The sequence below is a fragment of the Pseudomonas paraveronii genome (genome assembly GCF_963681955.1).
Lineage (GTDB): Bacteria > Pseudomonadota > Gammaproteobacteria > Pseudomonadales > Pseudomonadaceae > Aquipseudomonas > Aquipseudomonas paraveronii.
This window is the reverse complement of record NZ_OY817130.1, coordinates 1-112,824: the sequence shown is the minus strand read 5'-3', so window position 1 is coordinate 112,824 and position 112,824 is coordinate 1. Positions and strand designations below refer to the sequence as shown.

General features: G+C 61.5%; 111 protein-coding genes (1 of these 111 only partly in view). 57 read left to right on the top strand and 54 right to left on the bottom strand.

Translation table 11 applies throughout. The annotated features are described in order from the left end of the window. From U5A08_RS00555 to U5A08_RS00470, 18 genes are all read left to right on the top strand, one after another. A protein-coding gene (locus U5A08_RS00555) for an NAD(P) transhydrogenase subunit alpha part 2 (RefSeq protein ID WP_003220416.1) crosses the window boundary here: on the top strand, positions 1-110 show its 3' portion. The gene continues 211 nt to the left of window position 1, outside the view; 110 of the gene's 321 nt are visible here — the last part of the coding sequence; its start codon lies beyond the left edge, outside the window; its stop codon occupies positions 108-110. Beyond that, complete coding sequence (locus U5A08_RS00550; RefSeq protein WP_253400318.1) at positions 110-1,546, top strand: NAD(P)(+) transhydrogenase (Re/Si-specific) subunit beta; 1,437 nt, start codon at positions 110-112, stop codon at positions 1,544-1,546. The genes U5A08_RS00555 and U5A08_RS00550 overlap by 1 nt, the downstream gene beginning before the upstream one ends. Before the next feature lie 179 nt (positions 1,547-1,725). Next, positions 1,726-3,219, top strand: a complete 1,494-nt coding sequence (locus tag U5A08_RS00545) for a succinyl-CoA:acetate CoA-transferase ScpC (RefSeq protein WP_253400317.1) — start codon at positions 1,726-1,728, stop codon at positions 3,217-3,219. 318 nt (positions 3,220-3,537) lie between these two features. Then, a complete protein-coding gene (locus tag U5A08_RS00540) occupies positions 3,538-3,753 on the top strand; it encodes a DUF1127 domain-containing protein (protein WP_099236514.1) in 216 nt (71 codons plus the stop codon). 264 nt (positions 3,754-4,017) lie between these two features. Continuing rightward, positions 4,018-4,200, top strand: a complete 183-nt coding sequence (locus U5A08_RS00535; protein WP_321849775.1) for a DUF1127 domain-containing protein — start codon at positions 4,018-4,020, stop codon at positions 4,198-4,200. Between the two features lie 159 nt (positions 4,201-4,359). Then, positions 4,360-4,680 (top strand): DUF2388 domain-containing protein, encoded by a 321-nt coding sequence (locus U5A08_RS00530; protein ID WP_247403119.1) that lies wholly within the window; start codon positions 4,360-4,362, stop codon positions 4,678-4,680. A 106-nt stretch (positions 4,681-4,786) separates the two neighbouring features. Then, positions 4,787-5,095 carry a DUF2388 domain-containing protein gene (locus tag U5A08_RS00525; RefSeq protein ID WP_247403116.1) on the top strand — a complete coding sequence of 103 codons (309 nt, stop codon included), beginning with the start codon at positions 4,787-4,789 and terminating at the stop codon, positions 5,093-5,095. 26 nt (positions 5,096-5,121) lie between these two features. Beyond that, a complete protein-coding gene (locus tag U5A08_RS00520) occupies positions 5,122-5,442 on the top strand; it encodes a DUF2388 domain-containing protein (RefSeq protein WP_247403113.1) in 321 nt (106 codons plus the stop codon). Next, positions 5,439-7,400, top strand: a complete 1,962-nt coding sequence (locus U5A08_RS00515; RefSeq protein WP_321849772.1) for a DUF7844 domain-containing protein — start codon at positions 5,439-5,441, stop codon at positions 7,398-7,400. Before U5A08_RS00520 ends, U5A08_RS00515 begins: the two co-directional genes overlap by 4 nt. A gap of 289 nt (positions 7,401-7,689) precedes the next feature. Further along, the gene (locus tag U5A08_RS00510) at positions 7,690-8,997 is read left to right on the top strand and encodes a CitMHS family transporter (RefSeq protein WP_253400312.1); all 1,308 of its coding nucleotides are present in this window, start codon (positions 7,690-7,692) and stop codon (positions 8,995-8,997) included. Positions 8,998-9,061: 64 nt separating this feature from the next. Next, positions 9,062-9,829, top strand: a complete 768-nt coding sequence (locus U5A08_RS00505) for a TerC family protein (protein ID WP_253400311.1) — start codon at positions 9,062-9,064, stop codon at positions 9,827-9,829. Positions 9,830-10,040: 211 nt separating this feature from the next. Then, on the top strand, positions 10,041-11,699 hold the full coding sequence (locus U5A08_RS00500) for a Na/Pi cotransporter family protein (RefSeq protein ID WP_253400310.1): 1,659 nt from the start codon (positions 10,041-10,043) through the stop codon (positions 11,697-11,699). A 57-nt stretch (positions 11,700-11,756) separates the two neighbouring features. Further along, positions 11,757-13,139 carry a M16 family metallopeptidase gene (locus U5A08_RS00495; protein WP_321849771.1) on the top strand — a complete coding sequence of 461 codons (1,383 nt, stop codon included), beginning with the start codon at positions 11,757-11,759 and terminating at the stop codon, positions 13,137-13,139. 70 nt (positions 13,140-13,209) lie between these two features. Then, complete coding sequence (locus tag U5A08_RS00490; protein WP_253400308.1) at positions 13,210-14,241, top strand: DUF5924 family protein; 1,032 nt, start codon at positions 13,210-13,212, stop codon at positions 14,239-14,241. A 54-nt stretch (positions 14,242-14,295) separates the two neighbouring features. Then, positions 14,296-15,444, top strand: coding sequence for an ABC transporter permease (locus U5A08_RS00485; RefSeq protein ID WP_253400307.1), 1,149 nt, complete (start codon positions 14,296-14,298; stop codon positions 15,442-15,444). Continuing rightward, on the top strand, positions 15,441-16,244 hold the full coding sequence (locus tag U5A08_RS00480; protein WP_321849770.1) for an ABC transporter ATP-binding protein: 804 nt from the start codon (positions 15,441-15,443) through the stop codon (positions 16,242-16,244). The genes U5A08_RS00485 and U5A08_RS00480 overlap by 4 nt, the downstream gene beginning before the upstream one ends. 1 nt (position 16,245) lies before the next feature. After that, positions 16,246-17,184, top strand: coding sequence for an MlaD family protein (locus U5A08_RS00475; protein ID WP_253400305.1), 939 nt, complete (start codon positions 16,246-16,248; stop codon positions 17,182-17,184). Further along, positions 17,181-17,792 (top strand): ABC-type transport auxiliary lipoprotein family protein, encoded by a 612-nt coding sequence (locus tag U5A08_RS00470; RefSeq protein WP_321849769.1) that lies wholly within the window; start codon positions 17,181-17,183, stop codon positions 17,790-17,792. Before U5A08_RS00475 ends, U5A08_RS00470 begins: the two co-directional genes overlap by 4 nt. A 103-nt stretch (positions 17,793-17,895) precedes the next feature. On the opposite strand, the gene U5A08_RS00465 is transcribed toward U5A08_RS00470, so the two are convergent. From U5A08_RS00465 to U5A08_RS00445, 5 genes are all read right to left on the bottom strand, one after another. After that, complete coding sequence (locus U5A08_RS00465; protein ID WP_253400303.1) at positions 17,896-19,125, bottom strand: nucleoside recognition domain-containing protein; 1,230 nt, start codon at positions 19,123-19,125, stop codon at positions 17,896-17,898. A gap of 95 nt (positions 19,126-19,220) precedes the next feature. Further along, the gene (gene gltP, locus U5A08_RS00460) at positions 19,221-20,552 is read right to left on the bottom strand and encodes a glutamate/aspartate:proton symporter GltP (protein ID WP_321849767.1); all 1,332 of its coding nucleotides are present in this window, start codon (positions 20,550-20,552) and stop codon (positions 19,221-19,223) included. 730 nt (positions 20,553-21,282) lie between these two features. Beyond that, positions 21,283-21,750 (bottom strand): inhibitor of vertebrate lysozyme family protein, encoded by a 468-nt coding sequence (locus tag U5A08_RS00455; protein WP_321849766.1) that lies wholly within the window; start codon positions 21,748-21,750, stop codon positions 21,283-21,285. A 2-nt stretch (positions 21,751-21,752) separates the two neighbouring features. Beyond that, positions 21,753-21,917: a DUF1328 domain-containing protein gene (locus U5A08_RS00450; protein ID WP_084378456.1), complete on the bottom strand. Its 165-nt coding sequence runs from the start codon at positions 21,915-21,917 to the stop codon at positions 21,753-21,755. Between the two features lie 78 nt (positions 21,918-21,995). Further along, positions 21,996-22,286: a hypothetical protein gene (locus tag U5A08_RS00445; RefSeq protein WP_253400300.1), complete on the bottom strand. Its 291-nt coding sequence runs from the start codon at positions 22,284-22,286 to the stop codon at positions 21,996-21,998. Positions 22,287-22,662: 376 nt separating this feature from the next. Between U5A08_RS00445 and algB the strand changes: the two genes are divergently transcribed. Further along, positions 22,663-24,009 (top strand): sigma-54-dependent response regulator transcription factor AlgB, encoded by a 1,347-nt coding sequence (gene algB, locus U5A08_RS00440; protein WP_253400299.1) that lies wholly within the window; start codon positions 22,663-22,665, stop codon positions 24,007-24,009. Between the two features lie 10 nt (positions 24,010-24,019). Next, positions 24,020-25,807, top strand: coding sequence for an ATP-binding protein (locus tag U5A08_RS00435; protein ID WP_253400298.1), 1,788 nt, complete (start codon positions 24,020-24,022; stop codon positions 25,805-25,807). 3 nt (positions 25,808-25,810) lie between these two features. On the opposite strand, the gene U5A08_RS00430 is transcribed toward U5A08_RS00435, so the two are convergent. From U5A08_RS00430 to U5A08_RS00405, 6 genes are all read right to left on the bottom strand, one after another. Continuing rightward, on the bottom strand, positions 25,811-26,587 hold the full coding sequence (locus tag U5A08_RS00430) for an N-acetylmuramoyl-L-alanine amidase (protein ID WP_247403443.1): 777 nt from the start codon (positions 26,585-26,587) through the stop codon (positions 25,811-25,813). An 88-nt stretch (positions 26,588-26,675) separates the two neighbouring features. Next, positions 26,676-28,760: a diguanylate cyclase gene (locus U5A08_RS00425; protein ID WP_321849760.1), complete on the bottom strand. Its 2,085-nt coding sequence runs from the start codon at positions 28,758-28,760 to the stop codon at positions 26,676-26,678. Next, positions 28,757-29,635 carry an endonuclease/exonuclease/phosphatase family protein gene (locus U5A08_RS00420; protein WP_321849758.1) on the bottom strand — a complete coding sequence of 293 codons (879 nt, stop codon included), beginning with the start codon at positions 29,633-29,635 and terminating at the stop codon, positions 28,757-28,759. The genes U5A08_RS00425 and U5A08_RS00420 overlap by 4 nt, the downstream gene beginning before the upstream one ends. A gap of 10 nt (positions 29,636-29,645) precedes the next feature. Then, positions 29,646-30,281, bottom strand: coding sequence for a thiol:disulfide interchange protein DsbA (gene dsbA, locus U5A08_RS00415; RefSeq protein ID WP_253400296.1), 636 nt, complete (start codon positions 30,279-30,281; stop codon positions 29,646-29,648). Between the two features lie 167 nt (positions 30,282-30,448). Continuing rightward, a complete protein-coding gene (locus tag U5A08_RS00410) occupies positions 30,449-31,054 on the bottom strand; it encodes a c-type cytochrome (protein WP_253400295.1) in 606 nt (201 codons plus the stop codon). 38 nt (positions 31,055-31,092) lie between these two features. Continuing rightward, the gene (locus U5A08_RS00405; protein WP_247399213.1) at positions 31,093-31,392 is read right to left on the bottom strand and encodes a c-type cytochrome; all 300 of its coding nucleotides are present in this window, start codon (positions 31,390-31,392) and stop codon (positions 31,093-31,095) included. A gap of 192 nt (positions 31,393-31,584) precedes the next feature. Here U5A08_RS00405 and yihA point away from each other — a divergent pair, with 192 nt between their 5' ends. After that, positions 31,585-32,226 (top strand): ribosome biogenesis GTP-binding protein YihA/YsxC, encoded by a 642-nt coding sequence (yihA, locus tag U5A08_RS00400; protein WP_099601836.1) that lies wholly within the window; start codon positions 31,585-31,587, stop codon positions 32,224-32,226. Positions 32,227-32,494: 268 nt separating this feature from the next. Here yihA and polA read toward each other — a convergent pair whose 3' ends face one another. Further along, positions 32,495-35,269, bottom strand: coding sequence for a DNA polymerase I (gene polA, locus U5A08_RS00395; RefSeq protein WP_253400294.1), 2,775 nt, complete (start codon positions 35,267-35,269; stop codon positions 32,495-32,497). Between the two features lie 74 nt (positions 35,270-35,343). On the opposite strand from polA, the gene U5A08_RS00390 reads away from it, so the two are divergent. Continuing rightward, positions 35,344-35,634: a DUF2782 domain-containing protein gene (locus tag U5A08_RS00390; protein WP_253400293.1), complete on the top strand. Its 291-nt coding sequence runs from the start codon at positions 35,344-35,346 to the stop codon at positions 35,632-35,634. Positions 35,635-35,690: 56 nt separating this feature from the next. Next, entirely contained in the window at positions 35,691-36,644 is a 954-nt protein-coding gene (locus U5A08_RS00385) for a homoserine kinase (RefSeq protein ID WP_321849752.1), read from the top strand. A 35-nt stretch (positions 36,645-36,679) separates the two neighbouring features. Here U5A08_RS00385 and U5A08_RS00380 read toward each other — a convergent pair whose 3' ends face one another. Next, the gene (locus U5A08_RS00380; RefSeq protein ID WP_321849750.1) at positions 36,680-37,609 is read right to left on the bottom strand and encodes a zinc ABC transporter substrate-binding protein; all 930 of its coding nucleotides are present in this window, start codon (positions 37,607-37,609) and stop codon (positions 36,680-36,682) included. Between the two features lie 58 nt (positions 37,610-37,667). Here U5A08_RS00380 and zur point away from each other — a divergent pair, with 58 nt between their 5' ends. Genes zur through U5A08_RS00360 form a run of 4 tightly spaced genes read left to right on the top strand, consistent with a single transcriptional unit; the run spans position 37,668 to position 40,473 of the window. Beyond that, a complete protein-coding gene (zur, locus tag U5A08_RS00375; protein ID WP_373423786.1) occupies positions 37,668-38,150 on the top strand; it encodes a zinc uptake transcriptional repressor Zur in 483 nt (160 codons plus the stop codon). Then, the gene (znuC, locus tag U5A08_RS00370; RefSeq protein ID WP_253400290.1) at positions 38,150-38,935 is read left to right on the top strand and encodes a zinc ABC transporter ATP-binding protein ZnuC; all 786 of its coding nucleotides are present in this window, start codon (positions 38,150-38,152) and stop codon (positions 38,933-38,935) included. The genes zur and znuC overlap by 1 nt, the downstream gene beginning before the upstream one ends. Then, entirely contained in the window at positions 38,928-39,716 is a 789-nt protein-coding gene (gene znuB, locus U5A08_RS00365) for a zinc ABC transporter permease subunit ZnuB (RefSeq protein WP_017849020.1), read from the top strand. Before znuC ends, znuB begins: the two co-directional genes overlap by 8 nt. 37 nt (positions 39,717-39,753) lie before the next feature. Further along, positions 39,754-40,473, top strand: coding sequence for a PA5502 family lipoprotein (locus tag U5A08_RS00360; protein WP_321849748.1), 720 nt, complete (start codon positions 39,754-39,756; stop codon positions 40,471-40,473). A 117-nt stretch (positions 40,474-40,590) separates the two neighbouring features. Here the strand turns inward: U5A08_RS00360 and katE are convergent, their stop codons facing one another. Then, the gene (gene katE / locus U5A08_RS00355; RefSeq protein ID WP_321849746.1) at positions 40,591-42,753 is read right to left on the bottom strand and encodes a catalase HPII; all 2,163 of its coding nucleotides are present in this window, start codon (positions 42,751-42,753) and stop codon (positions 40,591-40,593) included. A gap of 243 nt (positions 42,754-42,996) precedes the next feature. On the opposite strand from katE, the gene U5A08_RS00350 reads away from it, so the two are divergent. The 3 genes from U5A08_RS00350 to U5A08_RS00340 are packed head-to-tail and all read left to right on the top strand — an operon-like array spanning position 42,997 to position 45,503. Further along, entirely contained in the window at positions 42,997-44,004 is a 1,008-nt protein-coding gene (locus U5A08_RS00350) for a methionine ABC transporter ATP-binding protein (protein ID WP_253400287.1), read from the top strand. Continuing rightward, the gene (locus tag U5A08_RS00345) at positions 44,004-44,678 is read left to right on the top strand and encodes a methionine ABC transporter permease (protein WP_247399170.1); all 675 of its coding nucleotides are present in this window, start codon (positions 44,004-44,006) and stop codon (positions 44,676-44,678) included. The genes U5A08_RS00350 and U5A08_RS00345 overlap by 1 nt, the downstream gene beginning before the upstream one ends. 51 nt (positions 44,679-44,729) lie before the next feature. Then, positions 44,730-45,503, top strand: a complete 774-nt coding sequence (locus U5A08_RS00340; protein ID WP_321849742.1) for a MetQ/NlpA family ABC transporter substrate-binding protein — start codon at positions 44,730-44,732, stop codon at positions 45,501-45,503. Positions 45,504-45,585: 82 nt separating this feature from the next. On the opposite strand, the gene U5A08_RS00335 is transcribed toward U5A08_RS00340, so the two are convergent. The 5 genes from U5A08_RS00335 to U5A08_RS00315 are packed head-to-tail and all read right to left on the bottom strand — an operon-like array spanning position 45,586 to position 49,518. After that, complete coding sequence (locus tag U5A08_RS00335) at positions 45,586-46,221, bottom strand: SCO family protein (RefSeq protein WP_253400285.1); 636 nt, start codon at positions 46,219-46,221, stop codon at positions 45,586-45,588. Then, positions 46,218-47,117, bottom strand: a complete 900-nt coding sequence (cyoE, locus tag U5A08_RS00330) for a heme o synthase (protein WP_321849741.1) — start codon at positions 47,115-47,117, stop codon at positions 46,218-46,220. The genes U5A08_RS00335 and cyoE overlap by 4 nt, the downstream gene beginning before the upstream one ends. After that, positions 47,105-48,184 carry a COX15/CtaA family protein gene (locus U5A08_RS00325; RefSeq protein WP_253400283.1) on the bottom strand — a complete coding sequence of 360 codons (1,080 nt, stop codon included), beginning with the start codon at positions 48,182-48,184 and terminating at the stop codon, positions 47,105-47,107. The genes cyoE and U5A08_RS00325 overlap by 13 nt, the downstream gene beginning before the upstream one ends. A gap of 10 nt (positions 48,185-48,194) precedes the next feature. Further along, positions 48,195-48,788 carry a PA_0111/PP_0108 family redox-active disulfide protein gene (locus tag U5A08_RS00320; protein WP_253400282.1) on the bottom strand — a complete coding sequence of 198 codons (594 nt, stop codon included), beginning with the start codon at positions 48,786-48,788 and terminating at the stop codon, positions 48,195-48,197. Then, positions 48,754-49,518, bottom strand: coding sequence for an SURF1 family protein (locus U5A08_RS00315; protein WP_253400281.1), 765 nt, complete (start codon positions 49,516-49,518; stop codon positions 48,754-48,756). The genes U5A08_RS00320 and U5A08_RS00315 overlap by 35 nt, the downstream gene beginning before the upstream one ends. 32 nt (positions 49,519-49,550) lie before the next feature. Here U5A08_RS00315 and U5A08_RS00310 point away from each other — a divergent pair, with 32 nt between their 5' ends. Continuing rightward, positions 49,551-49,754 (top strand): twin transmembrane helix small protein, encoded by a 204-nt coding sequence (locus tag U5A08_RS00310; RefSeq protein WP_321849738.1) that lies wholly within the window; start codon positions 49,551-49,553, stop codon positions 49,752-49,754. 6 nt (positions 49,755-49,760) lie between these two features. Here the strand turns inward: U5A08_RS00310 and U5A08_RS00305 are convergent, their stop codons facing one another. From U5A08_RS00305 to coxB, 4 genes are all read right to left on the bottom strand, one after another. Continuing rightward, positions 49,761-50,648: a cytochrome c oxidase subunit 3 gene (locus U5A08_RS00305; protein WP_253400280.1), complete on the bottom strand. Its 888-nt coding sequence runs from the start codon at positions 50,646-50,648 to the stop codon at positions 49,761-49,763. Between the two features lie 35 nt (positions 50,649-50,683). After that, positions 50,684-51,235, bottom strand: coding sequence for a cytochrome c oxidase assembly protein (locus U5A08_RS00300; protein ID WP_026140285.1), 552 nt, complete (start codon positions 51,233-51,235; stop codon positions 50,684-50,686). Positions 51,236-51,349: 114 nt separating this feature from the next. Then, entirely contained in the window at positions 51,350-52,939 is a 1,590-nt protein-coding gene (ctaD, locus tag U5A08_RS00295) for a cytochrome c oxidase subunit I (protein ID WP_253400279.1), read from the bottom strand. A 58-nt stretch (positions 52,940-52,997) separates the two neighbouring features. Further along, the gene (gene coxB / locus U5A08_RS00290; protein ID WP_253400278.1) at positions 52,998-54,125 is read right to left on the bottom strand and encodes a cytochrome c oxidase subunit II; all 1,128 of its coding nucleotides are present in this window, start codon (positions 54,123-54,125) and stop codon (positions 52,998-53,000) included. Between the two features lie 367 nt (positions 54,126-54,492). Here coxB and U5A08_RS00285 point away from each other — a divergent pair, with 367 nt between their 5' ends. Further along, positions 54,493-55,140: a hypothetical protein gene (locus U5A08_RS00285; RefSeq protein WP_321849736.1), complete on the top strand. Its 648-nt coding sequence runs from the start codon at positions 54,493-54,495 to the stop codon at positions 55,138-55,140. A gap of 56 nt (positions 55,141-55,196) precedes the next feature. On the opposite strand, the gene U5A08_RS00280 is transcribed toward U5A08_RS00285, so the two are convergent. The 3 genes from U5A08_RS00280 to U5A08_RS00270 form a co-directional block, all read right to left on the bottom strand. Next, entirely contained in the window at positions 55,197-56,744 is a 1,548-nt protein-coding gene (locus tag U5A08_RS00280) for a SulP family inorganic anion transporter (protein WP_321849734.1), read from the bottom strand. A gap of 85 nt (positions 56,745-56,829) precedes the next feature. Then, complete coding sequence (locus U5A08_RS00275; RefSeq protein ID WP_247400246.1) at positions 56,830-57,561, bottom strand: carbonic anhydrase; 732 nt, start codon at positions 57,559-57,561, stop codon at positions 56,830-56,832. A gap of 227 nt (positions 57,562-57,788) precedes the next feature. Then, entirely contained in the window at positions 57,789-58,847 is a 1,059-nt protein-coding gene (locus tag U5A08_RS00270) for a PA0069 family radical SAM protein (protein ID WP_321849731.1), read from the bottom strand. Positions 58,848-59,069: 222 nt separating this feature from the next. Here U5A08_RS00270 and U5A08_RS00265 point away from each other — a divergent pair, with 222 nt between their 5' ends. Both U5A08_RS00265 and U5A08_RS00260 read left to right on the top strand, forming a co-directional pair. Further along, positions 59,070-59,327 (top strand): hypothetical protein, encoded by a 258-nt coding sequence (locus tag U5A08_RS00265; protein WP_253400274.1) that lies wholly within the window; start codon positions 59,070-59,072, stop codon positions 59,325-59,327. Between the two features lie 478 nt (positions 59,328-59,805). After that, positions 59,806-60,495: a phosphatase domain-containing protein gene (locus tag U5A08_RS00260; protein WP_321849730.1), complete on the top strand. Its 690-nt coding sequence runs from the start codon at positions 59,806-59,808 to the stop codon at positions 60,493-60,495. A 7-nt stretch (positions 60,496-60,502) separates the two neighbouring features. Here the strand turns inward: U5A08_RS00260 and U5A08_RS00255 are convergent, their stop codons facing one another. Both U5A08_RS00255 and prlC read right to left on the bottom strand, forming a co-directional pair. Beyond that, positions 60,503-60,775, bottom strand: coding sequence for a YheV family putative zinc ribbon protein (locus tag U5A08_RS00255; protein ID WP_247400240.1), 273 nt, complete (start codon positions 60,773-60,775; stop codon positions 60,503-60,505). Next, complete coding sequence (gene prlC / locus U5A08_RS00250; protein WP_253400272.1) at positions 60,772-62,871, bottom strand: oligopeptidase A; 2,100 nt, start codon at positions 62,869-62,871, stop codon at positions 60,772-60,774. Before prlC ends, U5A08_RS00255 begins: the two co-directional genes overlap by 4 nt. A gap of 54 nt (positions 62,872-62,925) precedes the next feature. Between prlC and U5A08_RS00245 the strand changes: the two genes are divergently transcribed. Continuing rightward, positions 62,926-63,468, top strand: a complete 543-nt coding sequence (locus U5A08_RS00245) for a gamma carbonic anhydrase family protein (protein ID WP_321849726.1) — start codon at positions 62,926-62,928, stop codon at positions 63,466-63,468. Continuing rightward, positions 63,465-64,124, top strand: coding sequence for an HAD family hydrolase (locus U5A08_RS00240; RefSeq protein WP_321849725.1), 660 nt, complete (start codon positions 63,465-63,467; stop codon positions 64,122-64,124). Before U5A08_RS00245 ends, U5A08_RS00240 begins: the two co-directional genes overlap by 4 nt. A gap of 86 nt (positions 64,125-64,210) precedes the next feature. On the opposite strand, the gene U5A08_RS00235 is transcribed toward U5A08_RS00240, so the two are convergent. Next, positions 64,211-65,254 carry an aminopeptidase gene (locus U5A08_RS00235; protein ID WP_321849724.1) on the bottom strand — a complete coding sequence of 348 codons (1,044 nt, stop codon included), beginning with the start codon at positions 65,252-65,254 and terminating at the stop codon, positions 64,211-64,213. Positions 65,255-65,364: 110 nt separating this feature from the next. Between U5A08_RS00235 and U5A08_RS00230 the strand changes: the two genes are divergently transcribed. Beyond that, complete coding sequence (locus U5A08_RS00230) at positions 65,365-65,787, top strand: PA0061/PA0062 family lipoprotein (RefSeq protein ID WP_253400268.1); 423 nt, start codon at positions 65,365-65,367, stop codon at positions 65,785-65,787. Here U5A08_RS00230 and U5A08_RS00225 read toward each other — a convergent pair whose 3' ends face one another. Continuing rightward, positions 65,788-66,027 carry a DUF1161 domain-containing protein gene (locus U5A08_RS00225; protein ID WP_253400267.1) on the bottom strand — a complete coding sequence of 80 codons (240 nt, stop codon included), beginning with the start codon at positions 66,025-66,027 and terminating at the stop codon, positions 65,788-65,790. Positions 66,028-66,170: 143 nt separating this feature from the next. Then, positions 66,171-66,602, bottom strand: a complete 432-nt coding sequence (locus U5A08_RS00220; RefSeq protein WP_253400266.1) for an OsmC family protein — start codon at positions 66,600-66,602, stop codon at positions 66,171-66,173. A 216-nt stretch (positions 66,603-66,818) separates the two neighbouring features. On the opposite strand from U5A08_RS00220, the gene U5A08_RS00215 reads away from it, so the two are divergent. Continuing rightward, positions 66,819-67,820, top strand: coding sequence for an LLM class flavin-dependent oxidoreductase (locus U5A08_RS00215; protein ID WP_253400265.1), 1,002 nt, complete (start codon positions 66,819-66,821; stop codon positions 67,818-67,820). A 61-nt stretch (positions 67,821-67,881) separates the two neighbouring features. On the opposite strand, the gene U5A08_RS00210 is transcribed toward U5A08_RS00215, so the two are convergent. Further along, on the bottom strand, positions 67,882-68,106 hold the full coding sequence (locus U5A08_RS00210; RefSeq protein WP_321849722.1) for a DUF1161 domain-containing protein: 225 nt from the start codon (positions 68,104-68,106) through the stop codon (positions 67,882-67,884). A gap of 115 nt (positions 68,107-68,221) precedes the next feature. After that, on the bottom strand, positions 68,222-68,437 hold the full coding sequence (locus tag U5A08_RS00205) for a dodecin (protein WP_253400263.1): 216 nt from the start codon (positions 68,435-68,437) through the stop codon (positions 68,222-68,224). A gap of 156 nt (positions 68,438-68,593) precedes the next feature. Here U5A08_RS00205 and U5A08_RS00200 point away from each other — a divergent pair, with 156 nt between their 5' ends. Then, a complete protein-coding gene (locus U5A08_RS00200; protein WP_247408555.1) occupies positions 68,594-68,920 on the top strand; it encodes an ElaB/YgaM/YqjD family protein in 327 nt (108 codons plus the stop codon). Between the two features lie 8 nt (positions 68,921-68,928). Here U5A08_RS00200 and U5A08_RS00195 read toward each other — a convergent pair whose 3' ends face one another. Continuing rightward, positions 68,929-69,825 (bottom strand): LysR family transcriptional regulator, encoded by an 897-nt coding sequence (locus U5A08_RS00195; RefSeq protein WP_253400262.1) that lies wholly within the window; start codon positions 69,823-69,825, stop codon positions 68,929-68,931. 111 nt (positions 69,826-69,936) lie between these two features. Between U5A08_RS00195 and trpB the strand changes: the two genes are divergently transcribed. From trpB to U5A08_RS00175, 4 genes are all read left to right on the top strand, one after another. Next, a complete protein-coding gene (trpB, locus tag U5A08_RS00190; protein WP_253400261.1) occupies positions 69,937-71,163 on the top strand; it encodes a tryptophan synthase subunit beta in 1,227 nt (408 codons plus the stop codon). After that, positions 71,164-71,973: a tryptophan synthase subunit alpha gene (trpA, locus tag U5A08_RS00185; RefSeq protein ID WP_321849719.1), complete on the top strand. Its 810-nt coding sequence runs from the start codon at positions 71,164-71,166 to the stop codon at positions 71,971-71,973. A gap of 136 nt (positions 71,974-72,109) precedes the next feature. Further along, on the top strand, positions 72,110-72,559 hold the full coding sequence (locus U5A08_RS00180; protein ID WP_321849718.1) for an anti-virulence regulator CigR family protein: 450 nt from the start codon (positions 72,110-72,112) through the stop codon (positions 72,557-72,559). 174 nt (positions 72,560-72,733) lie between these two features. Continuing rightward, a complete protein-coding gene (locus U5A08_RS00175) occupies positions 72,734-74,392 on the top strand; it encodes a BBE domain-containing protein (RefSeq protein ID WP_253400258.1) in 1,659 nt (552 codons plus the stop codon). A 39-nt stretch (positions 74,393-74,431) separates the two neighbouring features. On the opposite strand, the gene U5A08_RS00170 is transcribed toward U5A08_RS00175, so the two are convergent. The 6 genes from U5A08_RS00170 to U5A08_RS00145 all read right to left on the bottom strand — a co-directional run bounded on the left by U5A08_RS00170 (position 74,432) and on the right by U5A08_RS00145 (position 80,188). Further along, entirely contained in the window at positions 74,432-75,736 is a 1,305-nt protein-coding gene (locus U5A08_RS00170; protein WP_253400257.1) for an MFS transporter, read from the bottom strand. A gap of 175 nt (positions 75,737-75,911) precedes the next feature. Further along, on the bottom strand, positions 75,912-77,060 hold the full coding sequence (gene dgoD / locus U5A08_RS00165; RefSeq protein ID WP_003170741.1) for a galactonate dehydratase: 1,149 nt from the start codon (positions 77,058-77,060) through the stop codon (positions 75,912-75,914). Positions 77,061-77,121: 61 nt separating this feature from the next. Further along, positions 77,122-77,742, bottom strand: a complete 621-nt coding sequence (locus U5A08_RS00160) for a 2-dehydro-3-deoxy-6-phosphogalactonate aldolase (protein WP_253400256.1) — start codon at positions 77,740-77,742, stop codon at positions 77,122-77,124. Position 77,743: 1 nt separating this feature from the next. After that, entirely contained in the window at positions 77,744-78,703 is a 960-nt protein-coding gene (locus U5A08_RS00155) for a 2-dehydro-3-deoxygalactonokinase (RefSeq protein ID WP_253400255.1), read from the bottom strand. Between the two features lie 176 nt (positions 78,704-78,879). Further along, positions 78,880-79,206 carry a DOPA 4,5-dioxygenase family protein gene (locus U5A08_RS00150; protein ID WP_321849713.1) on the bottom strand — a complete coding sequence of 109 codons (327 nt, stop codon included), beginning with the start codon at positions 79,204-79,206 and terminating at the stop codon, positions 78,880-78,882. Positions 79,207-79,237: 31 nt separating this feature from the next. Beyond that, positions 79,238-80,188, bottom strand: coding sequence for a choline sulfate utilization transcriptional regulator (locus U5A08_RS00145; RefSeq protein WP_253400254.1), 951 nt, complete (start codon positions 80,186-80,188; stop codon positions 79,238-79,240). 103 nt (positions 80,189-80,291) lie between these two features. Here U5A08_RS00145 and betC point away from each other — a divergent pair, with 103 nt between their 5' ends. From betC to U5A08_RS00130, 3 genes are all read left to right on the top strand, one after another. Continuing rightward, positions 80,292-81,806 (top strand): choline-sulfatase, encoded by a 1,515-nt coding sequence (betC, locus tag U5A08_RS00140; RefSeq protein WP_321849709.1) that lies wholly within the window; start codon positions 80,292-80,294, stop codon positions 81,804-81,806. A gap of 15 nt (positions 81,807-81,821) precedes the next feature. Next, positions 81,822-82,745 carry a choline ABC transporter substrate-binding protein gene (choX, locus tag U5A08_RS00135; protein WP_321849707.1) on the top strand — a complete coding sequence of 308 codons (924 nt, stop codon included), beginning with the start codon at positions 81,822-81,824 and terminating at the stop codon, positions 82,743-82,745. A 159-nt stretch (positions 82,746-82,904) separates the two neighbouring features. Then, positions 82,905-84,473, top strand: coding sequence for a SulP family inorganic anion transporter (locus U5A08_RS00130; protein ID WP_253400251.1), 1,569 nt, complete (start codon positions 82,905-82,907; stop codon positions 84,471-84,473). A 49-nt stretch (positions 84,474-84,522) separates the two neighbouring features. Here U5A08_RS00130 and aroE read toward each other — a convergent pair whose 3' ends face one another. Then, the gene (gene aroE / locus U5A08_RS00125; RefSeq protein WP_276195590.1) at positions 84,523-85,341 is read right to left on the bottom strand and encodes a shikimate dehydrogenase; all 819 of its coding nucleotides are present in this window, start codon (positions 85,339-85,341) and stop codon (positions 84,523-84,525) included. Next, entirely contained in the window at positions 85,341-86,273 is a 933-nt protein-coding gene (gene hemF / locus U5A08_RS00120) for an oxygen-dependent coproporphyrinogen oxidase (protein ID WP_253400249.1), read from the bottom strand. Before hemF ends, aroE begins: the two co-directional genes overlap by 1 nt. 160 nt (positions 86,274-86,433) lie before the next feature. On the opposite strand from hemF, the gene U5A08_RS00115 reads away from it, so the two are divergent. Continuing rightward, positions 86,434-87,411 (top strand): NADPH:quinone reductase, encoded by a 978-nt coding sequence (locus tag U5A08_RS00115; RefSeq protein ID WP_253400248.1) that lies wholly within the window; start codon positions 86,434-86,436, stop codon positions 87,409-87,411. Positions 87,412-87,521: 110 nt separating this feature from the next. Here the strand turns inward: U5A08_RS00115 and tsaC are convergent, their stop codons facing one another. The 3 genes from tsaC to U5A08_RS00100 all read right to left on the bottom strand — a co-directional run bounded on the left by tsaC (position 87,522) and on the right by U5A08_RS00100 (position 90,068). Next, positions 87,522-88,079 carry an L-threonylcarbamoyladenylate synthase type 1 TsaC gene (gene tsaC / locus U5A08_RS00110; RefSeq protein ID WP_247407795.1) on the bottom strand — a complete coding sequence of 186 codons (558 nt, stop codon included), beginning with the start codon at positions 88,077-88,079 and terminating at the stop codon, positions 87,522-87,524. A gap of 54 nt (positions 88,080-88,133) precedes the next feature. After that, positions 88,134-89,228 (bottom strand): DNA-processing protein DprA, encoded by a 1,095-nt coding sequence (gene dprA, locus U5A08_RS00105; protein WP_253400247.1) that lies wholly within the window; start codon positions 89,226-89,228, stop codon positions 88,134-88,136. A 63-nt stretch (positions 89,229-89,291) separates the two neighbouring features. Beyond that, positions 89,292-90,068, bottom strand: a complete 777-nt coding sequence (locus tag U5A08_RS00100) for a peptidoglycan-binding protein (RefSeq protein ID WP_321849697.1) — start codon at positions 90,066-90,068, stop codon at positions 89,292-89,294. Positions 90,069-90,203: 135 nt separating this feature from the next. Between U5A08_RS00100 and def the strand changes: the two genes are divergently transcribed. The 5 genes from def (at position 90,204) to U5A08_RS00075 (ending at position 94,767) form a co-directional block, all read left to right on the top strand. Beyond that, a complete protein-coding gene (gene def / locus U5A08_RS00095; protein WP_253400245.1) occupies positions 90,204-90,710 on the top strand; it encodes a peptide deformylase in 507 nt (168 codons plus the stop codon). Positions 90,711-90,779: 69 nt separating this feature from the next. Then, complete coding sequence (gene fmt, locus U5A08_RS00090; RefSeq protein ID WP_253400244.1) at positions 90,780-91,733, top strand: methionyl-tRNA formyltransferase; 954 nt, start codon at positions 90,780-90,782, stop codon at positions 91,731-91,733. Then, positions 91,730-93,040 carry a 16S rRNA (cytosine(967)-C(5))-methyltransferase RsmB gene (gene rsmB, locus U5A08_RS00085; protein WP_253400243.1) on the top strand — a complete coding sequence of 437 codons (1,311 nt, stop codon included), beginning with the start codon at positions 91,730-91,732 and terminating at the stop codon, positions 93,038-93,040. The genes fmt and rsmB overlap by 4 nt, the downstream gene beginning before the upstream one ends. Before the next feature lie 22 nt (positions 93,041-93,062). Beyond that, positions 93,063-94,436 carry a Trk system potassium transporter TrkA gene (gene trkA / locus U5A08_RS00080; protein ID WP_253400242.1) on the top strand — a complete coding sequence of 458 codons (1,374 nt, stop codon included), beginning with the start codon at positions 93,063-93,065 and terminating at the stop codon, positions 94,434-94,436. A gap of 19 nt (positions 94,437-94,455) precedes the next feature. Next, entirely contained in the window at positions 94,456-94,767 is a 312-nt protein-coding gene (locus U5A08_RS00075) for a tetratricopeptide repeat protein (protein ID WP_169863614.1), read from the top strand. Between the two features lie 63 nt (positions 94,768-94,830). On the opposite strand, the gene U5A08_RS00070 is transcribed toward U5A08_RS00075, so the two are convergent. Both U5A08_RS00070 and U5A08_RS00065 read right to left on the bottom strand, forming a co-directional pair. Then, a complete protein-coding gene (locus tag U5A08_RS00070; protein WP_017848962.1) occupies positions 94,831-95,718 on the bottom strand; it encodes a lysophospholipid acyltransferase in 888 nt (295 codons plus the stop codon). A 40-nt stretch (positions 95,719-95,758) separates the two neighbouring features. After that, complete coding sequence (locus U5A08_RS00065; RefSeq protein WP_106575980.1) at positions 95,759-96,316, bottom strand: DNA-3-methyladenine glycosylase I; 558 nt, start codon at positions 96,314-96,316, stop codon at positions 95,759-95,761. Between the two features lie 81 nt (positions 96,317-96,397). Here U5A08_RS00065 and glyQ point away from each other — a divergent pair, with 81 nt between their 5' ends. From glyQ to U5A08_RS00045, 4 genes are all read left to right on the top strand, one after another. Then, positions 96,398-97,351 (top strand): glycine--tRNA ligase subunit alpha, encoded by a 954-nt coding sequence (gene glyQ, locus U5A08_RS00060; RefSeq protein WP_003213601.1) that lies wholly within the window; start codon positions 96,398-96,400, stop codon positions 97,349-97,351. Beyond that, the gene (gene glyS, locus U5A08_RS00055; protein WP_321849686.1) at positions 97,348-99,402 is read left to right on the top strand and encodes a glycine--tRNA ligase subunit beta; all 2,055 of its coding nucleotides are present in this window, start codon (positions 97,348-97,350) and stop codon (positions 99,400-99,402) included. The genes glyQ and glyS overlap by 4 nt, the downstream gene beginning before the upstream one ends. Next, positions 99,402-99,941, top strand: a complete 540-nt coding sequence (gmhB, locus tag U5A08_RS00050) for a D-glycero-beta-D-manno-heptose 1,7-bisphosphate 7-phosphatase (RefSeq protein WP_247396770.1) — start codon at positions 99,402-99,404, stop codon at positions 99,939-99,941. The genes glyS and gmhB overlap by 1 nt, the downstream gene beginning before the upstream one ends. Before the next feature lie 82 nt (positions 99,942-100,023). Further along, complete coding sequence (locus U5A08_RS00045) at positions 100,024-100,794, top strand: lysophospholipid acyltransferase family protein (protein ID WP_253400240.1); 771 nt, start codon at positions 100,024-100,026, stop codon at positions 100,792-100,794. A 183-nt stretch (positions 100,795-100,977) separates the two neighbouring features. Here the strand turns inward: U5A08_RS00045 and U5A08_RS00040 are convergent, their stop codons facing one another. Beyond that, on the bottom strand, positions 100,978-103,257 hold the full coding sequence (locus tag U5A08_RS00040) for a CHASE2 domain-containing protein (protein WP_321849683.1): 2,280 nt from the start codon (positions 103,255-103,257) through the stop codon (positions 100,978-100,980). A 436-nt stretch (positions 103,258-103,693) separates the two neighbouring features. Here U5A08_RS00040 and U5A08_RS00035 point away from each other — a divergent pair, with 436 nt between their 5' ends. Next, a complete protein-coding gene (locus U5A08_RS00035; RefSeq protein ID WP_253400238.1) occupies positions 103,694-104,416 on the top strand; it encodes a response regulator transcription factor in 723 nt (240 codons plus the stop codon). 32 nt (positions 104,417-104,448) lie between these two features. On the opposite strand, the gene U5A08_RS00030 is transcribed toward U5A08_RS00035, so the two are convergent. The 6 genes from U5A08_RS00030 to dnaA form a co-directional block, all read right to left on the bottom strand. Then, entirely contained in the window at positions 104,449-105,375 is a 927-nt protein-coding gene (locus tag U5A08_RS00030) for a LysR family transcriptional regulator (RefSeq protein ID WP_321849681.1), read from the bottom strand. A gap of 101 nt (positions 105,376-105,476) precedes the next feature. Next, on the bottom strand, positions 105,477-106,250 hold the full coding sequence (locus U5A08_RS00025) for an SDR family oxidoreductase (protein WP_321849679.1): 774 nt from the start codon (positions 106,248-106,250) through the stop codon (positions 105,477-105,479). A 368-nt stretch (positions 106,251-106,618) separates the two neighbouring features. Beyond that, on the bottom strand, positions 106,619-109,036 hold the full coding sequence (gene gyrB, locus U5A08_RS00020; protein WP_321849678.1) for a DNA topoisomerase (ATP-hydrolyzing) subunit B: 2,418 nt from the start codon (positions 109,034-109,036) through the stop codon (positions 106,619-106,621). Between the two features lie 4 nt (positions 109,037-109,040). Further along, positions 109,041-110,144, bottom strand: coding sequence for a DNA replication/repair protein RecF (gene recF / locus U5A08_RS00015; protein WP_010565854.1), 1,104 nt, complete (start codon positions 110,142-110,144; stop codon positions 109,041-109,043). 20 nt (positions 110,145-110,164) lie between these two features. Then, entirely contained in the window at positions 110,165-111,268 is a 1,104-nt protein-coding gene (gene dnaN / locus U5A08_RS00010; RefSeq protein WP_169876573.1) for a DNA polymerase III subunit beta, read from the bottom strand. 38 nt (positions 111,269-111,306) lie between these two features. Continuing rightward, positions 111,307-112,824 carry a chromosomal replication initiator protein DnaA gene (gene dnaA / locus U5A08_RS00005; protein WP_253400234.1) on the bottom strand — a complete coding sequence of 506 codons (1,518 nt, stop codon included), beginning with the start codon at positions 112,822-112,824 and terminating at the stop codon, positions 111,307-111,309.

Below are 112,824 nucleotides of genomic sequence, written 5' to 3'. Positions count from 1 at the left end.
CCGTGGCGCTGGCAGCGGTCAACGTGTTCGGCGGTTTCCTGGTGACCCGTCGGATGCTTGAGATGTTCAAGAAGAAAGCCCCGAAAGCAAAAGAAGAGGCGCCGAAGTAATGAGCATGAATCTCGTGACGACGCTCTACCTGATTGCGTCGATCTGTTTCATCCAGGCCCTCAAAGGCCTGTCGCACCCAACCACTTCGCGACGCGGCAACCTGTTCGGCATGCTCGGCATGGCGCTGGCGGTACTGACCACCGTGGGCCTCATCTATAAGCTGGGCGCTGAGCTTGCCACCGCCGGCATTGGCTACGTGATCGTTGGCCTGCTGATCGGCGGCACCGCCGGTTCGATCATGGCCAAGCGCGTGGAAATGACCAAGATGCCGGAACTGGTCGCCTTCATGCACAGCATGATCGGCCTGGCAGCGGTGTTTATCGCCATTGCCGCCGTGGTCGAGCCGCAATCGTTGGGCATCGTCAAAAACTTGGGCGACTCGATCCCCGCCGGTAATCGCCTGGAGCTGTTCCTCGGCGCCGCTATCGGTGCTATCACCTTCTCCGGTTCGGTGATCGCCTTCGGCAAGCTGTCGGGCAAGTACAAGTTCCGTCTGTTCCAAGGCGCACCGGTACAGTTCGCCGGCCAGCACAAACTGAACCTGGTGCTCGGCCTGACCACGCTGGGGCTTGGCCTGACCTTCATGTTCACCGGCAACCTCAGCGCCTTCGCGCTGATGCTGGCGCTGGCGTTTGTGCTGGGCGTGCTGATCATCATCCCGATCGGCGGCGCCGATATGCCGGTGGTGGTGTCGATGCTCAACAGCTACTCCGGCTGGGCAGCGGCAGGGATCGGCTTCTCGCTGAACAACTCGATGCTGATCATCGCCGGCTCCCTGGTGGGCTCAAGCGGCGCGATTCTGTCGTACATCATGTGTAAGGCGATGAACCGCTCCTTCTTTAATGTGCTGCTCGGCGGTTTCGGCAATGCGCCGGATACCGGTGCTGCGGCCGGTTCGAAAGAAGCGCGCCCGGTGAAGTCCGGCTCGGCCGACGACGCCACGTTCCTGTTGACCAACGCCGATACCGTGATCATCGTGCCGGGCTATGGCCTGGCGGTGGCACGCGCACAGCACGCACTCAAGGAGTTGACCGAAAAGCTGACCCACCGCGGCGTGACCGTCAAGTACGCGATCCACCCGGTGGCCGGCCGTATGCCCGGACACATGAACGTGCTGCTGGCCGAGGCCGAAGTACCTTACGACCAGGTGTTCGAGATGGAAGACATCAACTCCGAATTCGGCCAGGCTGACGTAGTACTGGTGCTCGGCGCGAACGACGTGGTCAACCCGGCCGCCAAGAACGACCCGCACTCGCCGATTGCCGGCATGCCGATCCTCGAAGCGTTCAAGGCCAAGACCATCATCGTCAACAAGCGCTCGATGGCCAGCGGCTATGCCGGCCTGGACAACGAGTTGTTCTACCTGGACAAAACCATGATGGTCTTCGGCGACGCCAAGAAGGTTATCGAAGACATGGTCAAGGCTGTCGAATAACACTGCGCCAGCGCAATACCCGAAACCCTGGCCTCCAGTAGGCTAGGGTTTTTTATTGCAGCATGAAAACCGACCAAAGGCCCTAAATCGCTGCCCGGCATTCGACCATGGTAGCGGGCCGAAATTTTTTGAAATCACTAAACTGCACACCTTGCCTCCGTATCTCGAGATAACAATCCATGTACCGTGATCGTATCCGCTTGCCTTCGCTGTTGAACAAGGTCATGAGCGCGGCTGATGCCGCCGCACTGATTGAGGACGGCATGACCGTCGGCATGAGCGGCTTCACCCGTGCCGGTGAAGCCAAGGCCGTGCCTCAAGCCCTGGCCGAACGTGCCAAGACGTCGCCGCTGAAAATCACCCTGATGACCGGCGCAAGCCTGGGCAACGACCTCGACAAGCAACTGACCGAAGCCGGCGTGCTGTCGCGACGCATGCCGTTCCAGGTCGACAGCACCCTGCGCAAGGCGATCAATGCCGGCGAAGTGATGTTCATCGACCAGCATTTGTCGGAAACCGTCGAGCAACTGCGCAACAACCAGCTCAAGCTGCCTGACATTGCCGTGATCGAAGCCGTCGCGATCACCGAACAAGGCCATATCGTGCCGACCACTTCCGTGGGCAACTCGGCCAGTTTCGCGATTTTCGCCAAGCAAGTGATCGTCGAGATCAACATGGCGCACAACCCGAACCTGGAAGGTCTGCACGACATCTACATCCCGACCTATCGGCCGACGCGCACGCCGATCCCGCTGGTAAAAGTCGACGACCGCATTGGCAGCACCGCGATCCCGATTCCGCCGGAGAAGATCGTCGCCATCGTGATCACCAACAAGCCCGACTCACCTTCCACGGTGACGCCGCCGGACGCCGAAACCCAAGGCATCGCCAGCCACCTGATCAACTTCCTCAAGCAGGAAGTGGACGCCGGCCGTATGACCAACAAGCTCGGCCCGCTGCAGGCCGGGATCGGCAACATCGCCAACGCCGTGATGTGTGGCTTGATCGATTCGCCGTTCGAAGACCTGACCATGTATTCGGAAGTGCTGCAGGACTCGACGTTCGACCTGATTGACGCCGGCAAGCTGAGTTTCGCTTCCGGCAGTTCGATCACCTTGTCGGAGCGTCGCAACAGCAACGTGTTCGGCAACCTGGAGCACTACAAGGACAAACTGGTGCTGCGCCCGCAGGAAATCTCCAACCACCCGGAAGTGGTTCGCCGCCTGGGCATCATCGCGATCAACACCGCGCTGGAGTTCGACATCTACGGCAACGTCAACTCCACGCACGTGTGCGGGACACGGATGATGAACGGGATTGGCGGCTCGGGCGACTTCGCTCGTAACGCGCACCTGGCGATCTTCGTAACCAAATCGATTGCCAAGGCCGGGGCGATTTCCAGCGTGGTGCCAATGGTCAGCCACGTCGACCACACCGAGCATGACGTCGACATCCTGGTGACCGAAGTGGGCCTCGCCGACCTGCGTGGCCTGGCGCCACGGGAGCGCGCACGGGTGATCATCGACAACTGTGTGCACCCAGCCTACCGCGACGCGCTGAACAAGTACTTCGACGCCGCTTGTGCGATTGGTGGCCACACCCCACACATCCTGCGCGAAGCCCTGAGCTGGCACATTAACCTGGAAGAAACCGGGCACATGCTCAAGGATTGATCGATACACAGCCGAGCTGATGCACACACAGTTTCATCAGCTCGGTTGCACCACCCCCTCTCCTTGGAAAAACTGTACTGCTGTACTGGTCTTTTCCTACCGAAATATCCTACACGCCCCTTCAAAAATGCCTATTTTGCACCTAATCAGTGCAGACAGGTACAGTTGCCCCATTTCCGTACAGTACAGCCGCCATAAACAGTTAACTGGCCCCTCACAATACAGGTGAACTGTATCTAGAGAGTCTTGCGCGGGAGGAGGATCATTGGCATCAGTTAAACCACTACCTAATCCCGCCACAAGCGGAAGGATGTCATCATGGAACGTACACTCAGTTCCGATCTGTTCTTCGAAGAGAAAGCTGTAAACACCCAGGCTTCCATGCCTCTGCGCGTTATCGCCAACCTGATGTTGTGGCAGCGCCGCATCTCCAGCCGCCATCAACTGGCTCGTCTGGACTCGCGTCTGCTGGCTGACGCCGGTATCAGCGAAGCACAACGCTACGAAGAGCTGAGCAAGCCGTTCTGGCGCTAATAGGCGCTCGCTGGCCCTGACCTGACGGGTCCACAGCCAGCAACCTGATTCGTTAAGCAAAGCCCGCCCCGGGTAACCGGAGGTGGGCTTTGTTGTTTCTGGGCTTGGGTGTTTTTGCCCCCCGAACAGATAGCTTGCAGATCAACCAGTACAGTTTAATAAATATAACAATTAAGCAGTACAATTAAACATCGGTGTATCTGTATCGGTCGAAACGATCCGCTCAACATGGTCTTCCAAAAAAGACCCTGTAAGGCGCTCCCCATGAACCCACCACCCCCGCGCACCTCGTTGTTACGTCGCACTGCCGCTACGCTCGCCAGATGGCGGCAACAGGCCCACGAGCGCCACCAACTGGCCCAACTCGACCTGCGAGAGCTGTCCGACGCGGGTATCAGCCCCGGCGAGCGCCTGGTCGAGCTGTCCAAGCCATTCTGGCGTGACTAGACAGTCAAGGCGCTTTTCGAATGGACAGGCCGCGGCTTAATATCCGCTCACCACGTAGCGAACCGTGTAGAACGGGCGTCTGATGCCCAATGGCATCCACATCCGTTTCACAGGGGCCGCTTTGCGCGACCTTATTTGTTCATCTACAGGAGTCACCCCATGTCCCGTCTTCGCCTGCTGAGTGCCGCCACCCTGTTGGCCTTCGCCGCCAACGCCCACGCGTCCAGCTTCATCGTCACCACCGACTCCATCGTCGGCGCGCTGAAAGCCACCTCCGATGCGAGCTCCGATGCCACGTCCTCCCTGCGTGACAACAAGGTCGTGCGTGCCGCTCGTGACGACGCCGCCAGCTTTGTCGCCAGTGCCGGTGCCATTCGCGGCGTCAAACTGGAAAGCGCCCTCGCGCAGATCCGCCAGCAAGCGCCACAACTGAACGTCGCAACAGACGCGCAACTGGCCCAAGCCATTCTGGCCATCTGATAACAGGGCGGGACAAGGCAACGCCAGCCGCTCCCGGATGCCTCGGCGCTGGCTCTCGCCCGGGCATTGCGCTAGCCTTGGCGCTCGCTTTCAGTTGTCGAGTCCCATGGCTTTTTCATACCGCCTGTTAATCGTTCCTGTGATGTTTTCCGCCTGCTGGTCAGCATTGGCTTCGGCCTTTGATCTGTCCACCCAGAGCACGGTCGTGAGCGCGTATGCCACCAGCAAAGTGACCTCCGCGCCGTTCGATAGAAAGTGGGTACTGGCCGCCCAGGATGATGCCGCCGCATTCATTGCCACTGACGGCCGATGGCGGGGGGCTCGACTGGAATCAGCGCTGGATCGTCTGCGCCGCAGCCAACCAAAACTAAACGCCAGTGACCTTGAACTGGCGCAAGCAATTCTCGTCCAATAACCATCTTTGTATTTCGGAGTCATTCCATGCGTAGCCCGCTGATCGCCGCCGCTCTCGGCCTGCTGTTGTTGACCGATGTCGCCCACGCGCAGACCTTGAAGGCCACCAGTAACATCATCGTGCGCGCCTCCGGGCGCACCATTGATTTCACCTCGGACACCACCACCTCGATCCGCGACTCCAAGATCGTGCGCGAAGCCCACGATGACGCCGCCAGCTTCGTCGCCACCAACGGCGAGATCCGTGGCGCGCAGCTCGAAGCCGCCTTCGACACCCTGCGTACCCGCGTGCCGGAAGCCCGTGATGCCAGCGACCAGACCCTCGCCGAAGCCATTCTCGCGCTGTGAGGCGTCTCAACGCCTGGCTCCTGGCCGGGGCTCTGCTGCTGTGTGCCGGCGTAGCCCAGGCCAGCCTGCAACTGCGGCTTATAACCGAAGGGTTGAGCCCAGCCGAACAGCAGGCCAGCCAGGCGTTGATCGATGAAGCGTTGCGCTCACTGCCGCCGCGCTTTATCGAGCAGTTGGACCGGCGCATCGATGTCGGCTGGACCGACAAGATGCCCGCAAACGCCTACGGCCAGGCCTCGCTGGTGTCCGAACTGGACCTGAACCGCAACCTGCTCACCAGCCTGACCGACGGCAGCGCCGCCACCCGCAAGACCAACCGCCCCCACGGCACCGTGCGCCGGGAAATGCTCGCCACCGTGCTGCATGAACTGACCCACATCTACGACCGTGCGCGCCTGTGGCCCAGCGACGAGCGCACGCTGATCCGCCGCTGCAGCCGCCAGAACAGCATTACCGGCCTGATCGGCCTGCCCGATCAATGCCGTGGCCAGAACGACCGCCGCTTCACCTTCAGCGACGACCCACGCCTGCTGGACCTCGCCGGCTGGCCGCAATACGTCGGCCGCCGCGGTGAACGCGAGCAGCACAACCGCCAGGTCGCGCGCAGCCCGGACCTCTACGAAACCAGCAGCCCGCTGGAGTTCGTCGCGGTCAACATGGAGTATTTCCTCCTCGACCCGAGCTACGCCTGCCGCCGCCCCGCGCTGTTCCGCTATTACAAGGAACACTTTGGCTGGGCGCCGCCCGAGCAAGACACCTGCGCCAAGACCTACGCCTTCCTCAACGCCGGCAACGATTTCGCCAAGACGCCCCTGGGCCATGTCGACCCGGAACGGGTCTACGAAATCGACTACCTGCTCGCCGAAGCCAACCAGAACCTGGTCAGTCGCTGGGGCCACAGCATGTTGCGCCTGGTGATCTGCGCACCCGGTCGCCCTCGCGGCCCGGACTGTCGGTTGGATCTGGACCAGCATCTGGTGTTGTCCTACCGCGCCTTTGTCGGTGACGTACAGCTGTCGAGCTGGGATGGCCTGGTGGGCAAGTACCCGTCACGACTGTTCGTGTTACCGCTGGCCCAGGTCATCGACGAGTACACCAAGACCGAGTTGCGCGGCCTCGCCTCGGTGCCGCTGAAGCTGTCGCGCCGAGAGATCGAGGACACCGTCGAGCACGCGGCTGAAATGCACTGGAGCTACGACGGCAACTACTTCTTCCTGTCCAACAACTGCGCGGTCGAAGGCCTGAAACTGTTGCGCAGCGGCAGCGCCAACCCGCAACTGACCGGCCTGGACAACATCACGCCCAACGGGCTGCTGGAGGTCCTGCAGGCGCGCGGCCTGGCCGACACCAGCGTATTGAACGACAAGCGCGAGGCGCTGCGCCTGGGCTATCACTTCGACTCGTTCCGCGAGCGCTATCAAGCGATGTTCGACGTGCTGCGCAAGCACCTGCCGATCAAGCAGACCCAGGTCGAAGACTGGCTGTCCCTGAGTGCGCAAGAGCGCCGCCAATGGTTCGACCAGGCCGACCTGCGCACCAGCGCCGCGCTACTGCTGCTGGAACAGGCGAGCTTTCGCAAACAATTGATGCTGGCCCAGGACGAAGTCAAACAGCGCTACCTCGGCGCCCGCGAGCTGAAAAACGGCGGCATGGAGAAAGCCAACGCGACCTTGCAACAAATCCTCGCCAACAGCGGCTTCCTCAGTCGCCCGGCGGAACTGCTCGGCAGCAGCGGCTACGGCCTGCCGCAACCCTCGGAATCAAAGCGCCTCGAATCGGAAAGCGCCGAGCGCCAGAAACAGCTGCAATCCCTGACCGGCGAGCTGGACAAAGAGGTGAGGGCGCTGCTGGACCCGTCACGCTCAGCCGAAATCGCCGCCTGCGAGGCCAACCTCAAGCAGGTCGGCGAACATCTGCGCAAACTGCACAAAGCCGCCGGCGGCCTCGAATTGCCCTGAATGTGGGAGGGGGCTGGCGCCCTCCCACATGTTGATCTGCGCAGGCCTGGAGACCGTGTGTCATTTCCACCTCACCTGTTTGATCAACGAAAGCTGGCTGAAAGCTAACGCGTCTAGGATCGCGCCCACTGCCGGCAACAGACCGGCTATTAACAACAATGGTGATTCCCGATGTCCGCCCGCTCCCGCCTGTTCGCCCCCACTCCACCCGTAAACCTCGTGCCTCTCGTTCTGCGCTGACCCCACCCGGTTCGCCATTCCTTAGCCGCGCTACGCCTGGAGTATTCCTATGCTGACTTTCCTTGGCTTTGCCATGGTCATCACGTTCATGTTCCTGATCATGACCAAGCGCCTGTCCGCGCTGATCGCCCTGATCATCGTGCCGATCCTGTTCGCGCTGTTCGGCGGTTTTGCGCCGAAGATCGGCCCGATGATGCTCGAAGGCATCACCAAGCTCGCGCCGACCGGCGTGATGCTGATGTTCGCCATCCTCTACTTTGCCCTGATGATCGACTCCGGCCTGTTCGACCCGGCCGTGCGCAAGATCCTCAAGATGGTCAAGGGCGACCCGCTGAAAGTCTCGGTCGGCACCGCCGTGCTGGCCCTGGTGGTGTCCCTCGACGGTGACGGCGCCACCACTTACATGATCTGCGTGGCCGCCATGCTGCCGCTGTACCAGCGCATCGGCATGAGCCCGCGGATCATGGCCGGCCTGATCATCCTCGCCGGTGGCGTGATGAACATGACGCCCTGGGGTGGCCCGACCGCCCGCGCCGCGAGTGCGCTGCATGTGGACCCGTCAGACATCTTCGTGCCGATGATCCCGGCCATGGCCGCCGGCGTGGTCGCGATCCTGGTGATCGCCTATATGTACGGCAAGCGCGAACGTGCGCGCCTGGGTGAACTGCACCTGCAGGGCGACGAGATCGACCACAGCGAAATCAGCGTGTCGCAATACCCGGACGCCCGCCGTCCGAAGCTGATCTGGTTCAACGGCGCGCTGACCCTGGCGCTGATGTGTACGCTGATCGCCGGGCTGTTGCCGCTGCCGGTGCTGTTCATGGTGGCGTTCAGTATCGCGATGATCGTCAACTACCCATGCCTGCAACAGCAGAAAGACCGCGTCGCCGCCCATGCCGGCAGCGTACTGGCCGTGGTGGGGCTGATCTTCGCTGCGGGGATTTTCACCGGCATCCTGTCGGGCACCGGCATGGTCGACGCCATGTCCAAGAGCCTGCTGGCGGTCATTCCCGACGCCCTGGGCCCTTACCTGGCAGTAATCACCGCGCTGGTGAGCATGCCGTTTACCTTCTTCATGTCCAACGATGCGTTCTACTATGGCGTACTGCCGGTACTGGCCGAAGCCGCCAGCCACTACGGCATCACCGCCGTGGAAATGGCCCGTGCGTCCATCGTCGGCCAACCCGTACACTTGCTCAGCCCGCTGGTGCCGTCGACTTACCTGCTGGTGGCCCTGGCCGGTATCGAATTCGGCGATCACCAGCGCTTCACCCTGAAGTGGGCAGTGCTGGTTTGCCTGTGCATAATGTTCGCCGCGTTGCTGATGGGGATTTTTCCGCTGTTCAGCACTCTATAATCCTGCCGACTCGCCGCGCGGCGCTGCAGCTGGCGCGGTTTAACACTTGCTTAAAGGAATACACATGGAATGGCTGACCAATCCGGAAATCTGGATTGCCTTCTTCACCCTGACGGCCCTTGAGATCGTCCTGGGCATCGATAACATCATCATGATTTCGATCCTGGTCAGCCGCATGCCCAAGCATATGCAGGCGCGCACCCGGTTCTTCGGCCTGGCCCTGGCCATGGTCACGCGTATCCTGTTGCTGCTGTCCATCGCTTGGGTCATGCGCCTGACCGACGATCTGTTCGTGGTCTTCGGCCAGGGCATTTCCGGGCGCGACCTGATCCTGTTCTTCGGTGGCCTGTTCCTGCTGTGGAAAAGCTCCCAGGAGATGTTCCACGCCCTGGAAGGTGAAGACGAAACCCACGAAGAACCCAAAGGCACCGGTGGCAAGTTCATCTACACCATCATCCAGATCGCGATCATCGACATCGTGTTCTCCCTGGACTCGGTGATCACCGCCGTCGGCATGGTGTCCCACGTACCGGTGATGATCGCGGCGATCGTGGTCGCGGTGATGGTGATGATGCTGGCAGCAGGCACCATCAGCGACTTCATCGACAAGCACCCGTCGCTGAAGATGCTGGCGCTGTCGTTCCTGGTGGTGGTGGGTACCGTGCTGATCGCCGAATCCTTCGACGTGCATGTACCTAAAGGCTACGTCTACTTCGCCATGGCGTTCTCGCTGGCGGTGGAAGTGGTGAACATCAAGATGCGCACCGCCATCGCGAAAAAGAAGAAACAGCAGGACCCTGTGAAACTGCGCAAGGACATTCCGGGTCAATAACCTTGATCCGCTGCTGAAATGGGGCGTTCGCGCCCCATTTTTTCATCTGCAAAAAATTGATCTCATGACAGTTTTGTTTCAATCCCAACTTTAGCTATGCGATGCTGGCGCAGAGCCCATTCGCCAACTACAGCTTAAGTACAAGACGTAGAACGGCACGCGGCAATTCTCATTGGCTCCTGTTGGAGCCCACCCACACGGGGGGCCGAGCATGCTGACCTTGCTCAATCTGCTTTCCGCCGTGACCCTGCTGATCTGGGGCACGCATATCGTCCGCACCGGCATCCTGCGGGTCTACGGTTCCAACCTGCGCCACGTCATCGGGCAAAACATGTCCAAGCGCTGGCTGGCGTTTGTCGCCGGTATCCTGGTGACGGCCATGGTGCAAAGTAGCAACGCCACCGCCATGCTGGTGACATCGTTTGTCGGCCAGGGCTTGATGGGGCTGATGCCCGCCCTGGCGACCATGCTCGGCGCCGACGTCGGTACGGCGCTGATGGCCCGGGTGCTTACCCTGGACCTGTCCTGGCTGTCGCCGCTGTTGATCTTTCTCGGGGTGATCTTCTTCCTGTCGCGCAAACAGACGCGGGCCGGGCAGTTGGGCCGGGTCGGGATCGGCCTCGGGCTGATCATCCTCGCGCTGCAATTGATCGTCGAAGCCGCCGGGCCGATTACCCACGCGCAGGGCGTGAAGGTGCTGTTCGCCTCGCTGACCGGCGACATCCTGCTCGATGCGCTGGTCGGCGCGTTGTTCGCGATGATTTCCTACTCCAGCCTCGCCGCCGTGTTGCTGACCGCCACCCTGGCCGGCGCCGGCGTGATCGGCTTGCACGTGGCCATCGGCCTGGTGATCGGCGCCAACATCGGCAGCGGCGTGCTGGCCTTCCTCAGCACCAACATGCAGAACGCCGCCGGACGCCAGGTGGCCCTGGGCAGCCTGTTGTACAAATTGATCGGCCTGCTGCTGATCATCCCGGTGCTTGACCCGCTCGTGTTATGGATGGACAGCCTGGATTACAGCGCCCAAGGCATGGTCATTAGCTTCCACCTGCTCTACAACGTCAGTCGTTGCCTGATCCTGCTGCCGAGCATCGGCCCGATGGCCCGGGTCTGCGCGTGGTTGCTGCCCGAACGGGAAGAGGCCAACGGCAAGGCCACACCGCGCCACCTGGACCTCGCCGCCCTGGCCACACCAAGCCTGGCGCTGGCCAACGCAGTGCGGGAAACCCTGCGTCTGGGCGACCTGATCGACAACATGCTCACCGCGATGCTCGAAGTGCTGCGCGGCAAACAGACCGCCATCACCCAGGAAATGCGCAGCCTCAGCGACGACGTCGAGGCGCTCTACAGCGCGATCAAACTCTACCTGGCGCAAATGCCTCGCGAAGACCTCAGCGAACAGGACAACCGCCGCTGGGCCGAGATCATCGAGCTGTCGATCAACCTGAAACTGGCTGGCGACCTGATCGAACGCATGCTGCGCAAAGTCCAGCAGCAAAAAACCTCCCAGCGGCGCCAGTTCTCCGAAGTGGGCCTGGAAGAACTCACCGGCCTGCACAGCCAACTGATCGCCAACCTGCGCCTGGGCCTGTCGGTGTTCCTCAGTGCCGACCCGGAAAGCGCGCGCCAGTTGCTGCGCGAGAAACGCCGCTTCCGCGCCCAGGAGCGCCGCCTGGCCCACGCCCACGTCAGCCGCCTGCAACGCAAGATCGTGCAGAGCCTGGAGACCAGCTCCCTGCATTTGGAACTGATTGCCGACATGAAACGCTTGAACTCGTTGTTTTGCAGCAGTGCTTATGCAGTGTTGGAAACGTCCGACATCGGCGCGCTCTCCGCCGAAGATATTGCCGACATCACACATTCGCCCTGAACGTAAGACGGCCAGTGAAGTCAGTTAACACTGACCTCACTCGCCAGGAAGCCAGTTATGCGTCGCCTGTTATTCGCCTGCCTGCTCATGGGCTCTGTACACGCCTTTGCCTTTGACCGCCTGCAAGTCGAAGGCTACACCTTGCCCAACGGCCTGCAATTACTGCTCAAGCCGGGCACCGAACGCGGGCATGTGGCCATTCGCCTGGTGGTCGGCGTGGGCCTGGATGACTTCCGTTGCGAAGACAAGGAACTGCCGCACCTGCTCGAACACTTGTTGTTCAGCGGTATCGACGGCGGCGGCGAAGGCGACCTCGAAGAACGCATGCAAGCCCTGGGCGGCGAATGGAACGCCTACACCAGCAATGCCGACACCACCTTCGTGATCGAGGCGCCCGCGCAAAACCAGCGCAAGGTCTTGGACCTGCTACGGGCGATCCTCACCCGCACCGAACTGACCGACGCCCATATCAACGCGGCCAAGCAGGTAGTCGAGCGCGAAGACGGCGGCCATTACTCGCACCTGCAACGCCTGCTGGACCGCCAGGACCTGGGCCACACCGCCAGCAACCAATTGGCGGTCGAACTGGGCCTCAAGTGCGCCGAACGCGCCGAGGTCAACCAGTTGACCCGCGACCAACTGGAGCAACTGCGTAAAAACTGGTACGCCCCCAACAACATGACGCTGATCATCGTCGGCGACCTCGACAAGCTGCTGCCGGCCTACCTGGAACGCACCTATGGCCAACTCGTCCCGGTCGAGCCGACCGAGCATTTGGCCCTGCCGGAAATCCAGCACGCCGCTGCCAGCCGTCGCGACCTGATCCATGGCTGGGTCGGCAACGGCGCCAAACTGCACTGGCTGTTCCCCGAGCCGGTGCTCGACGAGCAGCATGACGAAACCTACGACCTGCTCAAGGACTACCTCGACTGGGCGCTGTATCGCCAACTGCGCCTCAAGCACGGCTTGTCCTACGGCCCGTGGAGCGAACGCGAAGTGCTCGGCGGCGTCGGTTTCCTCAGCCTGAATGCCGACCTCGAACGGGAAACCCTCCCCGAAGCCGAACAGGTGTTGCAAGACCTCAAGGCCCAACTGCTCAAGGACGGCCTCGACCCGGCGGCATTCGCCCGCCTGCAACACGCCGCCATCGCGCGCCAGGCCTGGGCCGTGCAGGGCAACAGCGCGCTGGCCGACTATTACTGGAGCGCCTCGGGCGACTACGACAACGGCCACTTCAGCGACCCGGTCAAACGCATCAAGGCCGTGACTCTGGCGCAGACCAACCAGGCCATGCGCGAGCTATTCAAGCAGCCGGGCTACTGGCGCATCGAAAAACCGCTGCTGAGCTACGACCTGCTGAACGGGATCGGCGCCGGAGTGCTCGGGCTGATCACGATTGTATTGATCGGCGTGCGCAGTTATCGCAAACGAAACGCGTAATGAGGCACCGCACCCAGGGCTAAGGCGTTATTCTGTCGGAGATTTTTCTTACAAAGACTGTGACCGCCGAATGCCGAACCTGAACCACTACATCCAGCGCATCCTCGAACTGATGAAACGCTACCCAGGGGTGATCGCACTCGGCGGCTTCATCTCGGGGGTGAGCAGCTTCATCCTGGTGGACCGCCAGCAGGGCATGGCCAGTTGGATCGCGGTCATCATGCTGGTGAGCTGGTTGTGGCTGATGCTGGAAAACAGCTTTACCCAGCTGTTCACCAAAGTCTTCAAGCGCGAAATCCCCGAACCGCTGCTGCGTTACGCCACCCAGATGATCCACCAGGAAAGTCTGTTTTTTGTGCTGCCGTTCTTTTTCATCACCACCGCCTGGAACAGCGGCCAATCGATCTTCACCGGGCTGCTCGGCGCGGCGGCGCTGGTGTCGATCACCGACCCGCTGTATTACAAGTGGCTGGCGCCCAAACGCTCGCTGTTCCTCGCCTTGCACACCTTCACCCTGTTCGCCGCGCTGCTCACCGCGCTGCCGATCATCCTGCACCTGACCACTGCCGAGAGTTACAAGCTGGCCCTTGGCGTGGCCATGGCCTTGTCGATCCCGAGCCTGGCCGTGAGCCTGCCGCTGCGCAGTCTCAAAGGCTGGGCGATGCTGCTCGGGGTCACTGCCGCCATTGGCTGCGCCGGATGGTTCCTACGCAGTTGGGTGCCACCGGCCACCTTGTGGATGACTGAAGTGGCGATCAGCACCCAGTTGCAAGACCGCACGCCGGGCGACGATCTCAAAGAAGTCAGCGCCGCCCAACTGCGCGGCGGCGGGCTGTACGCCTATACCGCCATCAACGCCCCGCGCGGGCTGGAGGAGCGGATCTACCATGTGTGGAAATTCAACGGCAAGGAGGTCGACCGCATCGCCCTGGATATCCACGGCGGGCGCAAGGAAGGCTACCGCGCCTGGACCCACAAGCAGAACTTCCCGGCCGACGCCGTGGGGCGCTGGCAAGTCCGGGTGCTGACCGAAGACGGGCAGGTGATCGGTGTGCTGCGTTTCAAAGTGACTGACACAGCACAAACGGACAACCCAAAGTAGGCTGTATCGTGCTATTACGTAGGCATTGTGGATAGCCAGACAAGCTCGGAGCTTATGACCACTCGTACCTCGGCCGGCACAGCCCATCTCGATACGTCCACCGCCCCCCCGTTACTCAGGATTACGGGGGACTGGACGCTTGCCCACTACACAAACCTGAAGAAACTGTCGGACAAGCTCGACGGCGGATACGACGCCGGTGCCCGCGTCGACCTCAATGGCCTCGGCGCCCTCGACACAGCCGGCGCCTCACTGCTGGTGGAGCTGCTGGGCCCGGAGCGTATCGAGCAATCCGCCGAGCAAACCGACTGCAGCCTGTCCGCCGCCGACCGCGCACTGCTCAAGACCGTCTACCGCTCCCTGAACGATTTCTGCGTACCGGAAAAAGCCCCGGAAGAGGCCACCGGCATCCAGGTGCTGGCGCGCATCGGCGCCGCGGTGGATGCGGTGTGGCTGGACAGCAAAAAGCTGCTGGGCTTTATCGGCCTGATCCTTGAAACCTTTGCCCGCAGCATTTTCCGGCCCAAACGCTGGCGCGTGACGCCGATGGTTGCGCATATCGAACAGACCGGCCTCGACGCCGCGCCCATCGTCGCCTTGCTGACGTTTCTGGTGGGCGCCGTGGTGGCGTTCCTCGGCGCCACAGTGCTCAAGAGCTTTGGCGCGACGATTTTCACCGTGGACCTGGTGGCGTTCTCCTTCCTACGGGAATTCGGCGTCTTGCTGACCGCGATCCTGATCGCCGGCCGCACCGCCAGTGCCTTTACCGCGCAAATCGGCTCGATGAAGGCCAACGAAGAAATCGACGCCATCCGCACCCTGGGCCTGGACCCGATGGAGCTGCTGGTCTTGCCCCGCGTGCTGGCCCTGCTGGTGTCGCTGCCGATGCTGACGTTCCTGGCGATGCTCTCGGGGATTGTCGGCGGCGGGGTGGTGTGTGCGCTGACCCTGGATATTTCGCCGGCGATGTTCCTCTCGCTGCTGCAGTCGGACATTGGTGTGAAGCATTTCCTGGTGGGCATGGTGAAAGCGCCGTTCTTCGCCTTCCTGATCGCCGCCATTGGTTGCCTGGAAGGCTTCAAGGTCAGCGGCAGCGCCGAGTCGGTCGGCGCCCATACCACCTCCAGTGTGGTGCAATCGATCTTTGTGGTGATCGTGCTCGATGCGGTCGCCGCGTTGTTCTTCATGGAGATGGGCTGGTGAGTCGCCTACACCGAGCGCCCAGCGAGGCGGTAATCGAAGTCCGTGGGCTGTGCAATCGCTTTGGCAGCCAGAGCGTGCACGAAAACCTCGACCTGGATCTGTACAAGGGCGAAATCCTCGCCGTGGTCGGCGGCTCCGGCAGCGGTAAGTCGGTGCTGTTGCGCAGCATCATCGGCCTGCGCCGGCCCAGCGCAGGCGAGGTGCGGGTATTCGGCAAGGACTTGTCGAACCTGCCGGAGCAGGCGCGCTCGCTGGTGGAACGGCGCTTTGGCGTGCTGTTCCAGAAGGGCGCGCTGTTTTCCTCGCTGACGGTGACCGAGAACGTCGCGCTGCCGCTGATCGAACACGCCGGCCTGAGCCGCGCCGACGCCGAGCACCTGGCCGCAGTCAAATTGGCTTTGGCCGGGTTGCCGCTGTCGGCGGCCGACAAATACCCGGCGTCGCTGTCCGGCGGCATGATCAAGCGCGCGGCCCTGGCCCGTGCCCTGGCGCTGGACCCGGACATTCTGTTCCTCGACGAACCCACCGCCGGGCTCGACCCGATCGGCGCCGCGCAATTCGACCAACTGATCCTGACCCTGCGCGACGCGCTGGGCCTGAGCGTGTTCCTGGTCACCCACGACCTGGACACGCTGTACACCATCACCGACCGCGTCGCGGTGCTGGCGCAGAAAAAAGTGCTGGTGGCCGATGCCATTGATGTCGTCTCGGAAACCGACGACGCCTGGATTCACGAATATTTCCACGGCCCCCGGGGCCGCGCGGCATTGGATGCCGCTCAACCGCTCAACGAGGTATGACATGGAAACCCGAGCCCATCATGTGATGATCGGTCTGTTCAGCGTGATTGTGGTGGTCGGCGCGATGCTGTTTGGCCTGTGGCTGGCCAAGTCCAGCGTCGACACCGCGTTCCAGGACTACGAAGTGATTTTCAACGAGGCGGTCAGCGGCCTGTCCCAGGGCAGCTCGGTGCAGTACAGCGGGATCAAGGTGGGCGATGTCATCAGCCTGCGCCTGGACCCCAAAGACCCGCGCCGCGTGCTCGCGCGCATCCGCCTTTCCGGGCAGACGCCGATCAAGGAAGACACCCAGGCCAAGCTGGCCCTGACCGGCATCACCGGCACCTCGATCATCCAGCTCAGCGGCGGCACACCGCAAAGCCCGACACTCAAGGGCAAGGGCGGCGACCTGCCGGAGATCATCGCCTCGCCATCACCTATTGCGCGGTTGCTGAACAACAGCAACGACCTGATGACCAGCATCAACCTGCTGCTGCACAACGCCAACGACATGTTCTCCGCGCAGAATGTCGAGCGCATCAGCAACACCCTGGACCATCTGGAACAAACCACCGGCGCGATTGCCGACCAGCGCGGCGATATCAAAGTGGTGATGCAGCAACTGATGCAGGTCAGCAAGCAGGCCGGTGCCGCCCTCGAGCAAACCACCGCGCTGATGCGCAATGCCAACGGCCTGCTCAACGATCAAGGCAGGCAGGTCTTCGGCAGCGCCGAGCAGGCGATGAAATCCCTTGAGCAAAGCACTGCGACCATCAACACCTTGCTGACCGATAACAAGAACGCGGTGAACAGCGGCATGCAGGGCCTCAACGAACTGGCGCCGGCCGTGCGCGAACTGCGCGAAACCCTCGGTTCGCTGCGCGCCATCTCCCGCCGCCTGGAAGCCAACCCCAGCGGTTACCTGCTGGGCAGCGACAAGAACAAGGAGTTCACGCCATGAAGCGTGCTTACCAACTGATCGCCCCCGTGGCGCTGGTGCTGATCGGCGCGTGCTCGATCCTGCCCAGTCCCAACCCGTCAGACGTCTACCGCCTGGCCTCGGCCCCGGCGGCCGCCCAAGCGGCGCCGGTAGCCTGGTCGCTGCGCGTGACCAAGCCGCAGACCAGCGAGTTCCTAGACAGCTCGCGCATTGCCGTGGTGCCCCGGGGTGATCTGATCAGCAGCTACGCCAACTCACGCTGGAGCGACTCGGCACCGGTGCTGCTACGCAACCGCTTCATGGACGGCTTCCAGCGCGATGGCCGGGTGACGTTGCTGAGCAGCGACGAGACCAACCTGCAGGCCGACTACGAGCTGGGCGGGCAATTGCAGGCGTTCCAGAGCGAATACCGCGACAGCGCGGTGGAAGTGGTGATTCGCCTGGATGCGCGGCTGGTGCGTGGGAGTGATCAGCGGATCATTGCGAGCCGACGGTTTGAAGTGCGCCAGCCGGTCAGCGACAACAAAGTGCCAGCGGTGGTGGCCGGGTTTGGGCTGGCGGGGGATCAGTTGAACAAGCAGGTGGTGGATTGGGTGGTGGGGCAAGGCAACACTGCGCCGAAACGCTGAGGGCCTCATCGGGAGCAAGCTCCCTCCCACATTTAACCGTATTCATCCTGACGAAACGCGGTCAAATGTGGGAGGGGGCTTGCCCCCGATAGCCATCCAAGCCTTAACCAAAGAACCAGTAGCACACCGCAATCGCCGCCACCACACCGGCAAACTCCGCCAGCAACGCACAACCCACCGCATGCCTTGCCCGCTGGATGCCCACCGAGCCGAAATACACCGCCAATACATAGAAGGTGGTCTCGGTACTGCCCTGAACCGTCGCCGCCACCAACGCCGGGAAGCTGTCGACGCCCTGGGTCTGCATGGTCTCGATCAACATCGCCCGCGCGGCACTGCCGGAGAACGGCTTGACCATCGCGGTCGGCAACGCGTCGACGAAGCGCGTGTCCATGCCGGTCCAGGCGACCACATGACGAATGCCTTCCAGGCCAAAGTCCAGCGCACCGGATGCGCGCAACACGCCCACCGCGCAGAGCATCGCCACCAGATACGGCAGCAGGTTCTTGGCGACGTCGAAGCCCTCTTTGGCCCCTTCGACAAACGCTTCGTACACCTTCACCTTGCGCAACGCGCCGACCAGCAGGAACAGCATGATCAGGCCAAACAGCGTCAGGTTGCCAAGGATCGACGACAACCCGGCCAGCGCCGTGGCGGACAAGGTCGCCAGCACCGCCATGAAACCGCCCAGCACCAATGCGCCCGGGATCAAATAGGCCAGCACCACCGGGTCCCACAGCCGCAGGCGCTGCATCACCGCCACCGAGAGCAGGCCCGTCAGGGTCGATGCGCTGGTGGCCAGTAGGATCGGCAAAAACACCAGCGTCGGGTCGGCTGCGCCTTGCTGGGCGCGGTACATGAAGATGGTCACCGGCAACAGCGTCAGCGAGGACGCGTTGAGCACCAGGAACAGAATCTGCGCGTTACTCGCGGTATTGGGGATCGGGTTGAGTTCCTGCAACGCTTTCATGGCTTTCAGGCCGATGGGCGTGGCGGCGTTGTCCAGGCCCAGGCCGTTGGCGGCGAAGTTGAGGGTGATCAAGCCGATGGCCGGGTGGCCGGCCGGCACTTCCGGCATCAGCCGACGAAACAGTGGGCCGAGGGCCTTGGCCAGCCAGTCGACGATCCCGGCTTTTTCGGCGATGCGCAAAAAGCCCAGCCATAACGTCAGCGTGCCGAACAACAGCACCATGACCTCCACCGACAATTTGGCCATGGCGAAAATGCTTTCCACCATCGCCGCAAAAATCCCGGCGTTACCGCCGACCAGCCATTGCGCCAGTGCTGACACCATTGCCACGACAAAGAAGCCAAGCCACAGGCCATTGAGCATCAGTTGAATCCCCCGAAAGATGGGGCGAATGATAGCGGGGCTGACAGAAACGACAAACCCCGGATTTCCCGGGGTTTGTGCGCATCAGGCAGACCTCAGCCGCGGCTGGCCTCGCCGACCGGCAACACTTGCTTGGTGCGCCAGTGCGGCAGGGAGTTCCAGTAGCGCTCGCCCTTGGCATCGTCGTACATGCCTTCCCAACGGGAGATGACCAACACAGCCAGGGCGTTGCCGATCACGTTGAGGGCGGTACGCGCCATGTCCATGATGCGGTCGACACCGGCAATGAACGCCAGGCCTTCCAATGGAATGCCCACGCTGCCCAGGGTGGCCAGCAACACCACGAAGGACACACCCGGCACACCGGCGATGCCTTTGGAGGTGACCATCAGGGTCAGCACCAGCATCAGTTGCTGGCCGACCGACAGGTCGATGCCATACAACTGCGCGATAAAGATCGCCGCGATGCTCTGGTACAGGGTCGAACCATCGAGGTTGAACGAATAACCGGTCGGCACCACAAAGCTGCAGATGGCCTTCGGCGCGCCGTAGGCTTCCATCTTCTCGATCACCCGCGGCAGCACGGTTTCGGAACTGGCGGTGGAGTAGGCCAGCACCAGCTCATCCTTGAAGATGCGCATCAGCTTGATCACCGAGAAGCCAAACAGGCGTGCGATCAGGCCCAGAATCACAAAGGCAAAGAACAGGATGGCGACGTAAACCAGAATCACCAGCTTGGCCAATGGCAGCAGAGAGGCGAAGCCGAAGTTGGCGACGGTCACCGCGATCAGCGCGAACACACCGATAGGCGCGTACTTCATGATCATGTGGGTGACTTTGAACATGCTCTCGGACACGCCCTGGAACATCGTCACCAACGGCTCGCGCAGCTCAGGCTTGAGGCTCGACAGGCCCAGGCCGAACAGCACGGAGAAGAAGATGATCGGCAGCATCTCGCCACGCGCGACGGCGGCAAAGATGTTCGACGGGATCAGATTGAGGATGGTCTGGACGAACGCATGCTCATGCTGCACCTCCGACGCAGTCGCCTGGTACTTGGAGATATCCACCGTACCCAGAGTACTCATGTCGATGCCCGTGCCAGGGTGGAACAGGTTGGCCAGCAACAGGCCGACCACGATGGCGATGGTGGTGACGACCTCGAAGTAAAGAATGGTTTTGACGCCGATTCGACCGAGCTTTTTCGCATCGCCTACACCGGCAATGCCGACGATCAGCGAGGAAATCACAATCGGGATCACGATCATCTTGATCAGGCGGATAAAGATATCGCCCGCCGGCTGCAGCACGTTGCTGATCCACCAGGCCTTTTCAGCACTGAAATGGTTGAGCACGGCGCCGATTGCGATCCCCAGCACCAAACCGATGAGGATCTGCCAGGCGAGGCTTAGCTTTGCCTTCTTCATGTCATTACCCTTACTTCAAGTGAACTTAAGGCAAATGCGCCAGCTGCAACGCTCGGAAGCGAAAAAGTGTGTGCATCTGCCTCCGTAGAAAGTCACCGCCGCATGGCCGAAATGGCTTACTGGCAGGCGAAAAAAGGCGCAACTATTCCCATGCAAGGGGGCGACGTCTAATGCCGTAAACGCCTACCCTATGCCGAATCGGCATGGCTTTTTTTCATAATAACTGACCGAACGGTCAGTTCAAATGCGACATTTTGCCCGGCGAATATGCCGTGAACCGGTCAAATCAGGCTCGCTTAGAGATTCAGGACACGCTGAAGGCATTCGCAAAAATGCCTGTGTATTCAGGGGGCTGTTGTCTGAAATGTCCTATAGCGCGAACGAAATTTTCTCGATAGATGGTCGCCACGACATACCCAGTAATGGTTAGTCGCGGGCAAAAAGCAGATTCTCGGCTATGGGCAGTATGAGAGGCGGGGGATGAACGTCATAAGCCCGCCGCAAGTCCAGCAAGCTCGAGAGCGTGTGAACTTGCGTCGCAGCTTTTCACCTGACCCGGCCCTTGCGCAGGCACTCCCTGTACCCGTAGGTCACGCCGATCTCGACGGATCAGAGCAACCCGGCCCCCTGGTCATGCATCACCCTTGGCGAGCGATGCAAACAGAAAGAAGCGCACGGGCTTCTTTCTATGGACGCCGGCCCCGCAGACGACAGATGCGTCAGACGGAACCTAGTACCAATTCGGATCTTTCTTCAGTTGCTCCATCAGCAGCTTTTGCATGCCTGAATCCGGCTTACCGATAAACCGGTAATCGGCGTGACGCGTTGGAGACTTGTCCGCCGGCAGGCCGGCCGGGACTTCCACCAACATGGCGTAGGCATCTTCCTTGTCATAACTGAAGGCGACGATCAGGCGCTTGTTCAGGCAGGTGTCTGCGGTTTCGCAGAGAGGCCCGACCAAGTACTTGTCGCCATCTTCTTCAACGGCATTCATTTGCTCGGCCGTGCCGGACAGGTTCATGACCCATTCCGGCAGGCGCTCTTCTTTCTTCACCACGCCTTGCCACGTTTCACGGTACTGCGGGTCTGCGCTGAGCAATTCGTTGGCCCGGGTCTGACCGTCGTTAGCGGCCATCACCAAACCGCTGCCGCCCAGAAGCAGGACGGCAGCCATAGCGTTGAGAGACAAAGTGGTCATATTCAGCCTCGGCCGCGACGACCAAAGAAGAACGAAACGATGAACATCACCAGGAAGACCACAAACAGGATCTTGGCGATCCCCGTGGCGGTGCCCGCGATACCACCGAAGCCCAGGACTGCAGCCACAATGGCGATGATCAGAAATGTGATTGCCCAACTCAACATGGTGATTCTCCTTACGCTTTTTTAGGGGTGACAGCGGTACTGCCGTGCAATCGCTCAACTCAAGCGATCTTTTGTTGCCTAGAACACCCAACGTTCCTGGGATGGCAGTTCACCCAGGGCAGACGCCTGGTCAACCATCCGCAGCTGGGGAACGGTTACATCGGCAGAGACGCTGCCAACGGAACGGCTATCAATGGAACGAAAGTGGGTCTGGGCCATAGCCGGACGTTCGAAATGCGGGGTCTGCTGCTGCCAATGCTGCAACTGCTGGCCGCCAATCAACGTGACCATCAGGGCCAGGCTGGCGAACAGGCCTTGTTGCAAGCGCACTGGCGATACACACAGTTGAGCGAGGCTTTGGCGAGTCATGCTGCTTTCTCCCGCATTTTGATTATTCGTTAGGAGAGCTATTGCAGAGGGCATGCCAGCTTTTTTACAAAATAAAACTCAATAAAATCAATCAGTTAAATATATCTGATCAACGCAAAGCCCAGCATCCTGCACGATGGCCACCTAGGCGCCGTGCGAAATGCACGATCACCAGTGGTCGGATCGGTGGATAGAAAGCCAATAGCGCACTGCCGAAGTGGCAAGAAGGCATGAAAACGCCAGCAGGTGCGGGCCTTGTAGGGATGCACGTAGATAGCTGCACGACGTTGCGTTTTATCAATCAGAATGAACCATGCAACTTGCCCGATTATTCCGGGACTAAACACCATCATTCATATTCAGGAGCGCGGGACAAATGGAATCAGCCAAGGAACTTCAAGGCCGCGTTCTTTTAGTGGACGACGAATCCGCGATCCTTCGTACCTTCCGTTATTGCCTGGAAGATGAGGGCTACACCGTAGCCACCGCCAACAGCGCCGCCCAGGCCGATACCCTGATGCAACGCCAGGTGTTCGACCTGTGCTTCCTCGACCTGCGCCTGGGCGAGGACAACGGCCTGGATGTGTTGGCGCAAATGCGTATCCAGGCGCCGTGGATGCGCGTGGTGATTGTGACCGCGCATTCCGCCGTCGACACCGCCGTGGATGCGATCCAGGCCGGCGCGGCTGATTATCTGGTCAAACCGTGCAGCCCCGACCAGCTGCGCCTGGCTACCGCCAAACAGCTGGAAGTGCGCCAGCTCTCCGCGCGCCTGGAAGCACTGGAAGGCGAAGTGCGCCAACCGAAAGACGGCCTCGACTCCCACAGCCCGGCGATGATGGCGGTGCTGGAAACTGCGCGCCAAGTGGCCGGGACTGACGCCAACATCCTCATCCTCGGCGAATCCGGCACCGGTAAAGGCGAGTTGGCGCGGGCCATTCACGGCTGGAGCAAGCGCGCGAAAAAATCCTGCATCACCATCAACTGCCCGTCGCTGACGGCGGAGTTGATGGAAAGCGAACTGTTCGGCCATAGCCGCGGTGCCTTCACCGGTGCCAGCGAAAGCACCTTGGGCCGGGTCAACCAGGCGGACGGCGGCACGCTGTTTCTCGACGAGATCGGCGACTTTCCCCTCACGCTGCAACCCAAGTTGCTGCGTTTTATCCAGGACAAGGAATACGAGCGCGTAGGCGACCCGGTCACCCGGCGCGCCGATGTACGCATCCTTGCAGCCACCAACCTGAATCTCGAAGACATGGTGCGCGACGGCCGCTTCCGCGAAGACTTGCTGTACCGCCTCAACGTCATCACCTTGCATCTGCCGCCGCTGCGCGAACGCAGCGAAGACATCCTGGCCCTGGCCGACCGCTTCCTCGCCCGCTTCGTCAAGGAATACGCCCGACCGGCGCGGGGCTTCAGCGATGAAGCGCGCGAAGCGCTGCTCAACTACCGCTGGCCGGGCAATATCCGCGAGCTGCGCAACGTAGTGGAACGCGCGAGCATTATCTGCCCGCAGGAAAAGGTCGAAATCAGCCACCTCGGAATGGCCGAACAGCCGACCCACAATGCACCCCGTATCGGGGCGGCGTTGAGCCTGGACGAACTGGAGAAAGCGCATATCGGCGCCGTACTGGCCACCAGCGACACCCTGGATCAGGCTGCCCGCACCCTGGGCATCGACGCGTCGACCCTGTACCGCAAACGCAAACAGTACAACCTGTGAGCTGTACCTTATGAAGTTAGCGATGACACTGCGCACCCGGTTATTCCTGAGTATCTCCGCGCTGATCACCGTCGCCCTGCTGGGGTTGATCCTGGGGCTGGTCAGCGTGATGCAGATGGCCAAGACCCAGGAGTCATCGATTCGCAGTAACTTCATCACCCTCGACCTGGGACTCAAGCTGCGCCAGAGCCTGGGCGACCAGTTGATGATGATGCTCGAACAACGCCCCAATCCCGAGGCACTGCAAGCATCGGAACAGCGTTACTTCGAGCTGCTCGACCAAGGCATTGCCCACGAGCAGCGCGACGGGCATAGCAGCGGTTTCAGTCAGGCCCGGGTCGACTACCAGCGCTTGCTGGCGGCTTTTGACGAATCTCAACAAGCGTCCCCACCGCCCGGCAGCAAAGAGAAAATCACCGAAACATTCAATGTCCTGCGCAACGGCCTGATCGCCGAGCACAAGCAGGCCCTGGAAAACATCAGCGCCAGCGAGCATAAATCCCGCGAGCGCGCCTTGTTGATCGCCGGGCTGCTGGGGCTGGTAGGCCTCGCGGTGCTGATCATCGGTTTTATTACCGCCCATGGCATCGCCCGACGGTTTGGCGGGCCGATCGAAGCGCTGGCCAAGGCCGCCGACAAGATCGGGCAAGGTGATTTCGAAGTGACCCTGCCCATTTCTTCAGCGGCGGAAATGAACCAACTGACCCGACGCTTCGGCATCATGGCCGAAGCCTTGCGCCAGCATCAGGCAACCAATGTCGATGAGCTGCTGGCGGGCCAGCAGCGCCTGCAAGCGGTGCTCGACAGTATCGACGACGGCCTGTTGATGATTGACCGGCAAGGCCGCCTGGAGCACCTCAACCCCGTCGCACAGCGCCAGTTGGGCTGGGACGAGGAACGTCTCGGCCAGGGCCTGGGCGATGCGCTGGGTCGCCCGGAAATGGACGATCAACTGCAACTGGTGCTGCGCGGCGGCAACCTGGAGCGGGCGCCGGACGACCTGGAGGTGGAAGTCGAGGGCGAACTGCGCCTGTTGACCTACAGCCTGACGCCGGTAAGCCACACCCAGGGGCATATCCTCGGCGCAGTGATGGTGCTACATGACGTCACCGAGCAGCGTGCCTTTGAGCGGGTACGCAGCGAGTTCGTGTTGCGCGCCTCCCACGAATTGCGCACGCCGGTGACCGGCATGCACATGGCCTTCGGCTTGTTCCGCGAACGCGCGAAGTTTCCTGCGGAATCCCGTGAAGCGGACCTGCTGGATACGGTCAATGAAGAAATGCAGCGCCTGATGCAGTTGATCAACGACCTGCTCAACTTTTCGCGCTACCAGAACGGCATGCAAAAACTCACCCTCGGCCCGTGCGATGTCACCGACCTGCTGGAGCATGCGCGTGCGCGCTTCGCCGAGCCGGCGAACGCGCAACACATCGAGCTACTGGTAGAGCCTCAGCCCGACCTGCCCCGACTGTATGCCGATCAGGTGCAACTGGAACGCGTGCTCGACAACCTGCTGGGCAACGCCCTGCGCCACACCGCCGAAGGCGGGCAGATCCGCCTGCAGGCGCGGCGTCATGGCGAGCGGGTGATTATCAGCGTCGAGGACAACGGCGAAGGTATCGCCTATGGCCAGCAGGGGCGCATCTTCGAACCCTTCGTGCAGGTGGGCCGCAAGAAAGGCGGCGCCGGCCTGGGGCTGGCGCTGTGCAAGGAGATCGTGCAACTGCATGGCGGCCGCATGGGCGTGTATTCACGGCCGGGGCAGGGCACGCAGTTCTATATGGCGTTACCACTGTAGCGATTAACGCCGGTCGAGGGCGCGCAGGATCGCGGCACTCTCGGCATCCGGCGTGCCATCGAACAGCGCAGGGCGGAAATGCATCTGGAACGCCGCGATCACATGGCGCGTGGCGACGTCCAGTTCACCGGTCTGCGGCGTCTGGTAGCCCAGGTGCGCCAACGCTTCCTGGAACCAGGTGATGCTCGGCAGATCCGTGGCGTACTGCGCCTGGTAGCGCGCCACAGCCTGCGCGTCGGGCCAGACGCCCAAGCCCTTCTCGGCCAGGCGCTTCCACGGAAACAACGGCCCCGGGTCCAGCTTGCGCAGCGGCGCGATGTCGCTGTGACCAATGATGTTTTTGGGGTCAATGCCATTGCGCGTGCTGATGTCCTTGAGCAACACCTCCAGCGATTGCACCTGAGCTTCGGAGTACGGGTACCACACACGGCCCGTCGGCGTGTCGCGAAACCCTGGGTTGACGATCTCGATCCCGATGGAGCTGGAGTTCAGCCAGGTGCGGCCCATCCACTCGCTTTCCCCCGCATGCCAGGCGCGCTGGCTTTCATCCACCAGCTTGTAAATGGTGCCCGAAGCGTCGTCGCCGATCAGGTAATGGCTGCTGACCTGACCATGGGTCAGCAGCGCCAGGGAGCGTTCAAGGTTGGTTGAGGTGTAATGGACAACCACGAACTGCACGCGGTTGTCGTGGTTGGCCGAGGGGTGGCTGGTATCCAGGCGCGGGCCGCTGGCGCAGCCGGTGAGCAGGAGGAACATAAAGGCGAAGTACACGGATTTCATGGCGGATTACGTTACGCTGAAGACGATAATGCAACAGTGTAACGTACCGCTTGTGGCCCGAACGTCAAATTACAAAATGGAACATCTTTTAGGCCGCTTGCACCCGGTTACGTCCCGCCGCCTTGGCCCGGTACAACGCCTCGTCGGCGCGCTTGAGCACCAGGTCACTGCGCTCGCCGGGCTGGAACTGTGCCACGCCCATCGACACCGTGATCGTCACCGGCTCGCCCTTGAAGTGGAACGGGCAGACTTCAATCGCCGTTCGCAACGCCTCGCCAGCGGCCAGGGCGTTCGCCAGGGATGAGTCGGGCATCAGCAACACAAACTCTTCGCCGCCGAAGCGCGCAATGAAGTCGCCGGGGCGCAAGCGCTTGCGCAGCACGCTGGCGATGATTTTCAGCACCTTGTCGCCGGCCAGATGCCCGTAGCCGTCGTTGATACGCTTGAAGTGATCCAGGTCCAGCATTGCCAGCGACAGGCTATTGCCGCGCTGATGCCAGAGGTTGACCTCATGGTCCAGGCGCTCGCTCCAGGCCGCACGGTTGGGCAAGTCGGTGAGCGGATCGATCAGGGCTTTCTGGCGCTGCACTTCCAGGTGATCGCGATACCCCTGGGCCTCCTGTTCCATATTGGCGACGCGCTCCGCGAGCCCTTTCAAACGCTCCGCCACTTCCTGCTCGCGCTGGTCACGTTGCTGCTGGTGCTGGTCCATGGTGCCAAGCAGGCCTTCAAGGTGGCTTTCCAGGACCTGCTTGAGGCTGTCCAGGTCGGCGGCGTCCTGCACACTGCTTTGCAGGCCGTCGACCTGTTCACGGATTTGCGTGTCCAGCTCCCGGGCGGCCGAGCGACTGTCGGCATAGCCTTCGCTGGCCATCTGCAGATGGCCCTGGAACGCTTCGAGGCGTTCGTTGAGCTGCTTGAGGTAAGCCTCGAACTCATGCTGGCCGCTGTCGGTGATCGCCAGCATCAGCGTGGCCAGATCGTCGAGGATCGGCAGCAGTTCGTACCAGTTCAAACCATGGGCCAGGCGTTCGCGCATGGCTTCGGCCTGGGGCCGGTGTCGCTCGGGCAGGGACAGGTCTTCCAGCAGGCCAAGTAAGGTGTCTTCAATGTGTTTGGCCACGGAGCTGTAGGACGGCTCCGGCGAATCGGGCAGGGCGTAGACCGAGTCCGCTTGCAACTCGTCCGGGTCCGGCACTTCCTGCACGGGCGGCAGTGACAGGCTGCCGATGACGGTTTGCGGCGGCGCATCGACCTGGACCGGCGGTGTTTCGATAAACGCAGCGAGTGCGCTTTCGGGGGCCGGCTCTTGCGCCTCGACCGAAGGCGCCTCGGGCTCCGCCACTTCGACCGGCTGGGCGATCGGCGCAGTTCGTGGCGCGGCTTCGACGGCAACGGAGGGGGTCACGATCTCGACCGCCTTGGCCGGCGCTACGGGTTCCGGCTGGGGCGAAGCCGAGCCTTGCGGCAACGGCGCGAACGCCCGCAGGGCCTGGGCTAATTCGTCAGGCTGCGCCGGCTCTTCGGCGACGGGCTCGGGCTCGGGCTCGGGCTCGGGCGCCGGCCTGGAGGCGGCGGGCGGCGGTAAAGATGGCGGAGCAGACGGCGGCGCGGGCTCGCCGGCCGGAGCTTCATTCGCGACATCCTTGGCGCCAAACAGGCGTTGCAGCAGGCCGGGGCCGGGGCGCGGGGTTTCGCCGTCCGGCTCCAGGTTATTCAACGCCTGCCCTTGCAGGCTGCTCAGCTCACTGAGCAACAGCGGGATCTCGCGCGCCTGACCTACGCGGCTATCCAACTGCTTGGCGAAGGTTTTCAACGGGCGGGCCACCTCGCGGGGCAGCGGCAGTTTCTGCAACTGCGCAACCAGGGCCGCGAGCGCGGTGCTCATCTGGTCAATCCGGGTTTCGCGACGCTGCTCCGAATCCAGTACGGCTTTTTCCAGGCGCGGCAACAACGCAGCGAGGGCGGCATCCATGTCGTCGGTGCGCACGGCGTCGCGCATTTCCTTCATGCATTGATCAACCGCGCGGTCGGTGCCTTCAGCGGCCAACGTACTGCGCACCAACCCTCGGCGCAGCAGGTCGAGGCGGGCAGCCCAGCGGCGTTCGAGCGTGTCTTGTTGCTCGATGATTTTGAGGTATTTCTCTTTCCAGCGCTGGGCTTCGTCGCTCATGCAAGGGGTCCGCGAGGGCCGGGGCTCAACGCGGGCAATGCATCAGCCGTGAGCGAACCCGGCAGACGAATCTCCACCGCGACCGGCAGGTGATCGGAGATGGGCTGCGCCAACACCTGCACGTTTTCAAGTGTGAGGGTCGGGCTAAGCAGGATATGGTCAAGACAGCGTTGCGGGCGCCAACTGGGGAACGTGGCTTCGACTTGCGGCGCCAGTAAGCCAAGGTCACGCAACGGGGAATTCTGCAGCAGGTCGGTGGCATGGGTGTTCATGTCCCCCATCAGCACCTGGTGCTTGTAGCCGCCAATCAACTCACGCACGTAGGCCAACTGCAGGTTGCGGGTACGCCCCCCGAGTGCCAGGTGCATCATCACCACCACCAGGGCTTCCGGGCCTTCGCCGAAACGCACGAGGATCGCGCCACGGCCCTTGGGGCCCGGCAATGGGTGATCTTCGATAGCCGATGGCTTCAGGCGGCTAAGCACGCCATTGCTGTGCTGCGCCAGGCGCCCGAGGTTGCGATTGAGTTGCTGATACCAATAGGGAAACGCGCCCAACTGGGCCAGGTGTTCCACCTGGTTGATGTAGCCCGAGCGAATGCTGCCGCCGTCAGCTTCCTGCAGGGCGACCAGGTCGAAGTCGCCCAACAGGTCGCCGATCTTCTGCAGGTTGCCGGCCCGCCCGTTGTGGGGCAGCAAGTGCTGCCAGCCACGGGTGAGGTAGTGCCGGTACTTCTCGGTACTGATGCCCACCTGGATATTGAAGCTAAGCAGGCGCAGGCGGCTGTCCGCCGGCAGGCCTGTGGATTCCAGGTGAGCTTCGTTGACCTGTGGGTCATGCAGGCCGACAACGCGTTCGGTACCCCAGCGACGCATGGCAGGCCCCTTACTTGGCCGCGCGTTCTTTGGCGATCAACTGGTCGGCCACATTGAGGGTCGCTTCAGGACCACCGGTGGTGCCCAGGTCGAAACGGTACTTGCCGTTGACGATCAGGGTCGGTACGCCTTGCACGCCATAAGCCACGGCGAGCTTCTTGGCTGCTTCGATCTGGCCCTTGATGGCGAAGGAATTGAAGGTAGCCAGGAACTTTTCCTTGTCGACACCTTGGGTCGCGACGAAGTCAGCCATGTCCTCAGGCTTGGTCAGGCGCTTGCCTTGTTTCTGGATCGCCTCGAAGACCGCGTTGTGGACCTTGTGCTCGACACCCATGGCTTCCAGGGTCAGGAACAGTTGGCCATGGGCATCCCAAGGGCCGCCGAACATGGCAGGGATGCGTTTGAAGTTCACGTCCTTGGGCAGTTTTTCAGCCCATGGGTTGATGGTTGGCTCAAAGGCGTAGCAATGCGGGCAGCCGTACCAGAACAGCTCCACCACTTCGATCTTGCCCGGCACTGACACCGGCACTGGGTTGGCCAATTCCACGTAGGTTTTACCGGCTACAAGCGGCACGTCGGCGGCTTGTGCGGTCATGCCGAAGAGGCTGGCAGTGACGAGAGCGGCGCTGAGGATCAGATTACGCATGCTTTACTCCTGGACAAATAAGGTCGCCTCACGCGACCTTTGTTGTGACAGGTCTGCGCGGGCATGAGTTCGTTAGTGTAACGGCACCGGCCACAAAAAAGGGCGGCCTAAGCCACCCTTTTTATGCTTGCATCAACGGATTAATCGAGCGTTAACGCAGCCTTCGATCAGTGCAGACCCTGAATGTATTGGGAAACCGCTTGGATGTCCTTGTTGCTCAGCTTGGCGGCAATGCTTTGCATGATTTTGCTATCGCCGTCGTTGGTGCGATTACCTTCACGGAAGTCCGTCAGCTGCTTGGCGACGTACTGCGCATGCTGGCCACCCACATGCGGGAAGCCCGCGGCGGCGAGGCCGGCGCCGTTAGGCGAGTGGCAACCGATGCAGGAAGGCATGCCTTTTTCCAGGTTGCCGCCGCGGAACAACTCTTCACCACGGGCCACTTGCTTCGGATCGGCAGCTCCCACACTGCCTTTCTGGCTGGAAAAATAGGCCGCGATATCGGCCAGGTCCTGATCGCTGAGGTTGGTCAGCAAGCCGGTCATTTCCAGGACCGTGCGCTTACCGTCCTTGATGTCGTGCATCTGCTTGGTCAGGTAACGCTCACCCTGGCCGGCCAGTTTAGGGAAGTTCGGTGCCGGGCTATTACCATCCGGTCCATGGCAAGCACCACACACGGCGGCTTTCGCCTGGCCCGCAGTAGCGTCGCCTGCAGCATGGGCAACACCAGTGATGCCCAAGGTCAACAGCAGACTCACGATCAGTTTGTTCATCAGCTAATCCAACTACGGCTAAGGGTTTAAAGAGTTATCTAACCGGGCTTACTCACCATCCACTCAATGATGGCCTGGTAATCCTCGGTACTGCAGTCCATGCACAAACCACGCGGCGGCATTGCCTTGAAACCCTGGGTCACGTGTTGCACCAGCGTGTCCATGCCTTGCGCCAGTCTGGGCGCCCAGGCTGCCTGGTCACCCCGCTTCGGGGCGTTCGGCATTTGGCCAGCATGGCAAGCCACGCAAACTCGGTTGTACACCACTTCCGGTTCCTGTGTAGCCTGAGCGCCGTAAAGCGGCATCAGGACACCGATAGCAAGCAACCATCTGGTCATACATCGACCTTTTCAGGGTTTGGGAGCGTTTTGCGTTCTAATGCGCAATAAAGGTCTATCGCTCCCGTGAACTTCGCCCTTCGCTGGGACAAAGCACACACAAAATCTGCGGCATTATATACTGGCGCTACTGAAACGGAAACGACACCGCTTGCCGCACCCTTTTTCGGCACCGCCCACATCGGAAATCTCATGCAACTCAAGAACCCCATCCTCGGCCTGTGCCAACAGTCCACCTTCATGCTCAGCGCCGCCAAAGTGGACCAATGCCCCGATGACGAGGGCTTTGAAGTCGCCTTTGCCGGCCGTTCCAACGCGGGCAAATCCAGCGCGCTGAACACCTTGACCCACGCCAGCCTGGCGCGCACCTCGAAAACCCCGGGTCGCACGCAGTTGCTCAACTTCTTCAAGCTAGACGATGATCGGCGTCTGGTCGACCTTCCAGGCTATGGTTATGCAAAAGTACCTATCCCGCTGAAGCTGCACTGGCAGCGTCACCTCGAGGCTTACCTGGGTGGCCGGGAGAGTTTGAAGGGGTTGATCCTGATGATGGACATCCGTCATCCAATGACCGACTTCGACCTGCTGATGCTCGACTGGGCGGTCGCCAGCGGCATGCCGATGCATATCCTGCTGACCAAGGCCGACAAACTGACCTATGGCGCCGCCAAGAACACGCTGCTGAAAGTGCAGGCGGAAATCCGTAAAGGTTGGGGTGACACCATCACCATCCAGCTGTTCTCGGCGCCAAAGCGCATGGGCCTGGAAGACGCCTACACCGTACTGGCCGGCTGGATGGAATTGGCCGACAAGGGCGCGGAAATCGCCGAGTAACTTTTGCGCAGGCAAAAAAAACCCCGGACTTCGTAGGGGAGGGGAAGTTCGGGGTTCAAGTTCCGGACCGCTAGGGCGGGGTCCAGATATCTGCCAACACTTAACACAACATAGGAGCATTGAAGGGCTTCACCACCCATTCAGTAAATCTGAGTGGCATTTCATGGGTTAAGTTCCGGCAGGTACAAAAACTATTTGCAATAACCGACGGCGCTTTCGGCTCTAAAGCGTTCTGCCACCACGCTCGGGGGGTGGCAGAACCACGTCATCAGTGCGCTTCGTCCCAGTTATCACCCACGCCCACTTCCACCAGCAACGGCACGTCCAGCGTCGCCGCGTGGCTCATGTGCTGGCGAATCTCGTCGCGCACTTGGTCGACCAGATCCTCGCGAACCTCCAGCACCAGTTCATCGTGTACCTGCAGGATGACTTTGGCGTCCAGGCCCGACGCGGTCAGCCAATTATCCACCGCGACCATGGCTTTCTTGATGATATCCGCCGCCGTGCCTTGCATCGGCGCGTTGATTGCCGTGCGCTCGGCACCTTTGCGCAGCGCCGGGTTCTTCGCATTGATATCCGGCAGGTACAGGCGCCGACCGAAGATCGTCTCGACATAACCCTGCTCGGCCGCCTGGGCGCGGGTGCGCTCCATATAGGCCAGCACGCCCGGATAACGGGCGAAGTAGCGGTCGATATAGGCCTGGGACTGTTTACGATCGACACCGATCTGCTTGGCCAGGCCAAACGCGCTCATGCCGTAGATCAGGCCGAAGTTGATCGCCTTGGCGCTGCGACGCTGGTCGGTAGTGACCGCGCCCAGCTCCACGCCAAATACTTCGGCGGCGGTGGCCTTGTGTACGTCCAGGTCATTGCGGAAGGCGTGCAGCAAGCCTTCGTCCTTGGCCAGGTGCGCCATGATCCGCAGCTCGATCTGCGAGTAGTCCGCCGCCAACAGCTTGTAGCCTTTAGGCGCGACGAACGCCTGACGAATCCGCCGACCTTCAGCAGTGCGGATCGGAATGTTCTGCAGGTTCGGATCACTCGACGACAAGCGCCCCGTGGCCGCCACCGCCTGGTGATACGACGTATGGATGCGCCCGGTGCGCGGGTTGATCTGCTCAGGCAAGCGGTCGGTGTAGGTGCTTTTCAGCTTGCTCATGGAGCGGTACTGCATCAGCACCTTGGGCAGCGGGAAATCCTGCTCGGCCAGTTCGGCGAGCACCGCTTCGGCGGTCGACGCCTGGCCCTTGGCGGTCTTGCTCAGGATCGGGTGGCCAAGTTTTTCGTAGAGGATCGCGCCCAATTGCTTGGGCGAGCCGAGGTTGAATTCCTCACCGGCGATGGCAAATGCCTCACGCTCCAGTTCGACCATCTTCTCGCCCAGCTCGACGCTCTGCACGCCGAGCAACTTGGCGTCCACCAGCGCGCCCTGGCGCTCGATACGCGCCAGCACCGGCACCAGTGGCATCTCGATATCGGTCAGCACGCTGACTAGGCTGGGGATCGCCGTGAGTTTTTCGAACAAGGTCTGATGCAGGCGCAGGGTGACGTCGGCATCTTCAGCCGCGTAAGGCCCGGCCTGTTCGAGGGAGATCTGGTCAAAGGTCAGCTGTTTAGCGCCTTTACCGGCAATATCCTGAAAGCTCACGGTGGTGTGACCCAGGTATTTCTGCGCCAGGCTGTCCATGTCATGCCGCGTGGCCGTGGAGTCGAGGACGTAGGATTCGAGCATGGTGTCGTAGGCAATGCCCTGCACCGTGATGCCACAATTCTGATCACCGCCGATGGCACAGTTGGCCAGGATATTCATGTCGAACTTGGCGTGCTGGCCGACCTTGAGCTTGCTCGGGTCTTCGAGGATCGGCTTGAGCGCGCGCAGGACCGTGTCGCGGTCCAATTGCTCCGGCACACCCATGTAGGAATGGGTCAGCGGGATGTAGGCCGCTTCATAGGGCTGAACCGCGAACGACAACCCAACCAATTGCGCCTGCTGCGCATCGATGCCGGTGGTCTCGGTGTCGAAGGCGAACAGCTTGGCGTCGCCGAGCTTCTTCATCCACACCTCGAAACGCGCCTGATCGAGGATGGTTTCGTACTTGAGCTCGGTATTCACGACCGGCGCATTGTCGATGACCGGAGCAGCCACCTCCAGCCCGGTGCGCTTGGCGTCGCGCTGCACTTCGTCAAACCAGCTTTTGAACTCCAGGAGGGTATACAGCTCCAGGAGTTTTTCACGATCCGGCTCGATCAGGTGCAGATCGTCCAGGCCAACATCGAGCGGTACGTCGATCTTGATCGTCGCCAACTGATAGGAGAGAAACGCCATCTCCTTATGCTCTTGCAACTTGGCCGGCAGCGTCTTGGCCCCACGGATAGGCAGGGTCGGCACAATATCCAACTGCTCATAAAGCTCTTTCAGGCCGCCATTGACGCCCACCAGCAAGCCGGAAGCGGTCTTCGGACCAATGCCCGGAACGCCTGGGATGTTGTCGGACGAATCGCCCATCAACGCCAGATAGTCGATGATCTGCTCCGGAGCGACGCCAAATTTCTCCTTTACGCCCTCCACGTCCATGGCGCTACCGGTCATGGTGTTGACCAAGGTAATGTGCCCGTCGACCAACTGTGCCATGTCCTTGTCACCGGTAGAGATCACTACCGGGCGGTCTGCGGCCGCGCTGCTGCGGGCCAGGGTGCCGATCACGTCATCGGCCTCGACGCCTTCGACGCACAACAGCGGGAAGCCCAGGGCGATCACGCTCTGGTGCAGGGGCTCGATCTGCAGGCGCATGTCGTCGGGCATGCTTGGGCGGTTGGCCTTGTATTCGGCGTACATTTCGTCGCGAAAGGTCCCACCCTTGGCATCGAACACGACCGCGAACGGGCTGTCCGGGTACTGCTTGCGCAGGCTTTTGAGCATGTTCAACACGCCCTTGACCGCACCGGTCGGCAGGCCTTTGGAGGTGGTCAGCGGTGGCAGCGCGTGGAAGGCGCGGTACAGATAAGAAGAACCGTCCACCAGGACGAGGGGCGCTTGGCTCATGAGCAGGATCAACCTTTTCGGCGGGTCAGGCGCTAGAATAGCCGGACCACAGACAACAAAGGGACAAGGTTATCATGCGCTCATTCAATCGCCTGCTGTTGACCGGCTTGTTTGCATTCGCTCCGATGGTTGCCATGGCGGCCGACAGTGCGCCTTCGGGTGATCCGGAAGTTACCATTCGCACAGAGGGCGACAAAACCATTCAGGAGTACCGTCAAAACGGTTTCCTGTACGCAATCAAGGTGACCAAGAAAGGCTTCCCACCGTATTTCCTGGTGCGCGCGGACGGAACCGATGCGAATTTCATCCGCTCTGACCAACCGGATATGCTGATCCCGTCATGGAAGATCTTCGAATGGAAATGATTTCTTAACTTCAATTGGCGCCGCACACCGCGGCGCCCGTACTGGCAGTTTTAACCATGTCTGTGTTCACCCCCCTGGCTCGGCCCGAGCTGGAAACCTTTCTTGCCCCTTATGGGCTCGGCCGCCTGCTTGATTTCCAGGGGATCGCCGCGGGAAGCGAAAACACCAATTTCTTCATCAGCCTGGAACAGGGCGAGTTCGTCCTGACCCTGGTTGAGCGCGGCCCGGTGCAGGAAATGCCGTTCTTCATCGAACTGCTCGACGTGCTCCACGACGCCGATTTGCCGGTGCCTTACGCGCTGCGCACCACCGACGGCGTGGCCCTGCGCGAATTGGCCGGCAAACCGGCGCTGCTGCAACCGCGCCTGGCCGGCAAGCACATCAAGGACGCCAACGCCCAGCACTGTGCGCAAGTCGGCGAGTTGCTTGGCCATCTGCACCTGGCGACCCAGGGCGACAAGGTGCTGGAGCGCAAGACCGATCGCGGGCTGGACTGGATGCTCAGCGAAGGCGCGCAGTTGATTTCGCACCTGGACGCAGCGCAGCAACGCCTGCTGCAGGACGCGCTGGATGAGATCGAGGCCCACAAGGCGCAGATCCTCGCCCTGCCGCGCGCGAATATTCACGCGGACCTGTTTCGCGACAACGCGATGTTCGAAGGCACGCACCTGACGGGCTTGATCGACTTTTACAACGCCTGCTCAGGCCCGATGCTGTACGACGTAGCGATCGCCCTGAATGACTGGTGCTCGGATGCCGATGGCGTGCTCGACGGCCAGCGCGCCCGTGCGCTACTGGGTGCTTACGCAGGGTTGCGACCGTTCACCGCGAAGGAAGCCGAGTTGTGGCCGACGATGTTGCGCGTGGCGAGCGTGCGGTTCTGGTTGTCACGCCTGATCGCGGCGGAGTCGTTTGCCGGACAGGATGTGTTGATTCATGACCCTGCGGAGTTCGAGCATCGGCTGGCGCAGCGCCAGCAGGTCGCGATCCAACTGCCGTTCGCGCTCTAAAATATGGGAGGGAGCTTGCTCCCGCCCCTGGTCTTTCAGAGCGACTCCAGGCACCCCGCCAAGTCATTGCCCAGCTTGTCCAGCACCTGCTCGTAACCCTGGGCCGTCGCCGGGGTGTACCCGCCCAGCGCATCCAGCTCCGCCAATTTCACCGGCAAACCGGCGACCAGCGTTTCTGCCAGGCGCGGACGCAGCGGCGGTTCACTGAACACACACGTCTTGCCGACTTCCTGCAAGCGCGTGCGCATCGCCGCCACATGCTGGGCGCCGGGCTGCACTTCGGCGGCCACGCTGAACACACCGGCGTGCTTGAGGCCGTAGGCGTCTTCGAAGTAATCAAAAGCTTCGTGAAACACAAAGTAGGGTTTGTCCTGGATGCCAGCCATCCGCGCTTTCAGGCGTGCGTCCAATGCATCCAGTCGGCCCAGGAACGCCTTCACGTTGTGCTGGTAACGCTCGGCATTGGCCGGGTCTGCGGCGCTGAGGTCGGCGCCCATGCGTGTGGCAATCACCCGAGCGTTGAGCGTCGACAACCACAAATGCGCATCCAGACTGCCTGGGCGATGATCGTGGTCATGTTCGTCGGCATCGTCGGCATGGGAATGGCTATCTTCGGCGAAACGGCGGAGTTTCATGCCCGGAAGATCCTGCACGGCCACCGTCGGCAGGCTACGCCCCTTGAGGACGCGCGGCAGGAAGCCTTCCATGTCCGGTCCGATCCAATACAACAGATCCACCGACTGCACACGCCGCACGTCGGATGGGCGCAACGCATAGTTATGCGGCGACGCACCCGGTGGCAACAACACCTCGGGAACCGCCACCCCGTCCTGCACAGCGGCGGCAATCAACTGCAGCGGCTTGATGCTGGTCAGCACCTTGACCTGCGCCTGAGCGGCACCCGCGGTGAGCAAACTGGCGACAAATACGACAAAAACGGGAAAAAGTCGGGACACGATGACCACTCAATGGCGTAGGAACGGGTAACATAATAACGTCTCTATCAAATATCTGCCGCCGCTCATGCCTATAACACCGCTCGCCAGCCGTCCCCACGACCACTCTCACTGCGTGCATACCGCGCTGTCGGAGGCCGACACCCTGTGCACACGGCAGGGGCTGCGCCTGACCGCCCTGCGCCGGCGCGTGCTGGAACTGGTCTGGCAGAGCCACAAACCGCTGGGCGCCTACGACATTCTCGGCGTGCTCAGCGAACAGGACGGTCGCCGCGCCGCACCGCCTACCGTGTACCGCGCGCTGGATTTCCTGCTGGACAACGGCCTGGTCCACCGCATCGCTTCGCTCAATGCCTTCGTCGGCTGCAACCACCCGGAACACGCGCACCAAGGCCAGTTCCTGATCTGCCGCACGTGCCACGCCGCCATCGAGCTTGAGCAAAAAAGCATCAGCGACGCCATCATCCAGAGCGCCGCCGACGTCGGCTTCAAGGTTGAAGGGCAAACCGTCGAAGTCGTCGGGCTCTGCGCCGGTTGCCAGGGGGCTTGATGAGCAACGCGTTAATCCGCCTGGAGCAGGTCGGGGTCACGTTCGCCGGGCAAAACGTGCTGGATAACATCCAGTTGAGCGTCGAACCGGGGCAGATCGTCACCCTGATCGGCCCCAATGGCGCTGGCAAGACCACCCTGGTGCGCGCCGTGCTCGGCTTGCTCAAGCCCGACACCGGCAGTGTGTGGCGCAAGCCCAAACTGCGTGTCGGCTATATGCCGCAAAAACTCTTCGTGGACCCGACGCTGCCCTTGTCCGTGCTGCGCTTCCTGCGCCTGGTGCCAGGTGTGGACCGCGCCCGCGCGCAAGCCGCGCTCAAGGAAGTCGGTGCCGAACAGGTCATCGACAGCCCAGTGCAAAGCATCTCCGGCGGTGAAATGCAGCGCGTATTGCTGGCCCGCGCCCTGTTGCGCGAGCCGGAACTGCTGGTGCTCGACGAACCGGTGCAGGGGGTCGACGTCGCCGGCCAGGCCGAGCTGTACAGCTTGATCACCCGCCTGCGCGACCGCCTTGGCTGCGGCGTGCTGATGGTCTCCCACGACCTGCACCTGGTGATGAGCACCACCGACCAGGTGGTGTGCCTCAACCGCCACGTGTGCTGCTCCGGCCACCCGGAGCAAGTCAGCGGCGACCCGGCGTTCGTCGAGCTGTTCGGCAAGAACGCGCAGAGCCTGGCGATTTATCACCACCATCACGACCACGCCCATGACCTGCATGGCGCCGTGGTCGATGATCCCGCTACGCCCCACACTCACGTTCATGGAGATAGCTGCAAGCATGGCTGATTTTCTGCTCTACGCCCTGCTGGCAGGCTTGGCTCTGGCGCTGGTGGCGGGCCCACTGGGCTCGTTCGTGGTCTGGCGGCGCATGGCCTATTTCGGCGACACCTTGTCCCACGCCGCACTGCTGGGCGTGGCCCTGGGCTTCCTGCTGGATGTAAGCCCGGCCATCGCCGTGACGGTCGGCTGCCTGCTGCTGGCGGTGCTGCTGGTGACCCTGCAACAGCGCCAGCCGCTGGCCTCCGACACGCTACTGGGCATCCTGGCGCCCAGCACCCTGTCCCTGGGCTTGGTGGTGCTGAGCTTTATGCATGAAGTACGCATCGACCTGATGGCTTACCTGTTCGGCGACCTGCTGGCGATCAGCCCCACGGACCTTGCGTGGATTCTCGGCGGCAGCGCCGCCGTGCTGGTGCTGCTGGTGACGCTGTGGCGCCCGCTGCTGGCGATCACCGTGCATGAAGAACTGGCCACGGTGGAAGGCTTGCCCGTGCCCGCCCTGCGCATGACCTTGATGTTGTTGATCGCCGTGGTGATCGCTGTCGCGATGAAGATTGTCGGCGTATTGTTGATCACGTCACTGCTGATCATTCCCGCAGCCGCTGCCCAGCGCCACGCCCGTTCGCCGGAGCAGATGGCGATCGGCGCCAGCGTGCTGGGGATGCTGGCCGTGTGTGGGGGCCTGGCGCTGTCCTGGTTCAAGGACACGCCGGCAGGGCCGTCGATTGTGGTCACGGCGGCCGCCCTGTTTCTGCTGAGTTTTGTCCTGCCTCGTCGAGGGGTGTAGACTTGCTCGCTTTTTGCGCAAATAGAGAGTCGCAGGAATGAAGCCGTTCACCTCCCGTTATCTGCTCCTTGCCGCATTTTCCCTGCTGCTGGGCGCCTGTCAAAGTACCCCGCCCGCCGCCCCCGAGGCCCAGGACGCACGCGCTGTCGCCATCGCACAGTTGGAGCAAAACCTGGCCAGCAGCGAGCTGGCCACCGCCGAAGACCAACTGACCGCGCTGCAAGCCCAGTCGCCCAACGATCCGGCGCTCGAGGCTTACCAACGCCAACTGGCCGAAGCCTACCTGCAACGCAGTCAAATCGTGTTGCAAAAAGGTGATGTCAACGCCGCCGCTACCGCCCTCAGCCGCGCCCGTGCATTGATGCCCAAGGCTCCGGCGCTGACCGGTGGAGTCAACAGCGCCATCACCCATGCGCGCAAAGCCGAGCTGGACAAAGCCGAGGCCGCCCTCAAGGCCGCCGAAACCAAACCCGTCGCCAAGGTCATCGACCCGGCTGCGCAAAGCACCACCGTGGCGCTGAACCTCACCGACATCGAAGAACTGCGCCATCAGCTGGATGCCATCGCCACCGACGTGGTGAATTACCAGTGCGATGTGACCATCCAGGCACCGCGCACCCAGGATTACCCATGGCTGGCGACCTTGCTGAGCAAACGGGTCAAGCGCATTGATGCGGGGTACGACCTGAAGATTCACCGGCAGATTCTGAAGACTATTCCGGCGCAGGTTGTGCTGATTCCGCGCAGGGCTGAGTAACGCCATCGGGGGCAAGCCCCCTCCCACATTTTGAACGGTGAATACATTCAAAGTGTGGGAGGGGCGGTGCGACGATTCGACTTGCCCCCGATGGCGATCTAACCAACAGCAGATGACTTAAGCCGGAACCGCCTTGGCCTTCAGCTCACGCTCCCAGACCCGATGCTGGGCAATCGCTTTAAAGAACGCCTTGAACGCCTTGGCATCCGCCCCCACGATCAACCCCGCATCCGCCTCGAGCTTGAGCAGGTCGAGCAAGGGCTGCGCGTCACTGGCCACGGCAATCGCCTTCAAGTGCTTGTAGGCCTCCAGCAGGTAGTGCAACGCCACGCCATCCCCACTCAACGCCTTGATCGACGCCTTACCGCCGGGTACGAACACCGCGTCGAACGCAATCGACGGCAGGCCCTCCATCGAGGCATCCACCGGCAGACTCTTGCCATCGAGCGTGGTGACCGGCGCCGAGGTCGGCCCCAGTAACTTGGCGTGTGCCCCCTCGGCCTCCAGCGCCTTCTTCAACGCGGCAATCGCCACGCCATCCACACCGTTCGCCGCCAGAATCGCCACTCTGCGCGTCTTGATATCGCCGGACAGTAAATTCGCCTGGCTCAGCGCGGGAGAGCGCTCCGGTTGGGTTTTGCGCTCTGGCACCGTGCCTTCGGTCGGCACCGGCAGCCCGAGGTTTTGCGCCACGCGCTTGGCCAGTTCCAGGTCAATGTTGGCGAGAATCTCGTTAACCTGACGCACACGGATGTACTCACGCTCCACCTTGCCCAGTTCAAAGCTGTAGGCCGCGATGATGTGTTCTTGCTCATGCAAGCTCATGCTGCGGAAAAACAGGCGCGCCTGGGAAAAGTGATCGCCGAACGACTCACTGCGCTGGCGAATCTTGTGCGCGTCGACGCGCTCCGGATAGGACTCAAACCCGCCATCCTGCGCCGCTGGCGGGGTTTCCTTCGGCCAGCCGCCATCAATCGAGTTCGGCTCGTAAGACGCGCGCCCTTTATCGAGGGTGCTGCGGTGCATGGCATCGCGCTGGTTGTTATGCAAAGGCGTCACCGGCTGGTTGATCGGCAACTGATGAAAGTTCGGGCCACCCAGTCGGCTGATCTGTGTGTCGGTGTAGGAAAACAACCGGCCTTGCAGCAACGGGTCATTGGAGAAGTCGATCCCCGGCACGATATGCCCCGGGCAGAACGCGACCTGCTCGACTTCAGCGAAGAAGTTATCCGGGTTGCGGTTCAGCACCATCTTGCCCAATGGGGTAATCGGCACCACCTCCTCGGGAATCAGTTTGGTGGGGTCGAGGATGTCGAAGTCGAACGCGTGCTCCTTCGCCTCAGGAATCACCTGCACACCCAATTCCCATTCGGGGTAATCGCCACCTTCAATTGACTCCCACAGGTCGCGGCGGTGGTAGTCGGCATCTTTACCTGCGAGCTTTTGCGCTTCGTCCCACACCAGCGAGCAGGTGCCGACCGTAGGGCGCCAGTGGAATTTGACGAAGTTGGACTGCCCCTCTGCATTCACCAGGCGAAAGGTATGTACGCCGAAGCCCTGCATGCTGCGCAGGCTTTTCGGAATGGCCCGGTCAGACATGGCCCAGATCACCGTGTGCGCCGATTCCGGCTGCAGTGAGACAAAATCCCAGAACGTATCGTGGGCCGAGCCACCAGTAGGAGTTTCGTTGTGCGGCTCGGGCTTTACCGCATGCACAAAGTCGGGAAACTTGATCGCGTCCTGAATGAAAAATACCGGCACGTTGTTGCCCACCAGGTCGAAGTTGCCTTCGTCAGTGAAGAACTTAACCGCAAAACCGCGCACGTCACGCACTGTATCGCCCGAACCACGCGGGCCCTGCACGGTGGAGAAACGCACGAACACCGGGGTCTTATGCCCTGGGTTGCGCAGGAAACCGGCCTTGGTCAGTGCCGAATGGTTCTCATAGGTCTGGAAATAGCCGTGAGCGCCCGTACCACGCGCATGCACGATGCGCTCCGGGATACGTTCATGGTCAAAGTGCGTGATTTTTTCACGCATGATGAAGTCTTCCAGCAGCGAGGGGCCACGGGCACCGACTCTCAAGGTGTTCTGGTTGTCGGAAATCTTCACGCCTTGGTTGGTACGCAGGGCCTGCCCAGTCGCGTCGGAACGGAACGCTTCCAGGGCCTGCAGCTTGGCGTTGGTGTTGCCACGGTCCAGGGTATCGGTGCCGGCAAGTTCACTCTTCGGCGGGGTGGCTGGCTTCTTGGTACTCATCAGACAAAACTCCTTATTCAAAGTGGCCAGAGCGGTCCCCGGCTCGTTTGAGCAAACCCCAGGCACGGCACCTGGGAAATCGAGTTGCTTAAGTAGTGACTGACACGAATTTGCACCGTTCCTTTTTTATGACCTTTGATCGCGTTATTGCCAAATCGCTGGTTGAAAGCGAAATAAATGCTAAGAAACGCTATACGGACAGGCTAAAATGCGCGCCCGGCTAACCGCTGATCCCTTTTCCATGCGCCCCACAAGGTTCGCTACGTGATCGAGTTTCATAACGTCCATAAAACCTACCGCGTCGCCGGTAAGGAAATCCCCGCGCTGCACCCCACCAGCCTGCGCGTCGAGAACGGCCAGGTGTTTGGGCTGATTGGCCACTCCGGCGCGGGGAAAAGTACCCTTCTGCGCCTGATCAATCGCCTCGAGCAACCCAGCGGCGGCCAGATCAACGTCGATGGCGAAGAAGTCACGGCCCTGGATGCCAACGGCCTGCGCCGTTTCCGCCAGCAGGTCGGGATGATTTTCCAGCACTTCAACCTGCTGGCCTCCAAGACCGTCGCCGACAACGTGGCGCTGCCACTGACCCTGGCCGGCGAATTGTCGCGCAAGGCCATCGACCAGCGCGTCGCCGAACTGCTGGCGCGTGTCGGTCTGTCGGACCACGCCAAAAAGTACCCGGCGCAATTGTCCGGCGGCCAGAAGCAGCGCGTCGGCATTGCCCGCGCCCTGGCGACCAAACCGAAAATCCTGCTGTGCGACGAAGCCACCAGCGCCCTCGACCCGCAGACCACCGCCTCGGTGCTGCAACTGCTGGCCGAGATCAACCGCGAGTTGAAACTCACCATCGTGCTGATCACCCACGAAATGGACGTGATCCGCCGCGTATGCGACCAGGTGGCCGTGATGGATGCCGGCATGATCGTCGAGCAAGGCTCGGTGGCCGATGTGTTCCTGCACCCCAAGCACCCGACCACCAAGCGCTTTGTCCAGGAAGCCGATCAGGTCGACGAAAGCGAGCAGCGCGATGACTTCGCCCACGTACCGGGCCGCATCGTGCGCCTGACGTTCCAGGGCGAAGCGACCTACGCGCCGTTACTGGGCACCGTCGCCCGTGAAACGGGGGTGGACTACAGCATCCTCGCCGGGCGTATCGACCGCATCAAAGACACCCCCTACGGGCAACTGACCCTCGCCGTCACCGGCGGCGACATGGAAGCAGCCTTTGCCCGCTTCACCGCCGCCGACGTCCACATGGAGGTGCTGCGCTAATGGAAGTGCTGTTGAGTTTCTTCGCCAATATCGACTGGTCCGAAATCTGGCTCGCCACCGGCGATACCATGACCATGCTGTTCGGTTCGCTGTTCTTCACCGTACTGCTCGGCTTGCCATTGGGCGTGCTGCTGTTTCTGTGCAGCCCGCGCCAGTTGTTCGAGCAAAAAGGCCTGTACGCGTTGCTGTCGCTGATTGTGAACATCCTGCGCTCGCTGCCGTTCATCATCCTGTTGATCGTGATGATCCCGTTCACCGTGCTGATCACCGGCACCTCGCTGGGTGTGGCCGGGGCGATTCCGCCGCTGGTCGTAGGGGCAACACCGTTCTTTGCGCGCCTGGTGGAAACCGCGCTGCGTGAAGTAGACCGCGGCATCATCGAAGCCACCCAGTCCATGGGCGCCAGCACGCGCCAGATCATCACCCATGCGTTATTGCCTGAGGCCCGCCCCGGCATTTTCGCGGCGATTACGGTGACGGCTATTACACTGGTGTCCTACACGGCCATGGCCGGTGTCGTCGGTGCCGGTGGCCTGGGTGACCTGGCGATCCGTTTCGGCTACCAGCGCTTCCAGACCGATGTGATGGTGGTCACCGTGGTGATGCTGTTGATCCTGGTGCAAATTCTGCAAACCGTCGGCGACAAGCTGGTGGTGCATTTTTCTCGAAAATAACGGCTATTGCCGGCCACACGCCGATAGATACCCGAACAAGGAGCTTGTTGAATGAAAAAACTACTGGTTGCTTTCGCCGCCGTTGCCGCGTTTTCCGCCCACGCCGCCGAGACCCTTACCGTCGCCGCGTCGCCGGTACCCCACGCGGAAATTCTGGAGTTCGTTAAACCTGCGCTCGCCAAAGAAGGCGTGGACTTGCAGGTCAAAGTCTTCACCGACTACGTGCAGCCCAACGTCCAAGTGGCTGAAAAGCGCCTGGACGCAAACTTCTTCCAGCACCAGCCGTACCTGGATGAGTTCAACAAAGCCAAGGGCACGCACCTGGTGAGCGTCGGCGCGGTCCACCTGGAACCCCTGGGCGCTTACTCCAGCAAACACAAGACCCTGGCCGACCTGCCTGAAGGCGCCAACGTCGTGATCCCGAACGACGCCACCAACGGCGGCCGTGCGCTGTTGCTGCTGGCCAAGCACGACCTGATCAGCCTGAAGGACCCGACCAACATCCTGTCGACCATCAAGGACATCACCGCCAACCCGAAAAAACTCAAGTTCCGCGAACTGGAAGCCGCCACCTTGCCGCGCGTGCTGACCCAGGTCGACCTGGCGCTGATCAACACCAACTACGCGCTGGAAGCCAAGCTGGACCCGTCCAAGGACGCCCTGGTCATCGAAGGCAGCGACTCGCCTTACGTGAACATCCTGGTGACCCGCGAAGACAACAAAGACTCGGACGCCGTGAAGAAGCTGGTCGCAGCCCTGCACACGCCTGAAGTGAAGACGTTCATCGAAGAGAAGTACAAAGGCGCGATCAAGCCGGCGTTCTGATCCGACTCGCTCCCCAACACACCGCAGATCAAAAAATGTGGGAGAGGGCTTGCCCCCTCCCACCTGTGTTTTGTGTTGCCTGTTACTTACGCTGCAACAGCCCCGGCAACTGCACCACCAGCTTCTGGTTGTTCAACGGCGCACGGATAAACCCACGCTGCGTCCCATCCGGGCCGATCAGCGCAAGGTTGCCGCTGTGGTCGACCGTGTAGTTCGGCTTGGTCGTGTCCGCCGGAATGAACGGGATGCTCACCGCGTTCGACACCTTCTGCACATCGTCCACATTCGCGCCGGTCAGGCCTTGGAATTGCGGGTCGAAATAGCCCAGGTATTGCTTGAGCTGAGTCGGCGTGTCGCGGTTCGGGTCGACGCTGACCAGGATCACCTGCAACTTATCCACAGCCTCTTTGGGCAACTCGCTCTTGATCTGGCGCAGTTGGGCAAGGGTGGTGGGGCAGATGTCCGGGCAGAAGGTGTAGCCGAAGAACAGCAGGCTCCACTTGCCTTTCAACTCGTTGACCAGCACCGGCTGGCCGTCCTGGTTGGTCATGGTCACTGGCGGCAATTGGCGGCTTTGCGGCAGCAGGATGATACCGGCATCGATCAAGGCGGTCGGGTCGCCCTGGCCCTTGCCCGAGAGCACTTTGTTGACGGTCAGGCCCATGATCAACGCGACAATGGCCACCAGAATGAAGACAGTTTTTTGAGTTCGAGTCATAGGTTCAACAGTAAGTAGTGGTCTACGAGCAGGGCGATAAACAGCAGGAACAAGTACCAGATAGAGTACTTGAAGGTGTTGATCGCCGCGTGCGGCTGAGCGCCACGGTACAGCACCCAGGCCCATTGCAGAAAGCGTGCGCCCAGCAGCAGCGCAGATCCGAGGTACAGCAGGCCGCTCATATGGATGACGTAAGGCATCAGGCTCACCGCCAGCAGGACGCAGGTGTAGAGCAGGATATGCACCTTGGTGTAGTGCTCGCCATGGGTGACCGGCAGCATCGGAATATCGGCCTTGGCGTATTCCTCCTTGCGGTGAATGGCCAGGGCCCAGAAGTGCGGCGGAGTCCAGGCGAAGATGATCAGCACCAGCAACAACGGCTCAGCGCTGACATGCCCGGTAACCGCAACCCAGCCCAACAGCGGCGGTGCCGCGCCGGCCAGGCCACCGATGACGATGTTCTGCGGCGTCGCACGCTTGAGAAAACCGGTGTAGATCACCGCATAACCGAGTAACGAGGCCAGCGTCAGCCACGCCGCCAGCGCGTTGGTGAACGCCAGCAGCAGCGCCAACCCTGCAACAGCCAGAAACAATGCAAAGGCCAGCGCCGCCACGGGCGACACCCGCCCCTGTGCGATCGGCCGCTTTTGCGTGCGCGCCATCAGCGTATCGATGCGCCGATCCACGACGTGGTTGACCACCGCCGCGCCACCGGCACACAGGGCGATCCCCAGGTTGCCGAAGGTCAGCACCGCCCACGGCACCCCGGCGCGGGTGGCGAGGAACATGCCCACCAGCGAGGTGATGAGCATCAGCACCACCACTTTCGGCTTGGTCAGCTCCAGGTAATCACGCCAGATCGCCTGGCCGTGACGCGCGCCGATCAAGGTCGCCATGGCATCTCTCCTTTAAGGGTGATGAGGCCCGATACGTGTTTACGCGGGCTGAAGCGCCAGCCGAACGGCAACTGGCGGCGCACCCGGACCAGGCTGGTGCGGGCGTGATAATTGACCAGTACCAGGGTCAGCAACAAGGCTGCGCCACCGGCGTTGTGACCGACCGCAACGGGTAATGGCAGATGGAAATACACGTTGCTCAGGCCCAGGCAGATTTGTGCCGCCAGGGCGATCAGCAGCAGCCCCGCGAGCCGGGTCATGCCCACGGCGCGCAGTTGCCAGGCCAGGCCCAGCAACACCAGGGTGACCAGCAGCGCGCCGACGCGGTGGGTCAGGTGGATGGCCGTGCGCGCATCGCTGTCGAGCTGGCCGCCGAGGTAATTGGGGCCGATGTGCTGGGTCAGGTGGAAGCCATTGGCAAAGTCCGCCGCCGGCCACCACTGGCCATGACAGGTGGGCAAGTCGATACAGGCCACCGCCGCGTAGTTGGAACTCACCCAGCCGCCCAGCGCAATCTGCCCGATCACCAGCACCAACCCCGCCGTCGCCCAATATTGCAGGCGCTTGGGCACGATCAACGCAGGCAGTACGCCGGACAGGCGCAGCGTCAGCAGAAACAACAGGCTCAAGGTCGCAAAGCCGCCCAACAGATGCCCGGTCACCACTTGCGGCCAGAGCTTGAGCGTCACCGTCCACATGCCGAACGCCGCCTGGGCCAACACCACCGCCAACAGGAACAGCGGCAACTTCACCGGCTGACCGGGGTCGCGCCGATGCCGCCAGGAGCGCGCCGCCAGCAGCACGATCAGCAGGCCCAGGGTGCCAGCAAAGTAACGATGGACCATCTCGCTCCAGCCTTTGTCGGCCTCCACCGGCGTGTCCGGAAAATGCAGCTCGGCGTGGGCCAGTTGGGCTTCGCTTTGCGGCACGCTGATAAAGCCGTAGCACCCCGGCCAGTCCGGGCAACCCAGGCCGGCGTGGGTCAGGCGCGTGTAGGCGCCGAGCAACACGACGATCAGCGCCAGCAAGGTGGCAAACAGCGCGAGGCGAAATCCAGGTTTGGCCATGACGATGCCCTTATCCGATGTTCGACAGTTTCAGCAGTTGGCGCAGGTCGTTGAGCAAGTCCTTGCCCTTGACCGTCGTGTCGTAGCGCAGCACCAGGTTGCCGTGGGGGTCGACGATCCACAGTTGCGCCTCGCCCGGTGCGGCGGCGGCTTTGCCGAAGGTCGTCAGGTCCAGCGGGTAGCGTTGCAATTGCGGGTATTCGGCCTTGAGCTTGGCGTCGTAATCGGCGCCGACCGGCAGCGCACTGGCCAGGGCATGACTGGCGCGGGAGGCATCGCGCCCGAGGCCGATCTGCAGTTGCCGCGCCAGGTACACCAATTGCTGGCACTCGGCGGCGCAGGCGCGGGGCGCAGTGACCAGCAACTGCCAGCGCTGTTCGTCGGCCTGCACGCCGATGTCGGCACGGGTCTGGCCGTTACCGATCAGTTCACCGTGGTAACTGCGACTGTCCGGCACCCAGAACTGCAGCTTGTACATAAACGTGGCGAGCACCATCGGGCCGATCACCATCAGCAGGATCAGGATCAGTTGCCAGCGACCCTTGCGCCGGTCGGGCGTTGCTGGCGCATCAGACATGTTGAGTGGATTCATGGCCGCTCCCATGGTGCTTCTCCTTTGCGTTGTGCCATCCGAGGTAGAGGTAAAGGCTCAGCAGCGCCAGCGCCATGGCAAACCATTGCACCGCATAGGCCAGGTGTTTTTCCGGGCCCATGGCAACGATGGGCCAGGTGGTTTCATACGTACCGGGGCCAGCTTCGGCGCGCAGCTCGTAGGCAAAACCGCTGCGGCCCAACTCGGCCCACAACGCGGCGGGATGCAGCGCGGTGAGCAGGCGCGGCCATTGCGCGGTCGCCAGGTCGGCATGCAGCTGGAAGGTTTCGCCGGGCGCGATGTACACCCAGGCGTCAAGATTCACCGGCTGCTCCGGCGTGCTGAAGACGGGCGGCGCGCGCCGATCCGGCCAGGGCAACCAGCCGCGATTGAGCAACAGCCACAGGCCGCTGGCCTGGTCGTGGAACGGTTGCAGCAGCTCGACGCCAGCCTTGCCATTACGCATGCGGTTGTCGAGCAACACGCTGTGCTCGCCGTCGAATTGGCCGCGCAGATGCACGCGACGGAAGGCCGGGTCAGCCATGTCGCCGAGTTGCGCACTGCCCACCGGCTCAGCGGCACGGCGCTCGGCATAGCTGTCCACCATCAGCTGTTTTTCATGGCCGCGTGACAGTTGCCAGAAGCCCAAGCCCACCATCAGCGGCAGCAACACGAGCACCACCAACGTCGGCGCGATACCGGGGCGAAAGCGCTGGATAGCACTGGCTATACTGAATTTCATCGCCCCTCCCCTATAAGCCCTGGAGCCAGACCATGCTCAAAGCCGCCATTGCCCTGATGCTGATCGCGACCGTCGCAAGCCTGTTCAGCGGCTTGTTCTTTTTGGTCAAGGACGAGGGCCACTCCAACCGCCTCGTCACGGCCTTGACCGTGCGTGTCGTACTGGCCGTGCTCACCGTGGCACTGATCGCCTGGGGCTTTTTCAGCGGCCAGTTGGTGTCGCATGCGCCTTGGTAGCGCGCCTCACAGCACATACACGAAGAAAAACAGGCCGATCCAGACCACATCCACAAAGTGCCAATACCAACTGGCGGCTTCGAAACCGAATTGATGCTCGGCATTGAAGTGCCCGCGCAGGATGCGCATCAGCATCACGAACAGAATGATGGTGCCGATGGTTACGTGAGCCCCGTGAAAACCCGTGAGCATGAAGAAGGTCGCGCCGTACACGCCGGAGCCCAGGGTCAGGCCCAGCTCTTTGTAAGCGTGGATGTATTCCTCGGCCTGGAACCCGAGAAAGCCCAGGCCCAGCAGCACCGTGAGCGCCAGCCAGATTTTCAGCGCGCCACGATGGCCTTTGCGCAGGGCATGGTGGGCGATGGTGATGGTCACGCTGGAACTCACCAGCAGGATGGTGTTGACCAGCGGCAGGCCCCATGGGCTGATAGTGCCTTCGGGCGCGGGAAACAGCTTGGGATCAGGGTTGTTGAGCAGCGGCCAGGCAAACTCGAAACTCGGCCACAGCATATGCGCGATGCCTTTGGAGCCTTCGCCCGCCAACCACGGCGCCGACATATGCCGCACATAAAACAGCGCGCCGAAGAACGCGATAAAGAACATCACTTCGGAAAAGATGAACCAGGTCATGCCCCAGCGAAACGAGCGGTCCATCTGCGCGCTGTACAACCCTGCGCGGCTTTCCTTGATCACCGCGCCGAACCAACCGAACAGCATGTAGGCCAGCAGCAAGCCGCCGACGAAAAAGATCCACGGCCCGTGGGATTCCGGGCGCGCAGCCTTCAGGTCGTTGAACCACACAGCCAGGCCATACACGGTGACCAGCAGGCCAACCGTTGCAATTATCGGCCATTTGCTTTGCGCCGGTACGTAGTACGTATCATGAGTCGACATGTATTCGCTCTCCTGATTGAGCGGGCAAACAGTAGCTAGCCGCCGCTATGGACAGCCACGGGCGGTTGGCGCGCGGTGATATCAAACAGCGTGTACGCCAGGGTCAAATGCTTCACATCCTTGGGCATGTCGCGATCGACAATGAAGCGCACCGGCATTTCGATGCGCTCACCGGGTTGCAGCACTTGCTGGGTGAAGCAAAAGCACTCGGTCTTGTGGAAGTACATCGCCGCTTCGGCCGGGGAAATGCTCGGGATCGCCTGGGCAGTCATCGGCTTGTCGCTGGGGTTGTAGGCCACGAAGAGCATTTCGTTGACCGCGCCGGGGTTGACCACGATCTCATCGGCCTTGGAATGGAACTCCCAGACCATGTCGATGGCATTGGTGGACAGGAACTGCACCCGCACCTGGCGCGAAGGATCGACGATCTGCTCGCCTTCATATTGCCCGGCCGTCTTGCCGTTGATGCCGAACGCCTTGCACATCACGTCGTAGATCGGCACGAGGGCAAAGCCGAAGGCGAACATCGCCAACACCAGGATCAGCAGGCGGGTGACCAGGCGCTTGAGTGGCACGGAGTCAGCCATGGCGATCACCCGACGGTGTGGGAGGGGGCTCGGCCTTACAGCCAATGAAGGTGTCGACTGACACACCGCTATCGGGAGCAAGCGCCCTCCCACAGGAGATTTGTGCAAACCGGTTCATTTGACCTCCGGCGGCGTGGTGAAGGTGTGATACGGCGCGGGCGAGGGCACGCTCCACTCCAGGCCTTCGGCGCCGTCCCACGGCTTGGCCGGCGCCAGCGGGCCGCCACGGATGCACTTGATCACGATAAACAGAAAGAAGATCTGCGTGGCGCCGAACATGAAGGCACCGATGGACGAGACCATGTTGAAGTCGGCGAACTGCAGGTTGTAATCCGGCACCCGGCGCGGCATGCCGGCCAGCCCGACGAAGTGCATCGGGAAGAACGCCATGTTCATGCCCACGAAAGACAGCCAGAAGTGCAGCTTGCCCAGGGTTTCGTCGTACATGTGGCCGGTCCATTTCGGCAGCCAGTAGTAGGCCGAGGCGAAGATGCCGAAGATCGCGCCGGGCACCAGTACGTAATGGAAGTGCGCCACCACGAAGTAGGTGTCGTGGTACTGGAAGTCCGCCGGCGCGATGGCCAGCATCAAGCCGGAGAAACCACCGATGGTGAACAGGATCACGAACGCCACCGCAAACAGCATCGGCGTCTCGAACGTCAGCGAGCCTTGCCACATGGTGCTGACCCAGTTGAACACCTTCACCCCCGTCGGGACGGCGATCAGCAGGGTGGCGTACATGAAGAACAACTCGCCCACCAGCGGAATGCCGACCACGAACATGTGGTGCGCCCACACGATGAATGACAGGAACGCGATGCTCGCCGTGGCGTAGACCATCGAGGTGTAGCCAAACAGCGGCTTGCGCGAAAAGGTCGGGATGATCGAGCTGACGGCGCCGAAGGCCGGCAGGATCATGATGTACACCTCGGGATGGCCGAAGAACCAGAACACATGCTGGAACAACACCGGGTCACCGCCGCCGGCCGCACTGAAGAAGCTGGTGCCGAAGTGGATGTCCATCAACATCATGGTCACGCAACCGGCCAGCACCGGCATCACCGCGATCAGCAGGAAGGCGGTGATCAGCCAGGTCCATACGAACAGCGGCATTTTCATCAGGGTCATGCCCGGTGCGCGCAGGTTGAGGATGGTGGCGACCACGTTGATCGCGCCCATGATCGAACTGATGCCCATCAGGTGGATGGCGAAGATGAAGAAGGTCACGCTTTCCGGGGCGTAGGTGGTGGAGAGCGGGGCGTAGAAGGTCCAGCCGAAATTCGGCCCGCCGCCCGGAGTGAACAGGGTCGAGACCAGCAGCAGGAACGCCGCCGGCAGCAGCCAGAAGCTGAAGTTGTTCATACGCGGCAGGGCCATGTCCGGCGCGCCGATCATCAGCGGGATCATCCAGTTGGCCAGGCCGACGAACGCCGGCATCACCGCGCCGAACACCATGATCAAGCCGTGCATGGTGGTCATCTGGTTGAAGAACGCCGGCTCGACGATCTGCAGGCCGGGCTGGAACAGCTCGGCGCGGATCACCATGGCGAACGAACCGCCGAGCAGGAACATGGTGAAGGCAAACCACAGGTACATCGTGCCGATGTCTTTGTGGTTGGTGGTCAGCACCCAGCGCATCAAACCCTTGGCGGGGCCGTGGGCATGGTCACTGGCGTGGCCATGGTCATCGATCACAGCGCTCATGGCCGTTCTCCTGCAAACGAGTGGGCGGGGCGGTTCAGGGCGCAGGCAATGAAGGTTGTCATTTGCTTTGCGCCTGTTTCAGAGCCAGCACGTCTTTGGGCGTGACCATGTCGCCTTTGTTGTTGCCCCAGGCGTTGCGCTCGTAGGTCACCACTGCGGCGATATCCACTTCCGAGAGTTGCTTGCCGAAGGCGGCCATGGCGGTGCCGGGCTTGCCGAAGTAGACGCGGTGCAGGTGGTCTTCCTTGCTTCCGGTGGCGATCGGCGAGCCTTTGAGTGCCGGGAACATCGGCGGCAGGCCCTGGCCTTCGGCCTGGTGACAGGCCACGCAGGCGCTGTGGTAGACCTTGTCGCCACGGGCCACCAGCTCTTCGCGCGTCCACTCTTTGGAGGTCAGCTCCTTGAGCTTGGCGGCCTCGGCCTTGCGCTCGCCGAGCCAGGTGTCGTAGTCGGCCTTGGACTTGACCTCGACCACGATGGGCATGAAGCCGTGGTCCTTGCCGCACAGCTCAGCGCACTGGCCCCGGTAGATGCCGGGCTTCTCGACACGGGTCCAGGCCTCGTTGATGAAACCGGGGATGGCATCGCGCTTGACCGCAAAGGCCGGCACCCACCACGAGTGGATCACGTCCGCAGCGGTCACCAAAAAACGCACCTTGGCGCCCACCGGCAGCACCAGCGGCTGGTCGACTTCCAGCAGGTAGTGTTCGCCCTTGGTAGCCTGGTTGTGGATCTGCTCGGCGGGCGTGGCCAGGTTGCTGAAGAACTCCACATCCTGGCCGAGGTATTTGTAATGCCACTTCCACTGATAGCCGGTGATCTGGATATCTATGTCCGATTCCGTGCTGTCGTAGATGTTGATCAGGGTCTTGGTCGCCGGAATGGCCATCGCCACCAGGATCAGCAAGGGCACTACGGTCCAGAGGATTTCCACGGTGGTGCTTTCGTGGAACTTGGCTGCCACCTGGCCCGTAGACCGGCGGTGAAGGATCATCGACCAGAACATCGCGCCAAATACGACAATGCCGATCACTACACAGATCCAGAAAATGGTCATGTGCAGGTCGAACACAGCGTGACTGACTTCTGTCGCCCCTGGCGCCATATTCGTTGTCCAGGCGGCGTGCGCCTGACCGAATACTGACCACAACAGGAGGCCCATCCAAACATGTGGATGTCGCGTCATTGCGGGTTCCCCTTATCGTTCTTGTTATCCCGCCGGTGTGCACCTGCGTCGAAGGGAGCGGCTTCCATACTGCTTACAACCGCTTAGCCTCACCTGCTTATGCAGTCTGGCGTCATCAGCTAATCGCGTACAAAACCGAGTATAGACAGCACCTGCAACCCCGCAATGTGTCGGGGCAAATGAGCTAAAACAGACGGACGGAGCCCATAAAATCGGGGACGGAATTGTTTATCCGACGAACGATGGCAATTCGATATAACCGCGGTGCATAACCATGAAATAATTATGACAAATGCGTCTTAGACGCTTGTATAAACGAACTACCTTGTCCTTTCCCTTTTCCTACGCCTGTTTCACTGGAGCTTTCATGAACACCGCCGCATTGCGCGAGCAGATTTCCCTTGCCCATCAACACGAAGCCAGCACTGGCCAACTGGCCCAGCAACTCGAGAAACAATTACCGCACCTGCACCCGGCCATCAGCCTGGCGGAGGGGGATCGCAACATCGTCATGACACGCTTTGTCACTGCCTACGTCGACCTCGTCCCGGACCTGCTGGACGCCGCCAACGACGTAGCCCGCGAGGCCGGCATCGAAAGCCAGGTCAAGCCGGTACTGAAGATTGCCGAGCAATTTTTCCTGCAACCGCCTGCGATTCTGACAGGCCATATCGGCCTCGACGGCCTGCTGGACGAGGCCTACCTGGCCCATCGCTTGGTCGAAGAGGTCAATGACCTGTATATCAAGCATTTCGGCCAACCGTTGATTCCGGCGGATACGACCGTGGCCAACCTGATTGCCCATCAACTGATTGGTGAAAAATTTGCCAACCAGTTGGACGAAGCCGTCCACCATGCGGTGGATGAAATGCTCAACGAAGACAACTTTGCGCTGGAATCGGTCGAGGCGTATCGCGAGCAGCTCAAAAGCGTGGCCACGGAAGCGGCGTGGAAGCGCTGGCCGTGCCTGTCACGCAAGCTGGGCGTTGGGCTGGAGCTGGACCAGTCGGCCTGACGCTAAACAAATGTGGGAGGGGGCTTGCCCCCTCCCACATTTTTGATCCGGTTCCGTCAGCTGGTAAACGGCGCCGAACCGATCCCCGTCGTCGTCCGCACCCGTCCTTCCAGCCGACGCTTCAACCCCCGCGCCTCGATCACCAGCTTCGCGCCCTTGGCCGCATTGGCCCGGCCCCACTCCTCCAGCAACTCCAGGCAAGAGTGGTCGATGTAACTCAAGTTACTCAGCGGTACATGCACGGTGGTTCCCGCAGGCACCGTCGACAGCACCTGGGTTAACGCCGGCACCTTCAGAAAGGTCGCCGCACCGCTCAAACGCAGTTCCATTTCGCCGATCTGGGGCAAATCGACCAGACTGATTTTCAGGCGCGAAGCCTTGAACGCCAGTTTCAGCAACGTCAGCCCGAAGCCCACCAGCACGCCGGTCAGCAGGTCGGTAAAGACGATCGCCAGCGCCGTGGCCGCGTAGGTAAACATCGGCATCCGCCCGTAGCGGCCCAACGCCCGGAACGCCTTGACGTCCACCAGCTTGATCCCGGTGTACACCAGCACGCCCGCCAAACTCGCCACCGGAATGCTCTGCAGCACGCTCGACAGCAGCAGCACGAACCCCAGCAGCCACACGCCGTGGAACATCGCCGACAAGCGCGTGGTGGCCCCGGCTTGCACGTTGGCCGAGCTGCGCACGATCACGCCGGTCATCGGCAAGGCGCCGACCAGGCCGCAGAGCATGTTGCCCACGCCTTGCGCAGACAATTCCTTATCGAAATCGGAACGCTGACCACTGTGCATACGGTCGACCGCTGCGGCGGAAAGCAGGGTTTCGGCACTGGCGATAAACGCCACGGCGAACGCGGCGATCAACAATTGAGGGTCGGCCAGGTTCAGCAGGTCGCTGGGACGCAGCCAATCGATGGCGTCAGCGAGGTTTTCCGGAACCTCCACGCGCTTGACCTGCAACGCGAGCACCAGGCTGGTTACCGTTGCCAGGCCCACCCCCAACAAGGCGCCCGGCACGAACCGCAGCGGTTGCGGGCGGAACTTATCCCACAGGTACATCACGAGCATGGTCGACAAACCCAGCAAACCGGCCTGCCAACCAAGGCCGCCGCCCAGCGTAGGAATCGCCTCTGCCAGCGCGGCCGGGAAGTTCGCCAGGTTATCCAGCCCTGATGGCTTGGGCGCACCGTCGAGCATCACATGGACCTGCGACAGCACAATCAGCACACCGATCCCCGCCAGCATGCCGTAGACCACCGCGGGCGCCGTGACACGGAACCAGCAACCCAGACGCAAACGTCCGGCCACCAGTTGCAGGAAGCCGGCCAGCAGCAGGATCGGCCCGAGCATCAGCATGCCGTGCTGGCGCACCAGCTCAAACACCAATACCGCCAAACCCGCCGCCGGCCCGCTGACTTGCAGTGGCGAACCTGCCATCCAGCCCACCACCAGGCCACCGATAATCCCGGTGATCAGGCCCTTGGACGGCGGCATGCCGGACGCGATCGCGATCCCCATGCACAACGGCAGGGCGACCAGAAACACCACCACGGAAGCCAGCAGCTCCCGAGGCAATACAGCTTTTAATTGAGCAGCACGCATGATGACTCTCCCGAGGCATTCGCCGGGCACGGTAAAGCCTGGCTGCGTCCATGGCAGCCACCGCGTTACCCGGCAGGGAAGTGTGTTAGAAGCGCGCTTTAGGCGTCGCGGAGGGGATCGGCTCGGTGCCGTTCAGCGGTCGAAACGCCGCCTTTTCCGCATCGTAGGCGCGGATTTCACTGGTCTCGATGTCGTAGATCCAGCCATGGATATACAAATGACCATTGGCCATGCGCGAGGCCACGGAAGGGTGGGTGCGCAAATGCTGCAACTGGGCGATGACGTTTTCTTCGGTCAGCATCTTCATGCTCTCGCCTTCATTGGCGCAATCGCAGTTATCGTGAACCATGGTCTTGGCGACTTCGGCGTGACGCAGCCAGGCTTTGACCGTCGGCATCTTCTCCAGGCTCGCCGGGTTGAGCACCGCACGCATCGCGCCGCAGTCGGAGTGCCCGCACACGATGATGTGCTGCACGCCCAGGGCAAGGACCGCGTACTCGATGGCGGTGGAAACGCCGCCGTTCATCTGCCCGTAGGGTGGCACCACGTTGCCGACGTTACGGGTCACGAACAGGTCGCCGGGCGAGCTCTGGGTAATCAGCTCGGGCACGATGCGCGAGTCGGCGCAGGTAATGAACATCGCTCGCGGGTTCTGGGCCGTGGCGAGTTTCTTGAAGAGCTCTTCTTGCTGAGGGAAGACGTCGTGATGGAAATGCAAAAAGCCGTCAACGATGTGCTTTAGCGCTGCATCGGCGGACTCCGCCACTTGAGCGGCTGAAGCCGACGCAGCCAACGGCTGTTTATCCTTGTCACTCATGATGCATCCTCTTGATTAATGCAGGGGAGGGTTCAGGTCAATTCGACGCCGGGCCGATGGGATAGTTTTGGAACGCCACAAAGCCGGGTTCCGACTCGTCAGTCACTCGCTGAACAAGGTAGCCGTCGAAACTTAACTCAAACTGAATCAACCGCTCTAGATCGCGGGCTTCAGTGATATCAAAACGCGACTATCGCCACAATCACAGCGCGTGTTTGCCCTGTAGTCTACAACAACGCCATCTGCCTGCCCGGTGGGCAGAACGCCGTGCAATCCAGATTGAAACCTTCCCGACGGTCGAGCCCCAGGCGTTTGATCGCCTTGCTGAAACGCTGCGCCAGCAGATCGGCAAACGGCCCTTCTCCGCGCATGCGCACGCCGAAGCGGCTGTCATACACCTCCCCGCCGCGCACCTGACGCACCAGGCTCATCACATGGGCGGCGCGCTGCGGGTAATGCGCGGCCAGCCACTCCTCGAACAGCGGCGCCACCTCCAGCGGTAGGCGCAGCATCATGTACGCCGCACTTTGCGCACCGGCCGCATGGGCTTCGGTGAGCAGGCTCTCCAGTTCGCTGTCGTTGATCATCGGGATCATCGGCGAGCACAGCACCCCCACCGGGATGCCGGCCTCGCGCATCACCCGGATCGCCCGCAACCGCGCCTTGGGCGCAGCAGTGCGTGGCTCCAGGATGCGCTTTAGCTCGTCGTCGAGGCTGGTGAGGCTGATCATCACCGCCACCAGCCGCTGGCGCGCCAGTTCGGTGAGCAGGTCGAGATCGCGCAGGATCAGCGAGCCCTTGGTGATGATGGTCACCGGGTGCCGATAGCGCAGCAGCACTTCGAGGGTTTGCCGGGTGATCGTGTACTCGCGCTCGATCGGCTGGTACGGATCGGTGTTGGACCCCAGGTTGATCGGCGCACACACGTAGCCGGGCTTGGACAGCTGCTGCTCCAGCACGTCGGCGGCGTTGGTCTTGGCGATCAGTTTGGTTTCGAAATCCAGCCCCGGCGACAGGTCCCAATAGGCATGGCTGGGCCGCGCATAGCAGTAGATACAGCCATGCTCACACCCGCGATAAGGATTGATCGAGCGATCGAACGGCAAGTCCGGCGAGTTGTTGCGCGTGATGATGGTCTTGGCCGTTTCGATACGCACTTCGGTGCCCTGGGTCGGCGGCACTTCCTGATACCAGCCGTCGTCCTCGGCCACGCTGACGGTGGGCGCGAAACGATTGTGCAGGTTGGTCGCCGTGCCCCGGCCACGGGGCGGCAGAGAAGAACTCATGGACAGGCCTCAATACTGTGTTTACATACAGTATTCGAACCCGACGTTTCCCGCCAGCGCCGTTGGGCGGGAAGTTGCGAGGTAATCGACTTACATCTGAAAACACGGTGTATTACATATCAACTTTCAGGACATAAATCGCCACATTTTAGTCATGGATTAAATTTTCATCCTGCAACTATGATCTTGCCCCAACTTAGCAAAACCCAAAAGGAACTTAATATGTCTCAGGACGAACTACGTTTGACGTGTGAAGACTTTGAAAAAGATAACAGCCCGGAAATCTTACTCGAACGTTTAACCAACGGGGATCTTTCTTACGCCATGTACGCCTCTTCATCCAAGAAAGACGGCCACTACGACACGACATCGTCTCCAACGGATCTGGACAATGACGGCGACTTCGACGATGAGGACAAGTCGATTTTCCTGACCATGGCCAACGCCTTTGCAAAGACCTGCCAGCGTAAAGAGAATTAAACCAATCGCTCAAACAAACTAGAACCGCCCAATTTATATAAACCGCTTATATAAGTTGGGCCAGCAAGACTTTATCTTGCTCAGTTTCTATCAGCCGACTTTTTACGTAAATCCGCAACTTGAGCGGCACTTGTTGCCCCCCCCTTTATTACCCCAACTGCCCCGGATGAAACTGACGACATCCGCCACTTCATGGTCCGACAGGCAAGCGCCCACAGGGTGAAGGTCGCCACGTCTAAACCCTCTCGTCGCGGATGGAAACTGCCGGTTTGGCGGCAGCAGGTTGGACCCAACCCACCCAAGGAGATAGAACGCAGCGGCAATCAATAGCAAGCCAAGCATCGAGAGAATCGATTCAGTGCAAAACCTGCGGCGTCGAGAAGGATTCACGATTCTTTGACGGACCGCTCACACCCCCTTGACCCCGCTTAGTCGACGCTTGGCCTCACCCGCCAACCCTCTATCGGTTACGTCGCGCATGTTCAAGCATCAATGGCTACCGGCCCTCGGCCTCGCGTTCCTGGCACTGTTCACCAGCGCACACACCTGGGCGGACGACACCGCATCCCTTCGCTCTCCCGAATGGGCGCAGCCGGTTGGCAATCAATACAACCTGCACCAGATGACGCCCACGCTCTACCGCAGCGCGCTGCCAGACAGCAACGCGGTACCTCTGCTGGAAAAACTCAAGATCGGCACCGTAATCAACTTTCTGCCGGAGTCCGATAGCGATTGGCTGAAAACTCCTGATATCCGACAGGTCCAGTTGGTTTATCGCACCAACCATGTCGATGACGCTGACGTGCTCGCCGCGCTGAGGGCGATTCGCGAGGCCGAAGCCAACGGTGCGGTGCTGATGCACTGCAAACACGGCACAGACCGCACTGGCCTGATGGCGGCGATGTATCGCGTGGTGGTTCAGGGTTGGAGCAAGGAAGAGGCGTTGAACGAAATGACCTTGGGCAGCTTCGGCAGCAGCAAGGGCCTCAAGGACGGTGTTCGCTACATGATGAAGGCCGATATCGACAAGTTGCGCACAGCCTTGGCGAATGGCGATTGCAGCACCAGCGAGTTTGCCCTGTGCTCAGTGAAAAGTTGGTTCAACACGGCCAGTACCACCAGCCCTGTTGAACCCACCAAAGACCCCAGAGCGCTGATTACGCCCTGACAGGATCTCAGTCTTTCTTCAGCTTCGGGTTAGGAAAGAACTGCACCGACTGCACCTTCGGGTCCGGCGCTTTGAGCGCCGAGGTATTGACCCGCGTACCCAGCTCCTTGGGCACCGACAAGCCCTGATCATTCAGCGTGTCGGTATAGCCGCAGGCCACGCACTCGCGATGCGGCACGTTGTCCTCGGTCCACATCTTCAATTTATCCGGCTCGCTGCACGCCGGGCAAACGGCCCCGGCAATAAACTGCTTTTTGGTAATCACTGGCACGTCACTCATGCTGCTGCGTCCTCACTCAGGCCGCTGTGGCGCAAGAGTGCGTCAATCGACGGCGCACGCCCGCGGAAATCGACAAACAACACCATCGGCGCCTGGGAACCGCCACGGGCCAGGATCGCCTCGCGGAAAGCACGTCCGGTTTCGGCATTGAGCACGCCGTCTTCTTCGAACTTGGAGAAGGCATCGGCCGACAGCACTTCAGCCCACTTGTAGCTGTAATAACCCGCGGCATAACCACCGGCGAAGATATGCGCGAAGCTGTTGGGGAAGCGGTTGTAGGCCGGCGGACGCATCACCGACACCTCGTCGCGCACGCCTTCGAGTACCTGCGCCACGCTGCGGCCGTCGCCGTGGGTGGCGTGCAGTTCAAAGTCGAACAGCGAAAACTCCAACTGGCGCACCATCATCAGGCCGGACTGGAAGTTTTTCGCGGCGAGCATTTTTTCCAGCAGGTCCTGGGGCAGCGGCTCGCCGGTTTCGTAGTGGCCGGAGATCAGCGCCAGGCCTTCCGGCTCCCAGCACCAGTTCTCCATGAACTGGCTCGGCAACTCCACCGCATCCCAGGCCACGCCGTTGATGCCGGACACGCCGGCATGCTCGACACGGGTCAGCAGGTGATGCAGGCCGTGGCCGAATTCGTGGAACAGCGTCGTCACTTCGTCGTGGGTCAGCAGGGCAGGCTTGCCACTGTCGGCCGGGGTGAAGTTGCACACCAGGTTGGCCACCGGGCTTTGCAGCACGCCGTCGAAGGTGCGGCGACGGTCGCGAGCGCCGTCCATCCAGGCGCCGCCACGCTTGTTGGCGCGGGCATACAGGTCGAAGAAGAAGCGGCCGACGTGCTGGCCGTTTTCCTTGATTTCGAACAGGCGCACGTCCGGGTGCCAGGTGTCGAAGCCTTTCTGCTCGGCGATCTCGATGCCGTACAGGCGCTGCACGATGGCAAACAGGCCGCCGAGCACCTTGTCGATCGGGAAGTAGGCGCGCAGCGCTTCCTGGGACACGCTGTAGCGCTGTTCACGCAGTTTTTCACCGTAGAAACCGCTGTCCCAGCTTTGCAGGTCGGCGCAGCCCTGTTCGGCGGCGTAGGCCTTGAGCTGTTGCAGGTCCTGGGCGGCAAACGGCTTGCTGCGCTTGGCCAGATCACGCAGGAAGCTCAGCACCTGGTCGCTGGAGTCGGCCATTTTGGTGGCCAGGCTCAATTCGGAGAAGGACGCATAGCCCAGCAGCCGGGCCAGTTCCTGACGCAGGTCGAGGATCTGTTCCATGATCGGACCGTTATCGTTCTGACCGGCATTCGGGCCTTGGTCCGACGCACGGGTGCAATAGGCGGCGTAGATTTCTTCGCGCAGGGCGCGGTCCTGGGCGTAGGTCATCACCGCGTAGTAGCTGGGGAATTCCAGGCTGATCAACCAACCGTCGAGGCCTTTGGCCTGGGCGGCGGCGGCCATTTGCGCCTTGGCCGAGTCGGTCAGGCCGGCGAGGCTGGCTTCATCGGTAACGTGTTTGGTCCAGGCCTGGGTGGCGTCCAACAGTTGGTTGGAGAATTTGCTGCCCAGCTCGGAGAGTTTGCTTTGCACTTCGGCGTAGCGTTTTTGCTGCTCGGGCGGCAGATCGATACCCGACAGGCGGAAATCGCGCAGCGAGTGTTCCAGGATGGTTTTTTGCGCCACGTCGAAACCGGCGGCTTCCGGGCTGTTGGCCAAAGCCTCGAACGCCTGGAACAGTTCGCGGTTCTGGCCCATCTCGGTGGAGTAGGCGCTCAACGCCGGCAGGCAGCTTTCATACGCTTCACGCAATTCGGCGCTGTTGCACACGGCGTTGAGGTGGCTGACCGGGCTCCAGGCGGCGCCCAGACGATCATTCAGTTCATCCATGGCGAGGACCAGACCGGCCCATGTCGGATTTTTCCCCTGGCTTTGCAGGATGCCTTCGATGGCAAGCCGGTTGTCGGCGAGGATCTGTTCGATGGCCGGCTGTACGTGCTCGGCACGGATCGCCGAGAACGGCGGCAGGTCGTAGGGCTGCAGAAGAGGGTTGTTCGCGCTCACGGTTGGCACCTTGGCTGAAGAAACATGTAAGAACAAAGATGGGGCCATCTTAATTACAATCAACGTCCACCGCAGCTATCAGCAGAAGAGAGAGAGGCTATCGTGACCCTTCGCACCTATCAGAACCACACGCCAACCCTGGGCGCCGGGGCTTTTGTCGATATTTCGGCGGTGGTGATCGGCGATGTAGAAATCGGCGACGACAGCTCGGTTTGGCCGCTGACCGTGATCCGCGGCGACATGCACCGCATCCGCATCGGCGCGCGCACCAGCGTGCAAGACGGCTGCGTGCTGCACATTACCCACGCCGGGCCGTTCAATCCTGATGGTTTCCCACTGCTGATCGGCGACGACGTGACCATCGCCCACAAAGTCATGCTGCACGGCTGCACCGTGGGCAATCGCATCCTGATCGGCATGGGCAGCATCGTGATGGACGGCGCCGTGGTCGAAGACGACGTGATCATCGGCGCCGGCAGCCTGGTGCCGCCGGGCAAGAAACTTCAAAGCGGCTTCTTGTACGTCGGCAGCCCGGTTAAACAGATCCGCGAACTGACTGACAAGGAACGCGCGTTTTTCACCTACAGCGCCGCGAACTACGTGAAGCTCAAAGACCTGCACCTGGCGGAGGGATTCGATCAATGACCCTGCACTATCCAACCGTACTGTTCGACCTGGACGGCACACTGACCGACCCACGCGAGGGCATCACCCGCTCGATCCAGTACGCCCTGGGCAAACTCGGTATCGACGAGCCCGACATCACCCAACTCGAACACTTCATCGGCCCGCCGTTGCTGCAAGCCTTTATGCAGTTCTACGGCTTCGACGAAGCCAAGGCCTGGGAAGCGGTGAATTTCTACCGTGAACGCTTCAAGGTCACCGGTTTGTATGAAAATCGCGTGTTCGACGGGGTGATGCCGCTGCTCGAAGCCCTCAACAGTCAGGGTCGCCAGTTGTACGTAGCCACCTCCAAGCCGTGGGAATTTGCCCGCGAGATCGCCCGCCATTTCGATTTTGCCAAGCACTTCAAGGTGATCTACGGCAGCGAACTGGACGGCACACGCAGCAACAAGGTCGAGCTGATTGCCCACTTGATGCGCGAAGAACGCCTGGACCCTGCCACTACCTTGATGATCGGCGACCGCAAGCACGACTTGATCGGGGCGCGCAGCAATGGGCTGGATTCGGCGGCGGTCGGGTATGGGTTTGGCAGTTTCGAAGAGCTGAGTGCCGAAGCGCCGACCTGGCATTTCGAGACGTTGGACGAGTTGCATCAGGCGTTTTTGCGGCGGCCTTGAGGGCGCTATCGGGAGCAAGCTCCCTCCCACATTTGGCCTGCGTACACGGGTCAAAATGTGGGAGGGGGCTTGCTCCTGATGAGGCTCTAACGGCCAGCACCTTCCAACTGCCTCAACGCCGCCTTACGCTGTGCCACCGGCAATTGGCCCATCCGCTCCACTGCCGCATAGAACTTCAGCCAATTCCCACCTTCCTGCCGGAACAACGCCGCAAACGCCGGCACCCACTGGTCATACAGCCCGAACGGTAGAAGCCGCGCATTGTTCATCGGCTGGTTCACCCAGGCGTCATAACGTTTGTCGCCGCCCCACTGACTGTCCCGCACCTGTCGGTATTCGCTGCGCAGGCGCTCGAATTCGGCCGCCTTGGCCCGCCGCATCGCATCGGCCGCCAAGGGCTGGGCGTAGAGCGTTTCCAGACGTTTGCGGGTATCGAGGACCAACCGGGTAAATTGGTCACGCTGCTGCAGCGCCGCGCTGCCGATCGGCGCCAGGCCCCGGGCGACGCGCCATTGGCGCGTGCCTTCCTGCTCGACGAAGGTGGCAAAGGATTCATTGAACTCGGTGTCGTCCTTCACGTAGAAGCGCTGGTGCGCCAGCTCGTGAAAAATCAACGTGGCCAGGCGCTCATCACCCCAGCTCAGCATCGAACTCATGATCGGGTCATTGAACCAACCCAAGGTGGAATAGGCCTCGACGCCGCCAATCGACACATCCATGCCTTGCTGCTTGAGCAACGCGGCCTCACCCCGCGCCGCACCCTGGCTGTAATAACCGCGATAGGCGACGCAGCCGGCGATGGGGAAGCAGTGATTTTGCGCCGCCAGGGAAAACTCCTGCGTGGCAAAAACATTCCAGACCACATATGGCCGGCCAATATCGGCGTACAGCCGGTAACTCTGGTTGTCAGGCAAGTGCAGTTGCTCGCTGGCGAACGTGCGCGCCTTTTGCGCTTGCACCAAGTGATCACGTAACGGCTGCGGTCGCGCGGGGTCGGCAATCACCTTGGCCACCGGCTCCCGGGCCTGCAGCAACTGCCACTGGCCGCTGGCCAATTGGCCGTAATAACTGACGCTGGAACACCCGCTGAGCAGCACAACCCACAACCCTGGAAGAAAACGCCTGACCATGCCGCGACTGCTCCTGGGTAATTGGCTCGCCAGCCTATCGTGACTGCCCGGCGTTTTTCCATGGCGTAGCGCGTTTATACTCAAAGCTCTCCTTGTGTTGAGTGCCCGCCATGCGCCAGCTAGTGCTTCCCATCGCCGCCCTGTTGCTCAGCGCCTGTGCTTCGCCGCCTATCCCGCCGGTGGACCCGCAACAGGCCTGGGTCGATTTCGCCACCCCGACACCGGGGGCCAAGCTGGTGATGGCCCAACGGCTGGATGGGAAGAACCTCAACGACGGACGCTTCTTCCAGGTCCCGCCGGGCAGTCACGAGCTGATGGTGCGCTTTGATTTCGAAGTGCCGACCGGCGGCAGCTTTGGCGGGTTGTCGCAGACCCAGGACCGGACCTGCTTCATGACCTTGCAGTACGACCACTTCGAGGCAGGTCAGCGTTATCGCCTGGAGGGGCGCTCGTTGGCCTACACACCGAATATCCGGCTGTACAACGCCGCGCGTCAGTTATTGGCGCAAGAGCGCAGCGTGAACTGCATCTGATCAGTCGTTGTTCTTCTGGTAGATGATTGCCTTGGTACCGTTCTCACACGTGCCTACGACCATGGCGACATCGTGCTTGTCGGCTTCTTCCTTGCTGACGATTTCCAGGGTGTAGGACGGAACCGAGTTAGCCTGGATTTTGATCTCGATCTCTTTCCTGAGTTCTTCGCAGTCTTTGGTCGCGGCCGCCGCCGATGTGGCCACTACACCGCAGATGATCGCCAAAGCAAAACGTTTCATGTGTGAAGCTCCCTGAATGCATGCGCACGGGTGTGCGCCTAAGGCTGCATAGGCTATAGGACCACATCAGGGAAACACGAGTTCTGATTTAACGCACAACTAAATGTGGGAGGGGGCCTGCTCCCACATTCTTAATGTCTGCGTCAGTTGACGAGCGTGGCGTCCAGGCTGATTTTCGCGTTCAGCACCTTCGACACCGGGCACCCTTCCTTGGCCTTTTTACTCAGTTCTTCGAACTGCGCCTGGCTCGCGCCGGGAATCTTGGCCTTGAGCACCAGGTGTACCGCGGTGATCGCAAAACCACCGTCGACCTGATCCAGGGTCACTTCGGCCTGGGTGTCGATGCTGTCAGCCTCGAGCCCGGCGTCGCCGAGAATCATGGAAAACGCCATGGAGAAACAGCCAGCGTGGGCCGCACCGATCAACTCTTCAGGGTTGGTGCCCTTGCCGCCCTCGAAACGGGCCTTGAAGCCGTAGGGCGCTTCGCGCAGCACGCCGGTTTCCGTGGAGATGGAACCCACGCCTGTCTTCAGATCACCTTCCCAATGCGCGGATGCTTTTTTTACGATACTCATAGCAGTCTCCTCAAACGATGGTTTTGCGTCAGTAAGGGTTCTGAGGATAGATGCTTTGCCAAAGTTCACTTGTAAGAGAAACCTAGCAGCAAAGTAGGAAATTTCTCACGACCTATTGAATCTCGGGTATATGCCCTCATTGCATAGAACATGCACATGAAGCGGCAGGTTTTGGTTCGTCTAAGAAGCCTGCGCCCTTATTGGAGAAGCAGGCTTATGAAATCGCTGTCCGACGTGAAGTTCTCGACCCTCGACCTGGTGCCCGTGCGGGCCAACGGCAGTCCCGCACAGTCGCTGCGCAATTCCCTGGACCTGGCCCAGCATGTGGAAAAGTTTGGCTACAACCGCTTCTGGGTAGCTGAACACCACAATATGGATGGCATCGCCAGCTCGGCCACCTCGGTATTGCTCGGTTACCTGGCCGGCGGCACCTCGACCATCCGCGTCGGTTCCGGCGGCGTGATGCTGCCCAACCATGCGCCGTTGGTGATCGCCGAACAATTCGGCACCCTGGAAAGCCTGTACCCCGGTCGGATCGACCTCGGCCTGGGGCGTGCGCCCGGTTCCGACCAGATGACCGCCCGCGCCCTACGCCGTGAGCGCTCCGGCAGCGCGGACGACTTCCCCGACGACGTGGCCGAACTGATGGCCTACCTCGGCCCGCGCACGCCCGACCAACGGGTGATCGCGGTTCCCGGCACCGGCACCAACGTCCCGGTGTGGCTGCTCGGTTCCAGCCTGTTCAGCGCACAACTGGCCGGTGAGCGCGGCTTGCCCTACGCCTTTGCCTCCCATTTCGCACCGCGCTTGATGCATGAGGCGATTCGCGTGTACCGCAATCACTTCAAGCCTTCGGCCGTTCTGGACAAGCCCTACGTAATGCTCGGCATTCCGTTGGTCGCGGCGGATACCGATGAACAGGCCGATTACCTGGCCACTTCCGTCTACCAACGCATCCTGGCGCTGATGCGCGGGCAGAGCCTGGTGCAGCGTCCGCCGGTGAACAGCATGGACGGCCTGTGGCTGCCCCATGAAAAAGACGCGGTAGGCAGCTTCCTCGGCCTGGCGATGGTCGGCAGCCCGGCGAAGATCCGCGCCAAACTGGAGGTGCTGATCGAACAGACCGGCGCCGATGAGCTGATCTTTACCTGCGATCTGTACGAACACGCCGACCGGATTCATTCCTACGAACTGCTCGCGCAGTTGATGAAGGGCTAAACCTCGCAGGCGAAAAAAAACCGACGCACCTGCGTCGGTTTTTTATGTCTGCAACGTGGGATTAACCGCGCTTGTAGACGATTTCCTTGGTGCCGCCTTCGCAACTGCCAACGACCTTGCCGTCAGCCGCAACGCCTTTATCCACCACTTCCAGCGAATAACCCGAAGCGCCCTTGGCGTCGATTTTCGCGGCAATTTCGCTTTTCAGCTCTTCACACGGCTTGCCCGCCGCCAGCACGGTGCCCGCCATGCTCAATAAACCTACCGCTAACAGGAACTTCTTCATCCGTCACTTTCCTTGCGCTGATCGAAACGAGCGTGCCGACACTGGTCGCATCGGCCCCCATTGGTTGTAGCGCAGGTTATGGCAATCGGCCAGCCGGCAAGTTCAACCGCTCCGATCAACTACTGGCAATTCGGAACCCCACCTTCAACGTAACCTGGAAGTGCGCGGCCTTGCCGTCCTTGATATGGCCTCGGGTTTCGATCACCTCGAACCACTCCAAGTGCTTGAGGCTCTTGCTGGCTTCGGCCAAGGCGTTGTTGATCGCCTCTTCGATACTGGTGGCGGACGAGCCCACCAATTCGACTTTTTTGTAGGTGTGATGATCAGACATGGCGTTTCTCCTGAGGGTCGTCAATAAAGCCTAGCAGTGAAAGTTCATACTGCTTCTGGCGACCATTCCTATTCGAAAGTTCAGATTTACTGCACTTTCTGAAACGGCCGTAGTCGGTATCTACACACGCCACTCAATCATTTCAGGAGAGTCCACATGGCCAACACTTCTTTACGCAAAGCGTCGCTGGAAAGCATGGAAGCCGAGATTTCGAGCTTGCTCAAGTCCCTTGAGGACCTCAAGGACGATGCTTCCGATGAGTCGCGCAAGACCCTGAAGGCCCTGAAAAGCAATGCCGAGAACGCACTCAAGCATTCCCGTCACCTGATCAGCGACGCCTACGAAGAAAGCAAAGTCAAAATCCGCGAAACCGGTGTGGCGACCCGGGACTACGCACAAGAGCACCCATGGACCACAGCTGGCGTTGCCGTTGGCGCACTGGGCCTGCTGGCGGCTTACCTGCTGTGCAAACGCGGTAACTGATTTGCCGGCTATACCGGCTGGCGCAACAGCTCAGCCTTGAGCCATTGCGCCAGTTGCCGAGCGCGCCCATCCGCGGCGCGCTTGGGTAGCCACAACGCCAGGTGCGCCGGGGTTTGCGTGAAACCCCACGGCGCCACCAGGCGACCGGCGCGCACATCCTCCGCCACCAGCGGCTCCGGCGCGATCGCCACGCCCAGCCCTGCAACCGCCGCTTCCAGCAAGTAGTACAAATGCTCAAAACCCTGGCCGTGTTTCAACGCACCGGGCTCGATCCCGTGTTGCTGCGCCCAACTGGGCCAGGCCTGCGGGCGTGACGTGGTGTGCAACAGCGCTTCGCCACACAGCGCCGCAGCCGGGGCGTCGCGCAGGCGCTCGTAACCGGCGAAACGCGGGCTCATGACCGGGCCGATACGCTCGCTGGCCAGCTCGTACACCTGCATATCCGCTGGCCACGGGGGTTCGGCGAACAACAGCAGCGCGTCCAGACCGGGGCGGCGGGGGTCCAGGTCACCTTCGCCCGCCGACAGGTGCAAGCGCAGATCGGGCAGGTCGGCATTCAAGCGGCCCAGGCGCGGAATAAACCAGCGCGCCAGCAAACTGCCCGAACAGCCGAGGACGAACGGTGCATCGGCGCTGCTTTGGGTGATTTCTGCGCACGCATCCCTTAACCGCTCGAACGCCTCGGCACTCGCATCGCGCAGACGCACGCCGGCATCTGTGAGTTTGAGGCCGCGTCCTTCCTTGACGAACAGGCTGACACCCAAATGTTCTTCCAGCACTTTAAGCTGGCGGCTCACAGCGCCATGGGTGACGTGCAACTGTTCAGCAGCCTGGCTCACGCTGTTGAGGCGGGCCGTGGCTTCGAATGCGCGTAGGGCGTTAAGGGGCGGAAGGTCTCGGCTCATCTGTGAGTTTTCCTGACAGGTTACGGCGATCTTATCGGTTTTCAGCACCGGACGTCAGGGGTAGAGTGGCCGTCATTGCTTCCCACCCGAATTCTTTTCCTGGAGCGTCCCATGACTCAGTCCCAGACCGATCTACGCAACGGCCCTGACGCCAACGGCCTGTTCGGCGCATTCGGCGGCCGCTACGTCGCTGAAACCCTGATGCCGTTGATCCTCGAACTGGCCCGCGAATACGAAGCGGCCAAGATTGATCCTGCGTTCAACGAAGAATTGGCCTACTTCCAGCGCGACTACGTCGGGCGACCAAGCCCGCTGTATTTCGCTGAGCGGCTGACGGAGTTCTGCGGCGGCGCCAAGATTTACCTCAAGCGCGAAGAGCTGAACCACACCGGCGCGCACAAGATCAACAACTGCATCGGCCAGATCCTGCTGGCGCGGCGCATGGGCAAGAAACGCATCATCGCCGAGACCGGCGCCGGCATGCACGGTGTGGCCACCGCCACCGTGGCCGCGCGTTTCGGCCTGCAATGCGTGATCTACATGGGCACCACGGACATCGAGCGCCAACAGGCCAACGTGTTCCGCATGAAGCTGCTGGGCGCTGAAGTGATCCCGGTGGTTGCCGGCACCGGCACCCTCAAAGACGCGATGAACGAAGCCCTGCGCGACTGGGTGACCAACGTCGACGACACCTTCTACCTGATCGGCACCGTGGCCGGCCCGCACCCTTATCCTGCGATGGTGCGCGACTTCCAGTCCGTGATCGGCAAGGAAACCCGCACCCAACTGCAAGCCCAGGAAGGCCGCCTGCCGGACAGCCTGGTGGCGTGCATCGGCGGCGGTTCCAACGCCATGGGCCTGTTCCATCCGTTCCTGGATGACAGCAGCGTCGAGATCATCGGCGTCGAAGCCGCGGGCTTTGGCATCGAAACCGGCAAACACGCCGCCAGCCTCAACGGTGGCGTACCGGGCGTACTGCACGGCAACCGCACCTTCCTGCTGCAGGACGACGATGGCCAGATCATCGACGCCCATTCGATTTCCGCCGGCCTCGACTACCCCGGCATCGGTCCTGAACACGCCTGGTTGCACGATATCGGCCGCGTCCAGTACACCTCGGTGACCGACCACGAAGCACTCGACGCCTTTCACAAATGCTGCCGCCTGGAAGGGATTATTCCTGCACTGGAAAGCGCCCACGCCCTGGCCGAAGTGTTCAAACGCGCACCGACCCTGCCGAAGGATCACCTGATGGTGGTCAACCTGTCCGGCCGTGGCGACAAAGACATGCAGACCGTGATGCACCACATGGAACAGTCCCAGCAGGAGAAACACTAAATGAGCCGCCTGCAAACCCGCTTTGCGCAACTCAAGGAACAAAACCGCGCCGCCCTGGTGACCTTCGTCACCGCCGGCGACCCCGGTTATGACACCTCGCTGGCCATCCTCAAGGGCTTGCCCGCTGCCGGTGCCGACGTGATCGAGCTGGGCATGCCCTTCACCGACCCGATGGCCGACGGCCCGGCCATTCAACTGGCCAACATCCGCGCGCTGACCGCCAAGCAGAACCTGGCGAAAACCCTGCAGATGGTGCGCGAGTTCCGCAAGGACAACAGCGACACCCCGCTGGTGCTGATGGGTTACTTCAACCCGATCCACAAATACGGCGTGCCGCAATTTATTGCCGATGCCAAGCAAGCCGGCGTCGACGGCCTGATCGTGGTCGACCTGCCGCCCGAGCATAACGGCGAGCTGTGCGACCCGGCCCAGGCAGCCGGTATCGACTTTATCCGCCTGACCACGCCGACCACCGACGACGTGCGCCTGCCAACCGTGCTCAACGGCAGCTCGGGCTTTGTGTACTACGTGTCGGTGGCCGGTGTGACCGGTGCCGGTGCCGCCACCCTGGAACACGTCGAAGAAGCCGTGGCCCGCCTGCGGCGCCATACCAACCTGCCGATCAGCATCGGTTTTGGTATCCGCACGCCGGAGCAAGCGGCCGCCATCGCACGCTTGGCCGATGGTGTGGTGGTGGGTTCGGCGCTGATCGATCAAATCGCCAACGCCAGCAATGACCAGCAAGCCATCGACGGCGTGCTGAGCCTGTGTGCAGCGCTGTCGGCAGGTGTCCGTAACGCACGTAAGTAAGCGCCTCGTATACGGTAGGTAAAGTTCCTGATACAGAGGAATCAACCCGCAACACCGTGGCCTAAACAGCAAGACCAAGGGATTTCGAACCGTGTTCGAAATCCCTTTTTTGTATGCGTGCCCTGAGGAATTCCCGATGAAAATGCCCAAGTCCGTGATTGCTGGTTGTGGCGCGCTGGTGCTTGCCGCCAGCGCCCTGGCGCAAGCCGCGCCGCCTGACCAACGCGGCGACGACCGTGACGACCGTGGCGGCCCACCAGGCCAGCACGAACAACGTGGCGACGACCATCGCGGCCCGCAGGACGACCGTCGCGGCGGCCCACCCCGGGACTTCGGTCCGGTGCGCCAGATCATCCGCGACAATCACGGCCAATTCGGTCGTGGCGCGCCACCGCCGCCGGATATGCGCCTGGTCCGTGGCCGACCGATGCCCCACGGCTACTATGGCGAACGCCTCGATAGCCGCGCCCTGGCGCGCCTGCCGTACTACGAGGGCTATGAATGGCGCCGTTCAGGCCCGGACGTGGTGTTGATCGCAGTGGGCACGGGCATCGTCTATGAAATTCTGGAAGGCGTCTTGAACTGACGCCGCGGTTCCTCGATTTCTTCCGCTAGGCTTAAGGGGCGAACCGTTCGTTCCCCCTTAACACACTTCATGCCTATTGCCGTCTAACCACCTCAGCAAGCCCCGGTATTTCTTGCGCTCCCGGTCGTTAAGTTAGCCGCATCAGAAGTCATTCTTGGCTCCTTGGAGTACATCATGGCATTTGATCTCATCACTGCATCGGACCGCCGTCACGCCACCTTGCAAAAAGGCTTCAACCTGCGCTGGCCCTTGGGCAACGTGCAGGGCCAATCCTCGCCCAACGGCGCCAACCTGATTTACCTCTGTTACAGCCCCCAGGACATCATCGACGCCGCGGCGCAGGCCCTGGCCGTCGCCAATGGCCGGATTGCCGTGCGTAGCGGCGGCCACTGTTATGAAGGTTTCGTCGCCAACAAGATGCCCAACGACCCCAATGAGGTGTTGGCGATTCTGGATATCGGGCAAATGAAGCAACTGGACTACGACGCCGACGGCCAATTGCACTCCCAGTTGGTGCCGACCTTGCCCTATCGCTACCGCTTTCGCCTAGAAGCCGGCGGGCAGAACTGGGACGCCTACGTCGCCCTGTACAAGTTGGCCAACAAGACCCTGCCCGGTGGTTCGTGTTATTCGGTGGGCCTGGGCGGGCACATCTGCGGTGGCGGCTACGGCTTGCTCTCGCGCAAACACGGCCTGGTGTGCGACTGGCTGTCCGGTGTCGATATTCTGGTGCCCAACGCCCAAGGCAACGGCCTGACAGCGCTGCATGTCTGCCGGGAGAGCACCGACCCGGACGAACTGAACCTGTTTGCCGCGTGCTGCGGTGCCGGCGGCGGGCAGTTCGGGATCATCACCAGTTATTACTTCAAGGACCTGCCGGACGCCCCCAAGGAGGTGCTTTGGCTGGTACTGGAATGGGACTGGGCGATGCTGACCAAACCGGCGCTCGACCGATTGCTGGAGGCCTATCAAGCCTGGTTCGCCCAACATCAGGCCGACCCGGACACCTGGGGCCTGGCGACCAAGCTGGAAATGCGCCACCAGCACACCGGCAACGTCACGCTGGGCATTCATTACGTGGACAAAGACGGCGAGTTGAACGATCAGGCGCCCTTCAACGATTTTGTCACGACGATGCTGGACGCCATCGGCATTGCCGCCAGCGAATCGGTGACGCCGTTTCACGTGATCCACCTGCCGCCAAGCAACCCCGCCGGGCGCGTCATCAACTCCTTGACCACGGCGCGTGCCGCCGTGCGCCGCCTGGACTGGCTGCCGTGCCAGCAAACCCTCAACGGCTCCGGCGACAACCAGCGCGGGCGCTATAAGTCGGCCTATCAGAAAGGCATTTTCACGCCGCAGGTGTTATCCGCGATCTGGACCACGCTGACCTGGCCCGACCCGGCGAACGTGTTGACCCAAAGCCTCATACAGATCCAGTCGTTCGGCGGGCGCATCAACCAGCCAGATCCGGCGGTGCGGCGCGAATCGTCCGCGGCCCAGCGCGGCTCTTTCCTCAAGTGGCAACCGCAATGTTATTGGCGCGATGCCAGCGCCGCCGCCGACCAGGCGCATGCCGATTGGATTCAGGGGCTGTTTTTTAACGCCTTCGCCAACGATCAAGGCGTGCCGCTCAACGCACAGTTCGAGGGCTGCTACATCAATTACCCCGACCTCGACATGACGCACCTCGGCGGCAACCCGGCGAACGCCAAGAACCCCCAGTGGTACGCCATTTTCTTCCCTGACCTGATCATCGAAAGCCGCCTGCGGCGTACCAAGCAGCGCTGGGACCCGCTGAATATCTTCCGTAACGAAATGTCGGTGCCGTAAGCCGCAAAAAAATGGGCGACCTCAAGGTCGCCCGTTTTTTTACAACTCGATCCGTTCGACCTTGCCCACCAACAATATGTAGGAAAGCGCCCCGAGCAACGCCAGCACTGCGATATAGGTGATCGCCGGTGCGAACGAATCGCCGCTGGCCAGGAAGCCAATCACGATCGGCGTGGCAATCGCCGCCAGGTTGCCGATGAAGTTGAACACGCCGCCGGTCAAGCCGAGCAAGCGAGCGGGTGCCAAGGTCGACACCAGCGACCAGGTGATCGACGCCAGGCCATTGCCGAAGAACGCCACCGCCAGGAACGCAATCACCCAGGCCGTCGAATCCACGTAGTTGGCGCCAATGATCGCGGTGGAAATCAACAGCCCACCAATGATCGGCAACTTGCGCGCAAAGCCCACCGACGCACCACGGCGAATCAGCCAGTCGGAAAAAATCCCGGAGCACAGCACGCCGACAAACGCCGCGAGGAAGGGCAGGGAAGCGAGCAGGCCGGATTTGATGAAGTCCATCCCGCGATATTTCACCAGATAGGTCGGGAACCACGTCAGGAAGAACCACAGCGTGGAGTTCAGGCAGAACTGGCCCAGGTAGATGCCCCAGAGTTTGCGCTTGCTCAGCACGATGCCCAGGTCGACCCAACTGAACGGTGCCTTGGTGGTTTGTGCCTGCATGTCCACCAGCCCGCCGCCTGCACGGATCAGTTCGATTTCAGCGGCGTTGGCGCCTTTGAAGTCCTTCGGCTCGCGGTACACCGCGTACCAGATCAGCGCCCAGAGAATGCCGACGCCGCCGGTGGTGACAAACACCATGTGCCAGCCGTAGTGGTGCTGTAACCAGGCCAGCACCGGGGTGAGAAACGCCAGCCCGACGAACTGCCCGGAGGTGTAGAAGCCAATCGCCGTGGCGCGCTCACGCTCGGGGAACCACGTGGTAACCACACGGCTGTTGATCGGATAGGCCGGGGCTTCCAGGGCGCCCACCGCCATGCGCAGGACAAACAGCGCGATAAAGCTGGCCGCGAAGCCCAGCATCACGGTGGCGATGGACCACAGCAGCAGGGCCGCGGTGTAGAGGATGCGCGGCGGCACCCGGTCCACCAGCCAGCCGCCGGGGATTTGCATGGCGGCGTAGGTCCAGCCGAACGCCGAGAAAATCAGCCCGACATGCACCGGGTCGATGCCCAGGTCACTGGTCAGGGCCGGGGCTGCAATCGACAGGTTGCTGCGGTCGAGGTAGTTGATCACCACGGTGATAAACAGCAGCACCATGATGAAGTAGCGCTTTCTGCTAGGCGTGACTAAAGAAGCCTGCCCGGTGAGGGATTCAGGGTGCATGGGGTTGTCTCTTGTTATGTTTATTGAGGACGGACTTACTGACCAAACCAGCTCAAATGTGGGAGGGGGCTTGCCCCCGATAGCGGTGAACCAGCCGCCGAAGATGTCGACTGACACTCAGCTATCGGGGGCAAGCCCCCTCCCACATTTTTTGCCACATTTTTTCAGGCAGACATCACCACTCGGCAAAACTGCCGTCGGCGTGGCGCCAGATCGGGTTGCGCCAGCGGTGGCCGATGGCCGCGCGTTCGATCACGTATTCCTCGTTGATCTCGATGCCCAGGCCCGGCCCGTTGGGGATCTTCACGAAGCCCTGGTCATAGTCGAACACGCCCGGGTCGCGCACGTAGTCGAGCAGGTCGTTGCTCTCGTTGTAGTGAATGCCCAGGCTTTGCTCCTGGATAAACGCGTTGTAGCAGACCGCGTCCAGCTGCAGGCAGGCGGCCAGCGCGATCGGGCCCAGCGGGCAGTGCAGCGCCAGGGCCACGTCGTAGGCTTCGGCCATGTTGGCGATCTTGCGGGTTTCGGTGATGCCGCCAGCGTGGGAAGCGTCCGGCTGGATGATGTCGACGTAACCTTCGCTGAGCACGCGCTTGAAGTCCCAGCGCGAGAACAGGCGCTCGCCCAGGGCAATCGGCGTGCTGGTCAGCGGTGCGAGTTCTTTCAAGGCTTCGTAGTTTTCGCTGAGCACCGGCTCTTCGATAAACATCAGCTTGTATGGGTCCAGCTCTTTCATCAGCACCTTGGCCATGGGCTTGTGTACGCGGCCATGGAAGTCGACGCCAATGCCCACGTTAGGGCCGACGGCATCGCGCACGGCGGCGACGTTGGCCAGGGCCAGGTCGACTTTTTCGAAGCTGTCGACGAACTGCAATTCTTCGGTGCCGTTCATTTTCACCGCAGTGAAACCACGCGCCACGGCCTCTTTGGCGGCGCGGGCGGTGTCGGCGGGGCGGTCGCCGCCGATCCACGAATACACGCGAATCTTGTCACGCACCTGGCCGCCCAGCAGGTCGCTGACCGACACGCCCAGGGCTTTGCCCTTGATGTCCCACAGCGCCTGGTCGATGCCGGCCAGCGCGCTCATGTGCACGGCGCCGCCGCGATAGAAACCGCCGCGATAGAGCACGGTCCAGATATCTTCGATATTGCGTGGGTCTTTGCCGATCAGGTAGTCGGACAGTTCCTCAACCGCAGCCGCCACGGTGTGGGCGCGGCCTTCGACCACGGGTTCGCCCCAGCCGGTGACGCCCTGGTCGGTTTCCACTTTGAGGAAGCACCAGCGCGGTGGGACGATGAAGGTCGTCAGTTTGGTGATTTTCATCTTCTTATCTCTCTTGTCGATGCAGCGCCCAAGGCGCAAGGCTTGCGATCCGTTCAGGGGATCAGTTCAGGGCGTTCCAGGCCGCGACATACGCCTGGGCATTGCTCGCCACCTGGGCCACGGACATGCCCGGCTTGAACAACCCGGACCCCAGGCCGAAACCCCTGGCGCCGGCGTCGAAATACACCTGCATGTTGGCCGGACTCACGCCGCCGACCGGCAGCAACAACGTGCCCGCCGGCAACACCGCCAGCCACGCCTTGATCACCGCCGGGCCCATTTGCTCGGCGGGGAACAGCTTCAATACGTCGGCGCCTTCGGCCAGCGCGGCGAACGCCTCGGTCGGGGTGGCAACCCCCGGCGACAGGTACAGGCCGGCAGCTTTCGCGGCACGCAAGACCTTGGCATCGCTGTGGGGCATCACGATCACCTGGCCACCGGCGGCTTTGACCTGCTCGACCTGCGCCGGCGTCAACACCGTGCCGGCGCCGATCAGGCAATCGGCGGGCAGGCTGTCACGCAGGGTGCGGATGCTGGTGTAAGGGTCCGGCGAATTGAGCGGGACTTCGATCACGCGAAAACCGGCGCGGTAGAGCTCCTGGCCAATTGCCTCGGCTTCGTCCGGGCGCACACCGCGCAGGATCGCGATCAAACCGTTGTGCGTGAGTGCTTGCTTGAGCATGTCAGGCCTCCATTGCAGGTTGAATGAGCCCGGCGGCCTGGGCCAACTGCCAGAGGCCGCGTTCGCTGGCCTCTTGCGCCAGGCTGACGTGGGCGAAGCCGCAGAGGTCGAGGGCACGTTGGTAACGGGCACAGAGCGGCGCGGCGCCGACCAGGATGATCGGCTGGTGTTTGGCGGCGGCAGGCAAGCCGGCGAGTTCATGGCCGATCAGCAGGCCGGAGAGGTAGTCGGGCTGCTGGTCGGGGGCGAGTTTGCCGGTCAAGCCCAGGGTGCGTGCGCTGAACAGCGTCGACAGCACGCCGCGTTCGCCGTCTACCGACAGCGCCACCTGCACGCCAAGGTCGAAGGCTGCCGCCTGGAAGTGTTCGGCGGGTTGTTGGGTGCGCCCGAGCAGGCTGTGCTTGCTCAACACCGCGAACAGCTCACCGGTCATGAAGGTGTCGAAATGGGTGATACGGCCGTCGACCACCTCGACCCATTTGGAATGGCTGCCGGGCAGGCCGATCAAGACCTCGGCCGCGAGGCCTTGCAGCACGCCGAGCACCTGGGTTTCTTCGCCGCGCATCACGTTGGGCAAACCGACCTGCTCGATCACGCCGGGCACGATATGCACATCGACGCCGCGCACACTGCGCACGCGGTGCAACGCTTGGCCGAGGCTGGCGACGTCGACCGGGGTGTTGCGGTAGGCCGCTTCGCTCCAGCCCTGAGCGCTGCCGACCATGCCGCAGGCGATCACTGGCAGGCCCGGTTGCGCGTCGAGCCAATCGCCACAGGCTGCGTCGAACGCCAACTCGAAGCCATCGCTGCAACGAACGCCGGCAATCTCCCGGGGTTGGCTGGGCAGGTGCATGATCCCCGACGCCAGCGCACGTTGTTCCAGCACCACGCCTGCGGGGCCGAGTTTATAAGCACGAAGGGAACTGGTTCCCCAATCGAGCGCGATCAATTGCGCCGGCATCGCTTCACCTGAAATGAGTGGGTGCTGAAAAAAGCAGATGGGCGAATATAAACCTATGCTCGGCGATATCTCAATATATAAATATCAATCCCATATATTGGAACGAATCGAGATAAATCCTACAACCACTCCGCCTTTTACTGCGGGAGCGGCCAGGCTTTATCTGATAAGAGAGGTTAAAAAACCGACAGATTCAGTTCGCGCATCGCACCCATCCAGATCGCGTACTCGGTGTGGTCCTTCAGGTCATCGCCAGTGTCGGGGTGCAGAAACACCACCAGGCCCTTGCGATGCAACGCCAGCCAGGGCAGCACCACACCAATGTATTCGGGGTCGAATGCCAACTGGCAGCTCCAGTCCGGGTGCGGGCCAACGGGGCGCTCATGCACGCGGCCCATGCGCAGCGGAAAGAGTGCCGCCGCGTCTTCGCACAAGGTGCGTGCCTGGTCGATGGTGTGGGCATCGAAGTAGATGTGGGCGTGATAGCCCTTGATACGTTGCATGACAAGATCCGGAACCGCTGTGCGACAAATCCTAGACGGCAATCGACGGCAGGGCCAGCCCGGTCAGCGACTGTGCGCTGCGCGCCTGCTCCGTCATCAGCCAGTCGACAAACCGCTCGACCAACTGCCCCCGGCGTTTGCGCTGCGGCTGCACCACGTAGTAGCCCAAGCGTGAGATCACCGTGTCGCTGATCGGTCGGCACAGCCACTTCTGTTCCAGCAGGTTGTCCACCAGGTGGCGCCAGCCGATGGCCACGCCCTGGCCAGCAATCGCGGCCTGGATCAGCAGGGTGTAGTTATCGAAGCGCAGTTGGCCGGGGGTCGGCGCGCTGGTAATGCCCAGTTCGCGGAACACGCCGCTCCAGTCGAACCACTGGCTGTTGTGTTCCTGGCGCAGGTGCAGCAACGGGCAGTCGGGCAAGGTCTGCACGGTCAGCGGCGTGGCCTGGTCCTTGAGCCACTGCGGGCTGCACACCGGGAACACTTCTTCATTGAACAGCCACAGGCTGTCGCCCTGCTTGAAACGGCCGTCACCAAACAGCACCGCCACGTCGATATCGCTGCGCAAGGTGGCGTGATTACGTTCGCTGGTCACCAGGCTGACGTCGACCTGGGGGTTGGCCGCACGGAAGCGATGCAGGCGCGGCATCAGCCAATAGGCGGCGAAGGCGAAGTCGGTGGCCACTTGCAGCACTTCGTGCTGGTCCTGCTGGGTGATCGCGCTCAGGCCTTGGTTGATGGTCTGCAAGCCGCCCTGGACATGTTCGAACAGCAAGGCGCCGGCATCGGTCAGCTCGATGCCACGGTAGATGCGATCAAACAGGCGGATCGCCAATTGCTCTTCGAGGCGCTTGATCTGCTGGCTGATGGCCGGCTGGGTGGTGCCCAACTCCATCGCCGCCGCAGTAAAGCTGCGGTGACGCGCCGCCGCTTCGAAGGCGCGGAGCAAATCGAGGGATACATCGCCGAGGGCTTCATACATAAGCTGTGCTTATCCTAGACATTGCCTTTCATGGGCTTTACCCCATTTTCCATGGGCTGCATGCTCATTCGCATAAACACCGCCTATGGAATGCTGAAGACTCATGAAGCGCAAGAACATTCTTTTCATCATGGCCGATCAAATGGCCGCGCCGATGCTTCCGTTCTACGGACCTTCCCCGATCAAGTTGCCAAACCTGAGCCGTCTCGCCGAACAAGGCGTGGTGTTCGACGCCGCCTACTGCAACAGCCCGCTGTGCGCACCGTCGCGCTTTACCCTGGTCAGCGGCCAGTTGCCGAGCAAGATCGGTGCCTACGACAACGCGGCGGATTTCCCCGCCGATGTGCCGACGTATGCCCACTACCTGCGTCGCCTCGGCTACCGCACCGCGCTGTCGGGCAAGATGCACTTCTGCGGGCCGGACCAATTGCACGGTTACGAAGAGCGCCTGACCAGCGACATCTACCCCGCCGACTATGGCTGGGCGGTGAACTGGGATGAACCGGACGTGCGCCCCACCTGGTACCACAACATGTCCTCGGTGCTGCAAGCCGGGCCGTGCGTGCGCACCAACCAGCTGGATTTCGACGAAGAGGTGGTGTTCAAGGCCCAGCAGTACCTGTTCGACCATATTCGCGAGGACGGCGACCAGCCGTTCTGCCTGACCGTGTCGATGACCCACCCCCACGACCCGTACACCATTCCCAAACCATTCTGGGATCTGTACGACGACAGCGATATCCCGTTGCCCACAACCCCGGCCCAGGGTGACCTCGACCCGCACTCCCAGCGCCTGCTCAAGGTCTACGACCTGTGGGACAAGCCGCTGCCGCTGGAGAAGATCCGCGATGCGCGCCGCGCCTACTTCGGCGCCTGCAGTTACATCGACAGCAATGTCGGCAAGCTGCTGCAGACCCTGGAAGACACCGGCCTGGCCGATGACACCATCATCATCTTCTCCGGCGACCACGGCGACATGCTCGGCGAGCGCGGCCTCTGGTACAAAATGCACTGGTTCGAAATGGCCGCCCGCGTGCCGCTGCTGGTCAGCGCGCCGGGGCAGTTCGCGGCGCGCCGTGTGACCCAGGCGGTCTCCACCGCCGACCTGTTGCCAACCCTGGTGGAACTGGCCGGCGGCGCACTCGAACCGCACTTGCCCCTGGACGGCCGCTCGCTGGTCCCGCACTTGCACGGCCAGGGCGGGCACGACGAAGTGTTCGGCGAATACATGGCCGAAGGCACTGTCAGCCCGCTGATGATGATTCGCCGTGGCGCCTACAAATTCATCTACAGCGAAGACGATCCCTGCCTACTGTTCGATGTACACAATGACCCACGGGAACAGGAAGAACTCAGCCAGTCGCCGCAACACCGGGCGCTGTTTACAGCCTTTCTGACTGAAGCGCGGGCCAAATGGGACATCCCGGCGATCCACCAACAAGTCCTCGCCAGCCAACGCCGTCGGCGCCTGGTGTTTGAGGCACTGACCCAAGGCAAGCTGAAGAGCTGGGATCACCAGCCACTGGTGGACGCCAGTCAGCAATACATGCGCAACCATATCGACCTCGACGACCTGGAGCGCAAGGCACGTTATCCACAACCCTGCCAACACCCATAAAACAGAGGGAAGGCCATGCAAAAGTTGACTGTGGTGCTGGGCGTAGCGGGCATGGTGGCGTTGAGCAGCGCCGCCGTGTACGCAGACGCCCGTTGTGAGACGGTGAAGATGGCCGATCCAGGCTGGAGCGATATCGCCGCCACCAATGCCGTCGCCGGTTTTCTGCTGACGGGCATGGGCTACAAGGCCAAGGTCGACACCCTGGCGGTGCCGATCACCTTCGGCGGGCTCAAGGACGGCCAGGTGGATGTGTTCCTGGGTAACTGGATGCCGGCGCAGCAAGGTTTCTACGACAAGTTCGTGGCCAACGGCGATGTGGTGCAGTTGGCGAAAAACCTCGACGGCACCGAATTCACCCTCGCCGTGCCGGACTATGTGTGGGACGCCGGGGTGCATGACTTTGCTGATCTGAGTAAATTCGCCGACCAGTTCGACAAGAAGATCTACGGTATCGGCTCCGGCGCGCCGGCGAATATTTCGTTGCAGGAAATCATCAAGAAGAACGATTTCGACCTGGGCCAATGGAAGCTGATCGAGTCCAGCGAACAGGCGATGCTCGCCGAAGTCTCACGGGCGGTGAAGAAACAGCGCTTCATCACCTTCCTCGGCTGGACCCCGCACCCGATGAACGTGCAGTTGAAAATGCATTACCTCAAGGGCGGCGAGAAGTACTTCGGCGACACCGGCAGCGTGTATACCTTGACGCGCAAGGGTTATGCACAGGCCTGCCCGAACGTAGGAAAACTGCTGACCAACCTGAGTTTCACCCAGGCGATGGAGAACAGCATCATGGCCGCGGTGGCCAACAATAAGGTCAGCAATGCGGACGCGGCGAAGGCGTGGATCAAGGCCAACCCGGCGGTACTCGAGCAGTGGCTCGACGGCGTGAAAACCGTGGACGGCCAGGATGCATTGGCGGCCGTAAAAGCCAAACTCTAAAGCCGGCCACGGTGCCAATGTGGGAGGGGGCTTGCCCCCGATAGCGGCGGATCAGTCACTACATCATTGACTGTCAGTCCGCGATCGGGGGCAAGCCCCCTCCCACAAAAGCCGGCGTGTACTGATACCCTGAGCCAAACCTTTCTATCCGAGTTTGCGATGCACCGGCCCAACCGCCACACACTCTTTCCCTTCCTCAGTTGGCTGCCGCGCCAAACCCGCGCCAGCGTCGGTCGGGATGCAATCGTCGGCCTCAGCGGCGCGGTTCTGGCCTTGCCGCAGTCGATTGCCTACGCGCTCATCGCCGGTCTCCCACCGGAATACGGCCTGTACGCCGCGATCATCCCGGTGCTGATCGCGTGTCTTTGGGGGTCGTCCTGGCACCTGATCTGCGGCCCCACAGCGGCGATTTCCATCGTGCTCTACGCCAGCATCAGCCCGCTGGCCGTGCCGGGCTCACAGGACTACATCACCTTGATCCTGCTGCTGACCTTCCTCGCCGGGGTGTTCCAGTGGTTGCTCGGCCTGCTGCGCTTCGGCGCGTTGGTGAACTTTATCTCCCATTCGGTGGTGCTGGGGTTCACCCTCGGCGCCGCCGTGGTGATTGCCCTCGGCCAACTGCCCAACCTGCTGGGCCTGGATTTGCCGAGCCAGGCCACGGCGATCAACAGCTTGCTGGAACTGATCCACCATGGCGCCGAGTGGGACCACGCCTCACTCCTGCTCGGGCTGGGCACCTTGCTGGTGGGCGCACTGCTCAAATACCTGCTGCCGCGCTGGCCGACGCTGTTGATCACGCTCGCGCTGGGCAGCCTGGCCGCCTGGCTGTGGCCGGCGATGTTCGGGCATGTGGCACTGGTCAGCGCATTTATCGGCAAGCTGCCGCCATTCAGCCCGTTGCCGCTGGACCTGGACATGGTCTTGCGCCTACTGCCCAGCGCCGTGGCGGTGGGCATGCTCGGGTTGGTGACCAGCCTGTCGATTGCCCGCTCGCTGGCGGCGCGCTCGCAGCAATTGCTCGACGCCAACCAGGAAGTTCGAGCGCAGGGTTTATCCAACATCGTCGGCGGATTTTTCTCCGGCTACCTGTCGGCCGGTTCCTTTACGCGCTCCGGCCTCAGCTATGAAGCGGGCGCCTGTTCACCGTTGGCGGGGGTATTTTCCGCCCTGTGGGTGGCGTTGTTCGCACTGTTTGGCGCGGCGCTGATCGCCCACATACCGATCCCGAGCATGGCCGCGAGCATCCTGCTGATCAGTTGGGGCCTGGTGGACCATCGGGGCATTCGCGCATTGTTCCGGGTCAGTCGCGCCGAGTTTGTGGTGATGAGCCTGACCTGCATCGCCACCTTGCTGCTGGAGCTGCAAACCGCGATTTACGCCGGGGTGTTGGCCTCGCTGTTTTTCTACCTCAAGCGCACCTCGCAGCCGCGGGTTCAGCAATGGCGCGACGGCGAGGAAGAGGTGCTGCGGGTCGGTGGCTCGATCTTTTTTGGCGCCAGCCATTACCTGCAAGTGCGCCTGCAAAGCCTGCAGTGTGAGCGGGTGGTGATCGAGGCGCAGCAGATCAACTTTATCGACTATTCCGGGGTGGAGATGCTGCACCAGGAAGCGCGGCGATTAAGGGCAATGGGCCGTAGCCTGACCTTGCGCCGGGCCAGGCCGCAGGTCGTCGATGAATTGAAAAAGCTGGAAGGCGCCGACAACTGCCCCATCCATTTCGAAGACTGAATACGATCAAAACTGTGGGAGGGCTTGCCCCCCCACCTTTCGAGTTGCGTCAAGCCAATTGCCGCCGCAGTTCGGCCAACACCGGCGCCGAATCCGGGCGCACGCCACGCCACAGGAAGAACGCTTCCGCCGCCTGCTCCACCAGCATGCCCAGGCCATCCATTGCCACCGCCGCACCGTGTTCCGTGGCCCAGCGGCAGAACGCGGTCGGTTCCTTGGCGTACATCATGTCGTAGCAAAACGTCTTGCCCGGCGCGATCAGGCTGCCCGCAATCGGCGGTACATCGCCCGACAGGCTGGCGGAGGTGGCATTGATGATGACGTCCACCGGCTCACACAGCCAGTCGAAACCACTGGCAGACACCGGGCCCAAATCGTCGAACAACTCGGCGAGCATTTCGGCCTTTTCCACGGTGCGGTTGGCGATGATCAGCGACGCCGGCCGCTCGGCCAGCAACGGCTCCAACGCCCCGCGCACCGCGCCACCGGCGCCGAGCAACAGGATGCGTTGACCTTGCAGGCTGAGCCCGGCATTCACCGTCAGGTCGCGCACCAGGCCGGCGCCGTCGGTGTTATCGCCCAGCAGGCGGCCATCGGCCAGCTTGCTCAGGGTGTTCACCGCCCCGGCGCGCTCGGCACGTGCGGTGAGGGTGTCGGCCAGGCGATAGGCGTCTTCCTTGAACGGTACCGTGACGTTGGCGCCACGGCCTTGCTGAAAAAACTCACGGGCAAACCCGATGAAGTCCTCCAACGGCGCCAGCAGAGCGCTGTAGTCCAGTTGCTCGCCGGTCTGTTCGGCGAACATGCGGTGAATCAACGGCGACTTGCTGTGGCCGATGGGGTTGCCGAACACGACATAGCGGTCCATCAGACAGCCGCCTTGGGCGCAGCCACGCCGAGCCAGTCGCGGTCTTGCAGGAAGTAGTCGGTGAGGCGCGCTTCTTCGCTGCCGGCCTCGGCTTTCCAGTCGTAGCTCCAGCGCACCTGGGGCGGCAGCGACATCAGGATCGACTCGGTACGCCCGCCCGATTGCAGGCCGAACAAGGTGCCACGGTCGTAGACCAGGTTGAACTCAACGTAACGACCACGGCGGAATTCCTGGAACTCGCGCTGCTGTTCGGTATAGGCCTGCGCCTTACGGCGCTGCACGATCGGCAGGTAGGCGTCGATGTACGCATCGCCGATGGCACGGATGAAGGCGAAGCAGGTGTCGAAGTCCCATTCGTTCAAGTCATCGAAGAACAGCCCGCCGATACCGCGCGGTTCGTTGCGATGCTTGATGTGGAAGTAGGTGTCGCACCAGGCCTTGTAGCGCGCATAAACGTCGGCACCGAACGGCGCGCAGGCCTGCTCGGCCACGCGGTGCCAGTGGATGCAGTCGTCTTCGTTGGCGTAGTAGGGCGTGAGGTCGAAGCCACCGCCGAACCACCACACCGGCTCTTCACCTTCCTTTTCAGCGATGAAAAAGCGCACGTTGGCGTGGGAAGTCGGTACATGCGGGTTGTGCGGGTGAATCACCAGCGACACCCCCAGCGCTTCAAACCCGCGCCCGGCCAATTCAGGGCGATGCGCACTGGCGGACGGTGGCAGGCCGCTGCCAAACACGTGGGAAAAGTTGACGCCGCCTTTTTCGATCACCGCCCCGTTTTCGATCACACGGGTGCGACCGCCGCCGCCGGCAGGCCGGGTCCAGGCGTCTTCGATAAAGCGAGTGTCCGTCTCGAAGGTTTCCAGGGCGCTGCAAATACGGTCTTGCAGATCAAGCAGATAGGCTTTAACAGCCTCGGTGCGGGTAGTCATGGCATCACCTTGAATCGGGCAAAGCTACGCGAGGCCATTGGGCGTCGGCGGCAAATGGGCGCACAGGATACCACCGCACTCAGGTCCGTCGCAGTTGACGAAGATCAAGCTAAGGAGTCCGATAGGGGGCTACCCGAATTCGAACCCAGGAGAAGTGCAGATGGCCAAACGTATCCAGTTCAGCGCCCATGGCGGCCCCGAGGTGCTTGAGTATGTGGACTACACGCCAGCAGAGCCTGGCCCACAGCAGGTCCGGGTGCGCAACGCGGCCATTGGCCTGAACTTCATCGATACCTACTTCCGCAGCGGCTTGTACGCGCCGCCGGCCTTGCCATCGGGCCTGGGCGCGGAAGGCGCGGGTGTGGTCGACGCCGTGGGCAGCGAGGTCACGCAATTCAAGGTCGGCGACCGCGTGGCCTACGGCAGTGGCCCGTTGGGTGCCTACAGCGAACTGCACGTATTGCCTGCCGCGAACCTGGTTCACCTGCCGGACGACATCAGCTTCGAACAAGCCGCCGGCGCGATGCTCAAAGGCCTGACCACGCAATACCTGCTGCGCCAGACCTACGAGCTGAAGGGCGGCGAAACCATTCTGTTCCACGCCGCAGCCGGTGGCGTGGGCTCCCTGGCCTGCCAGTGGGCCAAGGCCCTGGGCGTGAAGCTGATCGGCACGGTCAGCTCGCCGGAAAAAGCCGCGGTGGCCAAATCCCTCGGCGCCTGGGCAACCATCGACTACAGCAAGGAAAACGTCGCACAGCGCGTGCTGGAATTGACCGACGGCAAGAAATGCCCGGTGGTGTACGACGGCGTCGGCAAGGACACCTGGCTGACCTCGCTGGACTGCGCGGCGCCACGCGGCTTGGTGGTGAGTTTCGGCAACGCCTCGGGCGCGGTGGACGGGGTGAACCTGGGGATTCTGGCGGCCAAGGGCTCGCTGTATGTCACTCGGCCGACCCTGGCGACCTACGCCAGCAACCCCAAGGACTTGCAGGCCATGGCCGATGATCTGTTCTCGATGATCAAGAGCGGCAAGGTGCGCATCGATATCAATCAGCGCTTCTCGCTGAAGGACGCGGCCAAGGCACAGACCGAGTTGTCGGGGCGGCGCACGACGGGGTCGACCATTCTGTTGCCGTAAGGCTTTGGATTTCTGGCGTGGTTAAGGGCGCCATCGCGGGCAAGCCCACTCCCACATTCGACCGAGTTGTCTGTGGGAGGGGGCTTGCCCGCGATGGCCACGACCCGGTCTCACGACGGCCGCAACACCTCACCCGTCACCAGGTCGCGAATCAGGCTTGGGTTCTTGCGCCCACCGAGGGCGCCACCCAACACCAGATCGACCTGGCCACGGAAGTACTGCTCGACGCGAATCCGCGTGCGGGCGGCCGGGCGGCCCTGGGGGTTGGCCGAGGTGGAAATCAACGGCCCGACCAATGAGCACAAGTCGCGCACCAGCGGATGGTCGCTGACCCGCAACGCCACGGTGTCATGCACCCCTGTGACCCATTCCGGCAACAGGTTCTGATGAGGCACCAGCCAGGTATTCGGCCCCGGCCAGGTGCTGGCCATGCGGTCGATCCAGTCTTGCGGGAAGTCTTCGAAGAGAAAATCGAACTGGCGGATATTATCCGCGACCAGGATCAGGCCCTTATCCACCGAGCGGTTCTTGATCGCCAGCAGCCGGTCCACCGCCGCTTCGTTCCACGGGTCACAGCCCAGGCCCCAGACCGCCTCGGTTGGATAGGCAATCACCGCGCCTGCGCGAATTTCTCGTGCGGCTTCCAGCACACGCCACCTGTTGACCATTACTCACTCTCCGGACTAAAGCTCTGCGCAGTTTACCGATCTTCGTTACAAAACCTAGCAGCGCGCGAGCCAGCGCCCGCTTTCGCAGACCACCTGGCCTTCCAGCTCCAACTCGGTGAGTGTCGCCAGCACCTGGGACAACGGCCGCCCGCTGGCAATCGCCAAGGCTTCGCTGGTGTGCGGCGCAGCGTGCAGCAGTGCGACCAGCGGATGGGTCACCGGCAGCGGCACCGGACGCGACAGCGCCTGCCACCCGCGCAAGCCTTCAAGAATGTGCTCGATGGTTTCCACCAACACCGCGCCATCGCGAATGAGCTGATGACACCCCTTGGCCCCTGGATGATGGATCGAGCCCGGAATCGCATACACCTCGCGCCCTTGCTCGGCCGCAAGCCGCGCGGTGATCAGCGAACCGCTGGCCATGCCGGCTTCCACCACCAACACGCCGAGCGACAGACCACTGATGATGCGGTTGCGCCGAGGGAAATTGCCGGCCTGGGGCGCGGCGTCCAGCGGAAACTCGGAAACCACCGCGCTGCCCTGGGCAATCATCGCTGCCGCGAGGCGTCGGTGGCGCTGTGGATAAAACTTTTCCAGGCCGGTGCCGAGTACGCCGATTGTCTGCCCGCCGACCTCCAAAGCCGCTTGATGCGCCGCGCCGTCAATGCCCAGGGCCAGGCCGCTGGTGATGACAAAACCGGCGCTCGCCAGGCTGCGGGAGAAGGCGGCGGCGGTGTCCATGCCGGGGCGCGATGCGCGGCGGCTACCAACCATCGCCAACTGGGGTTTTTCCAGGATCGAAGGGTCGCCGGCAACGAATAACAACGGCGGTGCATCATCGATCTGGGCCAGCAGTGCGGGGTACTCAGGCTGGTCCCACATCAATAAATGCTGGCCCGGACGCGCCAGCCAGGCCAGCGCGGCACCCGCACCCTCGCGGACTTCATGGCTGCGCCGGGCCTCGGCACTGATGGCGGGCAACCCCAGCGAGCGCCAGGCGCTGGCCGGCGCACTGAGGGCCTTCGAGGCGCAGCCGAACGCGTCAATCAACAGGCGAAAACGCTTCGGACCCAGATCGGGCAGCCTGTGCAAACGTAGCCGGGCTTCCAGTTCTGCCGGGGAAATTTCACTGTTGTTTATCGGATACATCTGATCATCCTTGACCGGAACAAGCTGTGGATAACTCTGTTGGTAACTTATTTAGCAACCTATTTATTGCGTTTGACGGGCAGTCTCGAAACGGTCCATCACCGCCAGTGGCCGCGAGGCACTGAGGACCAGGCCGTAACTGAGCTTTTCATAGGTGCGAAACACCAGCAGCGTGCCGCCGCGCTCATCGGCCAGTTTCACCGGGGCGCCGCCGAGGACGTCGCGTACCGTGGCGCCGGTCTTGATCACGTTCAGCCGTTGGCCTTCGACCAGGCCGTCGCGGCGGCCTTTATTCAGGGTCACGGCATCCAGCACGCCGATCTGCGTAACACCCTTGGGTACGTCGATGATCTGCCCTTCAATAAACGGCACCGCCTGCTGGCCCTCCAGGCTGGCCAGCGCAACGGGCGGCTCGGAATGGAGTAAACGGTCGCCGGGGCGCACTTCCTGGGTGACGCGTTGCACGGCAAGGGTGGTCAGGTCGCCGGCCATCACCCAGCGCGCGGTGCCGATGTCGTCGGCGTTGATCCCCAGTAACTCCTGGGTTTGGGGGTCGGTGTAGACCTTGCCTCGGCGGAAGATCCCGTAACTGGGCTGGGCCGGGTCCAGGACGCCGCGGGCATGCACGCGCTCGCCATTGGCCCCCAGCACACGCCCGGCTTCTGCCGCGACAACGTAGGGCGCGTTATCGAGATCGAGGGGAGAATCGAGGATGCGATTGTGTAACAAAAATTGCTGGATGGCCTGTTGCGTCGGTTGATCCAGGCGCAGGCCAGGCGATGGAAGCAGGGCCAGGGCGAACGGAGCCCAGAGCAGCAAGACGAGTAGCGATTTCCTCATGGGGTCAATCTCCTTTATTATGTACGTTCGCGTGAAACGCCATAGCCTTCGCGGCTTCCGAGCGTTCCACACCGGTCGTGCGGGTCCATCCCAACGCCGATTTGCCTTTACCTCACATGTGCAGCAATTACGCTTATGGCTATTTTGAACATCCTCGAATTCCCCGACTCGCGCCTGCGCACGATCGCCAAACCGGTGGCCGTAGTGGACGACAAGGTTCGTCAGTTGGTCGATGACATGTTTGAAACAATGTATGAAGCCCCGGGCATCGGCCTCGCCGCGACCCAGGTCAACGTGCATCAGCGTGTCGTGGTGATGGACCTGTCCGAAGATCGCAGCGAGCCACGGGTGTTCATCAACCCAGAGTTCGAAGCGCTGACCGACGAAATGGGCGAATACCAGGAAGGTTGCCTGTCGGTGCCGGAGTTCTACGAGAACGTCGAACGCCCGGTGCGCGTGAAAATCAAAGCCCTGGACCGCGACGGCAAGCCTTTCGAGCAGGTTGCCGAAGGCCTGCTGGCGGTGTGTATCCAGCACGAATGCGACCACCTCAACGGCAAGCTGTTTGTCGATTACCTGTCCACGCTCAAACGTGACCGGATCAAGAAGAAGCTGGAAAAAAAGCACCGCCAGCAAGCTTGATGCCCTTCTTCCAAAGGCTTGCTGCGGCAAGCCTTTTTCTTTTGTGACTGTTGTTAACCGAGAACGCCCATGACCGAGCCACTGCGCATTGTTTTTGCCGGCACACCCGAATTCGCCGCTGAACACCTCAAGGCGCTGCTTGCCAGCCCTTATGACATCGTCGCGGTGTACACCCAGCCGGATCGCCCGGCCGGTCGCGGGCAAAAACTGATGCCGAGCCCGGTCAAGCAACTGGCGCTGGAGCACAACATTCCCGTGCTGCAACCGCCGACTCTGCGCAACGCCGAGGCCCAGGCCGAGTTGGCCGCGCTGAAACCGGACCTGCTGGTGGTGGTGGCCTACGGTTTGATCCTGCCCCAAGTGGTTCTCGATATCCCACGCCTGGGTTGCATCAACAGCCATGCTTCGCTGCTGCCACGCTGGCGCGGTGCGGCGCCGATCCAGCGCGCCGTGGAAGCGGGCGACAGCGAAAGCGGCGTGACCGTGATGCGCATGGAAGCGGGCCTGGATACCGGCCCGATGCTGCTGAAAGTCAGCACCCCGATCACCGCCGAAGACACCGGCGGCAGCCTGCACGATCGCCTGGCCGAGATGGGCCCGCCGGCCGTGATCCAGGCCATCGCCGGGCTCGCTGCCGGCACCCTGGAAGGCGAGGTGCAGGACGATAGCCTGGCGACTTACGCGCACAAGCTGAACAAGGACGAGGCGCGCCTCGACTGGAGCCGCCCGGCCGTGGAACTGGAGCGCCTGGTGCGCGCGTTCAACCCGTGGCCGATCTGCCACAGCACCCTCAATGGTGAAGCCTTGAAAGTACTCGCCGCCACCCTGGCCGACGGCAAGGGCGCCCCCGGTGAAATCATCGGCGCCAGCAAGGACGGCCTGCTGGTCGCCTGCGGTGAACAGGCGTTGTGTCTGACCCGTCTGCAATTGCCCGGCGGCAAGGCGCTTAATTTCAGCGACTTGTTCAACAGTCGTCGTGAGAAATTTGCCGTGGGCACGATGCTCGGGGTGGCAGCCCAATGAACCCGCGTCTGGCCGCCGCCAAGGCCCTGGCCGCCGTACTCAACGGCAAGGCTTCGCTGAACAGTTCACTGCCGACCCAGTTGGATAAGGTCGAAGACCGCGATCGCGGTTTCACCCAGGACCTGGCCTTCGGCACCGCGCGCTGGCAGCCGCGGCTGTCGGCGCTGGCGGCCAAGCTGCTGCAAAAGCCGTTCAAGGCGGCCGATGCCGATGTGGAAGCGCTGCTGCTGGTGGGCCTTTATCAATTGCTCTACACCCGCGTGCCGGCCCACGCCGCCATCGGTGAAACCGTCGGTTGCGCCGAGAAGCTGAAAAAGCCCTGGGCCAAAGCCCTGCTCAACGCCGTACTGCGCCGTGCCCAACGCGAAAGCGAAGCGCTGCTGGCCGAACTGGAACATGACCCGGTGGTGCGTACCGCGCACCCGCGCTGGCTGCAAAAATCCCTGAAGGCCTTCTGGCCCGAGCAATGGGAAGCCATTTGCGCAGCGAACAATGCGCACCCGCCGATGATCCTGCGGGTCAACCGTCGCCATCACCGCCGTGATGCCTACCTGCAATTGCTGACCGATGCAGGCATCGCGGCCACGCCGTGCGTGTACAGCCCCGACGGCATTGTGCTCGACGCCGCCACCGATGTGCGCAGCCTGCCGGGCTTCGCCGAAGGCTGGATCAGCGTGCAGGACGAAGCCGCGCAACTGGCGGCCGACCTGCTCGACCTGGCCCCGGGCCAGCGCGTGCTGGACGCCTGCTGCGCACCCGGCGGTAAGACTTGTCACATCCTCGAAGTCGAAAAAGACCTGGCCGGTGTCGTCGCCGTCGACCTGGAAGCCAAGCGCCTGGTGCGCGTGCGGGAAAACCTCGCACGCCTGGGCCTGAGCGCCGAGCTGATTGCCGCCGACGGCCGCGACACCGCCACCTGGTGGGACGGCAAGCCGTTCCAGCGCATCCTGCTCGATGCGCCGTGTTCCGCCACCGGCGTGATCCGTCGCCACCCGGACATCAAGCTGACCCGCCAACCCGACGACATCGCCGCCCTCGCCGTGCTGCAAGGCGAACTGCTCGACGCGTTGTGGCCGACCCTGGAAGTCGGCGGCATCCTGCTTTACGCCACCTGTTCCACCTTGCCCACCGAGAACACCGAGGTCATCGCAGCCTTCCTCGCCCGCACCAGCGGCGCACGGGAGCTGGACCTCGCTACGGCAGCCGGCATCAAGCAGCCCCACGGTCGCCAATTGCTTGCGCAAGAAGGCGGGCACGATGGCTTCTACTACGCCAAGCTGATCAAGATCGCCGCCGCACGCGGCTGAACGGTTTAAAGGGAGTGACCGGATGAAAATCATCATCCTTGGGGCAGGGCAGGTCGGTGGCACGCTGGCCGAACATTTGGCCGGCGAAGCCAACGACATCACCGTGGTCGACACCGATGCCGAGCGCCTGCGCAACCTGGGCGACCGCCTGGATATTCGTACCGTACAGGGCCGTGCGTCGTTTCCTACGGTGCTGCGTCAGGCGGGTGCCGACGATGCCGACATGCTGGTGGCTGTGACCAACAGCGACGAGACCAATATGGTCGCGTGCCAGGTCGCCCACACGCTGTTCCACACCCCGACCAAGATCGCCCGGGTGCGTGAAGCCGCCTACCTGACCCGCGCCGGCCTGTTCGACAACGATGCGATCCCGGTGGACGTCCTGATCAGCCCGGAGCAGGTGGTCACCCATTACATCAAGCGCCTGATCGAAATTCCCGGCGCCTTGCAGGTGATCGACTTCGCCGACGGCAAAGCGCAACTGGTCGCCGTGAAGGCCTATTACGGCGGCCCATTGGTCGGCCAGCAACTGCGCCAGCTACGTGAGCACATGCCGAATGTGGAAACCCGCGTAGCGGCGATTTTCCGACGTGACCGGCCGATCCTGCCCCAGGGCGACACGGTGATCGAGGCCGACGACGAAGTCTTCTTCATCGCCGCCAAAGCGAATATTCGTGCCGTGATGAGCGAAATGCGCCGTCTCGACGAGACGTATAAACGCATCGTCATCGCCGGTGGCGGGCAGATCGGCGAACGCTTGGCCGAGGCGATCGAGAGCCGCTACCAGGTGAAGATCATCGAGATGAGCCCGGCGCGCTGCCGGTATTTGTCCGACACCCTCGACAGCACCGTGGTCCTGCAAGGCAGCGCCTCGGACCGCGACCTGCTGATGGAAGAAAACATCGCCGATGCCGATATCTTCCTGGCCCTGACCAACGATGACGAGGCCAACATCATGTCGTCGCTGCTGGCCAAGCGGCTGGGGGCGAAGAAGGTGATGACCATCATCAATAACCCGGCGTATGTCGATCTGGTCCAGGGCGGCGATATCGACATCGCCATCAGCCCGCAGTTGGCCACCATCGGCACCTTGCTCACCCACGTGCGCCGTGGCGATATCGTCAGCGTACACTCGCTGCGCAGGGGCGCGGCGGAAGCCATCGAGGCGATCGCCCATGGCGACTCGAAGTCGAGCAAGGTCATCGGCAAGGCCATCCGCGACATCGGCTTGCCGCCGGGCACCACCATCGGCGCGATCATTCGCGATGAAGAAGTGATCATTGCCCACGACGACACGGTAATTGCCACCGGTGACCATGTGATCCTGTTCCTGGTGGATAAAAAATATATCCGCGATGTGGAGAAGCTGTTCCACGTGGGGCTGAGCTTTTTCTGATTAAACGGAGTACGCCGACATGCTCGAATCCCTGGAGAAGATGCTGGCCAAGGGTGTGGATAACGCACTGCTGCGCTTTGGGTTGGGCAAGGGTTATCTGGACCTGAAGGACAACGCCAAGGCGGCCGAGCATCTGCACAAGTGTGTCGAGTTTGATCCGAAGTATTCGGCGGCGTGGAAGTTGTTGGGTAAGGCGCACGTCGGATTGGGCGATCGTCCTGCTGCGCGACAGGCCTGGGAGAAGGGGATTGCGGCTGCTCAGGCCCATGGCGACAAGCAGGCCGAAAAAGAGATGACGGTGTTCCTGAAAAAACTCGACCGCCAGGCCTGAGCGGAACTCAAATGTGGGAGGGGGCTTGCCCCCTCCCACATTTTGTTTTGTGTTGCCCTTGGGTCAGTACCACCGCGCCTCACCCGGCGGGCGTTTCTTGAAGCGCTTCATGCTCCACATGTACTGGCTCGGGTAGGCGCCGACATAACGCTCCACCACTTTGCTCATCGCCGCGCAGGAGGTGGCGGTGTCGGTGCTGTACATGTCTTCCGGCGCTGCTTCCAGGATCACTTTGTAGCCTGAACCGTCCGGCAGGCGCAGGGCATGCAGGAACACGCCGACCGCCTTGTGGCCTGCGAGCATGTTCGGCACGAACTTGCTGGTCAGCGCCTGGGTGGCGAAGAACGGCACGAAGATCCCCGCCGATTCCGCCGGCTCCGGGTCGGCCGGAATGCCCACCTGGCCGCCTTTGCGCACTTCCTTGATCACGCTGAGGATGCCTTCCTTGGTCGACGCGGCCACGCGGTTACCCAGTTGCACGCGTTGCTTGCGCAGCAGGTCATCCACCGCCTTGAGCTTCGGCGGGCGGTAGAAAATGATCGGTTTGCACTGGCTGCAATAGAAGTGGTTCAACACCTCCCAGTTGCCCAGGTGGCTGGTGATACCGACCACGCCTTTGCCCGAGGCCAGGGCTTCGTGGAGGACTTCCAGGCCTTCGACTTCGCGCACCAGGTCAATGGAGCGTTGGGCCGGCCAGATCCAGGCGCAGGCGCTTTCGGTCAGGGACTTGCCGATGTCCATCAGGCTGCGGCCCACCAGGCGCTCGCGCTCGGCCGGGTCCATGTCCGGGAAGCATTTGGACAGGTTGATCCGCACCGTGTCGCGGGAGCGGTTGGGGGTTTTCCACATGATCCAGCCAATCGCCGAACCTACGGCTTGCACGGCGCGCCAGGGCAGCAGGGCAAATAACCGGAGAGCGCCTACCAGCAAGGCGCCTTTAAACTTTTCCACAGGTCACTCCTGATCGTGTGTGGTGCGCAAAGCGCGCATTCTAACCGGCGTTGGCCAAGTCCGCGTAACGGTCGCAGTCCTGGGTGTGGTCCATGACCATGCCCGAGGCCTGCATGAACGCGTAGCAAATGGTCGGCCCGACAAAGGTGAAACCGGCTTTTTTCAGGGCGCGGCTCATGGCCTCGGCCTCGGGCGTAATCGCCGGGACTTCGCTGCGGTCCTTGAAGTGATTGACCTTGGGCACGCCGCCGACAAACGACCACAGCAACCCCACCGGGTCCTCCAGCGCGAGCCAGGCCGCGGCATTGCGGCGGGTGGCGTTGAGCTTCAGACGATTGCGCACGATGCCCGGATCAAGCATCAACGCTTCGATCTCGGCATCGCTCAGCCGCGCCAGGCGCTGCGCATCAAAACCGAACAAGACCTTTCGATAATGCTCGCGTTTGCGTAAAACGGTGATCCAGGACAGGCCCGCCTGGAACCCTTCGAGCAAAAGTAACTCGAACAAACCCTGCGCATCGCGCAGCGGCGTTCCCCACTCCTGATCGTGATAAGCCATGTACAGCGGATCTTCAGAACACCAAAAGCAGCGTGGCATAAGGCTCCAGGGGATGGTGGCGCGGCCGAATCGGGTATACTCCCGCTCTTTAAATCGCAGCCCAAGTAACAGGTGAATTTCGTGAGCCAGCCTACGCCAGCCGTGCGTACCTTCCAAGACTTGATCCTCGCCCTCCAGCAGTACTGGGCCGAGCAAGGTTGTGTGGTACTTCAGCCCTACGATATGGAAGTAGGCGCCGGCACTTTCCACACCGCAACATTCCTGCGGGCCATCGGCCCGGAAACCTGGAACGCCGCTTATGTGCAGCCCAGTCGACGCCCGACTGACGGCCGCTACGGCGAAAACCCGAACCGTCTGCAGCATTACTACCAGTTCCAGGTGGTACTGAAGCCGAACCCGGACAACTTCCAGGAGCTGTACCTGGGCTCGCTGAAACATGTCGGCCTGGACCCGCTGGTCCACGACATCCGTTTCGTCGAAGACAACTGGGAATCGCCGACCCTCGGCGCGTGGGGCCTGGGCTGGGAAGTCTGGCTCAACGGCATGGAAGTCACGCAGTTCACCTACTTCCAGCAAGCGGGCGGCATCGAGTGCTACCCGGTGACCGGCGAGATCACCTACGGTCTCGAGCGCCTGGCCATGTACCTGCAAGGCGTGGACTCGGTCTACGACCTGGTGTGGGCAGACGGCCCGTTCGGCAAAGTGACCTACGGCGATGTGTTCCACCAGAACGAAGTGGAGCAGTCGACCTATAACTTCGAACACGCCAACGTCGAGAAGCTGTTCGAACTGTTCGACTTCTATGAAAGCGAAGCCAAGCGCCTGATCGAACTCGACCAGCCGCTGCCGTTGCCGAGCTATGAAATGGTGTTGAAGGCGTCCCATACCTTCAACCTGCTGGATGCCCGCCGCGCCATCTCGGTGACTGCGCGCCAGCAATATATTCTGCGTGTACGCACCCTGGCGCGTTCCGTCGCCCAAGCCTACCTGCTGGCACGTGCCAAGCTGGGCTTCCCGATGGCAACCCCGGACCTGCGTGATGAAGTGTTGGCTAAGCTGGAGGCTGCACAATGAGTGCTCAAGATTTTCTGGTTGAACTGGGCACCGAAGAGCTGCCACCCAAGGCGCTGAACACCCTGGCCGATGCGTTCCTGGCCGGTATCGAAAAAGGCCTGCAAAGCGCCGGCCTGAAGTTCGAGGCGAAAAAAGTCTACGCCGCGCCGCGTCGCCTGGCGGTGTTGCTGACCGCGCTGGAAACCCAGCAGCCGGACCGCAGCATCAACCTCGACGGCCCGCCACGCCAGGCTGCCTTCGACGCCGAAGGCAACCCGACCCAAGCGGCACTGGGCTTTGCCAAGAAGTGTGGCGTCGAGCTGAGCGAGATCGACCAGAGCGGCCCGAAACTGCGTTTCAGCCAGGTCATCAAAGGCAAGCCGACGGCCAGCCTGTTGCCGACCATTGTCGAAGACTCCCTGAACGACCTGCCTATCCCCAAGCGCATGCGCTGGGGGGCGCGCAAGGAAGAGTTCGTGCGTCCGACCCAGTGGCTGGTGATGCTGCTCGGTGACCGGGTCATCGATTGCACCATCCTTGCGCAGAAAGCCGGCCGCGATTCCCGTGGTCACCGCTTCCACCACCCGCAAAGCGTGCGTATCACTGCGCCGGCCAACTACCTCAACGACCTGCGCGCCGCCTATGTGCTGGCGGATGCCAACGAGCGTCGCGAGCTGATCAGCAAGCGCACCGAAGAGCTGGCCCGCCTGCAGGAAGGCACCGCCATCGTGCCGCCAAGCCTGTTGGACGAAGTGACCGCCCTGGTGGAATGGCCGGTGCCGCTGGTGTGCTCGTTCGAAGAGCGTTTCCTCGATGTGCCGCAAGAAGCCCTGATCATCACGATGCAGGACAACCAGAAGTACTTCTGCCTCTTGGACGTGGACGGCAAATTGCTGCCGCGCTTCATCACCGTGGCCAACATCGAAAGCAAGGACCCGCAGCAGATCATCGCCGGTAACGAGAAAGTCGTGCGCCCGCGCCTGACCGACGCCGAGTTCTTCTTCAAGCAAGACAAGAAGCAGAAGCTCGAAGACTTCAACCTGCGCCTACAAAACGTGGTGTTCCAGGAAAAACTCGGCAGCGTCTACGACAAGGCCGTGCGCGTTTCCAAACTGGCCGCCTACATTGCCCCGCGTATCGGTGGTGATACCGCCTGGGCCGCGCGTGCCGGCCTGCTGTCCAAGTGCGACCTGGCCACCGAAATGGTTGGCGAGTTCCCGGAAATGCAAGGCGTTGCCGGTTACTACTACGCCCTCAACGACGGCGAGCCGGACGATGTCGCCCTGGCCCTGAACGAGCAGTACATGCCGCGCGGTGCCGGCGCCGAGTTACCGACCACCCTGACCGGTGCGGCCGTGGCCATTGCCGATAAGCTGGACACCCTCGTCGGTATCTTCGGCATCGGCATGCTGCCCACCGGTAGCAAAGACCCGTATGCCCTGCGCCGTGCGGCCCTGGGCGTGCTGCGTATCCTGATCGACAAGAAGCTCGACCTCGACCTGACCCAGGCCGTGGTGTTCGCGGTCGGCCAGTTCGGTGGCAAGGTCAAGCAAACCGGCTTGGCCGAGCAAGTGCTGGAGTTCGTGTTCGACCGCCTGCGTGCGCGTTACGAAGACGAAGGCGTGGACGTTTCGGTGTATCTGTCGGTACGTGCCCTGCAACCGGGTTCGGCGCTGGACTTCGACCAGCGTGTGCAAGCCGTGCAGGCCTTCCGCAAACTGCCGGAAGCCGATGCCCTGGCCGCCGTGAACAAGCGTGTGTCGAACCTGCTGAGCAAGGCCGAAGGCCTGGGCAATGCCGATGTCGACCCTGGCCTGTTCGCCGATGCCAAGGAGTTCTCGCTGAACTCGGCCATCGCCAAGGCAGAAAATGCGGTGAAGCCGTTGATCGCCGAGCGTAACTACGCCGAAGCACTGGCGCGCCTGGCCACGTTGCGCGAGCCGGTGGATGCGTTCTTCGAAGCGGTGATGATCAATGCCGAAGATGCCGGCGTGCGGAAAAACCGCTACGCCATGTTGGCGCGTCTGCGCGGTCTGTTCATCAACATCGCAGACATTTCCGTACTGGGCTGATCATGTTGAAACTGCTGATTCTCGATCGGGACGGGGTGATCAATTACGACTCCGACGCTTACATCAAGTCGGTGGAGGAATGGATTCCACTGCCCGGCGCGATCGAGGCCATCGCGCAGTTGAGCAAAGCCGGCTGGACGGTGGCCGTCGCCACCAACCAGTCCGGCATCGCCCGCGGCTACTACGACATCGCTACCCTGGACGCCATGCACGCGCGCTTGCGCACGTTGGTGGCGGAGCAGGGCGGTGAAGTGGGACTGGTGGTGTACTGCCCCCACGGGCCGGATGAGGGCTGCGAATGCCGCAAGCCCAAGCCCGGCATGTTGAAAACTATTTCAGAACATTACAACGTGCCCCTGGCTGGGCTATGGTTCGTCGGGGACAGCCTCGGTGACCTGGAGGCGGCCAAAGCCGTCGACTCTCAGCCAGTTTTGGTAAAGACCGGGAAAGGCGAAAAGACCCAGGCGAAAAACCTGCCGGTAGGCACCTTGATTTTTGACGATCTGGCGGCGGTTGCCGCAGAACTTATCAACAACTAGCCACCCTCGACTTCCTGACCAAGGATTGTTCGGGAGTGCGCCATTAACAGGCGGGCTGTGTCCCGCAACGGTAAATGCCGCCATGTCGATTTTGCAGGCCATCAGAACCTTCTTCTTTTACCTGCTGTTGGGCACCAGTTCGTTTCTCTGGTGCACCCTGAGCTTTTTTATCGCGCCTTTCCTGCCGTTCAAGGCGCGCTATCGCTTCATCAACGTCTATTGGTGCCGCTGCGCGTTGTGGCTGACCAAGGTGTTCCTGAACATTCGCTTCGAGGTCAAGGGCGCGGAAAACGTCCCGGATCAGCCCTGTGTGATTCTGTCGAACCACCAGAGCACGTGGGAGACGTTCTTCCTCTCGGCGTACTTCTCGCCCCTGAGCCAAGTGCTCAAGCGTGAGCTGCTGTACGTGCCGTTCTTCGGCTGGGCCATGGCGATGCTGCGCCCGATCGCCATCGACCGTGACAACCCCAAGGCGGCGCTCAAGCATGTGGCCAAAAAGGGCGACGAACTACTCAAGGACGGCGTTTGGGTACTGATCTTCCCGGAAGGTACGCGTGTGCCCTACGGCACCGTCGGCAAGTTCTCACGCGGCGGCACGGCGTTGGCCGTCAACGCCAACCTGCCTGTTTTACCAATTGCACACAACGCCGGCAGGTTCTGGCCAAAAACCGGTTGGTTAAAACGTGCAGGCACCATCACCGTGGTGATTGGGGAACCGATGTACGCCGAAGGTGAAGGGCCGCGTGCAATTGCCGCGCTGAATGACCGCGCTGCAGCCTGGAATGAAGCCCAGCAACGTGCCATGGGTTCGCTGCCGCCGGAGCCGGTGATGGTGGACACGCCGGTAGTCTGAGAATCTGTGGATAACCTGTGTACTGTTTGTTCGAAAAATGCCATTTTTTCTTCATAACAAGCTGATTTGCTTAGATATTTCCAGAACTCATAAAAATACTAAAACCGTGCATAAGTATTTTTTTGCATAAAGAAACTGGTCCTTGAGACCGGTTTTTTATACACAGCGCAAAAGCCCGTTTTGTCAGTCTTCCAGCAGAGGCAGTTGCAAGGTGAATGTGGTGCCTTTGCTCACCACGCTTTCGCAGCAGATACGGCCACCATGACGCTCCACGACGGCCTTGACCATGGTCAGGCCCAGCCCAAGGCCTTCACTGCCTTGAGCGGAATCGAAGCGGCGATACTGGCTGAACAGTTCCGGCAAGTCCTCTGCCGCAATGCCTGCGCCCTGGTCGCTGATGCGACATTCCAACCAACCTTGCGCGCTGCTGTGGCTCAACCTCACGGTGGTGCCGGACGGCGAGTATTTGATCGCGTTCTCCAGCACGTTGAACAATGCGCGGGTAAGCAGGGATTGATCGGCCGACACCATGCCTTCATCCGCCTCATCCAGGTCGTTGACCAACTGGATGCCCTTGAGCTGGGCGATCACCGCCACTTGGTCAAACGCATCCATCACCAGCATGGCAAACAGGGTTGGCTGGAAGTGGTAGCCGTCAGCCTCGGCTTTCGCTAGCTGTACGAACGATTCGGTGAGGCTCAAGGCGCGTCGAACCTGCTGCTCGATCTGGGCAAACACCGGGGACTCAGCGTTATGCACGTCCAGCAATGCGAGGATCGCCGAGTGCGGCGCACGCAGGTCGTGGGACAGGAAGCGCAGCATGGTTTCGCGGTGTTGCTGGGCTTCGCGTTCCTTGCTCAAGTCGGTCAGGCTAAGCAACCAGCCGAGGGCGATATCACCTTCGGCGGGCAGCAGGGGCGCGATTTCCATGCGCAGGCTGCGTTGGTGGATGTCACGGAACTCGACGATTTCCAGGGCTGACAGGGCCGGGCGCACGCCGTTATGCAGCGGCGGATAGCCCAGGTCGGCGAGTTGTTCGAGCAGGTTTTCGTTGACCAGATCATTACCGAATACTTCGCGGGCAATACGGTTGGCCAACAGAATGTTGCCCCTGGGGTCGGTGATCAGGGTCGCCACCGGTAGGCATTCAAGGCCATCGGCCATGAAGCGTCGGGTGTCACGGGTCCGGCTAACGGCCTGCTCCAGCGCAAAGATGCGCCCTTGCAACACATCGCCTTTGTTCGCGGGCGCACGGCGGCGCTCGGGCAGCACCTTGGGTTCGTTGTCCAGTCGCGCCAGTTCCCAGCCAAAGTACGCGAGGATCACGCTCAAGCGGCGCCAGTTCCAGATCAGGTAGCTGAGCAACAAGCCGATCAGGCACGCGGCGGGCGACCACCAGTGACCAAGGCGTAACAGCGCCCACGCGCCGAGCAATGCGCCGGCCATGCACCCCAAGGTCATCCACAGGGCGTAGCGCGGACGGTACAACAACAGGCCCAGCAGCAACGCCACCCAGGCGGTTGCAATCAGTGCCGCGAGCCAGCCGGGGAGATCGACAATGCTGCGCTCCTGCAGCAAGCCGTTGAGCACATTGGCCTGGATCTCCACGCCCGCTGTGGTATCCGGAGTGGAGGAGAGCGGCGTCACAAAACGGTCACCCAACCCATAGGCGCTCGCGCCCACCAGGATCAGGCGATCACGCAGCAACTCGGCCGGCACTTCGCCGTGTAATACGCTGACATAGGACACACTGGGAAACGCATGTTGCTCAGACGTGAACGGGACACGAACCCTAAATTCCCGATGCCAGCGCTGAGTGTTGGGTTGCTCGCTGCGCCCAGGCATTTGCGCGGTTTGCCCGCTCAACCTATACGCCTGCCACGCCAACTGCGGGAGGGTGCTCCCAGGCGGGCCTTCGCGCAGATACAGGCTACGGACAGCACCGTCGCTGTCTGCTTCGACATTGATATGGCCCAGCCCCTTGGCACACTTGAGCAGCGGTAACAGCTGCTCGCCTGCCGGGCTTAAGCTCGCGGTGCCATCGCGTTCCAGGGGCAGCAGAACGTTGCCGGCGTTGCACACTGCATTCGCCAGTCGCTGGTCATCGGCGGCGTTACCCGCGTCATTGAAGATCACATCGAACAAGATCGCCGTCGGCTGGGCCGCGCTCAGACGGTTGATCAAGTCCGCATGCAGGCTGCGGGGCCAGGGCCATTGACCCAGCTTCTTCAGGCTTTGGTCATCGATAGTCACCAGCAAAATACGCGGATCAACCGGCAGGGGAGTCAGACGGCGAAGGCTGTCATACAACGGGCTGTTAAAGGCAAGGCTCGAGCTTAAAGACAGATACGCGGTGAAGGGCAGCAACACCAGGCCAATCCACAACCACTCGCGGACCAGACCGTGGAACAAGAGTTGCGCTTGCGTGGGCTGGCGCTTTTCGGCCTTGCGCCACAGCGTCACAGCGCGACCGCCGGGAACCCGCACCGCTGCTGAAAATGGATAGTTGAAGATGTCATAGACCCGGTTTCTCCGTCCAGGTGGTGCGCGGTGTGGTGCTGAACCCAGTGAAGCTCATTTTGATCGCCCCAGGGGTTTTCCTGAATGCGTTGGTTGAAACATACCGTACATCGGGGCGCAGTATCAGCTGCGCGCACGGCTATGCAATGCCAGTAGCACTGATCCTTTTCCTTACGCACGGGAGTCGGTATCTTTCCCCTTGAGCCACACGGTTTTTCAAAGCATTAACGGCCCGTTGATATGAGCGTACCGAGAGATCCCAAGGCTCGTTGAATCTGACCACAATTCTTCAGATTCAATGACCGGCATTCGCGCAGCAAGGACGCCCGCTCTTCGACCGGCCGATAGCTGAAATATTTCAAGTTGAAAGGACCTACCCATGCGTGTCGCAATACTGGATGACGAACCCGCTGAATTGCAGCGGGTGGAACAGACACTGCGACAGATCCCCAGCAACTTGGAACAGCCCTGGTCTGTGCATTGCTTCGAACGCGGTGATGATCTGCTGCGCCAACTGCGTCGGGAAACCTTCGACCTGCTGATCCTCGACTGGCAACTGCCCGATATCAGCGGTCTCGCCCTGCTGCGCTGGACCCGTGAACACATGGAGTCGCCCCCGGCGGTGATCATGCTCACCAGCCGTGATGCCGAGAGCGATATCGTCACCGCCCTGAACAGCGGCGCCGACGATTACGTCAGTAAACCCTTTCGCCCGAATGAACTCAAAGCCCGGGTCAGCGCCGTTCTACGTCGCCACGGCCTGCAAAAGTCGGCGACCCCTGAAGTGCAAAACTTCAACGACCTGACCTTTGACGATGCCGAATTGACCGTCACCCGCGCGGGCAAACCGATCAACCTGACCGAACGCGAATACCGCCTGGCCAGTTGCCTGTTCGCAAACCTGGCTCGCCCATTGTCTCGCGAGTATCTGTATGAACGATTCTGGACCCATGAAGAAATGGTCTCGTCCCGTCCGCTGGACACACATATCTATCGGCTGCGGAACAAGCTGGGGTTGACCGCGGATCGGGGTTGGCAGTTGTTGACGATCTATGGATACGGCTACCGGTTGGAGAGTGTGGCGGCCGCCTCATCGGGTTAAAAATGCCGATGTTCCACGTGGAGCATTTTGCGTTACGGCACAGGGGCGTGGTGGTTATCTAAGTAAGGTCGCATCAACGCCTCAAACCACTCATGGAAGACATCCAGTCGCTGCGAACGCTGCCGGCGGTGCGGGTAGAGCAGGGATACCGGCATCGAAGATGCACGGTAGGTCGACATGACCTCCACCAACTGCCTTGAGTCCAGCAGGTGCTGGACGTCGAAACGCGGGATCTGGATCAGCCCCAGCCCTGCAAGGCAGCAAGCGATGTAGCTCTCGGCATTGTTTACGATCACCCGACTTGGCACGTCGAACCGCTGCACGCTGCCGTCGCCGGACAGATATTCCCAGGGCAGTTCCCTGCCCGACTTCGGCGATGCATAGCCGATGGTCCAATGTCCGTCGAGTAGCTGCGCAGGCTGCTGAGGCTCTCCATGCTCAAGCAGGTAAGCCGGGCTCGCACAATTGATCAAAGCAATCTGACCCAGCGGCCGCACCACAAGACTGCTGTCATGCAGCGCACCAACGCGCACCGCGCAGTCCACACCTTCCTGCACCAGATCGATGGCCCGGTCGGTCGAACCCAAGATCAGTTGAAGCTGGGGGTGACGACGCAACAGGCCGGGCAGCGCTGGCGCGATGACGCGGCGGGCGATGCGGCTGGGCACATCGACGATCAGCCGGCCGGAGACTTGCCGCTGGCTGGCCTGGAACAACTGGTCGATATCTTCGACGTCGGTCAACACCGAGCGCACGCGACCGAGCAATTGCTCCCCATCGGGTGTCAGGCGTACCTGTCGTGTCGTGCGATGCAGTAAGCGCACGCCCAGTTGGGTCTCCAACTGCTGGACGGCCGCAGACACCGACGCTCGTGGCATCTCCAGCGCGTTGGCGGCCTTGATGAAACTGCCCATCGCGGCCACTTGGGCGAATACGCGGTACTGGTCGAATCTGTCCATGTATCTGCCCTGCCGATGGTCCCAACGTCAGCCTGCTCTGCGTCGATTGTACGGCGCCCCAGCAGCGGAAGGCGATGAGGATCACGCTGCGGATAATGGACTTACTTGGTGGTGTAGCCGCCATTGATGAGAATGGTCTGGCCCGTGATCCACCAGCCGTCGCTGACCAGATGGCGAATGAAAGGCACCACGTCCTCGATGTCGGTCAGACCCGTTGTGCTGAACGGCGAGAGCGCCGCGGCGGTCTTGTGATAGGCCACCGCGTCGGCGCCTTCGGCCGGGTAGAAGAACGGCGTGTCCATCGGGCCAGGACCGACCGCCGTCACCGAGATGCCGCGGGCGCCCAATTCCTTGGAGGCCGCGCGGGTGTAGTGTTCGACCGGCGCCTTGGTGCCAGCATAGGCGGCATAGAACGGTGTGAAGGCACCCAGCAGCGACGTGACTATCGTGCAGATCTTGCCATGGTCGTTGAGGTGCTTACCTGCTTCCTTTAGGAAGAAGAAAGCGGTCTTGGAGTTGACCGCGCTCATCTCGTCGTATTCGGCCTCACTCACCTCGGCCATCGGCTTCTTGAGCACCTTGCCAACGGTGTTGATGGCGATATCGGGCTTGCCGACGGCGGCGATGGCATCGGCGAACAGCTTCTCGACGGCGCCGGCCGTCGTCAGATCCCCCTGAAGCGCGACAGCCTGCGCGCCGCTGGCTTGGACGGCGGCAACCGTGGCGTCGGCATCAGCCTTGGACGCGGCGCTGTTGTAATGGATCGCGACAGCCTTGGCGCCCTGTGCGGCCATATCACGGGCGATGAGGCCGCCAAGGTTCTTCGCGCCGCCAGCGATGAGAACAACTTTGCCTTTAATGGAATGGTCTGCCATGGGGGAAGCTCCTTCACGAATCGATGGAGAATCGAGATTAGGCTGCTTCAACCAGGCGATAAACCGTCGGTGACTGGATGAATCATCCAAAAAAACACCCCAATCCAGCGGATTGGGGTGGGTCGGTCACGCAATAGGGGGCCAGATTGGACGCGAAAAGAAGCCCGCAATTTGGCGGGCTCTCTTCACGATGGTCAGCTAGCCGGTGAGGATTAGCCGAACCATCTATGTGTGCAAAGTGGCAATTCAACGGAGGACCTGGAAATACAGGCAAAAAAAGGCCAACCCGCAGGGGTTGGCCTTTTTTGTAGCGCGGCGAAAGCAGCATAGTGTGAAATTCAGCTGCTTTTGTGAGTTCCTACACCTGATCAGAAATCCAGGTTAGACACCGCCAAGGCGTTGGTCTCGATGAAGTCACGGCGAGGCTCGACCGCATCACCCATCAGGGTGTTGAAGATCTGGTCTGCGCCGATGGCGTCTTCGATGGTCACGCGCAGCATACGGCGCTGAGCCGGGTCCATGGTGGTTTCCCACAGTTGATCCGGGTTCATCTCGCCCAGACCTTTGTAGCGCTGGATAGTGTGACGCTTGGTGCTTTCGGCCATCAGCCAGTCAAGGGCTTCCTTGAATTCCCTGACCTGCTTCTTGCGTTCGCCACGTTGAATATAAGCGCCGTCGTCCAGCAGGGTGCTCAGTTGTGCGCCCAGGGTGACCACGGTTTTGTAGTCGTTGCTGCCGAAGAAGTCGCGGTTGAAGGTGACGTAGTTGGACAGGCCGTGGGAGATCAATTCGACCTCAGGCAGCCACACATTACGTTCACGGTCTTCACGCAGGCTGGCTTTGTAGACCAGGCCGGATTTCTCGACGGTGCGTAGGCGCAATTCGTACTGGGCCAGCCAATCCTGCATTGCTGCGTGATCGCCCAACTGTTCCAGGCTCACGGCCGGCAGGTAGATGAAGTGCTCGGTCAGTTCCTGCGGGTACAGGCGCGACAGACGCTTGAGGGTCTTCATGACCATGCGGAAGTCGTTGACCAGGCGCTCCAGCGCCGCTCCGGAAATGCCCGGCGCTTCGTCGTTCAGGTGCAGGCTGGCATCTTCCAGGGCCGACTGCGTCATGTACTCTTCCATGGCGTCGTCGTCTTTGATGTATTGCTCTTGCTTGCCCTTTTTGACTTTGTACAACGGCGGCTGAGCGATGTAGATGTAGCCGCGCTCGATCAGCTCCGGCAACTGACGGAAGAAGAAGGTCAGCAGCAGGGTACGGATGTGCGAACCGTCGACGTCAGCATCGGTCATGATGATGATGTTGTGATAACGCAGCTTGTCGATGTTGTACTCATCGCGGCCAATACCGCAGCCCAACGCCGTGATCAAGGTGCCGACTTCCTGGGAAGAAATCATCTTGTCGAAGCGCGCTTTCTCAACGTTGAGGATCTTACCCTTCAACGGCAGGATGGCCTGGGTGCGACGGTTACGACCCTGCTTGGCGGAACCGCCAGCAGAGTCACCTTCCACCAGGTACAGCTCGGAGAGGGCAGGGTCCTTCTCCTGGCAGTCAGCCAGTTTGCCCGGCAGGCCGGCGATGTCCAGCGCGCCTTTGCGGCGGGTCATCTCACGGGCTTTACGCGCCGCTTCACGGGCACGTGCTGCGTCGATCATCTTGCCGACAACCAGCTTGGCTTCGTTCGGGTTTTCCAACAGGAAATCGGAGAAGTACTTGCCCATCTCCTGTTCCACGGCGGTCTTCACTTCGGAAGACACCAGCTTGTCTTTGGTCTGGGAGCTGAACTTGGGGTCCGGTACTTTCACCGAAATAATCGCAGTCAGACCTTCACGGGCATCGTCACCGGTGGTGGCGACTTTATGCTTCTTGGCCAGGCCTTCGGCTTCGATGTAGGTGTTCAGGTTACGCGTCAGTGCGGAACGGAAACCCACCAGGTGAGTACCGCCGTCGCGCTGTGGAATGTTGTTGGTGAAGCACAACAGGTTCTCGTTGAAGCTGTCGTTCCACTGTAGGGCGATTTCCACGCCGATGCCGTCTTCACGCTGAACATTGAAGTGGAACACCTGGTTGACCGCAGTCTTGTTGGTGTTCAGGTATTCAACGAACGCACGCAGGCCGCCTTCGTATTTGAACAGCTCTTCCTTGCCGCTGCGCTCATCCTTGAGGACGATGCCAACACCGGAGTTGAGGAAGGACAGTTCACGAATCCGCTTGGCCAGGATGTCCCAGCTAAAGTGGATGTTCTTGAAGGTTTCAGCCGATGGCTTGAAGTGGATCTGCGTACCGGTAGATTCACTCTCGCCAACGATCCTCATCGGTTCTTGTGGAACACCATGGATGTAGGTCTGTTCCCAGATTTTGCCGCTACGGCGCACTGTTAGAATCAGCTCTTTAGACAGTGCGTTCACCACCGACACACCAACACCGTGCAGACCGCCGGAGACTTTATAGGAGTTGTCGTCGAACTTACCGCCGGCGTGGAGCACGGTCATGATGACCTCTGCCGCCGAAACGCCTTCTTCTTTATGCACGTCTACCGGAATGCCACGACCGTTGTCGCGCACGGTGATGGACTCATCCGGGTGAATGATAATGCTGATGTCGTCGCAGTGACCGGCCAGAGCTTCGTCGATGGAGTTGTCGACCACCTCGAACACCATATGGTGCAGACCGCTACCATCATCGGTGTCGCCAATGTACATACCGGGACGTTTGCGTACGGCATCCAAACCTTTCAGCACTTTAATGCTGGTCGAGTCGTACGTGTTTTCTTCGCTCATGCCTTCACTCCCGATGGTCGTGGGTCTGGGTGATACGGCCTTGTTCCACGTGGAACAAAGCGACTGGCGTTTCCGTCTGCCAGCCTTCCCTCAATAATTCGTGGTCTACACAGGTGATAAACACCTGGCAGCGTAAGTCTTCCAACAAGCGGCATAACGCGCGGCGGTGTTGCTCGTCGAGTTCTGACGGCAAATCATCCACCAGATAAATACATTGACCGCGCCGGGCTTGGCTAACCAAGTGCCCTTGGGCGATACGCAATGCACACACCACCAACTTCTGCTGGCCGCGGGACAAGATATCCGCGGCATTATGTGCGCCTAACCTAAGACGCAAATCAGCGCGCTGGGGGCCGGCCTGGGTGTGGCCGATTTGCTGATCCCGCTGCAAGGACGTGGCGAGCACTGCACTCAGTTCACGCTCTTTGTCCCAACCGCGGTAGTAGCTCAGCGTTAGCCCTTCGAGGTCCAACAACTCACTCAAGGTCTGCTCAAAGACTGGTTTCAAGGCTTTGATATAGGCGCGGCGGTATTCATCTATTTCGTCGCTGGCCAGGCACAGTTCCCGGTCCCAGGCTGCTTGTGAAGCGGCGTCAAGTGTACCATGCCGCAGCCATGAGTTCCGCTGCCGCAAGGCCTTCTGCAGGCGCTGCCAAGTGGCCATGAAGCGCGGTTCCACGTGGAACACTCCCCAATCGAGGAACTGCCTACGGATTTTCGGCGCGCCTTCCAGCAAACGGAAACTGTCAGGGTTGATCAACTGCAGCGGCAGAATTTCCGCCAACTGCGCCGCACTGCGAGCATTTTGTCCGTCGATGCGAATCTGAAACTCGCCGCCGCGATCACGGGATATCCCCAGGCTGCTGTGGCCACCTTCAGCCAACTCGACCTGGCCAAACACCGTACACGCCAGTTGTTCGTACTGAATCACCGGCAACAGGCGGGCACTGCGGAAAGACCGGGCAAGCCCCAACAAATGGATGGCTTCCAGCACGCTGGTTTTGCCACTGCCGTTGGCGCCATGGAGGATATTGATGCGGGGGGAGGGGGAGAAGGTCACCGGGTGCAGATTGCGCACCGCGGTGACCGAGACGCGACTGAGGGACATCTAGCTTCTGCTGAGCATGATTACAGACGCATCGGCATAACAACGTAAGCCGAGTCGTCGTTGTCGGATTCTTGCACCAGCGCACTGCTGTTGGAGTCAGACAGAATCAGGCGAACCTGTTCGGTGGTCATCACACCCAGCACGTCCAACAAGTAGCTCACGTTGAAGCCGATTTCCAGCGAACCGCCGTTGTAGTCGACGCCCACTTCTTCTTCCGCTTCTTCCTGCTCCGGGTTGTTGGCCTGGATCTTCAGTTGGCCGTTGGCCAATTGCAGGCGAATACCCCGGTACTTTTCGTTCGACAGAATCGCAGTACGGCTGAACGCCTCACGCAGGGCCTGGCGATCACCGACCACCAGCTTGTCGCCACCTTTAGGCAGTACGCGCTCGTAATCCGGGAACTTGCCGTCAACCAGCTTGGAGGTGAAGGTGAACTCGCCGGTGGTGGCGCGGATGTGGTGCTGGCCCAGGACGATGCTGACGTTGCCGTCCGGCTCGGTGAGCAGGCGCGCCAGTTCGAGGATACCTTTGCGCGGCACGATCACCTGGTGACGGTCCGGCTGACCGATATCGGCCTTCATCGAACACATGGCCAGGCGGTGACCGTCGGTGGCCACGGCGCGAATAATGCCTTCCGATACTTCCAGCAACATACCGTTAAGGTAATAACGCACGTCCTGCTGGGCCATGGCGAAGCTGGTGCGCTCGATCAAACGGCGCAGTTTGCTTTGCTCCAGGCTGCAGGTCAGCGAACCCGGGCCTTCTTCCACAGTCGGGAAGTCATTGGCCGGCAAGGTCGACAAGGTGAAGCGGCTGCGACCGGCCTTGACCACCAGCTTCTGCTCATCGACCTTGATGTCGATCAGCGCGTCGTTGGGCAAGCTCTTGCAGATATCCATCAGCTTGCGCGCGGGCACAGTGATCTCGCCAGGTTCAGCGGGCTCTTCCAGTTGAACACGGCCCACCAGTTCGACTTCCAGGTCGGTGCCGGTCAGGGACAATTGCTGGCCTTCGACAACCAGTAATACGTTGGAAAGTACCGGCAAGGTCTGTCGGCGCTCGACGACGCCTGCGACCAGTTGCAGGGGTTTCAACAGGGCTTCGCGTTGAATGGTGAAGTGCATGGTCTAGTCCCTTGCCTTAATAAGCTGCGCTGGTGTCATCAAGTAGTCAGTGTACGCAGCAGGTTCTTGTAGTCCTCGCGAATATCCGCGTCGGATTCCTTAAGTTCGTTGATCTTGCGGCATGCGTGCAAGACCGTAGTGTGGTCGCGACCACCGAAGACATCGCCGATTTCCGGCAGGCTGTGGTTGGTCAACTCTTTGGAGAGTGCCATGGCCACCTGACGCGGACGAGCCACCGAACGCGAACGGCGCTTGGACAGCAGGTCGGAAATCTTGATCTTGTAGTACTCGGCCACGGTGCGCTGGATGTTATCCACACTCACCAGTTTGTCCTGCAGTGCCAGCAGGTCTTTCAGGGATTCGCGAATCAGCTCGATGGTGATGTCGCGGCCCATGAAGTGCGAGTGCGCGATGACCCGCTTGAGTGCGCCTTCCAGCTCACGCACGTTGGAGCGAATGCGTTGGGCGATGAAGAACGCGGCGTCGTGTGGCAGATCGACTTTCGCCTGATCGGCCTTTTTCATCAAGATCGCTACGCGGGTTTCCAGTTCCGGCGGCTCGACAGCCACGGTCAGGCCCCAGCCAAAGCGCGACTTCAAGCGTTCTTCCAGGCCTTCGATTTCCTTCGGGTAGCGGTCGCTGGTCAAGATGACCTGCTGGCCGCCTTCGAGCAAGGCGTTGAAGGTGTGGAAAAACTCTTCCTGGGAACGTTCCTTGCGCGCGAAGAACTGAATGTCATCGATCAGCAAGGCATCCACGGAACGGTAGAACCGCTTGAATTCGTTGATAGCGTTGAGCTGCAGGGCCTTGACCATGTCAGCCACGAAGCGCTCCGAGTGCAGGTACACCACCTTGGCATTCGGGTTCTTCTTTAATAGATGGTTACCCACCGCATGCATCAAGTGCGTCTTACCCAAGCCAACGCCACCATAAAGGAACAGCGGGTTGTAACCATGCTTGGGGTTGTCCGCCACTTGCCAGGCGGCCGCGCGGGCCAACTGGTTGGATTTACCCTCGACGAAGTTTTCAAAGGTAAAGGTACGGTTGAGGTAGCTGGTGTGCTTGAGCGCGCCTTCAACCTGCACGGTGCGCTGTTCGGCGCGAACCGGTGCTTGCTGGGAACTGGCACCCGCCATCGGATCGAAGCTGTCGCGGGACGGCTCTTCGTTGGCCGGCGCGTTTTTCTGAGCCGACGATTTCGAAGCTGTCGGCGCAGGCGCTGGCGTGTTGTTGACCGGTGCGGTCGCCGCCTGGGATTGCGACGCAGCCGCCGCCAATGGCGCATTCGGCGCAGCGCGAGGGGCGGAGCTACGTTTGCTGCCTATTAATAGAGAGAGCACGGGCGCGAGACCGTTGCCATGTTCATCGAGCAATTCGAGAACGCGGCTCAGGTATTTCTCGTTGACCCAGTCGAGAACAAAACGATTAGGTGCGTAGACACGCAACTCGTCGCCTTCGGCTTCGACCTGTAGCGGACGGATCCAGGTGTTGAATTGCTGGGCAGGCAGCTCATCGCGCAAAAGCTCCACGCACTGCTGCCAAAGTTCCACTGACAC

Excerpts from the sequence above, each read along its gene's own strand:
- U5A08_RS00550 (WP_253400318.1), top strand. The coding sequence starts at position 110 with ATGAGCATGAATCTCGTGACGACGCTCTACCTGATTGCGTCGATCTGT.
- U5A08_RS00545 (WP_253400317.1), top strand. The coding sequence starts at position 1,726 with ATGTACCGTGATCGTATCCGCTTGCCTTCGCTGTTGAACAAGGTCATG.
- U5A08_RS00540 (WP_099236514.1), top strand. The coding sequence starts at position 3,538 with ATGGAACGTACACTCAGTTCCGATCTGTTCTTCGAAGAGAAAGCTGTA.
- U5A08_RS00535 (WP_321849775.1), top strand. The coding sequence starts at position 4,018 with ATGAACCCACCACCCCCGCGCACCTCGTTGTTACGTCGCACTGCCGCT.
- U5A08_RS00530 (WP_247403119.1), top strand. The coding sequence starts at position 4,360 with ATGTCCCGTCTTCGCCTGCTGAGTGCCGCCACCCTGTTGGCCTTCGCC.
- U5A08_RS00525 (WP_247403116.1), top strand. The coding sequence starts at position 4,787 with ATGGCTTTTTCATACCGCCTGTTAATCGTTCCTGTGATGTTTTCCGCC.
- U5A08_RS00520 (WP_247403113.1), top strand. The coding sequence starts at position 5,122 with ATGCGTAGCCCGCTGATCGCCGCCGCTCTCGGCCTGCTGTTGTTGACC.
- U5A08_RS00510 (WP_253400312.1), top strand. The coding sequence starts at position 7,690 with ATGCTGACTTTCCTTGGCTTTGCCATGGTCATCACGTTCATGTTCCTG.
- U5A08_RS00505 (WP_253400311.1), top strand. The coding sequence starts at position 9,062 with ATGGAATGGCTGACCAATCCGGAAATCTGGATTGCCTTCTTCACCCTG.
- U5A08_RS00500 (WP_253400310.1), top strand. The coding sequence starts at position 10,041 with ATGCTGACCTTGCTCAATCTGCTTTCCGCCGTGACCCTGCTGATCTGG.
- U5A08_RS00495 (WP_321849771.1), top strand. The coding sequence starts at position 11,757 with ATGCGTCGCCTGTTATTCGCCTGCCTGCTCATGGGCTCTGTACACGCC.
- U5A08_RS00490 (WP_253400308.1), top strand. The coding sequence starts at position 13,210 with ATGCCGAACCTGAACCACTACATCCAGCGCATCCTCGAACTGATGAAA.
- U5A08_RS00485 (WP_253400307.1), top strand. The coding sequence starts at position 14,296 with ATGACCACTCGTACCTCGGCCGGCACAGCCCATCTCGATACGTCCACC.
- U5A08_RS00475 (WP_253400305.1), top strand. The coding sequence starts at position 16,246 with ATGGAAACCCGAGCCCATCATGTGATGATCGGTCTGTTCAGCGTGATT.
- U5A08_RS00470 (WP_321849769.1), top strand. The coding sequence starts at position 17,181 with ATGAAGCGTGCTTACCAACTGATCGCCCCCGTGGCGCTGGTGCTGATC.
- U5A08_RS00465 (WP_253400303.1), bottom strand. The coding sequence starts at position 19,125 with ATGCTCAATGGCCTGTGGCTTGGCTTCTTTGTCGTGGCAATGGTGTCA.
- gltP (WP_321849767.1), bottom strand. The coding sequence starts at position 20,552 with ATGAAGAAGGCAAAGCTAAGCCTCGCCTGGCAGATCCTCATCGGTTTG.
- U5A08_RS00455 (WP_321849766.1), bottom strand. The coding sequence starts at position 21,750 with ATGACCACTTTGTCTCTCAACGCTATGGCTGCCGTCCTGCTTCTGGGC.
- U5A08_RS00450 (WP_084378456.1), bottom strand. The coding sequence starts at position 21,917 with ATGTTGAGTTGGGCAATCACATTTCTGATCATCGCCATTGTGGCTGCA.
- U5A08_RS00445 (WP_253400300.1), bottom strand. The coding sequence starts at position 22,286 with ATGACTCGCCAAAGCCTCGCTCAACTGTGTGTATCGCCAGTGCGCTTG.
- algB (WP_253400299.1), top strand. The coding sequence starts at position 22,663 with ATGGAATCAGCCAAGGAACTTCAAGGCCGCGTTCTTTTAGTGGACGAC.
- U5A08_RS00435 (WP_253400298.1), top strand. The coding sequence starts at position 24,020 with ATGAAGTTAGCGATGACACTGCGCACCCGGTTATTCCTGAGTATCTCC.
- U5A08_RS00430 (WP_247403443.1), bottom strand. The coding sequence starts at position 26,587 with ATGAAATCCGTGTACTTCGCCTTTATGTTCCTCCTGCTCACCGGCTGC.
- U5A08_RS00425 (WP_321849760.1), bottom strand. The coding sequence starts at position 28,760 with ATGAGCGACGAAGCCCAGCGCTGGAAAGAGAAATACCTCAAAATCATC.
- U5A08_RS00420 (WP_321849758.1), bottom strand. The coding sequence starts at position 29,635 with ATGCGTCGCTGGGGTACCGAACGCGTTGTCGGCCTGCATGACCCACAG.
- dsbA (WP_253400296.1), bottom strand. The coding sequence starts at position 30,281 with ATGCGTAATCTGATCCTCAGCGCCGCTCTCGTCACTGCCAGCCTCTTC.
- U5A08_RS00410 (WP_253400295.1), bottom strand. The coding sequence starts at position 31,054 with ATGAACAAACTGATCGTGAGTCTGCTGTTGACCTTGGGCATCACTGGT.
- U5A08_RS00405 (WP_247399213.1), bottom strand. The coding sequence starts at position 31,392 with ATGACCAGATGGTTGCTTGCTATCGGTGTCCTGATGCCGCTTTACGGC.
- yihA (WP_099601836.1), top strand. The coding sequence starts at position 31,585 with ATGCAACTCAAGAACCCCATCCTCGGCCTGTGCCAACAGTCCACCTTC.
- polA (WP_253400294.1), bottom strand. The coding sequence starts at position 35,269 with ATGAGCCAAGCGCCCCTCGTCCTGGTGGACGGTTCTTCTTATCTGTAC.
- U5A08_RS00390 (WP_253400293.1), top strand. The coding sequence starts at position 35,344 with ATGCGCTCATTCAATCGCCTGCTGTTGACCGGCTTGTTTGCATTCGCT.
- U5A08_RS00385 (WP_321849752.1), top strand. The coding sequence starts at position 35,691 with ATGTCTGTGTTCACCCCCCTGGCTCGGCCCGAGCTGGAAACCTTTCTT.
- zur (WP_373423786.1), top strand. The coding sequence starts at position 37,668 with ATGCCTATAACACCGCTCGCCAGCCGTCCCCACGACCACTCTCACTGC.
- znuC (WP_253400290.1), top strand. The coding sequence starts at position 38,150 with ATGAGCAACGCGTTAATCCGCCTGGAGCAGGTCGGGGTCACGTTCGCC.
- znuB (WP_017849020.1), top strand. The coding sequence starts at position 38,928 with ATGGCTGATTTTCTGCTCTACGCCCTGCTGGCAGGCTTGGCTCTGGCG.
- U5A08_RS00360 (WP_321849748.1), top strand. The coding sequence starts at position 39,754 with ATGAAGCCGTTCACCTCCCGTTATCTGCTCCTTGCCGCATTTTCCCTG.
- U5A08_RS00345 (WP_247399170.1), top strand. The coding sequence starts at position 44,004 with ATGGAAGTGCTGTTGAGTTTCTTCGCCAATATCGACTGGTCCGAAATC.
- U5A08_RS00340 (WP_321849742.1), top strand. The coding sequence starts at position 44,730 with ATGAAAAAACTACTGGTTGCTTTCGCCGCCGTTGCCGCGTTTTCCGCC.
- U5A08_RS00335 (WP_253400285.1), bottom strand. The coding sequence starts at position 46,221 with ATGACTCGAACTCAAAAAACTGTCTTCATTCTGGTGGCCATTGTCGCG.
- cyoE (WP_321849741.1), bottom strand. The coding sequence starts at position 47,117 with ATGGCGACCTTGATCGGCGCGCGTCACGGCCAGGCGATCTGGCGTGAT.
- U5A08_RS00325 (WP_253400283.1), bottom strand. The coding sequence starts at position 48,184 with ATGGCCAAACCTGGATTTCGCCTCGCGCTGTTTGCCACCTTGCTGGCG.
- U5A08_RS00320 (WP_253400282.1), bottom strand. The coding sequence starts at position 48,788 with ATGGGAGCGGCCATGAATCCACTCAACATGTCTGATGCGCCAGCAACG.
- U5A08_RS00315 (WP_253400281.1), bottom strand. The coding sequence starts at position 49,518 with ATGAAATTCAGTATAGCCAGTGCTATCCAGCGCTTTCGCCCCGGTATC.
- U5A08_RS00310 (WP_321849738.1), top strand. The coding sequence starts at position 49,551 with ATGCTCAAAGCCGCCATTGCCCTGATGCTGATCGCGACCGTCGCAAGC.
- U5A08_RS00305 (WP_253400280.1), bottom strand. The coding sequence starts at position 50,648 with ATGTCGACTCATGATACGTACTACGTACCGGCGCAAAGCAAATGGCCG.
- U5A08_RS00300 (WP_026140285.1), bottom strand. The coding sequence starts at position 51,235 with ATGGCTGACTCCGTGCCACTCAAGCGCCTGGTCACCCGCCTGCTGATC.
- ctaD (WP_253400279.1), bottom strand. The coding sequence starts at position 52,939 with ATGAGCGCTGTGATCGATGACCATGGCCACGCCAGTGACCATGCCCAC.
- coxB (WP_253400278.1), bottom strand. The coding sequence starts at position 54,125 with ATGACGCGACATCCACATGTTTGGATGGGCCTCCTGTTGTGGTCAGTA.
- U5A08_RS00285 (WP_321849736.1), top strand. The coding sequence starts at position 54,493 with ATGAACACCGCCGCATTGCGCGAGCAGATTTCCCTTGCCCATCAACAC.
- U5A08_RS00280 (WP_321849734.1), bottom strand. The coding sequence starts at position 56,744 with ATGCGTGCTGCTCAATTAAAAGCTGTATTGCCTCGGGAGCTGCTGGCT.
- U5A08_RS00275 (WP_247400246.1), bottom strand. The coding sequence starts at position 57,561 with ATGAGTGACAAGGATAAACAGCCGTTGGCTGCGTCGGCTTCAGCCGCT.
- U5A08_RS00270 (WP_321849731.1), bottom strand. The coding sequence starts at position 58,847 with ATGAGTTCTTCTCTGCCGCCCCGTGGCCGGGGCACGGCGACCAACCTG.
- U5A08_RS00265 (WP_253400274.1), top strand. The coding sequence starts at position 59,070 with ATGTCTCAGGACGAACTACGTTTGACGTGTGAAGACTTTGAAAAAGAT.
- U5A08_RS00260 (WP_321849730.1), top strand. The coding sequence starts at position 59,806 with ATGTTCAAGCATCAATGGCTACCGGCCCTCGGCCTCGCGTTCCTGGCA.
- U5A08_RS00255 (WP_247400240.1), bottom strand. The coding sequence starts at position 60,775 with ATGAGTGACGTGCCAGTGATTACCAAAAAGCAGTTTATTGCCGGGGCC.
- prlC (WP_253400272.1), bottom strand. The coding sequence starts at position 62,871 with ATGGCCCCATCTTTGTTCTTACATGTTTCTTCAGCCAAGGTGCCAACC.
- U5A08_RS00240 (WP_321849725.1), top strand. The coding sequence starts at position 63,465 with ATGACCCTGCACTATCCAACCGTACTGTTCGACCTGGACGGCACACTG.
- U5A08_RS00235 (WP_321849724.1), bottom strand. The coding sequence starts at position 65,254 with ATGGTCAGGCGTTTTCTTCCAGGGTTGTGGGTTGTGCTGCTCAGCGGG.
- U5A08_RS00230 (WP_253400268.1), top strand. The coding sequence starts at position 65,365 with ATGCGCCAGCTAGTGCTTCCCATCGCCGCCCTGTTGCTCAGCGCCTGT.
- U5A08_RS00225 (WP_253400267.1), bottom strand. The coding sequence starts at position 66,027 with ATGAAACGTTTTGCTTTGGCGATCATCTGCGGTGTAGTGGCCACATCG.
- U5A08_RS00220 (WP_253400266.1), bottom strand. The coding sequence starts at position 66,602 with ATGAGTATCGTAAAAAAAGCATCCGCGCATTGGGAAGGTGATCTGAAG.
- U5A08_RS00215 (WP_253400265.1), top strand. The coding sequence starts at position 66,819 with ATGAAATCGCTGTCCGACGTGAAGTTCTCGACCCTCGACCTGGTGCCC.
- U5A08_RS00210 (WP_321849722.1), bottom strand. The coding sequence starts at position 68,106 with ATGAAGAAGTTCCTGTTAGCGGTAGGTTTATTGAGCATGGCGGGCACC.
- U5A08_RS00205 (WP_253400263.1), bottom strand. The coding sequence starts at position 68,437 with ATGTCTGATCATCACACCTACAAAAAAGTCGAATTGGTGGGCTCGTCC.
- U5A08_RS00200 (WP_247408555.1), top strand. The coding sequence starts at position 68,594 with ATGGCCAACACTTCTTTACGCAAAGCGTCGCTGGAAAGCATGGAAGCC.
- U5A08_RS00195 (WP_253400262.1), bottom strand. The coding sequence starts at position 69,825 with ATGAGCCGAGACCTTCCGCCCCTTAACGCCCTACGCGCATTCGAAGCC.
- trpB (WP_253400261.1), top strand. The coding sequence starts at position 69,937 with ATGACTCAGTCCCAGACCGATCTACGCAACGGCCCTGACGCCAACGGC.
- trpA (WP_321849719.1), top strand. The coding sequence starts at position 71,164 with ATGAGCCGCCTGCAAACCCGCTTTGCGCAACTCAAGGAACAAAACCGC.
- U5A08_RS00180 (WP_321849718.1), top strand. The coding sequence starts at position 72,110 with ATGAAAATGCCCAAGTCCGTGATTGCTGGTTGTGGCGCGCTGGTGCTT.
- U5A08_RS00175 (WP_253400258.1), top strand. The coding sequence starts at position 72,734 with ATGGCATTTGATCTCATCACTGCATCGGACCGCCGTCACGCCACCTTG.
- U5A08_RS00170 (WP_253400257.1), bottom strand. The coding sequence starts at position 75,736 with ATGCACCCTGAATCCCTCACCGGGCAGGCTTCTTTAGTCACGCCTAGC.
- dgoD (WP_003170741.1), bottom strand. The coding sequence starts at position 77,060 with ATGAAAATCACCAAACTGACGACCTTCATCGTCCCACCGCGCTGGTGC.
- U5A08_RS00160 (WP_253400256.1), bottom strand. The coding sequence starts at position 77,742 with ATGCTCAAGCAAGCACTCACGCACAACGGTTTGATCGCGATCCTGCGC.
- U5A08_RS00155 (WP_253400255.1), bottom strand. The coding sequence starts at position 78,703 with ATGCCGGCGCAATTGATCGCGCTCGATTGGGGAACCAGTTCCCTTCGT.
- U5A08_RS00150 (WP_321849713.1), bottom strand. The coding sequence starts at position 79,206 with ATGCAACGTATCAAGGGCTATCACGCCCACATCTACTTCGATGCCCAC.
- U5A08_RS00145 (WP_253400254.1), bottom strand. The coding sequence starts at position 80,188 with ATGTATGAAGCCCTCGGCGATGTATCCCTCGATTTGCTCCGCGCCTTC.
- betC (WP_321849709.1), top strand. The coding sequence starts at position 80,292 with ATGAAGCGCAAGAACATTCTTTTCATCATGGCCGATCAAATGGCCGCG.
- choX (WP_321849707.1), top strand. The coding sequence starts at position 81,822 with ATGCAAAAGTTGACTGTGGTGCTGGGCGTAGCGGGCATGGTGGCGTTG.
- U5A08_RS00130 (WP_253400251.1), top strand. The coding sequence starts at position 82,905 with ATGCACCGGCCCAACCGCCACACACTCTTTCCCTTCCTCAGTTGGCTG.
- aroE (WP_276195590.1), bottom strand. The coding sequence starts at position 85,341 with ATGGACCGCTATGTCGTGTTCGGCAACCCCATCGGCCACAGCAAGTCG.
- hemF (WP_253400249.1), bottom strand. The coding sequence starts at position 86,273 with ATGACTACCCGCACCGAGGCTGTTAAAGCCTATCTGCTTGATCTGCAA.
- U5A08_RS00115 (WP_253400248.1), top strand. The coding sequence starts at position 86,434 with ATGGCCAAACGTATCCAGTTCAGCGCCCATGGCGGCCCCGAGGTGCTT.
- tsaC (WP_247407795.1), bottom strand. The coding sequence starts at position 88,079 with ATGGTCAACAGGTGGCGTGTGCTGGAAGCCGCACGAGAAATTCGCGCA.
- dprA (WP_253400247.1), bottom strand. The coding sequence starts at position 89,228 with ATGTATCCGATAAACAACAGTGAAATTTCCCCGGCAGAACTGGAAGCC.
- U5A08_RS00100 (WP_321849697.1), bottom strand. The coding sequence starts at position 90,068 with ATGAGGAAATCGCTACTCGTCTTGCTGCTCTGGGCTCCGTTCGCCCTG.
- def (WP_253400245.1), top strand. The coding sequence starts at position 90,204 with ATGGCTATTTTGAACATCCTCGAATTCCCCGACTCGCGCCTGCGCACG.
- fmt (WP_253400244.1), top strand. The coding sequence starts at position 90,780 with ATGACCGAGCCACTGCGCATTGTTTTTGCCGGCACACCCGAATTCGCC.
- rsmB (WP_253400243.1), top strand. The coding sequence starts at position 91,730 with ATGAACCCGCGTCTGGCCGCCGCCAAGGCCCTGGCCGCCGTACTCAAC.
- trkA (WP_253400242.1), top strand. The coding sequence starts at position 93,063 with ATGAAAATCATCATCCTTGGGGCAGGGCAGGTCGGTGGCACGCTGGCC.
- U5A08_RS00075 (WP_169863614.1), top strand. The coding sequence starts at position 94,456 with ATGCTCGAATCCCTGGAGAAGATGCTGGCCAAGGGTGTGGATAACGCA.
- U5A08_RS00065 (WP_106575980.1), bottom strand. The coding sequence starts at position 96,316 with ATGCCACGCTGCTTTTGGTGTTCTGAAGATCCGCTGTACATGGCTTAT.
- glyS (WP_321849686.1), top strand. The coding sequence starts at position 97,348 with ATGAGTGCTCAAGATTTTCTGGTTGAACTGGGCACCGAAGAGCTGCCA.
- U5A08_RS00045 (WP_253400240.1), top strand. The coding sequence starts at position 100,024 with ATGTCGATTTTGCAGGCCATCAGAACCTTCTTCTTTTACCTGCTGTTG.
- U5A08_RS00035 (WP_253400238.1), top strand. The coding sequence starts at position 103,694 with ATGCGTGTCGCAATACTGGATGACGAACCCGCTGAATTGCAGCGGGTG.
- U5A08_RS00030 (WP_321849681.1), bottom strand. The coding sequence starts at position 105,375 with ATGGACAGATTCGACCAGTACCGCGTATTCGCCCAAGTGGCCGCGATG.
- U5A08_RS00025 (WP_321849679.1), bottom strand. The coding sequence starts at position 106,250 with ATGGCAGACCATTCCATTAAAGGCAAAGTTGTTCTCATCGCTGGCGGC.
- gyrB (WP_321849678.1), bottom strand. The coding sequence starts at position 109,036 with ATGAGCGAAGAAAACACGTACGACTCGACCAGCATTAAAGTGCTGAAA.
- recF (WP_010565854.1), bottom strand. The coding sequence starts at position 110,144 with ATGTCCCTCAGTCGCGTCTCGGTCACCGCGGTGCGCAATCTGCACCCG.
- dnaN (WP_169876573.1), bottom strand. The coding sequence starts at position 111,268 with ATGCACTTCACCATTCAACGCGAAGCCCTGTTGAAACCCCTGCAACTG.